This is a genomic window from Priestia endophytica (assembly GCF_026790145.1).
In the GTDB taxonomy this organism is placed as follows: domain Bacteria; phylum Bacillota; class Bacilli; order Bacillales; family Bacillaceae_H; genus Bacillus_I; species Bacillus_I endophytica_A.
Genome location: NZ_JALAMS010000020.1, coordinates 112704 through 228046, shown reverse-complemented (window position 1 = coordinate 228046; position 115343 = coordinate 112704). Strand labels below are relative to the sequence as shown.

General features: G+C 37.2%; 115 protein-coding genes, 1 tRNA gene, 2 riboswitches and 3 other annotated features. Of the genes, 111 read left to right on the top strand and 5 right to left on the bottom strand.

Annotation, left to right across the window (positions count from 1 at the left end):
• The first annotated feature begins 118 nt into the window (after nucleotides 1-118).
• The 13 genes from zapA to MOC86_RS17405 all read left to right on the top strand — a co-directional run bounded on the left by zapA (nucleotide 119) and on the right by MOC86_RS17405 (nucleotide 14902).
• The gene (gene zapA / locus MOC86_RS17465) at nucleotides 119-379 is read left to right on the top strand and encodes a cell division protein ZapA (protein WP_019391245.1); all 261 of its coding nucleotides are present in this window, start codon (nucleotides 119-121) and stop codon (nucleotides 377-379) included.
• Nucleotides 380-385: 6 nt separating this feature from the next.
• Nucleotides 386-925, top strand: coding sequence for a CvpA family protein (locus tag MOC86_RS17460; RefSeq protein ID WP_268585268.1), 540 nt, complete (start codon nucleotides 386-388; stop codon nucleotides 923-925).
• A gap of 235 nt (nucleotides 926-1160) precedes the next feature.
• Complete coding sequence (gene polX / locus MOC86_RS17455) at nucleotides 1161-2873, top strand: DNA polymerase/3'-5' exonuclease PolX (RefSeq protein WP_268585267.1); 1713 nt, start codon at nucleotides 1161-1163, stop codon at nucleotides 2871-2873.
• A gap of 37 nt (nucleotides 2874-2910) precedes the next feature.
• The gene (locus MOC86_RS17450) at nucleotides 2911-5274 is read left to right on the top strand and encodes an endonuclease MutS2 (RefSeq protein ID WP_268585266.1); all 2364 of its coding nucleotides are present in this window, start codon (nucleotides 2911-2913) and stop codon (nucleotides 5272-5274) included.
• A 16-nt stretch (nucleotides 5275-5290) separates the two neighbouring features.
• Nucleotides 5291-5698 carry a DUF350 domain-containing protein gene (locus MOC86_RS17445; RefSeq protein ID WP_111922012.1) on the top strand — a complete coding sequence of 136 codons (408 nt, stop codon included), beginning with the start codon at nucleotides 5291-5293 and terminating at the stop codon, nucleotides 5696-5698.
• 217 nt (nucleotides 5699-5915) lie between these two features.
• On the top strand, nucleotides 5916-7592 hold the full coding sequence (locus MOC86_RS17440; protein WP_268585265.1) for an AMP-binding protein: 1677 nt from the start codon (nucleotides 5916-5918) through the stop codon (nucleotides 7590-7592).
• 180 nt (nucleotides 7593-7772) lie between these two features.
• Nucleotides 7773-8354: a TetR/AcrR family transcriptional regulator gene (locus MOC86_RS17435; RefSeq protein WP_268585264.1), complete on the top strand. Its 582-nt coding sequence runs from the start codon at nucleotides 7773-7775 to the stop codon at nucleotides 8352-8354.
• A 24-nt stretch (nucleotides 8355-8378) separates the two neighbouring features.
• Nucleotides 8379-9152 (top strand): enoyl-CoA hydratase, encoded by a 774-nt coding sequence (locus MOC86_RS17430; protein ID WP_243517288.1) that lies wholly within the window; start codon nucleotides 8379-8381, stop codon nucleotides 9150-9152.
• Between the two features lie 28 nt (nucleotides 9153-9180).
• Complete coding sequence (locus MOC86_RS17425; protein ID WP_268585262.1) at nucleotides 9181-9951, top strand: electron transfer flavoprotein subunit beta/FixA family protein; 771 nt, start codon at nucleotides 9181-9183, stop codon at nucleotides 9949-9951.
• A 16-nt stretch (nucleotides 9952-9967) separates the two neighbouring features.
• Nucleotides 9968-10948, top strand: a complete 981-nt coding sequence (locus MOC86_RS17420) for an electron transfer flavoprotein subunit alpha/FixB family protein (RefSeq protein ID WP_268585261.1) — start codon at nucleotides 9968-9970, stop codon at nucleotides 10946-10948.
• A gap of 181 nt (nucleotides 10949-11129) precedes the next feature.
• Nucleotides 11130-11444 carry a thioredoxin gene (gene trxA, locus MOC86_RS17415; RefSeq protein ID WP_040056898.1) on the top strand — a complete coding sequence of 105 codons (315 nt, stop codon included), beginning with the start codon at nucleotides 11130-11132 and terminating at the stop codon, nucleotides 11442-11444.
• A 67-nt stretch (nucleotides 11445-11511) separates the two neighbouring features.
• A complete protein-coding gene (uvrC, locus tag MOC86_RS17410; RefSeq protein ID WP_268585260.1) occupies nucleotides 11512-13302 on the top strand; it encodes an excinuclease ABC subunit UvrC in 1791 nt (596 codons plus the stop codon).
• 68 nt (nucleotides 13303-13370) lie between these two features.
• Nucleotides 13371-13547, top strand: a riboswitch (Lysine riboswitch).
• Between the two features lie 128 nt (nucleotides 13548-13675).
• Entirely contained in the window at nucleotides 13676-14902 is a 1227-nt protein-coding gene (locus MOC86_RS17405) for an aspartate kinase (protein ID WP_268585259.1), read from the top strand.
• A gap of 33 nt (nucleotides 14903-14935) precedes the next feature.
• Here MOC86_RS17405 and MOC86_RS17400 read toward each other — a convergent pair whose 3' ends face one another.
• Nucleotides 14936-15424: a YslB family protein gene (locus MOC86_RS17400; protein WP_268585257.1), complete on the bottom strand. Its 489-nt coding sequence runs from the start codon at nucleotides 15422-15424 to the stop codon at nucleotides 14936-14938.
• A gap of 291 nt (nucleotides 15425-15715) precedes the next feature.
• On the opposite strand from MOC86_RS17400, the gene MOC86_RS17395 reads away from it, so the two are divergent.
• The 64 genes from MOC86_RS17395 (at nucleotide 15716) to hemL (ending at nucleotide 79944) form a co-directional block, all read left to right on the top strand.
• Nucleotides 15716-16324 (top strand): succinate dehydrogenase cytochrome b558 subunit, encoded by a 609-nt coding sequence (locus MOC86_RS17395; protein ID WP_019391259.1) that lies wholly within the window; start codon nucleotides 15716-15718, stop codon nucleotides 16322-16324.
• A gap of 30 nt (nucleotides 16325-16354) precedes the next feature.
• A complete protein-coding gene (gene sdhA / locus MOC86_RS17390) occupies nucleotides 16355-18154 on the top strand; it encodes a succinate dehydrogenase flavoprotein subunit (RefSeq protein WP_268585256.1) in 1800 nt (599 codons plus the stop codon).
• Nucleotides 18151-18918 (top strand): succinate dehydrogenase iron-sulfur subunit, encoded by a 768-nt coding sequence (sdhB, locus tag MOC86_RS17385; RefSeq protein WP_061802165.1) that lies wholly within the window; start codon nucleotides 18151-18153, stop codon nucleotides 18916-18918. The genes sdhA and sdhB overlap by 4 nt, the downstream gene beginning before the upstream one ends.
• A 53-nt stretch (nucleotides 18919-18971) precedes the next feature.
• Complete coding sequence (locus MOC86_RS17380) at nucleotides 18972-19439, top strand: acyl-CoA thioesterase (protein ID WP_268585255.1); 468 nt, start codon at nucleotides 18972-18974, stop codon at nucleotides 19437-19439.
• Between the two features lie 115 nt (nucleotides 19440-19554).
• Entirely contained in the window at nucleotides 19555-19779 is a 225-nt protein-coding gene (gene gerE / locus MOC86_RS17375; RefSeq protein WP_019391263.1) for a spore germination transcription factor GerE, read from the top strand.
• Between the two features lie 113 nt (nucleotides 19780-19892).
• Nucleotides 19893-20309 (top strand): universal stress protein, encoded by a 417-nt coding sequence (locus MOC86_RS17370; protein ID WP_268585254.1) that lies wholly within the window; start codon nucleotides 19893-19895, stop codon nucleotides 20307-20309.
• A gap of 263 nt (nucleotides 20310-20572) precedes the next feature.
• A riboswitch (cobalamin riboswitch) is annotated at nucleotides 20573-20760 on the top strand.
• Nucleotides 20761-20901: 141 nt separating this feature from the next.
• The gene (locus MOC86_RS17365) at nucleotides 20902-21276 is read left to right on the top strand and encodes a (2Fe-2S) ferredoxin domain-containing protein (protein ID WP_268585252.1); all 375 of its coding nucleotides are present in this window, start codon (nucleotides 20902-20904) and stop codon (nucleotides 21274-21276) included.
• Between the two features lie 53 nt (nucleotides 21277-21329).
• Nucleotides 21330-22967: a precorrin-3B C(17)-methyltransferase gene (gene cobJ / locus MOC86_RS17360; protein ID WP_268585250.1), complete on the top strand. Its 1638-nt coding sequence runs from the start codon at nucleotides 21330-21332 to the stop codon at nucleotides 22965-22967.
• Nucleotides 22968-22988: 21 nt separating this feature from the next.
• Nucleotides 22989-23879, top strand: a complete 891-nt coding sequence (locus MOC86_RS17355; protein WP_268585249.1) for a sirohydrochlorin chelatase — start codon at nucleotides 22989-22991, stop codon at nucleotides 23877-23879.
• Nucleotides 23876-24652: a precorrin-6A reductase gene (cobK, locus tag MOC86_RS17350; RefSeq protein WP_268585248.1), complete on the top strand. Its 777-nt coding sequence runs from the start codon at nucleotides 23876-23878 to the stop codon at nucleotides 24650-24652. Before MOC86_RS17355 ends, cobK begins: the two co-directional genes overlap by 4 nt.
• A 13-nt stretch (nucleotides 24653-24665) precedes the next feature.
• The gene (locus tag MOC86_RS17345) at nucleotides 24666-25313 is read left to right on the top strand and encodes a precorrin-8X methylmutase (protein WP_061802158.1); all 648 of its coding nucleotides are present in this window, start codon (nucleotides 24666-24668) and stop codon (nucleotides 25311-25313) included.
• A 5-nt stretch (nucleotides 25314-25318) separates the two neighbouring features.
• A complete protein-coding gene (locus MOC86_RS17340; RefSeq protein ID WP_268585247.1) occupies nucleotides 25319-26419 on the top strand; it encodes a cobalt-precorrin-5B (C(1))-methyltransferase in 1101 nt (366 codons plus the stop codon).
• Nucleotides 26409-27620, top strand: coding sequence for a precorrin-6y C5,15-methyltransferase (decarboxylating) subunit CbiE (gene cbiE, locus MOC86_RS17335; protein ID WP_268585245.1), 1212 nt, complete (start codon nucleotides 26409-26411; stop codon nucleotides 27618-27620). The genes MOC86_RS17340 and cbiE overlap by 11 nt, the downstream gene beginning before the upstream one ends.
• A complete protein-coding gene (gene cobI / locus MOC86_RS17330) occupies nucleotides 27620-28321 on the top strand; it encodes a precorrin-2 C(20)-methyltransferase (protein ID WP_243517326.1) in 702 nt (233 codons plus the stop codon). The genes cbiE and cobI overlap by 1 nt, the downstream gene beginning before the upstream one ends.
• The gene (gene cobM, locus MOC86_RS17325) at nucleotides 28318-29091 is read left to right on the top strand and encodes a precorrin-4 C(11)-methyltransferase (RefSeq protein ID WP_124049745.1); all 774 of its coding nucleotides are present in this window, start codon (nucleotides 28318-28320) and stop codon (nucleotides 29089-29091) included. The genes cobI and cobM overlap by 4 nt, the downstream gene beginning before the upstream one ends.
• The gene (locus MOC86_RS17320; RefSeq protein WP_268585243.1) at nucleotides 29088-30212 is read left to right on the top strand and encodes a cobalt-precorrin 5A hydrolase; all 1125 of its coding nucleotides are present in this window, start codon (nucleotides 29088-29090) and stop codon (nucleotides 30210-30212) included. Before cobM ends, MOC86_RS17320 begins: the two co-directional genes overlap by 4 nt.
• Nucleotides 30213-30226: 14 nt before the next feature.
• Nucleotides 30227-31588 (top strand): cobyrinate a,c-diamide synthase, encoded by a 1362-nt coding sequence (locus MOC86_RS17315; protein WP_268585241.1) that lies wholly within the window; start codon nucleotides 30227-30229, stop codon nucleotides 31586-31588.
• Nucleotides 31585-33120: a cobyric acid synthase gene (locus MOC86_RS17310; RefSeq protein WP_268585239.1), complete on the top strand. Its 1536-nt coding sequence runs from the start codon at nucleotides 31585-31587 to the stop codon at nucleotides 33118-33120. Before MOC86_RS17315 ends, MOC86_RS17310 begins: the two co-directional genes overlap by 4 nt.
• Before the next feature lie 34 nt (nucleotides 33121-33154).
• The gene (gene cobA / locus MOC86_RS17305) at nucleotides 33155-33937 is read left to right on the top strand and encodes a uroporphyrinogen-III C-methyltransferase (protein WP_268585238.1); all 783 of its coding nucleotides are present in this window, start codon (nucleotides 33155-33157) and stop codon (nucleotides 33935-33937) included.
• Nucleotides 33921-34493 (top strand): nitroreductase family protein, encoded by a 573-nt coding sequence (locus MOC86_RS17300; RefSeq protein WP_243517342.1) that lies wholly within the window; start codon nucleotides 33921-33923, stop codon nucleotides 34491-34493. Before cobA ends, MOC86_RS17300 begins: the two co-directional genes overlap by 17 nt.
• Nucleotides 34494-34504: 11 nt before the next feature.
• Nucleotides 34505-35047: a cob(I)yrinic acid a,c-diamide adenosyltransferase gene (gene cobO / locus MOC86_RS17295; RefSeq protein WP_268585235.1), complete on the top strand. Its 543-nt coding sequence runs from the start codon at nucleotides 34505-34507 to the stop codon at nucleotides 35045-35047.
• Between the two features lie 157 nt (nucleotides 35048-35204).
• A complete protein-coding gene (locus MOC86_RS17290) occupies nucleotides 35205-35651 on the top strand; it encodes a MarR family winged helix-turn-helix transcriptional regulator (protein ID WP_019391281.1) in 447 nt (148 codons plus the stop codon).
• A complete protein-coding gene (racE, locus tag MOC86_RS17285; RefSeq protein WP_268585233.1) occupies nucleotides 35648-36454 on the top strand; it encodes a glutamate racemase in 807 nt (268 codons plus the stop codon). Before MOC86_RS17290 ends, racE begins: the two co-directional genes overlap by 4 nt.
• A 103-nt stretch (nucleotides 36455-36557) precedes the next feature.
• Nucleotides 36558-37631, top strand: a complete 1074-nt coding sequence (locus MOC86_RS17280; RefSeq protein ID WP_268585232.1) for a GerMN domain-containing protein — start codon at nucleotides 36558-36560, stop codon at nucleotides 37629-37631.
• Between the two features lie 126 nt (nucleotides 37632-37757).
• Nucleotides 37758-38513, top strand: a complete 756-nt coding sequence (gene rph / locus MOC86_RS17275; protein WP_268585230.1) for a ribonuclease PH — start codon at nucleotides 37758-37760, stop codon at nucleotides 38511-38513.
• A complete protein-coding gene (locus MOC86_RS17270; RefSeq protein ID WP_268585229.1) occupies nucleotides 38510-39103 on the top strand; it encodes an XTP/dITP diphosphatase in 594 nt (197 codons plus the stop codon). The genes rph and MOC86_RS17270 overlap by 4 nt, the downstream gene beginning before the upstream one ends.
• Nucleotides 39104-39117: 14 nt before the next feature.
• Entirely contained in the window at nucleotides 39118-39624 is a 507-nt protein-coding gene (locus MOC86_RS17265) for a metallophosphoesterase family protein (RefSeq protein WP_268585228.1), read from the top strand.
• 124 nt (nucleotides 39625-39748) lie between these two features.
• Nucleotides 39749-39822: transfer RNA gene (locus MOC86_RS17260), tRNA-Arg, on the top strand.
• Nucleotides 39823-39991: 169 nt separating this feature from the next.
• A complete protein-coding gene (locus MOC86_RS17255; RefSeq protein ID WP_268585227.1) occupies nucleotides 39992-41056 on the top strand; it encodes a tyrosine-type recombinase/integrase in 1065 nt (354 codons plus the stop codon).
• 849 nt (nucleotides 41057-41905) lie between these two features.
• A complete protein-coding gene (locus tag MOC86_RS17250) occupies nucleotides 41906-42946 on the top strand; it encodes a hypothetical protein (RefSeq protein WP_268585226.1) in 1041 nt (346 codons plus the stop codon).
• Between the two features lie 49 nt (nucleotides 42947-42995).
• Nucleotides 42996-43580 (top strand): hypothetical protein, encoded by a 585-nt coding sequence (locus MOC86_RS17245; RefSeq protein ID WP_268585225.1) that lies wholly within the window; start codon nucleotides 42996-42998, stop codon nucleotides 43578-43580.
• A 390-nt stretch (nucleotides 43581-43970) separates the two neighbouring features.
• A complete protein-coding gene (locus MOC86_RS17240) occupies nucleotides 43971-44189 on the top strand; it encodes a hypothetical protein (protein ID WP_268585224.1) in 219 nt (72 codons plus the stop codon).
• Nucleotides 44190-44494: 305 nt separating this feature from the next.
• Nucleotides 44495-44794, top strand: coding sequence for a hypothetical protein (locus tag MOC86_RS17235; protein WP_268585223.1), 300 nt, complete (start codon nucleotides 44495-44497; stop codon nucleotides 44792-44794).
• Between the two features lie 1121 nt (nucleotides 44795-45915).
• Nucleotides 45916-46176, top strand: coding sequence for a hypothetical protein (locus tag MOC86_RS17230; protein ID WP_268585222.1), 261 nt, complete (start codon nucleotides 45916-45918; stop codon nucleotides 46174-46176).
• Nucleotides 46173-46589 carry a phBC6A51 family helix-turn-helix protein gene (locus MOC86_RS17225; protein WP_268585221.1) on the top strand — a complete coding sequence of 139 codons (417 nt, stop codon included), beginning with the start codon at nucleotides 46173-46175 and terminating at the stop codon, nucleotides 46587-46589. Before MOC86_RS17230 ends, MOC86_RS17225 begins: the two co-directional genes overlap by 4 nt.
• Before the next feature lie 39 nt (nucleotides 46590-46628).
• Nucleotides 46629-47264, top strand: coding sequence for a hypothetical protein (locus tag MOC86_RS17220; protein ID WP_268585220.1), 636 nt, complete (start codon nucleotides 46629-46631; stop codon nucleotides 47262-47264).
• 186 nt (nucleotides 47265-47450) lie between these two features.
• Entirely contained in the window at nucleotides 47451-47699 is a 249-nt protein-coding gene (locus tag MOC86_RS17215; protein ID WP_268585219.1) for a hypothetical protein, read from the top strand.
• 32 nt (nucleotides 47700-47731) lie between these two features.
• Nucleotides 47732-48337 (top strand): hypothetical protein, encoded by a 606-nt coding sequence (locus MOC86_RS17210; RefSeq protein ID WP_268585218.1) that lies wholly within the window; start codon nucleotides 47732-47734, stop codon nucleotides 48335-48337.
• A gap of 156 nt (nucleotides 48338-48493) precedes the next feature.
• Nucleotides 48494-48673 carry a hypothetical protein gene (locus MOC86_RS17205; protein WP_268585217.1) on the top strand — a complete coding sequence of 60 codons (180 nt, stop codon included), beginning with the start codon at nucleotides 48494-48496 and terminating at the stop codon, nucleotides 48671-48673.
• On the top strand, nucleotides 48673-49131 hold the full coding sequence (locus MOC86_RS17200) for a hypothetical protein (RefSeq protein ID WP_268585216.1): 459 nt from the start codon (nucleotides 48673-48675) through the stop codon (nucleotides 49129-49131). The genes MOC86_RS17205 and MOC86_RS17200 overlap by 1 nt, the downstream gene beginning before the upstream one ends.
• Nucleotides 49132-49159: 28 nt before the next feature.
• Entirely contained in the window at nucleotides 49160-49558 is a 399-nt protein-coding gene (locus MOC86_RS17195; protein ID WP_268585215.1) for a hypothetical protein, read from the top strand.
• A 1799-nt stretch (nucleotides 49559-51357) separates the two neighbouring features.
• On the top strand, nucleotides 51358-52017 hold the full coding sequence (locus MOC86_RS17190) for a sigma-70 family RNA polymerase sigma factor (RefSeq protein WP_268585214.1): 660 nt from the start codon (nucleotides 51358-51360) through the stop codon (nucleotides 52015-52017).
• A 266-nt stretch (nucleotides 52018-52283) separates the two neighbouring features.
• Nucleotides 52284-52493, top strand: a complete 210-nt coding sequence (locus MOC86_RS17185) for a hypothetical protein (RefSeq protein WP_268585213.1) — start codon at nucleotides 52284-52286, stop codon at nucleotides 52491-52493.
• Between the two features lie 237 nt (nucleotides 52494-52730).
• A complete protein-coding gene (locus MOC86_RS17180; protein ID WP_268585212.1) occupies nucleotides 52731-54128 on the top strand; it encodes a helix-turn-helix domain-containing protein in 1398 nt (465 codons plus the stop codon).
• 656 nt (nucleotides 54129-54784) lie between these two features.
• Nucleotides 54785-55027 carry a YrhK family protein gene (locus MOC86_RS17175; RefSeq protein ID WP_268585211.1) on the top strand — a complete coding sequence of 81 codons (243 nt, stop codon included), beginning with the start codon at nucleotides 54785-54787 and terminating at the stop codon, nucleotides 55025-55027.
• A gap of 558 nt (nucleotides 55028-55585) precedes the next feature.
• Nucleotides 55586-55845, top strand: a binding site (T-box leader).
• Nucleotides 55846-55940: 95 nt separating this feature from the next.
• Nucleotides 55941-57659, top strand: coding sequence for an acetolactate synthase large subunit (gene ilvB / locus MOC86_RS17170; protein ID WP_268585210.1), 1719 nt, complete (start codon nucleotides 55941-55943; stop codon nucleotides 57657-57659).
• Nucleotides 57656-58174, top strand: a complete 519-nt coding sequence (gene ilvN / locus MOC86_RS17165) for an acetolactate synthase small subunit (protein WP_019391293.1) — start codon at nucleotides 57656-57658, stop codon at nucleotides 58172-58174. The genes ilvB and ilvN overlap by 4 nt, the downstream gene beginning before the upstream one ends.
• Before the next feature lie 58 nt (nucleotides 58175-58232).
• Nucleotides 58233-59264 carry a ketol-acid reductoisomerase gene (gene ilvC / locus MOC86_RS17160; protein WP_019391294.1) on the top strand — a complete coding sequence of 344 codons (1032 nt, stop codon included), beginning with the start codon at nucleotides 58233-58235 and terminating at the stop codon, nucleotides 59262-59264.
• Nucleotides 59251-60792, top strand: coding sequence for a 2-isopropylmalate synthase (locus tag MOC86_RS17155; RefSeq protein WP_040056874.1), 1542 nt, complete (start codon nucleotides 59251-59253; stop codon nucleotides 60790-60792). Before ilvC ends, MOC86_RS17155 begins: the two co-directional genes overlap by 14 nt.
• Before the next feature lie 22 nt (nucleotides 60793-60814).
• Nucleotides 60815-61900 (top strand): 3-isopropylmalate dehydrogenase, encoded by a 1086-nt coding sequence (leuB, locus tag MOC86_RS17150; protein ID WP_268585209.1) that lies wholly within the window; start codon nucleotides 60815-60817, stop codon nucleotides 61898-61900.
• Nucleotides 61901-61980: 80 nt separating this feature from the next.
• Nucleotides 61981-63396, top strand: a complete 1416-nt coding sequence (gene leuC, locus MOC86_RS17145; protein ID WP_268585208.1) for a 3-isopropylmalate dehydratase large subunit — start codon at nucleotides 61981-61983, stop codon at nucleotides 63394-63396.
• A 13-nt stretch (nucleotides 63397-63409) separates the two neighbouring features.
• The gene (gene leuD, locus MOC86_RS17140) at nucleotides 63410-63991 is read left to right on the top strand and encodes a 3-isopropylmalate dehydratase small subunit (protein ID WP_268585207.1); all 582 of its coding nucleotides are present in this window, start codon (nucleotides 63410-63412) and stop codon (nucleotides 63989-63991) included.
• A gap of 170 nt (nucleotides 63992-64161) precedes the next feature.
• Nucleotides 64162-65154: a tetratricopeptide repeat protein gene (locus MOC86_RS17135; protein WP_268585206.1), complete on the top strand. Its 993-nt coding sequence runs from the start codon at nucleotides 64162-64164 to the stop codon at nucleotides 65152-65154.
• A 185-nt stretch (nucleotides 65155-65339) separates the two neighbouring features.
• Nucleotides 65340-66629, top strand: a complete 1290-nt coding sequence (tig, locus tag MOC86_RS17130; RefSeq protein WP_243517366.1) for a trigger factor — start codon at nucleotides 65340-65342, stop codon at nucleotides 66627-66629.
• Nucleotides 66630-67048: 419 nt separating this feature from the next.
• The gene (gene clpX / locus MOC86_RS17125) at nucleotides 67049-68314 is read left to right on the top strand and encodes an ATP-dependent protease ATP-binding subunit ClpX (RefSeq protein ID WP_019391301.1); all 1266 of its coding nucleotides are present in this window, start codon (nucleotides 67049-67051) and stop codon (nucleotides 68312-68314) included.
• Between the two features lie 165 nt (nucleotides 68315-68479).
• Nucleotides 68480-70147 (top strand): ATP-dependent protease LonB, encoded by a 1668-nt coding sequence (gene lonB, locus MOC86_RS17120; RefSeq protein WP_268585205.1) that lies wholly within the window; start codon nucleotides 68480-68482, stop codon nucleotides 70145-70147.
• Nucleotides 70148-70515: 368 nt separating this feature from the next.
• Nucleotides 70516-72774: an endopeptidase La gene (lon, locus tag MOC86_RS17115; RefSeq protein WP_419146652.1), complete on the top strand. Its 2259-nt coding sequence runs from the start codon at nucleotides 70516-70518 to the stop codon at nucleotides 72772-72774.
• Entirely contained in the window at nucleotides 72771-73352 is a 582-nt protein-coding gene (gene yihA / locus MOC86_RS17110) for a ribosome biogenesis GTP-binding protein YihA/YsxC (RefSeq protein ID WP_243517370.1), read from the top strand. Before lon ends, yihA begins: the two co-directional genes overlap by 4 nt.
• A gap of 367 nt (nucleotides 73353-73719) precedes the next feature.
• Nucleotides 73720-75060, top strand: a complete 1341-nt coding sequence (hemA, locus tag MOC86_RS17105; protein ID WP_040056869.1) for a glutamyl-tRNA reductase — start codon at nucleotides 73720-73722, stop codon at nucleotides 75058-75060.
• A 14-nt stretch (nucleotides 75061-75074) separates the two neighbouring features.
• Nucleotides 75075-75908, top strand: coding sequence for a cytochrome C assembly family protein (locus tag MOC86_RS17100; protein ID WP_268585203.1), 834 nt, complete (start codon nucleotides 75075-75077; stop codon nucleotides 75906-75908).
• Between the two features lie 12 nt (nucleotides 75909-75920).
• Complete coding sequence (hemC, locus tag MOC86_RS17095; protein WP_268585202.1) at nucleotides 75921-76853, top strand: hydroxymethylbilane synthase; 933 nt, start codon at nucleotides 75921-75923, stop codon at nucleotides 76851-76853.
• A complete protein-coding gene (locus tag MOC86_RS17090; RefSeq protein WP_268585278.1) occupies nucleotides 76853-77644 on the top strand; it encodes a uroporphyrinogen-III synthase in 792 nt (263 codons plus the stop codon). The genes hemC and MOC86_RS17090 overlap by 1 nt, the downstream gene beginning before the upstream one ends.
• Before the next feature lie 14 nt (nucleotides 77645-77658).
• Nucleotides 77659-78630: a porphobilinogen synthase gene (gene hemB, locus MOC86_RS17085; RefSeq protein WP_419146651.1), complete on the top strand. Its 972-nt coding sequence runs from the start codon at nucleotides 77659-77661 to the stop codon at nucleotides 78628-78630.
• 24 nt (nucleotides 78631-78654) lie between these two features.
• Nucleotides 78655-79944, top strand: a complete 1290-nt coding sequence (gene hemL / locus MOC86_RS17080) for a glutamate-1-semialdehyde 2,1-aminomutase (protein ID WP_268585200.1) — start codon at nucleotides 78655-78657, stop codon at nucleotides 79942-79944.
• A gap of 17 nt (nucleotides 79945-79961) precedes the next feature.
• Here hemL and mscL read toward each other — a convergent pair whose 3' ends face one another.
• Entirely contained in the window at nucleotides 79962-80354 is a 393-nt protein-coding gene (gene mscL / locus MOC86_RS17075; RefSeq protein WP_268585277.1) for a large conductance mechanosensitive channel protein MscL, read from the bottom strand.
• A 212-nt stretch (nucleotides 80355-80566) separates the two neighbouring features.
• Here mscL and MOC86_RS17070 point away from each other — a divergent pair, with 212 nt between their 5' ends.
• The 3 genes from MOC86_RS17070 (at nucleotide 80567) to ysxE (ending at nucleotide 83403) form a co-directional block, all read left to right on the top strand.
• Nucleotides 80567-80749 (top strand): hypothetical protein, encoded by a 183-nt coding sequence (locus MOC86_RS17070; protein WP_268585199.1) that lies wholly within the window; start codon nucleotides 80567-80569, stop codon nucleotides 80747-80749.
• A 299-nt stretch (nucleotides 80750-81048) separates the two neighbouring features.
• Nucleotides 81049-82338 (top strand): LysM peptidoglycan-binding domain-containing protein, encoded by a 1290-nt coding sequence (locus tag MOC86_RS17065; protein WP_268585198.1) that lies wholly within the window; start codon nucleotides 81049-81051, stop codon nucleotides 82336-82338.
• Between the two features lie 33 nt (nucleotides 82339-82371).
• Complete coding sequence (ysxE, locus tag MOC86_RS17060; RefSeq protein WP_268585197.1) at nucleotides 82372-83403, top strand: spore coat protein YsxE; 1032 nt, start codon at nucleotides 82372-82374, stop codon at nucleotides 83401-83403.
• A gap of 7 nt (nucleotides 83404-83410) precedes the next feature.
• On the opposite strand, the gene MOC86_RS17055 is transcribed toward ysxE, so the two are convergent.
• A complete protein-coding gene (locus tag MOC86_RS17055) occupies nucleotides 83411-83611 on the bottom strand; it encodes a hypothetical protein (protein WP_040056863.1) in 201 nt (66 codons plus the stop codon).
• A 162-nt stretch (nucleotides 83612-83773) separates the two neighbouring features.
• Nucleotides 83774-84013 (top strand) — a binding site (T-box leader).
• Between the two features lie 68 nt (nucleotides 84014-84081).
• On the opposite strand from MOC86_RS17055, the gene MOC86_RS17050 reads away from it, so the two are divergent.
• From MOC86_RS17050 to pheA, 27 genes are all read left to right on the top strand, one after another.
• Entirely contained in the window at nucleotides 84082-86721 is a 2640-nt protein-coding gene (locus MOC86_RS17050; RefSeq protein ID WP_268585196.1) for a valine--tRNA ligase, read from the top strand.
• Between the two features lie 58 nt (nucleotides 86722-86779).
• Nucleotides 86780-88078, top strand: coding sequence for a bifunctional folylpolyglutamate synthase/dihydrofolate synthase (locus MOC86_RS17045; protein ID WP_268585195.1), 1299 nt, complete (start codon nucleotides 86780-86782; stop codon nucleotides 88076-88078).
• A 285-nt stretch (nucleotides 88079-88363) separates the two neighbouring features.
• A complete protein-coding gene (locus MOC86_RS17040) occupies nucleotides 88364-89542 on the top strand; it encodes a VanW family protein (protein WP_268585194.1) in 1179 nt (392 codons plus the stop codon).
• 69 nt (nucleotides 89543-89611) lie between these two features.
• Nucleotides 89612-89749 (top strand): pilus assembly FimT family protein, encoded by a 138-nt coding sequence (locus MOC86_RS17035; protein ID WP_268585193.1) that lies wholly within the window; start codon nucleotides 89612-89614, stop codon nucleotides 89747-89749.
• Nucleotides 89750-89808: 59 nt separating this feature from the next.
• Nucleotides 89809-90561 carry a prepilin peptidase gene (locus tag MOC86_RS17030; protein ID WP_268585192.1) on the top strand — a complete coding sequence of 251 codons (753 nt, stop codon included), beginning with the start codon at nucleotides 89809-89811 and terminating at the stop codon, nucleotides 90559-90561.
• Nucleotides 90562-90661: 100 nt separating this feature from the next.
• The gene (gene pilM, locus MOC86_RS17025; protein WP_268585191.1) at nucleotides 90662-91624 is read left to right on the top strand and encodes a type IV pilus biogenesis protein PilM; all 963 of its coding nucleotides are present in this window, start codon (nucleotides 90662-90664) and stop codon (nucleotides 91622-91624) included.
• Nucleotides 91621-92205, top strand: coding sequence for a hypothetical protein (locus MOC86_RS17020; protein ID WP_268585190.1), 585 nt, complete (start codon nucleotides 91621-91623; stop codon nucleotides 92203-92205). Before pilM ends, MOC86_RS17020 begins: the two co-directional genes overlap by 4 nt.
• Nucleotides 92206-92949, top strand: a complete 744-nt coding sequence (locus MOC86_RS17015) for a hypothetical protein (RefSeq protein WP_268585189.1) — start codon at nucleotides 92206-92208, stop codon at nucleotides 92947-92949. It abuts the gene before it with no gap.
• A gap of 155 nt (nucleotides 92950-93104) precedes the next feature.
• Entirely contained in the window at nucleotides 93105-94079 is a 975-nt protein-coding gene (locus tag MOC86_RS17010) for an SPOR domain-containing protein (protein ID WP_268585188.1), read from the top strand.
• 118 nt (nucleotides 94080-94197) lie between these two features.
• Nucleotides 94198-94770, top strand: a complete 573-nt coding sequence (locus MOC86_RS17005) for a Maf family protein (RefSeq protein WP_268585187.1) — start codon at nucleotides 94198-94200, stop codon at nucleotides 94768-94770.
• A gap of 34 nt (nucleotides 94771-94804) precedes the next feature.
• Complete coding sequence (radC, locus tag MOC86_RS17000) at nucleotides 94805-95476, top strand: RadC family protein (protein ID WP_268585276.1); 672 nt, start codon at nucleotides 94805-94807, stop codon at nucleotides 95474-95476.
• 379 nt (nucleotides 95477-95855) lie between these two features.
• Nucleotides 95856-96878 (top strand): rod shape-determining protein, encoded by a 1023-nt coding sequence (locus tag MOC86_RS16995; protein ID WP_019391327.1) that lies wholly within the window; start codon nucleotides 95856-95858, stop codon nucleotides 96876-96878.
• Between the two features lie 18 nt (nucleotides 96879-96896).
• Complete coding sequence (mreC, locus tag MOC86_RS16990; RefSeq protein ID WP_243517409.1) at nucleotides 96897-97769, top strand: rod shape-determining protein MreC; 873 nt, start codon at nucleotides 96897-96899, stop codon at nucleotides 97767-97769.
• Nucleotides 97766-98281 (top strand): rod shape-determining protein MreD, encoded by a 516-nt coding sequence (gene mreD, locus MOC86_RS16985; protein WP_268585186.1) that lies wholly within the window; start codon nucleotides 97766-97768, stop codon nucleotides 98279-98281. Before mreC ends, mreD begins: the two co-directional genes overlap by 4 nt.
• Nucleotides 98282-98337: 56 nt before the next feature.
• Nucleotides 98338-99018 carry a septum site-determining protein MinC gene (gene minC / locus MOC86_RS16980; protein ID WP_026009475.1) on the top strand — a complete coding sequence of 227 codons (681 nt, stop codon included), beginning with the start codon at nucleotides 98338-98340 and terminating at the stop codon, nucleotides 99016-99018.
• Nucleotides 99019-99020: 2 nt separating this feature from the next.
• The gene (minD, locus tag MOC86_RS16975; protein WP_019391331.1) at nucleotides 99021-99818 is read left to right on the top strand and encodes a septum site-determining protein MinD; all 798 of its coding nucleotides are present in this window, start codon (nucleotides 99021-99023) and stop codon (nucleotides 99816-99818) included.
• A 124-nt stretch (nucleotides 99819-99942) separates the two neighbouring features.
• A complete protein-coding gene (locus MOC86_RS16970; RefSeq protein WP_243517414.1) occupies nucleotides 99943-100722 on the top strand; it encodes a M23 family metallopeptidase in 780 nt (259 codons plus the stop codon).
• On the top strand, nucleotides 100715-101578 hold the full coding sequence (locus tag MOC86_RS16965; RefSeq protein WP_268585185.1) for a site-2 protease family protein: 864 nt from the start codon (nucleotides 100715-100717) through the stop codon (nucleotides 101576-101578). Before MOC86_RS16970 ends, MOC86_RS16965 begins: the two co-directional genes overlap by 8 nt.
• Before the next feature lie 99 nt (nucleotides 101579-101677).
• Nucleotides 101678-103111: an Rne/Rng family ribonuclease gene (locus MOC86_RS16960; protein ID WP_268585184.1), complete on the top strand. Its 1434-nt coding sequence runs from the start codon at nucleotides 101678-101680 to the stop codon at nucleotides 103109-103111.
• Between the two features lie 189 nt (nucleotides 103112-103300).
• Entirely contained in the window at nucleotides 103301-104614 is a 1314-nt protein-coding gene (locus MOC86_RS16955; RefSeq protein WP_268585183.1) for a CitMHS family transporter, read from the top strand.
• A 120-nt stretch (nucleotides 104615-104734) separates the two neighbouring features.
• Nucleotides 104735-104807, top strand: a sequence feature (ribosomal protein L21 leader region).
• Between the two features lie 14 nt (nucleotides 104808-104821).
• Entirely contained in the window at nucleotides 104822-105130 is a 309-nt protein-coding gene (rplU, locus tag MOC86_RS16950) for a 50S ribosomal protein L21 (RefSeq protein ID WP_019391336.1), read from the top strand.
• A gap of 11 nt (nucleotides 105131-105141) precedes the next feature.
• Nucleotides 105142-105474, top strand: a complete 333-nt coding sequence (locus tag MOC86_RS16945; protein ID WP_243517424.1) for a ribosomal-processing cysteine protease Prp — start codon at nucleotides 105142-105144, stop codon at nucleotides 105472-105474.
• Nucleotides 105475-105490: 16 nt separating this feature from the next.
• Nucleotides 105491-105781, top strand: coding sequence for a 50S ribosomal protein L27 (gene rpmA / locus MOC86_RS16940; RefSeq protein ID WP_019391338.1), 291 nt, complete (start codon nucleotides 105491-105493; stop codon nucleotides 105779-105781).
• Nucleotides 105782-105965: 184 nt separating this feature from the next.
• Complete coding sequence (locus tag MOC86_RS16935) at nucleotides 105966-106517, top strand: Spo0B C-terminal domain-containing protein (RefSeq protein WP_268585182.1); 552 nt, start codon at nucleotides 105966-105968, stop codon at nucleotides 106515-106517.
• A 39-nt stretch (nucleotides 106518-106556) separates the two neighbouring features.
• The gene (gene obgE / locus MOC86_RS16930) at nucleotides 106557-107843 is read left to right on the top strand and encodes a GTPase ObgE (RefSeq protein ID WP_243517429.1); all 1287 of its coding nucleotides are present in this window, start codon (nucleotides 106557-106559) and stop codon (nucleotides 107841-107843) included.
• Nucleotides 107844-107875: 32 nt separating this feature from the next.
• Complete coding sequence (locus MOC86_RS16925) at nucleotides 107876-108325, top strand: ACT domain-containing protein (protein WP_019391341.1); 450 nt, start codon at nucleotides 107876-107878, stop codon at nucleotides 108323-108325.
• An 87-nt stretch (nucleotides 108326-108412) separates the two neighbouring features.
• Complete coding sequence (gene pheA / locus MOC86_RS16920) at nucleotides 108413-109267, top strand: prephenate dehydratase (protein WP_268585181.1); 855 nt, start codon at nucleotides 108413-108415, stop codon at nucleotides 109265-109267.
• A gap of 88 nt (nucleotides 109268-109355) precedes the next feature.
• Here the strand turns inward: pheA and MOC86_RS16915 are convergent, their stop codons facing one another.
• Together MOC86_RS16915 and MOC86_RS16910 are read right to left on the bottom strand one after the other, a co-directional pair.
• Complete coding sequence (locus tag MOC86_RS16915; RefSeq protein ID WP_268585180.1) at nucleotides 109356-109898, bottom strand: transcription repressor NadR; 543 nt, start codon at nucleotides 109896-109898, stop codon at nucleotides 109356-109358.
• 12 nt (nucleotides 109899-109910) lie between these two features.
• Complete coding sequence (locus MOC86_RS16910; protein WP_268585179.1) at nucleotides 109911-110990, bottom strand: IscS subfamily cysteine desulfurase; 1080 nt, start codon at nucleotides 110988-110990, stop codon at nucleotides 109911-109913.
• Between the two features lie 97 nt (nucleotides 110991-111087).
• Here MOC86_RS16910 and nadB point away from each other — a divergent pair, with 97 nt between their 5' ends.
• From nadB to safA, 4 genes are all read left to right on the top strand, one after another.
• Nucleotides 111088-112572 (top strand): L-aspartate oxidase, encoded by a 1485-nt coding sequence (gene nadB / locus MOC86_RS16905; RefSeq protein WP_268585178.1) that lies wholly within the window; start codon nucleotides 111088-111090, stop codon nucleotides 112570-112572.
• An 11-nt stretch (nucleotides 112573-112583) separates the two neighbouring features.
• On the top strand, nucleotides 112584-113438 hold the full coding sequence (gene nadC, locus MOC86_RS16900; RefSeq protein WP_268585177.1) for a carboxylating nicotinate-nucleotide diphosphorylase: 855 nt from the start codon (nucleotides 112584-112586) through the stop codon (nucleotides 113436-113438).
• On the top strand, nucleotides 113435-114532 hold the full coding sequence (nadA, locus tag MOC86_RS16895; protein WP_268585176.1) for a quinolinate synthase NadA: 1098 nt from the start codon (nucleotides 113435-113437) through the stop codon (nucleotides 114530-114532). Before nadC ends, nadA begins: the two co-directional genes overlap by 4 nt.
• 172 nt (nucleotides 114533-114704) lie before the next feature.
• Nucleotides 114705-115343 (top strand): SafA/ExsA family spore coat assembly protein (gene safA / locus MOC86_RS16890; RefSeq protein ID WP_268585175.1); only part of this gene is annotated, 639 nt, incomplete at its 3' end.

Below are 115343 nucleotides of genomic sequence, written 5' to 3'. Positions count from 1 at the left end.
AAGAGTGTCATAGAATTTTTTACATAAGGAAGCTATTTTACAAGAAATGGTGTTTCCTTCTTCATATCATCCGTGTTATGATATAGAATAGGATTTTTGTGGGAACGGAGGATCTTTTGTGTCAAAACGGAGAAGAAATCGAACAACGGTCGACATATATGGGCAACAGTATAATATAATAGGTGATGAAAGTACAAGCCATGTACGCCTTGTCGCTTCGATCGTTGATGATAAGATGAGAGAAATTAACTTAAAGAACCCACAACTAGATATTAATAAACTAGCGGTCTTAACAGCTGTAAATGTTGTGAACGATTATATAAAATTAAAAGAAGAAGTTGAAAGATTAGAAGAGGAACTCATAAATAAGAAGGAATGAAGAACTATGCTCGTCGATATTATAGTGTTAATAATGTTATGCTACGGGTTTTTAATTGGCTTAAAGAGAGGATTAATTCTACAAGTAATTCGTCTTGTTAGCATTGTTCTTTCCATTTTCGTAGCTTACATGTACCATGAAGCTCTTGCTGAAAAACTTCAGCTATGGATTCCGTATCCGTCTGTTGAAGGAGGAAATGCTGTATCTCTTCTTGTACAAAGTTCTTATACAGAAGAGCTATTTTACCGGATCATCTCATTTGCCATTCTTTTCTTTTTGACAAATTTGGTGATTCATATTATTGGCTCGCTCTTTGATTTTGTAGCGCAGCTTCCGATATTGCGTCATTTTAATAAATGGGCAGGAGCCATCCTTGGATTTGTAGAGATTTATGTAATTGTTTTTATTGTATTGTATATTATCGCACTGCTTCCTGTCGGCGGTATACAAGCACAAGTTCAAAACTCATCTCTTGCAGGGATTATTGTAAATCACACTCCATATCTCTCTGATATGATTCCAGAGCTATGGGGGAAAGATATATAAAAAAGCTTGGCGATTTTTCGTCGAGCTTTTTTATGTGCTTTTGTAGAGAGAGAAAGAAGAAAGGGTAGAAGAAGATGGTTAGCCTTGTAAAATGAGCTTCTTCGCTTTCATAAGCAAAATACGATATGATAATAAAGTTAATATGCTTCTAGGCTATAAGGAGGCAGAGATTGTACTTTTTAAAAAAACTTTGTATCATCTTCAATAGAAGAACGTATAAGAAGTGGGTGCGAAAATGAATAAAAAAGAGATTATTAAACTTTTGGAAAAGATTGCTGTATATATGGAGTTAAAAGGAGATAATGCATTTAAAATTTCGGCCTTTAGAAAGGCGGCAGGTGCACTTGAGAATGATGAGCGCAGCTTGAGTGAAATTGAAAGCTTCACCTCTCTTGCAGGCATTGGAAAAGGAACTAGTGCTGTTATTGAAGAGTATATTCAAGATGGACAATCTACTGTGCTAGAAGAGTTAAAAAAAGAAGTTCCAGAAGGATTAATTCCTCTTCTTGATTTGCCAGGATTAGGCGGGAAAAAGATTGCAAAGCTTTATCAACAGCTGAATGTTACGGATATGGTAACATTAAAGGCTGCCTGTGAAGAAGGAAAAGTACAGGAACTTAGCGGCTTCGGTAAAAAAACAGAGGAGAAAATTCTTGTTGCAATCGAGGAATATGGGACACGTCCTGAACGATTGCCACTTGCTATTATGTTACCACTTGTGGAAAAAATCGAAGAAACGCTTGCTGATATGAAAGGCATTATTCGTTTCTCACGAGCAGGCAGCGTACGCCGTATGAGAGAAACAGTGAAAGACTTAGATTTTATTATTTCTACAGAAGAGCCGTCTCTTGTTCGTGATAGCTTACTCGCAATGCCGTCTATTAAAGAAGTAATTGCAAGTGGAAATACGAAAGTATCGGTTGTGCTTGAAGATGTTTATGATATATCTGTTGATTTTCGTCTTGTAGAAGACAAGGCATTTCCAACAACGCTTCATCATTTTACAGGCTCAAAAGATCATAACGTAAGAATGAGACAGCTTGCGAAAGAACGTGGAGAGAAAATTAGTGAATATGGTGTTGAGAATATAGAAACAGGAGAAGTCCGTACGTTTTCATCTGAAGAAGAGTTTTATAACTACTTTAACTTGCCGTTTATTTTACCTGAAATGCGTGAAGATGGAACAGAAGTAGATAAGCTAACGAAAGAAGATCGCTTTATTTCTCTTCAAGACATAAAAGGAGACGTGCACATGCATTCCACATGGAGTGATGGCGCATACTCTATCGAAGAAATGGTGGAAGCATGCCGTGCAAGAGGCTATGAGTACATGGCAATTACTGACCATTCCCAATATTTAAAAGTGGCAAATGGGCTAACACCAGAACGAATTCGTAAACAGCGAGAAGAAATTAAGAAGCTAAATGAAAAATATGATGATTTCACAATCCTTTCAGGAATTGAGATGGATATTCTTCCTGATGGTACGTTAGATTATGATGATGAAATTCTACAGGAAATGGATATTGTTATTGCTTCTATCCATTCAAGTTTTTCTCAGTCTCGAGAAGTTATTATGGAGCGATTAAAAACAGCTCTTAATAGTCATCATGTCGATATTATTGCACATCCAACAGGAAGACTTATTGGACGAAGAGACGGATATGACGTTGATATGGATTTGTTAATTGAGCTTGCTCACGAAACAAATACAGCACTTGAACTCAATGCAAATCCACATCGCTTAGACCTTGCTTCTCATCATTTGAAAAAAGCACAAGAGCAAGGAGTAAAGCTTGTAATTAATACAGATGCACATAATCTGGACATGCTTGAAGATATGAAAGTTGGGGTGTCGACAGCTGTAAAAGGCTGGATTCGCAAAGAGAGCGTTATTAACACATATCCTTTAGAAGAATTGAGAGCATTTTTAAAACGCAACGATTAATACAAGGAAAGCAAAGGTTTAAAAGGAGTGAACATGTTTGCAAGCGCGCATTTTAAAAACATTAGAGTTCGATAAAATTAAAGAAGGTCTGTTGAAACATGCAGCATCTTCACTAGGACGAGAGAAAGTAGAGAGTCTTCGCCCGTCCATAAGTTTCATAGAAGTAGAAGCTTGGCAAAACGCAACTGATGAGGCCGCTCAAGTGCTTCGTGTGAAAGGAAATGTTCCACTTGGCGGTATCCATGATATAAAAGCAAGTGCTAAAAGAGCAGAGATCGGTGGAACACTTTCAGCAAGTGAACTACTGGAAATCTCAAGCACAATTTATGCAACAAGACAGCTTTCAATATTTATGGAAAGTTTAGAAGAGAATACAGACCTTTCATTACCTATTTTGAAAGGGTATATTGAAGGTTTTATTATCTTAACAGATCTTGAGCGAACAATTGAGAACAGCATTGATGATAATGGGACAGTGTTAGACGGAGCGAGTGAAAAACTGCGAGGATTACGCCAAAAACTGCGCTCTACAGAAGCGCGTGTTCGTCAAAAGCTAGAGCAAATGACGCGTTCCTCTTCTGCGACAAAAATGCTTTCAGACGCAATTATAACGATTCGTAATGATCGCTATGTGCTTCCGGTTAAACAAGAATATCGCGGAGCATATGGAGGAATTATTCACGATCAATCTTCCTCAGGAGCAACGTTATTTATTGAGCCACAAGCAATTGTAAACTTAAACAATGAGCTTCAAGCGGCCCGAGTAGAAGAAAAGCGTGAGATTGAGCGTATTCTTGCACAAATTACGGCAGAAGTAGCAGAAGTTGCTCGCGAGCTTTCTGTTAACGTTGATATGCTAGCAGAAATTGATTTTATGTTTACAAAAGGGCAGTACAGCCACAAATTAAAAGGTTCAAAACCAAAGCTTAATGAAGAAGGATATATTAATCTGAAAAAAGCACGTCATCCCTTAATTACTGCAGAAGATGTTGTAGCAAACGATATTGAGCTTGGAGGAGAGTACCCGAGCATCGTTATTACAGGTCCAAATACAGGAGGAAAAACGGTAACGTTAAAAACAGTTGGGTTGTTTACACTTATGGCACAAGCAGGTCTTCAAATCCCGGCTTTGGATGGTTCTGAAGTAGCGGTCTTTGAAAATGTATTTGCTGACATTGGAGACGAACAGTCTATTGAGCAAAGCTTGAGTACGTTTTCTTCTCATATGGTGAATATCGTTAACATTTTAAAAGGTGTTGATAATAAGAGTCTTGTATTATTTGATGAGCTTGGTGCTGGAACAGATCCTCAGGAAGGAGCGGCACTTGCTATCTCTATCTTAGATGAAGTATACAATAGAGGAGCACGTGTTATAGCGACAACTCATTATCCTGAACTGAAGGCGTACGGATATAATCGAAAAGGAGTAATGAATGCAAGCGTTGAGTTCGATGTGGAAACACTTCGTCCGACATATAAACTACTTTTAGGGGTTCCAGGAAGAAGCAATGCATTTGAGATTTCACGCCGATTAGGTCTTTCAGAAGAAGTTATTAACGAAGCAAAGGGATATATTGGAGCAGATACAAATAAGGTAGAAAATATGATTGCTTCACTCGAGGATAGCCGAAAAAAAGCTGAAAGTGAAAAGGAAGAAGCTGCTTTATTTAGGAAAGAGGCAGAACAGCTTCATCGTGAACTGCAGGATCAAATTATAGAATTTAACAATGAAAGAGACAAACTGCTTGAGCAAGCTGAACAAAAAGCAGCAAAGGCAGTGGAGGAAGCACGGGCCGAAGCGGAGAATATTATTAAAGACCTGCGCAAAATGCGCCTTAATCAACAAAGTGGAATAAAAGAACATGAGCTAATTCAAGCGAGAAAAGATCTTGAAGAAGCGGTTCCAACATTAAGAAAAGGCACGAAAGCGGCACCGAAACCGAAGAAGGTAGAAAGAAAGCTTTCTCCAGGGGATGAAGTGAAAGTATCAACATTCGGTCAAAAAGGAACGCTATTAGACAAAGTATCAGATACAGAGTGGGAAGTACAGCTTGGTATTATGAAAATGAAAGTAAAAGAGTCAAACTTAGAGTTTATTAGTTCTCCAAAAGCTGTAGAAACAAGACCACTCGCAACAGTAAAAGGCAAAGATTATCATGTGAAGCTTGAGCTTGACCTTCGCGGAGAACGGTTTGAAAATGCTATTCAGCGCGTTGAAAAGTATATTGATGATGCACTTCTTGCTGGGTATCCACGTGTTTCTATTATTCATGGAAAAGGAACAGGGGCTTTAAGAACAGGTGTGCAAGACTACTTGAAAAATCATCGTTTCGTCAAAAGCATTCGTTTTGGGGAAGCATCAGAAGGCGGCTCTGGAGTGACCGTTGCTGAACTAAAATAAGGGAGTGAGAGCCGCTGTGAAGGAATTTTGGGAGAATCCTTATGTATTAACAGCAGCGAACTATAGCGTTGTTATTTTATGCATTGTTCTAGCTCTTGTCATCTTTGAACTTGTGACAAGTTATAAAAACTGGGAGGAAATTCAGCGTGGAAATCTAGCCGTTGCTATGGCTACGGGTGGGAAAATCTTTGGCGTAGCAAATGTTTTTCAAGGCTCAATTAGCCAGCACAATACGCTGTTTGTAATGGTTGGCTGGGGAGTTTTTGGCTTTATTCTTCTATTAATTAGCTATTTTATTTTTGAATTTCTTACACCAAAATTCAAGATTGATCATGAAATTGCGCAAGACAACAGAGCCGTTGGGTTTATATCGATGGTCATTTCAATTGGAATGTCGTTTGTTATTTCAGCTGGAATAGGGTGATAAACAATGGAGAAGCTAGCCAAACTTTTGCTTATTCTTTGCGGTTTATTTATGACAATTGGGATTATTTATATAGTGTTTATTGCATAAAACAAGAGAAGAAACATTTTGATGTTTCTTCTCTTGTTTTTCTTTGAAAGTCTTTTCTTTTTAGGGATCCTCATTGTATAATGAACATAGTGTGCGTAATAAATGCGAAACTGGGGAGGTATTTTTTGTGCTTCAAGCATCCGAAAAACCGTGGTTGATTCACTATCCGCCTGAAATACCGGCAGAAATCACTCTTGGTGAAGCGACGCTTGTATCGCTATTTCAAAAAGCAGCAAAAGAATTTCAAGAAAATCCCGCTATTCACTTTCTAGGAAAAACCCTTTCGTTTAAAGAGCTAGCTGCCCAAACTGATCAACTTTCTTGCTATTTTTATGAGATAGGAGTTCGTAAAGGTGATCGAGTGGCTATTATGCTACCAAACTGTCCTCAAACTGTAATCGCCTTTAATGCCGTATTACAATTAGGAGCAGTTGTTGTACTTATTAACCCGCTTTATACAGAAAGAGAACTATCCTACCAACTCCAAGATTCAGGCGCAAGGTTCCTTATTACGCTAGATTTGTTATATTCAAAAGGTTTTAAGATGAAAACGCTAACAAAAATAGAACATCTCATTATAACATCCATCAAAGATTACTTGCCTTTTCCAAAAAATCTTCTTTATCCATATCTCCAAAAAAAGACTCAAAAAACCGTCCAACACATAAAAGAAGACAGCGATACGCATAAATGGTCCACCATTTTAAAAACAAAAATAGCAAGTTCGGTAAAAGAAGAAGTGTATAGCGAAGATTTAGCTCTTTTACAATATACAGGAGGAACAACAGGTTTTCCGAAAGGAGTAATGCTGACACATCAAAACTTAGTCGCTAATACGAAGATGTGTACAACATGGCTTTACAAATGTGAAAGAGGAAATGAAAGAATTTTAGGCGTTTTGCCCTTTTTTCACGTGTATGGATTAACAACAGTGCTTGTTTTATCTCTACTAGAAGGATATGAAATGGTTCTTTTACCAAAATTTGAAATAAAAGAGGTATTAAAAACAATTGATAAGAGAAAGCCAACGCTATTTCCTGGAGCTCCCACAATTTATGTTGGACTGCTTAATAATGCTAGTTTACCAAAATATGATCTTTCCTCGATTAAAGCTTGTATAAGTGGTTCTTCACCACTTCCTGCTTATGTTCAGGAAAAGTTTGAGGACCTTACAGGAGGGAAGCTTGTAGAAGGTTATGGACTAACAGAAAGTTCTCCTGTGACACATGCTAATTTCCTCTGGGGAAAAAGAAAACAAGGAAGTGTTGGTGTACCTTGGCCAAATACGGATGCTAAAATTGTTTCGCTTGAAACAGGGGAATCTTTACCATGTGGTGAAATAGGAGAGATTGCTGTAAAAGGGCCTCAAGTGATGAAAGGATACTGGCATCAAGAAGAAGAAACAAAACAAGTGTTGAAAGATGGGTGGCTTTTTACAGGAGACTTAGGCTATTTTGATGAAGACGGCTATTTCTACATTGTGGATCGAAAAAAAGATATGATTATTGCGAGTGGATATAATATTTACCCTCGTGAAGTAGAAGAAGTGCTATACGCGTATTCAAAAGTAAAAGAAGCCGTTGTTATTGGCATCCCTGACTTATACAGAGGAGAAACGGTCAAAGCTTTTGTTGTATTAAAAGATGGTGTATCATGTTCAGAAAAAGAACTTGATAAGTATGTACGTTTGTCTCTTGCTTCCTATAAAGTTCCAAAGGTCTATGAGTTCAGAAAAGAATTACCTAAAACAGCTGTTGGGAAAATCTTAAGGCGTGTTTTGATAGAAGAAGAAAGACAAGAATAGATAGTGTTTTCCCTTCAAACCAAATTTCACGATAATTCTGTTGACAGGTTTGTCGGGATATTTTAAGATGATATTATGAATGAATAACCATTCATTTTATTCAATCGAACAAAATGATAATCAATTGTACAGAATATGGTGTACTCTGTTGGTAATTAATGAAGCAAGGGAGCAAACAATATGAATCGAAATAGACCAAAATTCAAACAAATTTTAGATGCAGCAGTTGTCGTCATTGCCGAACACGGCTATCATAGCTCTCAAGTATCTAAGATTGCTAAACAAGCAGGGGTAGCAGACGGAACTATTTATCTCTATTTTAAAAATAAGGAAGATATCCTCATATCCCTTTTTCAAGAGAAAATGGGGCAATTTATTGAAAGAATTCAAGAGGATATTCAAAAAGAAGAAACAGCTTCCGAAAAGCTTTTCTTTTTAATTCAGCGTCACATTACGTTTCTTTCGGAAGATCAACACTTAGCAGCTGTAACTCAGCTTGAACTTCGCCAAACAAACCGCGATATAAGAAACCAAATTAACGAAGTTCTAAAAGGCTACCTTCAAATCATTGATGAAATTTTAGAAAGCGGCATTGAGAGCGGTGAGTTCCAAGAAGAACTAGATGCTCGTCTTGCTCGTCAAATGATTTTTGGAACAATTGATGAAGTTGTGACAACATGGGTGATGAATGAGTATAAGTACGACATTACAGAACTTATTCCAAAAGTCCATAAGCTTCTACTTCATGGTGGTAAAAGATAAAGATTGCGCTATAGGAGGGATATGATGGCTTACGTTCAAATGAACAAAAATCAGCACGTCACAACTCTTACGCTAAATAAACCAAAAGCAAATGCTTTATCAACAGCTCTTTTAAAAGAGCTTTGGAATACTTTTTCGTTACTTGAAACAGATGATGAAACACGCGTTATTGTACTTCGAGGAGAAGGAAAGTTTTTTTGTGCAGGAGCGGATATTAAAGAATTCACAGCACTGCAAAAAAGTGAAGATTATGAGTCTCTTGCTCGCTTTGGGCAGAAGCTTATGAACAAGATTGAAACATACCCCAAGCCAGTTATTGCGGCTATTCATGGAGCAGCCTTAGGCGGAGGTCTTGAACTGGCAATGGGGTGTCATATGAGGTTTGTTGCAGCAGAAGCCCGCTTAGGACTTCCAGAGCTTACACTTGGGATTATTCCCGGATTCGCTGGAACGCAGCGACTTCCAAGGCTTGTCGGAGTAGGAAAAGCATGTGAAATGATGTTAACAGGTCAATCGATTTCTGGAAGTGAAGCTGTTCGCATAGGTCTAGCAAACGAGGCGTTTGAAGAAAATGAGCTTTTTCAAAAAGTAGCAGAGCTTGCTGGGCAAATGGCAAGAAAAAGTCCTATGACTATTAAAGCAGTTTTGCATCTTTTACAATATGCTAAAGATGCCCGCTATGAAGAAGGAATAGAAGAAGAAGCAAGGAAATTTAAAGAAGTATTCGGTTCAGAGGACGCTTCAGAAGGGATTGCTGCTTTTTTAGAAAAAAGAAAGCCATTCTTCCAAGGTAAATAATCTTAATATTCAGTAAAGGGGTGGAGTTATGAATATTTTTGTGTTAATGAAGCGTACGTTTGATACAGAAGAAAAGATTTCACTTGATGGAGGAGAGATTATTGAGGATGGAGCAGAGTTCATTATTAATCCTTATGATGAATATGCAATAGAAGAAGCAATCTCTTTAAAAGAAAAACATGGAGGAGAAGTGACGGTTGTAACACTGGGGAACGAAGATGCTCAAAAAGAACTGCGAACGGCGCTTGCAATGGGCTGTGATAAAGCCGTGCTCATTGATACAGAAGATGAAATGGAAAGCGAAGATGAATATACCACATCCATTATTTTAGCCTCTTATTTAAAAGAACAGCAATGTGATTTGATTATTGGTGGAAATGTTGCTATTGACGGAGGAAGTGGACAGGTTTGTCCACGAGTCGCAGAGCTTTTAAATATTGCCTGTGTTACAACTATCACAAGTATTGAAATCCAGGGGAATGATGTGGAAATAATAAGGGACGTAGAAGGAGATGAAGAAAAAATTCAAGCAGCTCTACCGCTTGTTGTAACAGCTCAACAAGGACTAAATGAACCGCGCTATCCGTCTTTACCTGGTATTATGAAGGCCAAAAAGAAGCCACTTGAAGAAATTGAATTAGATGATCTAGAAATAGAGGAAGAAATAGAAGCCAAAACAAAGGTTGTTGAACGGTTTTTACCACCTGAAAAAGAAGGAGGCAAAATACTTCAAGGTGAATCACACGAACAGGTGAAAGAGCTTGTTCATCTATTATACTCAGAAGCAAAAGTGCTTTAAAAAAGGAGGAATAGCTATGGCTCGCAAAGTATTGGCATTGGCGGAATTTAAAGGCAGAGAAGTCAGAAGTGTATCGTACGAAGCGATTGCAGCAGCACGCATGATTGCAGATGGCGGAGAAGTTGTTGTGGGAGCAGTTGGAGAAGACATTGCTCGCCATATGTCTTCATTTTTTCACTATGGTGGAGATCGTGTAGTTTTTATTGAAAACGCTAACTTAAAAACATATACGCTTGATGGTTTCTCCCAATGTTTTCAGGCCCTCTTAGAGGAGGAAGAACCAGAAGCAATTATTATAGGCCATACTTCTCAAGGGAAAGAGGTTGCTCCAAAGCTTGCAGCAAAGTTTGAGAGTGGTTTAATTTCTGATATAACAGATATTGAAGTTGTGGGTGAAAACGTTATTCTAACGCGTCCTATCTACTCAGGAAAAGCTTTTGAGAAACGCATCCTTACTGACACCCCTTTATTTTTCACAATTCGACCAAATAATATCGAAAAGCTTGCAGCGGACCCAGGAAGAGATGGAGAAACAAAAGAAGTTGCAGAACCATCTCTAGATTTACGTACAGTTGTAAAAGAAGTTATGCAAAAAGCGACGAGCGGAGTAGATCTTTCAGAAGCAAAAGTGATTGTAGCTGGAGGACGGGGTGTAAAAAGCGAGGAAGGGTTTAAGCCATTACAAGAACTTGCTGATGTGCTAGGTGGAGCAGTTGGAGCTTCAAGAGGGGCATGTGATGCAGAATATTGTGATTACTCGCTTCAAATTGGACAGACGGGAAAAGTTGTTACACCTGATTTGTATATTGCATGTGGCTTATCTGGCGCTATTCAACACTTAGCAGGTATGTCTAATTCAAAAGTAATTGTAGCTATCAATAAAGACCCAGAAGCAAATATTTTCAATGTAGCAGACTATGGGATCGTCGGAGACTTGTTTGAAATCATTCCGCTTTTAATCGAGGAGTGTGAAAAATTAAAAGTAGAAAAGAGCTAAAGGCGACACTCTGTCGCCTTTTCCGTGTTTTTTATGAAAAATGCTGTTTTTAAATGATTCCTTAGGGTATAACTATGTAATAGGAAAGACATGACGAAACAAATAAATGGCACTCCCATTTTAATGATGTTATACTGTGAATATCTTAAAAGAAGTTACTTAGGTATAGGAGGAATTTTTAATGGCAATTACACATGCAACAGATCAAAACTTTACTGCTGAAACAAATGAAGGGGTAGTACTTGTTGACTTTTGGGCACCATGGTGCGGACCTTGTAAAATGATTGCTCCAGTTCTTGAAGAACTTGATTCAGATATGGGCGACAAAGTAAAAATCGTAAAGCTTGACGTAGATGAAAACCAAGAAACAGCAGGAAAATTTGGTGTAATGAGTATCCCAACTTTACTTGTTATGAAAGACGGAGAACAAGTTGACAAAATCGTTGGTTTCCAACCAAAAGAAGCACTTGCTGAAGCATTAAACAAACATCTATAAGCTTTAAAAAGGGCGCCTGCTTTTTGCAGGTGCTTTTCTTATGACAAAAAGAAAAAGGGGGGACGTTATGAACGCAATCATAAAAGAAAAGCTAGCGATTCTTCCAGATCAGCCTGGCTGTTACTTGATGAAGGATAAGGACGATACTGTTATTTATGTTGGAAAAGCAAAAGTATTAAAAAATAGAGTACGCTCATACTTTACCGGAAGTCATGATGGAAAAACGCTTCGTCTTGTGAACGCTATTGTTGATTTTGAATATATCGTCACGTCTTCCAACATTGAAGCGCTTATTTTAGAAATGAACTTAATTAAGAAGTACGATCCAAAATATAATGTTATGCTAAAAGATGATAAAGGCTATCCATTTATTAAAATTAGCAATGAGCGCCATCCACGTTTATTTATCACAAGAAAAGTAAAAAAAGATGGAGGCAAATATTTTGGACCTTATCCAAACGTTCAAGCAGCAAATGAGACAAAGAGGCTTTTAGATCGTTTATATCCACTCCGGAAATGTTCTACTATTCCAGACCGAGTTTGTCTTTATCATCATATTGGCCAATGTTTGGCTCCCTGTGTTTATGAAGTGACAAAGGAGCAAAATAAGGAGCTTGTAGACGAGATTACAAAGTTTTTGAACGGCGGATTCAAGCATGTTAAAGAAGAACTGACTGAAAAGATGATGAACGCATCAGAAAATCTAGAGTTTGAACGTGCACAGGAATATCGAGATCAAATTTCCCATATTGAAGCAACAATGGAAAAGCAAAAAATGATGTTTAACGACTTTGTCAATCGAGATGTTTTCGGCTATTCCTATGATAAGGGATGGATGTGTGTCCAAGTTTTCTTTATTCGCCAAGGAAAACTAATTGAACGTGATGTTTCCATGTTTCCTTTTTACGGTGACCCTGAAGAAGATTTTCTCACTTTTTTAGGACAGTTTTATCAGCAGTCTAACCATGTAAAACCAAAGGAAGTGCTTCTTCCTGAGCATGTTGATTGTGAAATAGTGGAGCGTCTTTTAGAAATCAAAGCACACTGTCCTCAAAAAGGAAAAAAGAAAGATTTACTGAACCTAGCCAATAAGAACGCTAAGATTGCTTTGAAAGAAAAATTTTGGCTTATTGAACGTGATGAAGAACGGACAATTAAAGCAATTGAAAATCTTGGTGAGAAACTAAATATTGCTATGCCAAATAGAATCGAAGCATTTGATAACTCAAACATTCAAGGAACAGATCCTGTATCAGCAATGGTCGTATTTGTCGATGGAAAACCGTATAAGAAAGAATATCGAAAATATAAAATTCGAACTGTTGAAGGTCCAAATGACTATGATTCCATGCGTGAAGTTGTGCGACGAAGATATAGTCGTGTATTAAAAGACAATCTTCCGCTTCCAGATTTAATTGTGATTGATGGAGGGAAAGGACAAATTGCGGCTGCAGAGGACGTACTTGAAAATGAACTTGGATTGTTTGTTCCTGTTGCAGGTCTTGTAAAAGATAATAAGCACCGAACATCAAACATTATGATAGGAAAGCCTTTAGAAGTAGTGCCTCTTGAAAGGAACAGCCAAGAGTTTTATTTACTGCAGCGCATTCAAGATGAGGTGCACCGCTTTGCGATTACTTTTCATCGACAAGTTCGCTCAAAATCTTCTTTTCAATCTGTTCTTGACGATATTAAAGGGGTTGGCGCAAAGCGAAAGAAAATGCTGCTTACTCACTTTGGATCTTTAAAGAAATTAAAAGAAGCTAGCATAGAAGAAATCCAAGGAGCAGGGATACCAAAAGATACAGCAACTGCGATTTATAGCGCTCTTCGCGAAGAAAACGAAAAAAGTGATTGAAAACTTTTTAAATATTTGATAAGCTAAAAAAGATTTTAAAAACTGTATAATCACTTCAATATTACTGAGGTGAAGATAGAGGTGCGGATTTTAAGAGTATATAGCAGGAGGAAAATGAGTTCCGTTGATTGTTATAGAAAGGAAAATCTGCCGAAGTGGAAGCTAGCTCATCATAGCTTTTGCTGGTTTTGCATTGAATAAATGTAAGACTGTCAAGATCACAATCTTGGAGGGCTATCTCACACATTGCGCAAATATAGATATTTTGAAAAAGCAATGAGAGATTCTCTCATTGCTTTTTTTTATTGCGTTCGCCCTACTTACGAGTAAACCATTTGTGTGAAAAAACGAACTGAGGAGAGGTTTTAGAAAAATGGGCTTAGTTGTTCAAAAATTTGGAGGAACTTCCGTAGGATCTAGCGAGAGAATTCAAAATGTAGCAAATCGAGTTATTGAGGAGAAAGCAGCAGGTAATGACGTTGTTGTTGTTGTATCTGCAATGGGAAAAACAACGGATGAGCTTGTTTCATTATCGAAAGAGCTCAATGAAAACCCAAGTAAGCGGGAAATGGATATGCTTTTAACAACAGGAGAACAGATTACCATTTCTCTTCTTTCTATGGCTCTTCAAGCGAAAGGTTATGATGCTGTTTCTTTAACAGGTTGGCAAGCTGGAATGAAGACAGAAGAGGTACATGGAAATGCTCGAATTACCAATATTGAAACCGTTCGAATCAAACAATATCTCAAAGAAAATAAAATTGTCGTTGTTGCGGGATTCCAAGGGATTACAGAGAACAATGAGATTACAACATTAGGTAGAGGTGGCTCTGATACAACTGCGGTGGCACTTGCTGCAGCTCTTGAAGCAGAAAAATGTGATATTTACACAGATGTAACAGGAGTCTATACGACAGATCCTCGTTATGTTAAAGGGGCGAGAAAACTTAACTCGATTTCTTATGATGAAATGTTAGAACTTGCCAATCTAGGAGCAGGGGTTCTTCATCCAAGAGCTGTTGAGTTTGCTAAAAATTATGAAGTAAAGCTTGAAGTTCGGTCAAGTTTAGAAAAAGAACATGGAACAATTATTAAGGAGGAAGCAGAGATGGAAGATAATTTATTAGTAAGAGGAATTGCATTTGAGGACAATATTTCCCGAGTTACGGTTATTGGCATGGAGGACGACATTTATACCCTTCCTTCTATCTTCTCGCTCCTTGCTAAACATCATATTAATGTAGACATTATTGTTCAAAGCGTTACGTCTGCTAAGTCAGCAGTATCATTTTCCGTAAAAACAGAGGAACTTCAACGTACATTAAGTGTTTTAGAAGCTCAAAAAAGATATCTGCAATATGAAGAAGTTGAGCATGAAAATGGACTTTCAAAAGTCTCTATTGTTGGTTCTGGAATGGTTTCAAATCCTGGGGTAGCTGCGAAAATGTTTGAGGTACTTCAAGATAGTAAAGTTCAAGTGAAAATGGTTAGCACGTCTGAGATTAAAGTTTCAACAGTCATTGTGCAAAAAGATATGGTAAAAGCTGTCGAAGCTCTTCATGAAACATTTGAGTTAACAAATGAACGTGTAGGTAAATAAAAAAGGAGGACTCGTTTAGCGAGTTCTCCTTTTCTATACTAGAATATCTCTTCTGTCATAAACGATGGAAAGAACGACCTTATTACGATGTTTTTTCCATTGTTCAGCTTCTGCTGTATATCCTTTTTGAGCTTGAATTTGTTCAGCTAGAAATCCAGCCTCAAGTTGGAAAGAGCATGTTTCTTTATTATGTAAACGGCGTTCAACGCTAGGTCCGCTAAGTTCAAATTCGAGTGAGCTTCTTTGTTCTTTTTTTAGAGTAAGAGTGCCCCATCCTGCACGAATAAAAAAAGTTTGAAGATCTGCTAGGGACGGCTGTGGATAAACACGTGCAATATTCTTACCAGCCCAATAGGAAATATTATCTGTTTCCTTTCCTAAAATATCTGGTAAAACAATATCTCGCAGCAGTTCATAACCAAATAAAGGAATGGTTTCTTCATGTGTAACAGCAGATGGCCTTTCCTCTTCTTTTTCCACTTCTTCTAAACTATCTAACTCTTGTTTTTCTCGTTGCTCCATACCGATACCTCACTTTCTTTTCCATTATAAATGATTTTTTACGATTTATATAGTTTGTGTAAGAAAAAAGTAGCTTTTCCCGGTTTTAGAAGTGAAAATCACCTACAACAATTCTTGACGCTTACATTATGGGGGAGTACAATAAATTTGTCACATTTGTTTCACAATTTATAATTTGTTGAAAAATGCAAGGGGTTTCATTTTTCAACAAATTAGACTACAACAAAAGGATGGGGAGCTTGGGTCTATTGGACTACACATGTTTTCTATTTCACAAGGGGGGTTTAGATATTGGAAGCAACAAAAGAATTTTATTATCGTAGGTTACACTCATTACTGGGTGTAATACCGATCGGGATTTTCCTTATCCAGCATCTTGTTGTTAACCACTTTGCAACAAGAAGCCCAGAGGCATTTAACACTGCCGCACACTTCATGGAAAAACTACCGTTTCGCTATTTATTGGAGATCTTTGTGATTTTCTTACCAATTATCTTTCATGCTGTTTATGGGTTATACATTGCCTTTACAGCCAAGAACAATGCGAACAGATATGGATTCTTTAGAAACTGGATGTTTGTTCTTCAACGTGTTACAGGTGTTATTACACTTATCTTTATTACATGGCACGTATGGGAAACACGTATTCAAGCTATGAGAGGTACCGAAGTTAACTATGATATGATGGCAAACATCCTATCAAGCCCGGTTTCACTTGCTTTTTATCTTATTGGTGTTATTTCTACTATTTTTCATTTTGCTAACGGCTTATGGTCATTTAGCGTTAGCTGGGGTTTAACAGTAACTCCTCGTTCTCAAAGAATTGCAACATATGTGACGATTGGCGTATTTTTTGCTCTTACAATTGTAGGTGTCCGCGCCATCCTAGCGTTCACTTAATTTATTCATATCTCAAAGGAGTGAGTTACGATGAGTAACGGAAAAATTATTGTTGTCGGCGGTGGACTCGCTGGTTTAATGGCAACAATTAAAATTGCGGAATCTGGTAAGAAAGTAGACTTGTTTTCTATCGTTCCAGTGAAGCGTTCTCATTCAGTTTGTGCGCAAGGTGGAATAAACGGAGCCGTAAATACAAAAGGTGAGGGAGATTCGCCATGGGAGCACTTTGACGATACAGTTTATGGTGGAGACTTTTTAGCAAATCAGCCTCCCGTTAAAGCAATGTGTGAAGCAGCACCTGGAATTATTCATTTATTAGACCGTATGGGAGTTATGTTTAACCGTACACCAGAAGGATTGCTTGATTTCCGCCGCTTTGGAGGTACACAGCATCATAGAACAGCTTTTGCTGGCGCAACAACAGGACAGCAACTTTTATATGCACTTGATGAGCAAGTTCGTCGTTATGAAGTAGCAGGTCTTGTAACTAAATATGAAGGATTTGAATTCCTAGGGGCCGTTATTGATGATGAAGGAACCTGTAGAGGGATTACCGCTCAGAATTTGCAATCAATGGAGATTGGTTCATACAAAGCAGATGCGGTAATTATGGCAACGGGTGGACCTGGAATAGTATTTGGTAAATCAACAAACTCCATGATCAATACAGGATCAGCAGCTTCAATTGTTTATCAACAAGGAGTACATTATGCAAACGGTGAGTTTATTCAAATTCATCCAACCGCGATTCCAGGAGATGATAAACTTCGTCTTATGAGTGAATCAGCGCGTGGTGAAGGTGGTCGTGTTTGGACATATAAAGACGGAAAGCCTTGGTACTTCCTTGAGGAGAAATATCCGGCATATGGAAACCTAGTTCCGCGTGATATCGCAACTCGTGAGATTTTTGATGTTTGTGTTAACCAAAAACTGGGTGTTAATGGAGAGAACATGGTATATCTTGATCTTTCTCATAAAGATGCGAAAGAACTAGATATTAAGCTTGGTGGAATTATTGAGATTTATGAAAAATTCATGGGTGATGATCCACGTAAAGTACCAATGAAGATCTTCCCTGCCGTTCACTACTCAATGGGTGGCCTTTGGGTGGATTATGATCAAATGACAAATATTCCTGGTCTTTTTGCAGCTGGTGAATGTGATTATTCTCAGCACGGTGGAAACCGCTTAGGTGCAAACTCTCTACTTTCAGCTATTTACGGTGGTATGGTTGCAGGACCAAACGCAGTAAAATACATTGAAGGTCTTAACAAATGGACAGATTCTATAGAATCTTCACTTTATGATAAACATGTAAAAGAACAAGAACAAAAATGGCAAAACATTCTTTCTCTAGATGGAAAAGAAAATGCTTATGTTCTTCATAAAGAACTTGGAGAATGGATGACTGATAACGTAACAGTTGTACGTTATAACGATAAATTGTTGAAAACAGATGATAAAATTCAAGAGCTTCTTGAACGCTATCAGAATATTAATATTAATGATACAGCAAAATGGAGTAACCAAGGAGCGGCATTTACGCGTCAGCTAGCAAATATGCTTCAACTTGCTCGTGTTATTACACTTGGTGCTTATAACCGTAATGAAAGTCGCGGAGCACATTATAAACCAGACTTCCCAGAACGTAATGATGAAGAATTCCTAAAAACAACGATGGCAACTTTTGTAGATCGTGAGTCAGCACCTAACTTTTCTTATGAAGATGTAGATGTGTCATTAATCAAGCCGCGTAAGCGTGATTATTCACAAAAGAAAGATAGTGGATCAGCATCCTCTAAAAAAAAAGAGGGGGTTAGTGGGAAATGACTGAGACAAAAACAAAAACCATTAAGTTGATTATTACACGCCAAGATTCACCGGAAACAGCTCCATATGACGAGGAATTTGAGATTGAGTATCGTCCAAATATGAACGTTATTTCAGCTCTAATGGAAATTCGTCGAAATCCAGTAAATTCAAAAGGTGAGCATACAACACCAATTAACTGGGATATGAACTGTTTAGAAGAGGTTTGTGGAGCATGCTCAATGGTTATTAACGGACGCCCTCGTCAATCTTGTACAGCGTTAGTTGATAAGCTTGAACAACCGATTCGACTCAAGCCAATGAAAACTTTCCCTGTTGTGAGGGATCTACAAGTCGACCGTAGTCGCATGTTTGATTCGTTGAAAAAAGTAAAAGCATGGGTACCAATTGATGGAACTTACGATTTAGGGCCGGGACCACGTATGCCAGAGAAGAAACGTCAATGGGCATACGAACTCTCAAAATGTATGACTTGTGGAGTATGCTTAGAAGCTTGTCCAAATGTAAACAGTAAATCAAATTTCATTGGACCTGCTCCATTATCGCAAGTTCGCTTATTCAATGCACATCCGACTGGAGCAATGAATAAACATGAACGACTTGATGCTCTAATGGAAGATGGAGGACTTTCAAATTGCGGTAACTCACAAAACTGCGTAAAGTCTTGTCCAAAAGGTATTCCATTAACAACATCAATTGCTGCTTTAAACAGAGACACTACTCTTCGCTCTTTCCGAAAGTTTTTTGGAAGCGATGCAGAATAAAAAGAAACCTCTCCATACTGGAGAGGTTTCTTTTCATCAAAGGAGGAAGATGAATGAAGAAGCCGAGTTATATTAACAATATAGAGACTTGGAAGCACGATTTTACCTTTAATAGAGAGATTCGAGTTCGCTTTTGTGAGACAGATATGTTTGGTCACATGAATAATACCGTTCCTTTCCTCTATTTTGAAGAAGCCCGAACAACTTTTTTTCAACATATTGGTTTTATGGAAATATGGAAGAAGCCTGATAGTGAAACAATGCCAGTTGTTGCTGATTTACAGTGTGATTTTGTTCAGCAAGTCTTCTTTGGAGAAGGGCTTAGAGTAAAAACGAAAATTGAGCATACTGGACGTTCATCTGTTGATTTACACTATGTCGGGATAAATGAAAAAGAGGAAATTTGCTTCACAGGACGAGGTGCTCTTGTACAGGTCTCCAAAAGAACAGGTAAATCTGTTCCATGGACAGAGGAGCAACTTGAGAAATTAAAACCTTATCAATCGAAAAAAAGTGAATAAAATATAGCATAACTTGCGAATTCTAGGAACCGCTTTATCCTTTTTTACATAGTATATCGTGACTAACTTACACCCATCCGATAGTTCGACTCTGGATCAGGCAAGGAGGGTTACATTGAAGGATAAAGAATTTCCACCTAAACCGTTACTTACAAAGAGAGAACGAGAGGTTTTTGAACTTCTAGTACAGGACAAAACAACGAAAGAGATCGCAAGTGAGCTGTTTATTAGTGAAAAGACGGTTCGCAATCATATTTCTAACGCAATGCAAAAGCTGGGCGTTAAAGGGCGTTCTCAAGCTGTCGTTGAACTTCTTCGCATGGGAGAACTCGAGTTATAACATGTGGCCGACTATCAGTAAAAGATAGTCGGTTTTGTTTTCTAGCGAAATGAAAGATTATCACAGTCAAAAAAGGGAAGTAGAAAAAGAAAGAAATATAGGGGGAGAAAGAAATGTACAATAAAATTCTTGCAGCCGTAGATGGCTCAAAACAGGCTAAAGAAGCGCTTGGGAAAGCGTTTTCTATTGCTTCTTGTTATCGTACACCACTGCAAATTCTTCATGTGAAAGAAGGGGATGATAAAACTAAAACATATTGGTATAAACGCTCTAATTTAAACAAGCTAGAAGACAGGCAAGAATTTCTTCGTGAAATTGATACTATGGCTGCAAAGTATAACATTACTCATAAGGTTCATTTTAGAGTTGGAAATCCTGCTGAAGAAATTATTCGTCATGCAAATGAGAACAATATTGAACTTATTGTGGTAGGAAGTAGAGGATTTAATAGATTTCAAAAAGTAGTGCTTGGTAGCGTTAGTTCTAGAATAATAGAAAAAGCCTCCTGTTCCGTTCTCCTTGTGAAATAAGAGAAGGGATGAGGCTTCTCCTATTCTTCAACTGAATTCTTTATTGAAAAATGAGCCAACTTCCTCTATCATTGTAGTTAATTAGAAAACTCATACAAGAAAAAATTTTTACATAAATCAAAAAAAGTAGCAGATAGAGAACTATCCTAGCATACTGCACATAAGGGGAGTCATCATCACAGCTAAGTTTGTTTGGGGTGAGATAGTGATTCCACTATGTATGTTTTGCTAGGGAGAGTTCTTCTTTCATTTTAAAGACAATTTCATATTGTAAACAGGAAGGTACATAGCTTTAAAGCCTATGTTGAAAAGGGAAGCCAGTGAAAATCTGGCACGGTGCCCGCCACTGTAAAAGGGAGTTCTATTACAACGTGTCACTGAATTTTTTTGGGAAGACGTAGTAGAACGATTACCTTGAGTCAGGAGACCTGCCTTAGCTGTTTGCTTCATTTGAAACCTACGGGACATAGGAAGAAGTGCTAATCCATTGTGCAAACTCGTGTACAGGTATGCATTTTACATCTCTTTCTCGTAGAGGTGTTTTTTTTATGCGTTTTTTGAGAAAACGATTTTAACGAGGGAGTTGGTATGGATGACAACGTGGAATTTAAATGAAACAAAGCACCATGTCTTAATTTGTAATGGTGGAACGTGTATGAAAAAGGGCGGAGAAGAAGTAACGGTTGCTATTCGAGATGAAATTGAAAAACTTGGGGCAGATGCTCAAATTCATACAACAAGAACGCGATGTAATGGACGATGTAAAGATGGATGTGTAGCAATTGTATACCCTGAAGGAGTTTGGTATAAAGAAATGACACCAGAGCTTGGAAGAGAGATGGTAAGAGAGCATCTCTTAGATGGGAATAAGCTTGAAAACTCTATCATCTACACATATGAGGAAGGATTTAAAGCTCCTGAAAATTTCTCATCACCAAAAGGAATTTCAAAAGAGAAAGTGAAATAACTGTTTTCGAAAGAATTGCATCATTCGAAAAACTTGTGGTAGGAGGAAAAAATATGAGTGGTAAATTGCTTATCGTCGGATTTGGGCCAGGGAATTTTGAACATATTACAGAGCGAGCGAAAGAGGCACTTCAAGAAAGTGACATGATTATTGGCTATAAAACATATGTGGAACTTATCCAAGGGTTGTTGTCAAATCAACAGGTTATTAGTACTGGAATGACTGAGGAAGTGACAAGAGCCCAAGAAGCAGTGAAGCAAGCTGAGCAAGGGAAAAAAGTAGCTGTGATCTCGAGTGGAGATGCGGGAGTATATGGAATGGCTGGCCTTGTGTATGAAGTGCTTGTTGAAAAAGGTTGGTCAAGAAAAGACGGAGTGGAAATTGAAATTATTCCTGGTATCTCTGCGATTAACTCTTGTGCTTCATTATTAGGAGCCCCTGTTATGCATGATGCGTGCACAATAAGCCTAAGCGACCATTTAACACCATGGACACTTATTGAAAAAAGAATTGAAGCTGCGGCATCTGCTGATTTTGTTATTGCTCTTTATAACCCAAAAAGCGGAAGAAGAACCCGTCAAATTGCGGAAGCACAGCGTATCCTGCTTCAATATAGATCACCAGATACTCCTGTTGGCCTTGTGAAAAGCGCATATCGAGATCGTCAGAATATTGTAATTACCAATTTAAAAGAGATGCTTGAACATGAAATTGGAATGCTAACAACTGTTATTATTGGAAACTCTTCAACATTTCTCTATGATGATTTGATGATTACCCCACGTGGCTATCAACGTAAATATACGCTAAATGAAACAAAACAGCCGCTAAAACCTCATCAACGTTTGAAAAAAGAGGCAGAGCCATGGGCACTTTCCCAAGAAGAAGCAGCACCAGCAGTGGAAGAGAAGGCAGCAGAAAAAGTTGAGAAAGTTAAAGAAGTAGAGAAAATTTCTTCAAGAGAAATTGCGGAGAAAGCTCTTAGTCTTGTGACAGGAAAAGAAGAGCAAACAACATTTGAAAAAGTAACGGCTAAGATGGAATCCATCTTCGAACTTGCTGTAAGCCCAGGGCTTGTAAGTAAAAAGTTTACACCAGTTCAGCTCACCACAATTGCTGAAGTTGCAGGCGAAAAAGGGTCAATTGAATATACACCAGATCATCAAATTCGTCTTGAAGTACCGACTGCTGAACCAGAAAAAATAACAAAGAGACTTAGCGAAGTAGGTCTACTCCTTGCTCCTGTTGGAGACGTTTTAACAATGAAGGCGTGTGACTTCTGCGATGGGGAGAAAAAAGATTCCATTCCATATGCAGAAGAACTTCAAGAAAGACTTGGCGGAGTGAATATGCCAAAAGTTACAAAAATCGGGTTCAACGGCTGTGGTATGGCTTGCTACAGAGCTGTACAAGATGACATAGGAATTGTATATCGAAAAGGAAAGTTTGATTTGTTTCTTGGGGCGAAGACAGTAGGCCGATCAGCACATTCTGGACAGCCTGTTGCAGAAGGAATTTCTCCTGAAAAGATTGTTGATGTTGTTGAAGGAATTGTTGATGAGTATAGAGAAAAGGGTCATCCGAATGAGTCGTTCTTTAAATTCTTTAAACGTGTAAAAGAAGTCGGTGGTTTTATTTACCAAGATGTAACACCCAAAATTAAAATTGAGCCAGCTCCTTGTGGAGACTAGGAAAATAGAGGAGGAAAACAAATGGAAGCTGTATTATTTATTGGACACGGAAGTCGTGACTTTGAAGGGAATGAAGAAGTACGTCAATTTGTAGAGAAAATGAGGACTCTTTTGCCAGAGACGTTGTTAGTAGAAACAAGCTTCTTGGAATTTGAGCGTCCAACAATTGCAGATGGAATTGATACCTGTATAGAAAAAGGGGCACATCATGTTATTTTAATTCCAATCATGCTTCTTCCTGCTGGCCATTCTAAAATTCACATTCCAGGAGCGATTGATGAAGCGAAAGAAAAGTATCCAAACACGAAATTTACATATGGCAGACCAATTGGTATTCATGAAGAAACGTTTGAAATTTTAAATACAAGATTAAAAGAGTCTGGGGAAAATTTAGAAAGTCCTGGAGAAGAAACAGCGGTTATCTTACTTGGGCGCGGTGGAAGCGATGCTGACGCGAACAGCGAGCTTTATAAAATTACGCGTCTTCTTTGGGAGAAAACAAACTATAAACTTGTTGAAACATCCTTTATGGGTGTAACAGATCCTTTGATTGAACAAGGAGTAGAACGCTGTATTAAGCTTGGAGCAAAGAAAATTGTTGTGCTTCCATACTTCCTTTTTACAGGAATTTTAATTAAACGTCTTGAAAAACTTGTTGAAGGATTTAAAGAAAAATATCCAGAAGTTGAATTTAAGCTCGCTCAATATTTTGGCCTTCATCCAAAGCTTCAAACGATTTTGAAAGATAGAGTTGAGGAAGCGCTTGAAGGTGAAGTGAAAATGAATTGTGATACCTGTCTTTACAGAATTGAAGCAATGGAGCATATTGATCACCACCACCATCATGATCACGACCATGACCATGGGCATCATCACCATGAGGATGACGAAAAAGCTGGTGTTTTAAAATGATTTTATTTATTGCTGGAACAAGTGATGCAAGAGAGCTTGCTATCCGGATTAGTGAGGAAGGCTATCCTCTTTTGGCAACGGTTGTAACAGAAAATGCCGCGATTGAATTAGAGCGAGCGCACTTATCTGTTCAAGTAGGTAGATTAGATGCAGCCGAGATTACAAAACTAATAGAAGAAAAAGGGATGAGCGCTATTGTCGATGGGAGCCATCCTTTTGCAGAAGAAGCATCTAAAAACGCAATGAGAGCAGCTGAGGAGGCTCAAATTCCATACTTCCGCTATGAACGTGAGTCTCAAACATTTCAATATGACAAGCTAACGTTTGTTAATGATTATGAGGAGGCGGCTGAAGAAGCAGCAAAAAGAAAAGGCGTTGTAATGCTTACAACAGGCAGCAAGACCCTTGCTACCTTTACAAAAAAGCTACTGCCAATTGAAGACATTCGTTTGATTGCGCGAATGCTGCCTCGAAAAGATAATATGGAAAAGTGTGAAGAGCTTGGCCTCCCTCAAAAGAACATTGTTGCCATTCAAGGTCCTTTTACAAAAGAATTTGATCAAGCATTATATAAGCAGTATGGCGTTACACTTATGGTGACAAAAGAGAGTGGGAAGGTAGGGTCTGTAGATGAAAAGCTTAGTGCCGCAAGAGAGCTTGGAATCGAAACTATTATGATTCGAAGACCACGTATTGAGTACAAAGAAGTATATAGTGATTTTCCGAGTATTCTAGAAGCGTTAAAGAAAACGGTTCAACTACAAAAACATTAAAGGAGCGTTAATTATGGACTTTCGTACAGATTTTAAACCAATTACAGTACAGCCTCAAATGATTGAAGGAAGAAGTTTTGAAATGATTACAGAGGAGTTAGGGGAGCATCATTTCACAGAAGAACAATACCCAATTGTTCAACGTATTATTCACGCTTCAGCAGATTTCGAGCTTGGAAGAAGCGTTCTTTTCCATCCAGATGCAGTTAGATCAGGTGTTGCAGCCATCAGAAGCGGTAAACAAGTTGTAGCAGACGTGCAGATGGTCCAAGTGGGAACAAACAAGCCTCGCCTCCAGAAGTTTGGAAGTGATGTGCACGTTTATATTTCTGATGAAGATGTTATGGAAGAAGCAAAACGATTAGATACAACGCGTGCTATCATTTCAATGCGCAAAGCTATTCAACATGCTGAAGGCGGTATATTTGCTATCGGAAATGCTCCAACAGCTTTACTTGAACTTATTCGTCTTATTAAAGAAGGAGAAGCAAAGCCAGGGCTCGTTATTGGAATGCCTGTAGGATTTGTGTCTGCAGCAGAGTCCAAAGAGGAGCTTGCAAAACTTGATATTCCGTTCATTACAAACATTGGACGAAAGGGCGGAAGTACAGTTACTGTTGCTGCATTAAACGCGATTTCAATTTTAGCAGATCAGGTGTAATTGTGATGAAAGCTAAAAAAGAAGATAAACCACTTCGAGAAGGGTATACAACAGGTTCTTGTGCAACAGCTGCAACAAAAGCGGCCCTTCTTTCTCTTATCACAGGTGAAGTGCAAAAGGAGGCAACCATCAAGCTTCCAATGGGGCGAATTGTGACCTTTTCAATGGAACAATGTGAAGTCAAAGAAAATATGGGATTCGCTGAAATTATTAAAGATGCAGGAGATGACCCGGATGCAACGCACGGCGCTCGTATTCAATCAACAGTAACATGGAAAGATACACCAGGCATTGAACTTGACGGCGGGGTTGGGGTTGGACGAGTCACAAAACCAGGATTGCCTGTCCCAGTTGGTGAAGCGGCTATTAATCCTGTTCCACGTAAAATGCTTTATAGCGTAGCGGAGGAAGTTTTAAAAGAGCATGGTTCAAATAGAGGAATTAAAATCATCATTTCAGTTCCTGATGGAGAAGAGATGGCCAAAAAAACGCTTAACGGTCGTCTAGGTATCCTTGGGGGTATTTCTATTCTAGGAACAAGAGGAATTGTTGTTCCTTTTTCAACAGCTGCTTATAAAGCAAGTATTGTACAGGCTATTAGCGTTGCTAAAACAAGTGGATGTGATCATCTTGTTATTACAACAGGTGGACGCAGTGAGAAATATGGGATGAAAGAATATCCGGATCTTCCTGAAGAAGCATTTGTGGAGATGGGAGACTTTGTCGGATTCACTCTCAAACAGTGCAAACGCCAAGGAATTAAGCATGTTTCAATGGTTGGAATGATGGGCAAGTTCTCAAAAGTTGCCCAAGGTGTGATGATGGTACATTCCAAAAGTGCTCCTGTTGATTTTAACTTTTTAGCTGATATTGCAGAGCGCGTTGGGGGAGACGAAGAGCTCTTAGAAAGTATCCGTAATGCAAACACGGCTTCTCAAGTTGGTGATCTTATGGTGGAAAGAAATTTGCCTCATTTCTTTGATAGTTTATGTGAAAATTGCTGTCGTTCGGGTTTAAGAGAAGTGGGCGGCGGAATGAAGATTGAAACTTCTCTTTATACGTTCAAAGGAGCGTTTCTTGGAAAGGCGGTTTATGATGAAAGGTAATATAAAGCTTATTGGCATTGGAGATGAAGGGAGAGCAAGTTTGCTCCCCCTTTATGAAACATTTATTAAACAAAGTGCTGTATTAGTTGGAGGGGAAAGACAGCTTAAGTTCTTCCCTGATTATAGCGGTGAAAAAGTTGTGATAAAAGGTGGACTTAAAAACTTAGTTGATATGCTGCAAAGTGAGGAACGAGAAGTTGTTGTGCTTGCTTCAGGAGATCCCCTTTTCTATGGAATTGGTGGCTATCTTTCCAAAAAGATAGACGTAAACATTTATCCATACTTAAGTTCCGTGCAGCTTGCTTTCTCAAGAATGGGAGAAAAATGGCAAAGTGCAAAACTTCTAAGTGTTCATGGGAGAGATATGCTAGGGCTTGCACAAAAGATTGATGGTGAAGACCTTGTAGCTCTTTTAACAGATGAAAAAAATTCTCCTTCTGAAATTGCAAAATATTTGCTCTCTTTTAATATGACAGAGTATGAAATGTTTGTCGGCGAGCACCTTGGTGGAGAAGAAGAAAGATGTAGAACTTTAACGCTCGAAGAAGCAACTGATACCGAGTTTGCATCTTTAAACGTTGTGATTTTAAAAAGAATGAAAAAAGGACCATCTTGGTCATTTGGAATTCATGACGAAGAGTTTATTCAGCGTAAACCTGAAAAAGGTTTAATTACAAAAAAAGAGATTCGTACGCTAAGTCTAGGTGCTCTTGGTCTAAAAAAAGATAGCATTGTTTGGGATATTGGAACATGTACAGGCTCAGTAGCAATTGAAGCTGCTCGTATTGCTAAAGACGGGAAAGTATTCGCTATTGAAAAAAACGAAGGCGATTACCAAAACTGTTTGGAAAATATGAAAAAGTTTCGTACAGATTTCACAGTTATCCACGATAAGGCTCCGAACGGCTTAGAGACATTTGATAATCCTGATGCTGTTTTTATTGGTGGAACAGCAGGGGGAATGAAAAATATTTTAAAACAGTGTTGTGAACGCCTGAACGAAGGCGGTCAGATTGTGCTAAATGCTGTAACAATTGAAAATTTAGGAGAAGCTGTATCCACTTTTAAAGAAAATGGCTACTCCGTAGACATTACACTTGCTCAAGTTTCAAGAAGTAAGCCAATTTTAAACTTAACTCGTTTTGATGCTCTAAACCCCATCTATATTATTAGCGCTCGTCGTGAAGAAGGAGAAAAATGATGATAGGAACATTATACGGTCTTGGTGTAGGACCAGGAGATCCAGAACTTATTACAGTAAAAGCATTCAGAAAGCTAAAAGAAACAGATGTTATTGCTTATCCGAAGAAAAGAAAAGGAAGTAAAAGCTATGCACATCGCATTGTTGAAGCATATTTCAATCCAAGTGAAAAAGAAATGCTTGGGCTTGTATTTCCAATGACAAAAGATAAAGAGATTCTTCAAAAGAAATGGAGCGAAACAACGGAAACGGTATTTGCTGAGCTTCAGCAAGGAAAAGACGTTGCTTTTGTAACAGAAGGTGATCCTCTTTTATATAGTACATTTATTCATATGATGAAACTGATGAAAGAACGCCACCCAGAAGTCCAAATTGAAACAGTACCAGGTATCTCTTCTATTAATGGTGCGGCTTCACGTCTTGGTCTGCCGCTTGCAGATGGTGATGAACATGTAGCAATTGTTCCTGCTCGAGAAGACTATGAAGAAATGAAAAAAGTGCTTCTTGAAAACGACTGTATTGTATTTATTAAAGTCGCAAAAGTAATTGATTTTATGATTCCGTTATTAAAAGAACTGAATTTATTACATAAAGCATCTGTTGTAACGAAAGTAACGTCAGAGGAAGAAATCGTATGGAATATTGAAGAATTAGAAGGCGTAGAACTTGAATACTTAACATTAATGGTGGTGCGAAAATGAAGCTATTTATTATCGGAGCAGGACCAGGAGATCCGGATTTAATTACAGTAAAAGGTTTAAAACTACTTCAGGAAGCAGATGTTGTACTTTATGCTGATTCGCTTGTAAATGAAGAGCTTGTAAATAAGGCAAAAGAAGGCGCAGAAGTATTGAAAACAGCTGGCATGCATCTAGAAGAAATGGTTGACCTTATGGTAGATCGACTAAGTGAAGGAAAGAAAGTTGTGCGTGTTCATACAGGAGATCCTGCTGTCTATGGAGCAATTATGGAACAAGTTGCACTATTAAAAGAGCGTGACGTTGAAGTTGAAATCATTCCAGGAGTTAGCTCTGTATTTGCCTCAGCAGCAGCTGTTGGAGCTGAGCTTACCATCCCAGATTTAACTCAGACGGTTATCCTTACAAGAGCAGAAGGAAGAACCCCAGTTCCAGAGTTTGAGAAACTAAAAGATTTAGCAAAGCATCAGTGTACAATTGCGTTATTTTTAAGTGCGACATTAACAAAGAAAGTGATTAAAGAGCTGCTTAGCGCTGGATGGAGTGAAGATACTCCTGTTGCTGTAGTATACAAAGCAACATGGCCAGACCAAAAGATCGTACGCACAACGCTTGTTAATCTTGATGAAGACATGAAGAAAAATGGCATTCGTAAGCAAGCTATGATTCTAGCTGGCTGGGCTTTAGATGAACATATTCATAAAAAAGATTATCGTTCAAAGCTTTATGATAAGACATTTACACATGGATTTAGAAAGGGGCTTCCATCATGATTGCATTGCAAGAAGGTGAAGTACCAGCTGTCACTCAACAAGGAGATTATGCTGTTGTTGCTATCACAAAGCACGGAGTTGAGCTTGCTCGAAAGCTCGGCTCCTCTTTTCAAAATTCTGACGTGTACTATATGAGCAAGTTTGAAAAAGGGGATGAAGAAGATAAGGGCATTCAGCTTTTCTCAGGAAGCGTTCGCTTGTTACTTCCAGCTCTTTTTCAACAATATAAAGGGATTATTATTATTATCTCACTTGGTGCGGTTGTTCGCATGATTGCGCCTCTTTTAAAAGATAAAAAAACCGACCCAGGTGTTGTTGTTGTAGATGATAAAGGAGAAAACGTCATCAGCGTTCTTTCTGGTCATATCGGAGGAGCAAATGAGTTAACAAGAGAGATTGCAGCTCTTTTAAAAGCTCATCCTGTTATTACAACTGCATCTGACGTACAAAAAACAATTCCTGTTGACTTATTTGGGAAACGTTTTGGCTGGGTGTGGGATTCAGCTGAGAAGTTAACGCCTGTTAGCGCTTCTGTTGTAAATGAAGAAAAAGTAGCTGTAATTCAAGAGAGTGGAGAAAAAGGATGGTGGCATTACGATACACCAATTCCTGGAAATATTAACTCCTACTCTTCAATTGAGGAAGCGGAAAAAGACGGTTTTCAAGCTGCGCTTGTTGTAACACATCGCTTATTAAAAGAAGAGGAAAAACACGTATTAGATAATGGTGTTCTTTATAGACCTAAAAATATTGTGCTTGGCATGGGCTGCAACAGAGGCACTTCTGCTTCTGAAATTGAGAGCGTCATGTTAGAAACGCTTGAAGAACTACAATTTTCAGTAAAAAGTGTCAAAGCTATTAGCACAATTGATCTAAAAAAAGATGAAGAAGGATTACTTCAAGTAGCTAAAAAATATGGATTAGAGTTTTCATACTACACACCAGAAAAATTAAATGAAGTGGAAATTAAGAATCCTTCTGAAACAGTTTTTAAATATACAGGTGCATATGGAGTAAGTGAGCCTGCAGCTCTTTTAAAAAGCGGAGCATCTGAGCTGTATCTTGAAAAGAAAAAAAGTGGGAACGTTACGATATCTGTTGCCGTTATCCCATATAACTAAGAGGGGGAAACAACATGGTGCAACGCCGACTTGTTGTGGCAGGTACAGGAAGCGGAGTTGGGAAAACGACGCTTACAATCGGTCTTATGGCAGCATTTAAAAAGAAAGGATACACTGTACAAGGTTTCAAGTGTGGTCCTGATTATATTGATCCAACGTACCATACAGCAGTAACAGGGAGAGTATCGCGAAATATTGATAGTTGGATGCTTCCCCATGACACAGTGAAAGAAATTGTAAAACGCAATAGCAAGGATGCTGATATTTCAATTATTGAAGGAGTAATGGGCTTTTATGATGGAAAAAGTCCCCTTGATAATAGAGGAACAACGGCTGAGATTAGTGTTTTAACAGATAGCCCTGTTTTACTTGTTGTCAACTGTGCAAGTATGGCAAGAAGTGCTGCAGCTATTGTGAAAGGTTTTCAAATGATGTGGGAAGAACCAAACATTGTCAGTGTTATTGCTAACAATGTTGGAAGTGAAGGACACTATAAGTTAGTAAAAAAAGCAATTGAGCAAGAGTGTAAAATTCCAGTAGTTGGATATGTAAAGCGAAACGAAAGCTTATCTATTCCAGAGCGACACCTAGGACTTGTGCCGTCTATTGAAAGAGGGGAGCTTCATTCTTATTTTAATGAACTTGGAGACTTAATTTCTGAAACAGTTGATTTAGAAGCATTATATACATTAGCGGAAACAGAAGTTCTAGATGTAGAAAATCCTAAACTAGTAGCAAAAGATCCTGTGGTGAAAATTGCAGTTGCAAGAGATAAAGCTTTTAATTTTTATTATGAAGAAAACGTGGAACTGTTAAAAGCAAATGGAGCAGAAATCGTAGAATTCTCACCGTTAAATGGAGAGAGCGTTCCAAGCGATGTTCAAGGGCTTTATATTGGCGGAGGCTTTCCAGAAGAGTTTGCAAACGAGCTTTCTTCACAAGAGCAGGTAAAAGAGTCCTTCAAAGACGCAATAAACTCAGGAATGCCAACGCTTGCTGAGTGTGGAGGGTTTATGTTTCTAGCAGATTCAATCGAAACAACGAACGGAGAAATACATAAGATGGTTGGTGTTGTTCCTGGGCGTGTCAAAATGCAAAAGAAACGAGCAGCACTTGGTTATCGGGAGATTAGGGGAAGTGAAGGGAATTATCTATTAGATGGGGGTCTTGAAGCAAAAGGACACGAGTTTCATTACTCAACATTTGAAGGTGATGAAGAATTTACTCCAGCTTATGAGACAAAAGGAATGAGAGGTATTAAAAAAGAGGGATATATGAAAGGAAATCTTCTTGCCGGATACACTCATTTTCATTTTGGGTCATGCCCTCAGATGGTTAAAAAATGGATTGCAAAATGCGAGGGGTACAAAGGATGAACAAGAAAGCTCTTTCAATTATGTTTCAAGGAACTCATTCAGATGCAGGCAAAAGCGCAATTGCAACTGCTTTTTGTCGAATCTTTTTCCAAGACGGATATAAAACAGCTCCCTTTAAGTCTCAAAATATGGCCCTGAATTCTTATATAACAGTAGATGGCAAGGAAATTGGTAGAGCTCAAGGCGTACAAGCAGAAGCAGCAGGAGTTACTGCAACAACCGATATGAATCCTATTTTAATCAAACCAACGAGAGATTCTGAATCGCAAATTGTTGTACATGGAAAGCCGTATAAAAATATGAAAGCAATGGCATATAGACAAGAGTTTTTCGAGACAGGCCTTGGATTAATTAAAGAGTCATTTAAAAGTTTAAAAGGAACCTATGAAAGAATTGTGATTGAAGGAGCTGGAAGTCCGGCTGAAGTTAATTTAAATGATCGAGAGCTTGTGAACATGCGAGTTGCAGCCATTGCAGAATCTCCTGTTGTGCTTATCGGCGATATCGAAAAGGGAGGAGTATTTGCAAGTCTTGTTGGAACACTCCAACTTTTAAGTGAGAAAGACCGTGAACGGGTTATTGGTGTTGTAATTAACAAGTTCAGAGGTGATGTATCACTGCTTACTCCTGGTCTTGAATGGTTTGAAGAATATACAAGAACCCCTGTTTTAGGCGTTATTCCATATATGCCCAACCTAAATATTGATGCGGAAGATTCTGTTGTTCTATCTCGTTATTCTCAGGTGAAAAACCTTGAAAAAGTAATTGATATTGCTGTTATTCAATATCCAAGAATCTCAAATTTTACAGACGTAGATCCTTTTTTTGTTGAGGAAGACTGCCACGTTCGGTTTGTAACAAAACTTGAACAGCTGCAGAATCCAGATCTTATTATCTTGCCAGGCAGTAAAAATACGGTTGAGGACTATCTATTTCTAGAAGAAACAGGTCTTTCGGGACGCTTAAAAGAGCTCTTTGCAAGAAATGAAACAGTTATTGTTGGGATTTGTGGAGGATACCAAATGCTTGGCGAGAAAATCTTTGATCCTTTTCATATTGAATCACCTCATGAGGAAGTTACATCACTTGATTTTATTCCTCTTCATACAACAATTAGAGAAGAAAAGAAAACGATTCTTTCAGAAGGAATGCTAAATTTTCAACATGAAAAGATGCCTGTAAAAGGATATGAGATTCATATGGGCACATCAATGTTTACAAAAGAAGTGGATTGTCTTATTCAATTAGAAAATGGGGAAGATGGCTGTTATTTTGAGGAAGAAAAAGTCATTGGAACGTATTTTCACGGTATTTTTCATAACGATTCTTTTAGAACAGCTTTATTAAACAGTATACGAGCACAAAAAGGGCATCCTCCTCTTTTAGAGCGACCATCGTTTAATAAAATGAGAGAAGAAGCCTTTGACTTACTTGCTGATCATGTGCGAAAACACGTGAACATGGAATATATTCAGTCTAAAATGGTCGAATTTTCTCAAAAAGAAACGAATTCAGAGAAGTTTTCGGTATAATTTGATGTAACCGCAAATATAAGGAGGAAAAACTATGAGTGCTGGTACTGTTTACCTTGTTGGAGCAGGACCTGGAGATCCGAAGCTTATTACAATTCATGGATTAGAGTGCATCCAAAAAGCTGATGTCATTTTATATGATCGTTTAGTTAGTGAAGAGCTTCTAAAACATGCAAAAGAAGGAGCAGAGCTCATCTTCTGTGGTAAGCTCCCAGGGAAACATGGGAAAATTCAAGATGATATTCATCGAACTCTAGTTGAGAAGGCAGAGCAAGGAAAGACTGTCACACGTTTAAAAGGCGGCGATCCTTTTATTTTTGGGCGTGGGGGAGAAGAAGCAGAAGTACTTGCTAAAAGAGATATCCCTTTTGAAATTATTCCTGGTATTACCTCAGGTATTGCAGCTCCTGCTTATGCAGGAATTCCGGTCACATACAAAGATAAAGCAACGTCGTTTGCTATTGTTACAGGTCATGGACGAGAAGAAAAAGGGCAGGATACTCTAAATTGGGAGGCGCTCGCAAAAGGGATAGATACGATTGCCTTTTACATGGGAGTAGGTAACTTACCACACATCGTTTACAAGCTTACGGAACATGGACGGAGTAAAGAGACTCCTGTTGCTATTATTCATAAAGGAACAACACAAGAGCAGCGCACTGTTGTTGGTACCTTAGCAACAATAGAAGAAATGGCTAAGGTTGAGAATGTGAAGCATCCTTCTATGATTATTGTGGGAGAGGTTGTAGACATTCGTGAAAAAATTCAATGGTTTAACGAAAAAGGAGAGAAAACAACTTATGACAACACTATTTGATAACTTACAAAAAAGACGTGCACTCCGCGATCACGATGGTCGTCCTGTTGAAGATGAAAAGCTTGAAAAGATTTTAGAAGCTGCAACATGGGCTCCTAATGACCGTATGCGTGAGCCATGGACATTTTATGTTATTAAAGGGGAAGCGAAAAAGAGATATGAAGAGCTTGCATATACATATTTAGAAGAGCGTTTTCCAACAAAACCTCATCTTGTTGAAAGTTCAATGAAGAGTGTTAAAAACACACCTGTTCATATTGTTGTAACAGCAGACGTTGTTGAAGGAGATGAAGAAGCAACTGGTGACAACGTATATGGAGTATGCTGCGCAATTAATTCAATGTGGTTAGCAGCGGAAGAGCTTGGTTTAGGTTTTGTATGGAGAACAAGAGGTGTAGGCCTTATTCGCGACGAACGTCTTTACGAATTTATTGGAGCACCTGAAGGAAAACAAATTGTAGGCAACCTTTTTATCGGCTATCCAACAGAAGAATCGCTTGGTAAGCTGAAAGATAAAAAGCGAACAGACTATTCTGAGAAAACCGTTTGGTTGTAAGGAGGAGTTTTATGGCTTCAAAGGAAAGAGGCTTATGCCTTGTTTACACAGGGGATGGAAAAGGGAAGACAACAGCTTCTTTAGGACTTGCTGTGCGTGCAACAGGCCGAGGTCAGCGCGTGCTGATGGTTCAATTTATTAAATCTCCTCAACGTACGTATGGAGAAAAGATTATCTTTGATAAGCTTGGAATTGAAATGCATCAAACAGGTGTGGGATTCACATGGACGAAAACTCCAGAAGAGCATAGAGAGGCTTTAAAGAAAGCATGGGCTTTTACGAAAGAGAAAGTCATGTCAGAACAATATGACGTTGTGATTCTTGATGAAATTCATAATGCCCTTTCTATTACGAAGTTTCCGATTGATGATGTTTTACCACTTCAAGAGGTGCTTGAGCTTATAGAAAATCGACCGCAAGGCATGCATCTTATCTTAACAGGTCGTTCAGCTCGGGAAGAAGTAATTGAAGCTGCTGATTTAGTCAGCGAAATTAAACCTATAAAGCACTACTATGAAGAAGGAATTCCAGCTGTTAAAGGGCTCGAATTTTGAAGAAGGCTCTAGTTTCTCATAGGAAACTAGAGCTTGTTTTTTTATGAAAAGGAAATTGTAGGTCAAAAGAAAGGGATTATTGGAGAAACAATAGACATTTCTAATGAACTGAGTTAACATTTTCATCATAATCTTTTTGATAAGCGAGGCAACGTCTATGGCTAAACGAAGGAAACATCATGAGACAATAGCTGAACTAGAGCGGTCTCTTCGATATATGTCTGTTATTATCAAGCAAAAAGGTCGCGAAATCTTAAATGACTACAACATCACTCCTCCACAATTTGTGGCTCTTCAGTGGCTGTTTGATTCAGGTGAAATGACAATCGGAGATCTTTCTAGCAAAATGTATTTAGCATGCAGTACAACGACAGACTTAATTGACCGAATGGAGAAAACAGGTCTTGTCACAAGAGCAAAAGATGAACAAGACCGGCGTATTGTTCGCGTTGTTCTGCTTGAACGTGGTAAGAAGCTCATTGAAGAAGTGATAGCGAAAAGGCAAAATTACTTAGCGGAGGTTGTTTGTGAGTATGATCGCGCTGAAGTAGAGCTTCTTTGTGAAAATTTGCAGAAGCTTCATAAGGAGATGAGTAGCGAATGAATCGGCCAATTGGGGTAATTGATTCAGGAGTTGGTGGTTTAACAGTTGCAAAAGAAATTATGAGACAGTTACCGAAAGAGCAAATTATTTATATGGGAGATACAGCTCGATGTCCGTACGGTCCTCGACCTGAAGAGGAAGTGCGTGCTTTTACATGGGAACTGACAAATTATTTACTTCGATTTGATATTAAAATGCTCGTTATCGCCTGCAATACAGCAACAGCAGTTGTGTTAAAGGAGATTAGCGAGACTCTAAATATTCCTGTCATCGGCGTTATTGAACCAGGAGCTCGTGCTGCATTAAAAGCAACAAGCAATCATAATATCGGTGTTATTGGAACAAATGGTACAGTGAAAAGTAAGGCTTATGAACAAGCTTTAAAAAGACTTCATCATAACGCACGTGTGAAAAGCTTAGCATGTCCTTTATTTGTGCCCCTTGTTGAAAGCGGGGATTTCGAAGGAAATGAAGCAAGAGAAATTGTTTTTCAAACGTTAAAACCCCTCTATCAGACGGAAATTGATATATTGATTTTAGGCTGTACACATTATCCAATTTTAAAGGAGCTTATTAAAGAAGCGATGGGAGATCGTGTTGCACTCATCAGTTCTGGAGAAGAGACAGCAATTGAGGTAAGCACCATTTTGTCATTTCGTAATGAACTGCACACGGAAAAACGTGAAAAAGAACATGTATTTTTTACGACAGGGAATGCTTCGCTTTTTGAGCTTATTGCGTCAAAATGGTTTGACCATCCTATTCAAAACGTTCAGCATATTGATTTAACGAAAGTGAACTAATCATTAGTTCACTTTTTTCTTTTAAAAAAGAAAAAAGTGAGCGGTCTAATTTGATTAGCAGCTCGTATACATAATAGTACAAACTGTCTTAGGAGGGAAAGGTATGTCCAAAATAAAAATAACGGCGGTTTCTACTATGCTTGCGACATCAATGCTTTTAACGGGGTGCGGCTTGTTTGGAGGAGAAGATGTAGCAGAGGAAATTGATCCACCACAAGACGTTGAGTACACGAAAGACAATCAAAAAATAAAAGAAGAAGCAAAAGAAACAACTAAAGAAAAGGAGAGTAAAAAAGCAGAAGAAACATTAACAAGAGAAGTGTATTTAATCGACAAAAATGGTTTTGTTGTTCCTCAAACAATTGATGTGCCAAAAGCAGATGCAGCAGCTGCTGAAATTATAGAATATCTTGTTGTAGGAGGACCAATTGATCAAATGCTTCCAAACGGTTTTAGAGCTGTTCTCCCTGCTGGAACAGAAGTTAAGAGCGTCAATTTGAAAGAAAATGGTACACTTGTTGTTGACTTCTCTCCAGAATTTAAGGAGTATAAAGCAGAAGATGAAAGCCGGATTTTGCAATCTTTAACATGGACGCTAACACAGTTTGATGCTGTTAAGAATGTACAGTTTCAAATTAATGGCTATGATCAAAAAGAAATGCCTGTTAATAAGACCCCTATTAGTGAGGAATTGACAAGAGCAGACGGCATTAACATGCAAACAGAAGGAATTACAGATATGACAAGCACATCTTCTGCTACTCTTTACTATTTATCACAAAATGCTGATGGAACATATTATGTTCCGGTAACAAAGCGTCTCGATCTAGGGAAGACAGATGAGGAGCGTTTTACAGCTGTTGTTGGTAGTTTAATAAATGATGTACCAAAAGGGCTTGTAGGTGATTTTAATAATGAAGCAGCACTTGTAGCGAAGCCAGAGTACGAAGATGGAACAGTAACGCTAACATTTAATAAAGCTCTTTTAAATTCTGCAGAAAAGGGCCAGCTTTCTAAACATGTGGTAGATGCCCTAGCTCTTTCCCTTACAGAACAAAAAGGGGTTGAAAATGTCTCTATTGAAGTAAAAGGACAAAAGAATATAACAGTAGATTCTGGTCAAAAATTAACAGAAGAAGTTTCCCGTCCTGAAAATATAAATGCAGAGGCATTTTAAATATGATTTCGTGTTAAGAATAGTTTTTGATATACTGTAATAAAAAAGAGGTCTTTAGAGGCCTCTTTTACTTTTTACTTTTGAAGGGGATTACCCTTTTACATAGATTTTAAAGGAGGAAACATTTTGCGTATTGACGGAAGGGCGAAAGACGAAATAAGAGAAGTTAAAATTGAGAAAGACTACATAAAGCATCCAGAAGGGTCTGTACTTATTAGCGTTGGGGATACGAAAGTAATTTGTTCAGCTACAATTGATGATAGAGTACCTCCTTTTATGAGAGGAAAAGGAAAAGGATGGATTAATGCGGAGTACGCTATGCTTCCACGAGCAACAAATCAGCGCAATATCCGTGAATCTTCAAAAGGAAAAGTATCAGGTCGTACAATGGAAATACAGCGTTTAATTGGGCGAGCTTTACGAGCGGTCGTTGATTTAGAAGCATTAGGTGAGCGTACAGTGTGGCTTGACTGTGATGTTATTCAAGCAGATGGCGGGACAAGAACAGCTGCGATTACAGGTGCGTTTGTGGCAATGGCTTTAGCCCTTGGACGAGCTGTCAAAGAAGAGAAACTTACCAATTACCCAATCCGTGATTATCTAGCAGCAACGTCTGTTGGAGTTGACGTTGAACATGGAACAATTTTAGATTTAAACTATGAAGAAGATTCCAATATTGATGTTGATATGAATATTGTTATGACAAGTAAAGGCCAATTTGTAGAGCTTCAAGGAACAGGAGAAGAAGCAACTTTTTCAAAAGAGCAGTTTGATGAAATGCTTGAACTTGCTTCAAAAGGAATTTCTGATCTTGTTGCAGTACAGAAAGAAGCGTTAAGTGAGTTTTCACATCTTCTAGAAAGTGAAGGTGAAGAGAAATGAAAAAAATTTTAATTGCCACAAAAAATAAAGGGAAAGTGGCCGAATTTGCTGCTCTTTTTGAAAAGAAAGGCTACAGTGTGCAATCGCTTCTTGATTTAGAAGGAGACCTTGATGTTGAGGAAACAGGCACAACATTTGAAGAAAATGCGATTTTAAAAGCTGAAGAGATTTCGAAATTGTTGGATTGTCCTGTTGTTGCAGACGACTCTGGACTTGAAGTTGATGCTTTAAACGGAGAACCTGGCGTATATTCAGCACGCTATGCAGGTCTTGAAAAAAGTGATGAGAAAAACATTGATAAAGTATTAGAAAAATTAGAAGGTATACCTGAGTCAGAGCGAACAGCACGTTTTCAATGTGCCCTAGCATTTGCTTTGCCAGGAAAAGACACCGTTGTTGTGAGAGGGAATTGCGAAGGTACTATTACGCATGAAAGAGTAGGAGAGCAGGGATTTGGGTATGACCCAATATTTTATGTACCATCTCTGCAAAAAACGCTTGCAGAACTCCCAAAAGAAGAAAAAAATAAAATAAGTCATCGAGCAAAGGCACTTCAAAAGCTAGAAGAGGTAATAGATGGAATATTGTAGAGGAGGAGAGAAATATGCGTGTGCTTATCGTAAGCGATAGTCATGGCCTAACAGAGGAACTGCATACAATTAAAAATCGTCATAAAGATGTCAATGCTTTTGTTCACTGCGGGGATTCTGAGCTTCAAGCAGATTCAAGAGAAATGGAAGGGTTTCTTGCTGTACGTGGAAATTGTGATTATGACGAACGATATGAAAATGAAGAAACGTTAAATATAGGAGAAGATCTTCTTTACGTAACACATGGTCATCTATATAATGTGAAAATGACACTTATGAATTTAACATACCGAGCTAAAGAGCGGGATGCTAAAGTTGTCTGCTTTGGACATTCTCATATTGCAGGAGCCGAGAAGATTGATCAGACGTTATTTATTAATCCAGGAAGTATTCGCCTACCGAATCGAAGAAAAGAGCGTACATATGCCATCCTCCAGTATGAAGAAAATAAAGCAACTGTAAATTTTTACGATCATGAAGGAAATGAAATAAAAGACTTAACAAATTCATTTTCTCTATAGTATAATTAGAGAGAGAGAAATAATTCATTTTCTCTCTCTAAATTTTTTGGGAAAATGGTTGACTTTATGTTTTTTAGAGCGTATAATAAAACTTGTCTTAAGAGTTCAATACATATTATAATATGTCCCAGTAGCTCAGCTGGATAGAGCAACGCCCTTCTAAGGCGTCGGTCGGGAGTTCGAATCTCTCCTGGGATGTCTACTTAAAAAACGTTGATTTTATGCGTATTATTACGTTATAAAACAACGTTTTTTTGTTGTTAAAATAAGCGTAAATTGAAATATCCGTTGGACTAAGCACTTTCGTACGTTGGTATTACAGTAACTTTTCGTTACCGTTAAATCCCGTTACGGAGGTGTTTTTTTATTGGGAAAAAAATTTATTGGGAAAAGGAGTCCGACGTATAAAGGAAGTTTCCAACGTTCAAATGGAACTAATCATTCTGATTATGAACCAAGTATTCAGTATACCTTAGAAGAATCCTTAGAAATCTTTATTAATGCAAAAATTGCGGAGGGCGTGCGTCCTAGGACTATTCAAGATTATAAGCAACATATTAAGTACCTTAAACAGTTTCTAGGGAAGCGTTTTGAGTTTAAATATATTAACGATTTAGACGCAAATATTATAAGGGCGTACATTACCTACTTACGTGATGAAAAGAAGTCTTATGAGGGTGTAAAAGGACGTGAAAAAGATTGTGGTCTATCAATTAATACGATAAATATGCGTTTAAGAACCCTACGCACAATGTGTCGTTTTTGGTATTTAGAAGGCATGATTGCCAGTAATCCAATGGAGAATATTAAATCTATTCGACAAGACCAAGAAGAAGAGGTAAAGGGTTTTAGTGATGAAGAAATTCATAAAATTTTAAATTCCTTTAACGAACGGAACTACGCAGAATGGCGTGACAAGATTCTTATCTTATTATTGTTGGACACGGGATTGAGAATAAATGAAGCCATAAGTCTAACCATAGACAAGATAGATTTCAAAGTATTTAGCTTATCAATTCCCTCTTCCAATGCCAAAAACCGAAAAGGTCGTGAAGTTCCTATAAGTCGTGAAGTCCTTAAGAAAGTAAGAAAGTTACATGAAGAATCTGTTGAATACTTTGGACCCCACAAAGGGATATTTATGAATGCTTATGGTGAACCGTTGAAAGCAGACGCTGTTAGACGCCGTTTCCATCGCTTAGGTAAGAGATTAGGTATTCAGAAGTTACATCCCCACCGCTTTAGACATACTTTTATAAGAAACTATATTTTAAATGGGGGAGATATATTTACACTGCAAAAAATTGTTGACCATTCGGATATTAAAACAACTAGAAAATACATCCAGATGGAAGAAGGACATATTAAAGAACAGCATAATAAGTTTTCTCCCGTAAGACGTTATTTATCAAAAAATAAATATTTGAATTAAAAAGAAAAAGCCACGCGTTCGCACCGCGTGACCTGAAAACACCTATTTAACTAAATACGGATAACCGTCTTAGCTACTTACATATATTAACGAAAAAAATTAGTATATGCAAGGCTTATTAAGTAATGCCTTTTTTAGCAGCTATGCAGGTTTTCCCGTCGTGGATTGCCGACTAATACGACGATAATATAACCTTGATAGGTTTGCCCTTGCCGACGCAATAAGAAGGGATAGGACACTTATAAGCGTTCCCTATTACGTTTTGTGTCTGAAAGGTGAAAGCTACCGTTAAGTGCTGAACGAAGGAAGGGTAGACCGTTTACGGACGGTGTAGGACAAGCTATAAGTAACCATAACTCTTTCCTAGTCCTCCAAAGTGAGAGGGAAGGGATTAACTAATCGAAAAGCCAAAGCGTAAGATTAGAGAGACGGTAAACCTGCTAGGGCTACTTGTTGCAGTAAGTTTGTTATGAAGAGATTCTAACGATTAATAGGGCGACAAAACGGATATCTTAACTTGACGCACAATCAAGGTTTTATTGCGAATCGGCTACTTCTTATGATTGATGTTAATTTTTTATCATCTTTCATAAGGTAGCCAATTTTTCGTCCAAGCCGTTTTCCTTACTTTCAGCTAATCAAGCAAAGGAAAAACCAATAAGTCAATACAAAACTTAAAGTAATCACGTTCCCTATTGAGTTTTGTATTCAACAATATACGCCATTGAAAGATGTAGAAATCTTACGGCATAAAGTGATTCTGGTTTTTATGTAGCTAGCATGATAGATAGGATATATAATGTAATATATATCTTAATTGGAAATATAAAACTCTTGGGGGCTACTATTATGGACAGACTGGACGAGATTTCTTTATCAAAAATTGCTACTGTGCTAAATAAACAAACAATAGTACATACTGATAGCAATTCTATGTGGGAGAGAATTTTATCAAACTCAGGGCAAAGCCAATTGTATTATGAATTTAGCAGGTTTTTAAATCCCTACTCCTATAATAATAATTGGAAAAATTATAATCGACACTTTGAAGAATTTTTCTCAGCGATTAATAGTATTCTAAAAATCATATATTCTAAGGGGAAAAATATTGAGGAGTTTAGTTTATTCATTGGTTCAATAATAGAGGAAGTTCGTGTTGAAAATATCTTTGAAGATAATATAGGAGACGTTATATACGAGAAGTGTCGTCATTATGATTTAAGTGGATTTTTTGGGGAAAGTTCTGATGATGAATGTATTAAATTAATTAAGGAAGAGTCAAGAGAAGACTTCCAAACATTACTTAAGAGTCTGCATGTTTTAAATTTTGATATCACATATTCAAAGGGAGGATTGAAACTAATACCGTTTACTGAACAGTCTAACCAAGTTTCTAGAAATCCTTCACTTTTAGATGAATGGTTAAACAAAAATTATCCTTCAATTGCAGAAATGTATCAAGAAGCTATCAATAATTACTCGTCTGGAGAATCAGTTTCATGTATATCTAATTGTCGGAATATTATAACTGGATTGTTTAGTCATTTTAAAGATAATGGTAGTAAATCATGGATTAGAGGATTGCAAAAACTAAGTACAGATACTAACATTGAAAATGTTAAAGTAGCTAATAATATAATGCAAGGTAGTGCAAATAAAAATATTCCGTTTGAAACGGATAATGAATTTAATTATCCACGATTTAAACTATTTTATCAGTTGTATTCATTAACATCTGATTTAGGTTCTCACAGTACTGAGGCACCGAAAATTGATGGAGTTTTATGTCCCGAGAATACTACCATGAATGACGCTTTACTATGCTTAAGAATGACTGAGGATATTTTAATTTGGGTTATAGAACGTTTAAAACAATACGAACAAAATTAAAAAGATAACCGAGATAAAAATAATAAAATGACCTAAAAGGAAGTATTTGATGGAAAAAGAATGGATACCAGTTATTAGTGCAGCTATTGGGGGATTAGTAGCAATAGTAGTTGTTTTTATTAATCAGACAATGGAACATTTAAGATGGAAAGAAAACTTAAAGAGAAAAGGACAAGATAAGTATCTTGATAAAAAAATTGAGACTCTCCATGACTCAATTGTTGATTTCTTTCAGTTAGCAAGTGAAGCCCTTAGACTTTCGAAGTTATTTGGAAAAGGTGCAGGATATCAGATAGAGGAGACAAGGATGTTAGATAAAGCAGTAAGAACAAGAATTGCTTTGATATCTCCATATATAGAAAAAGATTTAGAATACAGAGTTGATACGTTGTATGAGTGTTTAACAGCAATTAGGCTAATCCTTAATAAAGAAATTGAGGGAACTAAAAAAGATATTGAGACAAATCTTTTATGGTTAAATGAAGAATTACATTTCTTGAATGAAGATTTAGGAAATATAATGCAAGAATTTCATGAGAAAGAGGAAAAAGAAAAGAAAACTAACATGAAGATGTGGGGATTTACCTTATCTATTGCATTAAATATTTGCCTTTTAATCTACGTATTCGTATAGGTGGATGTACATCATATTTTTGAAATATTGAATGCAGGGAGAAGCTGATATATAAATAGTAAGTAGTATTAGTAGTAATAAGAGGTGTCTTACTATATATAAACAATCTATATTCCTTATTAGATAAGAAGAACCTATTGTCATTATACATAGGTTCTTTTTTTTATATCTAAAAATTGATAGTTCCTCCTTCTTGCTTTTAATCATCCATTAGAATAACTAATTAATCCTATTCTTTGTTAGAAGGGATAATAAAGTCCTATTTCCCAAACCACCAGTTTTGAATTTCTAAAATAACTTTTGTAATATAATGGTAGTTAAAATGATTTATAATAAGTTATAATTTGGTAAAGGACATTCCATAATTAATAGAAAGGAAGGAAAAAACTAATGGATAATACTTCAGTTAAATACAATGAGGATGCTAAAGACATACAAAACAGATTAAATACTTTAATTGAGTCCATGATTCACAAAGTTCAAGGGATGGGCAAACTAGACTTAGAACCTGAAAAAATCAAGCATTATCATTTTATGATGGGAATTCTTACTGATTTGAGGATACTAGATGAACAAATCAATAATTACTTTAAAAAGAAGGAAAGTTAAATGCTGTGATAGAAAAATGTTAAAAACATTGATGTAATAGGGTTTCTAACATTAATTAATCACATCAACATTATTCTATATATTATTGGGATTAAGTTCCTACAAGTGCGACGTAACTTTGTCACAAAATGGTCGGGATTGCTATATCCCTTGCATAAGAGGTCATAGGGCTGTTTTAAATTCTTCCCCAGTCGATTTATATCAATAGATATTAAAACTTCACTACGGGCGTATATGAACTTTTCTTAGGGTATTACAATAAAAAGGTGTATTGTGGTTCAAATAATTCATACGGGGGACTAGTTATGGAAAATTACGAAACGGAACTAAAAGAGATACTAGCGTCAGTAAATGAAACGTCTGCATTGATGGAAGAGAATAATGTTAAATTAGATAATATTGATGAATTGGTTGAAAGCAACGCTAAGAAAGCCGAAAACATTCTTGCTATATTGGAGGAAACGAGTAAGGATTTAGCCAGATTGGAAGCGACAGTTGATAGTTTAGACAAAGACACTTTGAAGAAGTTTAAACAAAAGGAAGAAATTATAGAGGTTTTAAATCGTATCGATGACACGTTAGAAAGCCGTCTGAAGTCAAAATAAGGCGTCCGGTGGGCATATCTTAGTTACTGGTATCAATAACAATCTTTGTGACCTAATTATATACTGTATTTAAAGATGAATAGATAGTTATAATAAACACGTATTCTTACATCACAAGTTAAAGGAAACAGCCGTTTGTTATTGGCAATTTATCGTGATGAAGGATGTTGATATAGCAGGATTTTGTGATAATTATTAATCACACTTGTTTTCTTACCCTTTGGTACTCTTAATCAATTACAATAATTCCCTACAAGTGTGACGTAATTCCGTCACAAAATTGTTGGAACTTCTATAACCCTTGGGAGAGTAGGGATGGGGTCACTCTATGTAAAAATGTAACGGAAATTTAATATAAATAGCACTTGTATCGGAAGCCTTTAGAATGCCTTATATACTACAAGAGGTAATAACGATAATAACTGTAATAACAAAACAAGAAGTTAATTAAGTTCTTTAAGAAAAAGGCGTAAGCCTTGACGGAGTCAACAAAGGATAAGTCTATTCTTTGTTTAAAGAACCAAAAAGATATTATGCCTAACGGCATTACTCACTTCGTTCGTAACTATTAGATATTACACTAGAGATTGTTCTATTGTTTTAATAACAAGATAGTAATAAAGATACTACATAAAGATTTTAACTAGGGAGGGCGTGTGTGCGTTCTCCTTTTTCAAATAATCCTAATTTATATGAACAGATACCCTATTGGACAACCCAGCCCGTTCGGTAGGGATATTTGTTTAATATTAAGTACCTGATACACGTTTCATGCGTACCTTCCTCGGTGATATACTACATGGACATTTGTAATCATATGTAAATCTCTCCTTTCAAAGCAGAAAGAACCTCCTTCCGTTAATTCGGTTGGAGGCTTTTTTTTATTCTTTTTTATCTGAAAATGTCACAAAGCTGCTTCTTTTGTTCCAATACTAAGCGAACGAGAGAGATTAAACTTCACGATAACATTTTAAATGTGAACAATTTATGACACCTACAACATTACACTTGTAATTTTACCTTTTACTTCGCTTATAGAGTAGGAAGAACTTGCTTACCTTTTTTATTTACTTTGAAAGGTAACAAAATGCTTAAATTTATACAAAAAAGGAGTTAGATAAATGGACAAAAATGAGTTCAGATTGCGAGGGAAAGTCGTTCAAATGGCTAGAAATTTAAAGAACGTCAATAGTAATGAGTTTGCCAAGAAAGTAGACATTAACCCTACAACCTTTTACGCACTAGAAGAAGAAGCCCGAAGCATTTCACCGTTAAATCAAATTCGTATCCGTAGAGGACTAAATGAAATTGGAGTTAGTGACGCACAAATCGCGTGTATTCAGATAATTGTAGAACACGACGAAGGGAGGTTTGATGAATGAAAAAAGACGCAAAGTTAGATGAGAAACAACGTCGAATATTAGACGATTATTTCCGTCGTTCCGTTGATGGTGAAACTATGGAACAAATTGCAAAGTCACACGGCATTACCAGAAAGACATTATGGAGTTGGAAGGAGACTCATGAAGGTAAGCAATTATACAACGATTTTCAAAAAGAACTTTCGAGAGACGCACTTCCTAAGTATTATGCAGTTTTAAAAGAGAAGGCATTAAGTGGTTCTTACAAGCACATGGAATTGTATGCAAAGATTCATAACTTACTAGCACCACAAAAACAAGAAGTTGTTACCAAGAACCACACTATTGAAGAACATTCACCAATTTTACAGAACGAAATGGATGAGATAAAAGGCATGTTGAACGATATGCCGTCTATCAGACGAGTTAAGTAATTGTTGAAAATTAATATTCAAAAAGGAGAGATTTTATAAATGGGATTGTTTAAAGGAAACGGGGTAAAGAAAGTTACTAAATTAGTAACTAAAGGCGAAGAACGACGCATTAAGCTTCAGGAGAAGGTTAGGAGATTAAAAGAAGATATTGAATTATTGTATCAAGCTGTTCAGGACGATTTCAACAAAGCCATTCTTAATGATGGTGAACCAGATAAGAAGTTATCAAAAGACTTGGATAAGGCTAGGGAGGAATTAAAAACAGCACAATTTCATCTTTCACAAATCGACGAAGTAGTTAAAGCAGAATTAGGAAAAGCAAAAGAAACTATTGATAAAGAACGTAAGGAGTTCAAAGCTGATAAAAGTGAAGAATTTCGTAAAATCTTTGATGAATTGAACGAAATGAAACTAGCTTATCTTAATAAGATTGTTGAATATAGCAAAACGAAACAAGCTTACACTTCGGAGTATTGGGACACCTTCCGAAATGTTGAAGACCTTGTAGGACTTCGACGACATGACCCACGCGACGACTTTCATATTCCATTTGGACAAAGCTACCAAACAGAACGACACTACAACCCTATGGTCTACAATGACGAGTTACGGGAAGCACTGGGCGGAAAAATTCATGGGTTAACTGAAAGAAACAAAGACAAATACAAGAAGTAGATGAAGAAGAAACCAGACGGGGAACAAACAGTAATTATTCCCCGTCACATATGAATTGGGATTATTTGAAAGCAGGAGGATAACGCGTTGAAAGAGATAACTCGGTTAAACGGTGTAGATATTGTCACATGGTCATTATTTATCTACTTAGGGTTTTCTATCATTTTGTAAATCGGAGGTTTTTAAATGGCAAAGTACACCATTGCAGATTCATTAAGAGGACGTATTGAAGCAGACTTAGACAAGTGTATGAAGTGGAACGACATTGCGGAAGAGAATGCCGTAGAAATTGGCGTAGTGTGTTCTGTGTTTGGTACTAAGCGAGTGAGAGAAAGCCAGAACGGCGAAATTGTCCGTTACTGGAACGGTATGCGGGTAACAGACGGTAAACCTTCTCCCATTAACACGTACCACATTTCGGAGTTAGAGAAGTAAAGAGAATATACAGAACAAAGGGAGTTTTTGAAATGGGGAAATTAATAATCAACAAACAATGGCGTTCATTCATTTTTGTAAATGATGGGGGAGAAATGACAAGTCGATTATGTACTAAGTGCAAGCAATTAAAATCGGTTAACTGTTTTGGAAAGAATAAGGCAGGATTCGCTGGGAAACGTCCCGATTGTCTTTCCTGTATGTCTAAATACAAAGCCGAAGGATATAAGAAAGATAACTATGATAAACAGTCAATTATCTATCACCGTTACCGTGCAAAGAAGCACGGCCTTGCTTCTACAATGACGGTGGAACTAAAGAGAAAGGCACTAGCTGAACAAGGTGAAAGATGTATGTTAAGTCATTCAGAAGAAATAGTAGTGGAACATTTTATCCCTTTATCATGGGGAACGGGATTAGGTGACGATTATAGAAACGTTGTCTATATGGAAAAGGGCTTAAACGCTTCAAAAGGAAATAAGAATCCTTTTATATGGATTAAGTCACAACCGCATGATATACAACGGAGATTCTACAACGAATTAGTTCCATTACTTGCAGAACGCAACGGAATGACAGCGAAAGAGTACGAGAACTTTGTAAATAAATGCTATGAGGAATATATCAATAACAACTAGGAGGAACTGACGCATAAAACATTACAATGAAGCCTTAAAAAGAGGTCAGAAAGTTAGAATGCTGCGAGATGAAATTCTATCACTATTTGTTAAGGGAATTCAAGGTATCAACGATATAGGCACACTTGAAGCCATCAAAAAGGAGTTGGAAGAGACGTGTTAAAAGTTACGCTTTTTGTACATGAGGAATCACGCACTATTGTATCTAAGAAGTGCGGTAATTGTGGTGAAGTTAAGTTGAATGAGGACTTTACTAATCCAAATGGGAAAGCACTTTATGTAGCAGTTTGCAAAGACTGCGAAGAACAAAAACAACAACAAGGAGAGGATAAGTAATGGATAAACAAATGATGATTTCAGAACTAAAAGAAAAGGCACTTGATGGAGATGAAAAAGCACTGGGGGAATATAACGAATATGTAAATCGTGGGGAAGCACCTAGAATTGCAGTACAAACTAAATTTAAATTTTCACTAGAAACATTGTCTCTTATGACGGCAGGGTATGAAGCAGAATCAGAAAAACGTGGTGAAGATTTAGAAACTAGTATGTTCGGTAAAAAAGAGATTGACCCAACTAAATTTCATGAAGTTATTAATAATCCTATCGCAAAAATATCTAGCGGTTATGCCCTTCGTGAACAAGTGAAGGCGGAACGTATTGCAAAGAGTAAGGAAGTAACAGCTAATACGAGACAGAAGTCACAAGAGATGTATGAGAATACTAAGCAGTCTAAAACGTTTGGTGAAATGCTTAGTTCACCGTTTGAGAAAATTTCAAATAGCTATAAGTAATAATTCTAATTAATGGGGAGGATTGTAGATGTCAAAAATAGAGATAGATTATGAAAAGATAGATAAGTTACTGGGTATAAACCCAAATGAACCTATTGAACCAACAGAAACAACGGAAGAAGATTTTTATAGTTTCTTAGAGAACTTTCCCGTTCCCCCACATATTGAAATACTGGAACTAATGCAGGAAAAAGGAATAACGGAAGGACATCCTATGTATAGGGAATTAATGGAAAAAGTAGAGTCAGCCCTTACTTATAAATTGGAAGCAAAGAAGAATCGAGGTTGGACACACCTTAAGTATAGAGTTCCAGTAACAAGGGAGGAATATGTAGTAGATTGGCATATGATTCTTGAAGAATGGAGAAAATTAATTCCCAAAGAGTATAGCCATTTAAAAGAGAAATTAAAATACAATCATTTATAAAGGACGGTTATTCCCGTTCTTTTTATTTACATAAGGCTTTAATTGAATAATTACACGTTAGCTGTTACGGATTCACGTATTATAGCTAGGTCAAATAAATCATACGGGGATATTCAATTAATAGGATATTGAAAATTAATATTCAAAACATGGGAAGGGTTAACGCCTTTCCCCTTTTCTTTTTGAAAAAAAAAATAATGATTTAGTTAAACCGAGGCTATATACCATTTCTTATTGTTAGAGAGAAGCCCTACGGTGCAATTATATTTTCCTTTACGACTTAGTGCCTTACTAAATGCAATTCTTGTTAGATATAATTAAGCACTCTAAAAAATGCCACGATATTAACGTTATAGAAATGGTTAGCTTAACGGATAGCTTACCCGTTAGGAACGTCCCCTTTATATTGAGTACGATATAGAGAGGATAGGAAGACGGTAAACGTTAGCTTAACCGTTAGTAGCGGACTATATGAAAGGTTATTTTAAAGGGAGAGGATAATGTAAGGAACGCTAGGATACGTTCATATGGCATACTCTAATATCTCCTATAACGTACTCTAGACGTAACGCCTTGTAAATCTACTGTATGTGTACTGTCAAGTGTGAGACCTTGACGCACAAAGGATATGGCTATATCATGGCTATTCCTCTCATATATCCCCGTGTAATAAGGCGTTGCTATTCCAGTGTTTCTATTGTATGAAAATTACACATGGTTAGTAACAATTAGCGTACGTAAACTATATGTGTATTAACTGAACGTTTGTAAAATGTTATTTATATATTTACGAACGCTAAAAGAAAGGAATATTTAACGTTTTAGAATTGTCCATAAACGTATACTTTATCGAACACATAGATTTATTATTATCCATTCATGACCAATATTTAATTTGAATAAAATTCAATTAATTACTTTTTATGGTATATTATTTGTAGGTGATAATTTAGTAATTATTGATTAAGAAATTGGTTGTAAAGGGAGGAGGATAATAATATGTCTGGTTGGTTTTTATTTTGGACTTGTATTATTATGTTTTTTTCAATATTTGGTGGAACCTATGGAGGATATAGGTACAAAAGAAGAAAAAAGAAAGAAGAGGAACAGAAAGGTTAACGAAGTTAAAATCATTTTGATTAGACCTAACAAATAAGAAGTCGTTATCCAAATTTGATAACGGCTTTTTAAAATTTCATAATTTTACGGACATGAGATGTTTATAAAGATTGGCTAACATAAAATAGATAACAATAAAGGGATAAAGGACGCTTTAAGGAAGGAGTTTACTAAGGGCAACTAAATTAATTAATAATGTTAAGTGCAATTATTAAAGTAAAACAAATATAAAGGCGTTAACTGTATAGCTTCTTATTCATCTTTATATTTATATGTATATCCTTAATATCCTTTTTTATTGGAAGATAAATAAGAGTGCTTAGGATGGAAAGTAAAATAGGACAGAAGGTTATAGGAGTCCCCTATGGCACGGGTGACGCACCCCTTCTTTCTTCTAGTCTTGTAAATTACATATACATACCTCATTTTTAAAAGTCGGGGAACGTTACTCCTCCAGTATCTTCACATAATCTATCACAAATATAAAAAGGGGGGTATCAAGGATTTACGATTCATGAATTATTGAAAATCGCTGCAAAAAATTTTCTAGCAATTTTTAAAACCTCAAAATGTTACCTCCAAATATTTATATGCCCTTTTAGAATCCTAAAATAAATTGTCACAAATCCCTACTTTCTTTTCCAACTATAAGTAGAAGGTATTTAGAGAGGGGAAAGACAATGAAGAAAATTATAGAAGTAAATCGAGACCAAATTCATCTAATAACTAAAACAGAACGTCTGGAACGAGTGTATAAGAAAGGAACGCGTTACTACATAATAGCCCTAGAAGAAGCTTGGGATAGATATTTAGACCTTTCCGAGTTAGAAGGAGAAGACGCATTTCGAGTTATGTACAATAACCCTAGTATGTACTTTCTTGTAGGAAAGAAAATAGACAAGTTTACAAAGGCATGGAGTAAGAAAGGATTAACCAGAGAGGATTTTACTTCTATTTTTTGGGCTACAGCGTGGAAGGTAACGGAAGAACATACATTTCGAGATGATTATTTCTTATATGAAAAGATTCCAAAGGCTTTAGAAGGTGCAGGTATAGACTATGTTCGGTCATGTTTAAATACAGATAAGAGAAAGGCAAGTCACGATACAGTAAGTTATAAAGATTCCACTTCTTACAGATTCGAAGGGGATGTAGAAACAAACATTCTAATTGAACAATACTGTAACGATATAGAGAGGGCACTACTACACACCTATTTAGAATCCCCTACAATATCCTACGCAGAACTAGGAAGGTTACATGGTATCAATCATCATCAAAAAGTAAAGAGAATATTAGAGAATTCACTAAATAAGTTAAGGACGGCTATGTTAGAGTAGTTGCCCTTTTTTTATTAGAGTATTGAATATTGTAAGGAGGGATAGGACGTATAACACGTATATACCGTATATGTATCCCCGTTTTGTTTTACGTTATATAGATTCGAGATAATTGCACATTTTCGCACAAGAAGGAAAAAAAATATAAAGGAAAATAATATATTAAGATGGATAAAGTTACTTTCAGAATAAGGAAAGCTTAACGTTATGGAAATTATTACATTTATATTATAATGAAAACCTAATACATAGGGGGGATTATACATATGAAAAAACAATACGAAGTAACATTCAAAATGGTTAACGGTGAAGTTGGACATTTAATAGAAGAAACTTCTCTTATACGTGCCAGAAATTCTATTAAAGACCACTTTGAAGATGGGGGAGATAGCCCTGTTCTGGCGTTGACGGATGACTTAGTAATTGTTAAGGCAAATGTTCAATACTTTCTAGTAAAAGAATACAGTGAAGAATAAATGTATCTAAAAATATAGGTTATATATATAACTTCTTTGTATAAGAGATTGGTCAAAAGACGTTTTTCTTATTGGAGTAACGTCTTTTCTTATACTAGGTATGATGGAACTTTAAAAAATAGCTTCTTCTTATATTGTTTTGATTGTAAGGAGATTAGAATGTTATTAAATTTATTAACCTAGATATTATCTATTTATATTGGTACTAAAACACTTATATATTAAGGAGTAAAGACAGTGCTTACACAACAGAAATTTTTTGAGTTATTAGAAAAGGGTAGAGAAGATAATGGTTGGGACTATAAACAAGATATAAAATTAAAGCCAAAGGAAGCTTTCTATGAAATGTTAAAAGATATTTTAGCATTTTCTAATAGTAGTGGAGGAGGATATCTATTACTAGGAATTGAAGATGAATCCCATGAGTTGGTAGGTGTGTCAGAACGCTTAGATGAGGCTGATTTGGGAAATAAAATTCAAACTACTCTCGGTTATTCACTGAATGTACAGTTGTTTTATTTTGAATATTTAACGGGTGACGAGGAGAAAAAAACATTGGGCATTTTGTATATCCCAGAGTCTGAGAGGATAAATGTAGCACATAAGAATCTTACCGGACAGAAAGGGGTAATTGTACAAGAAGGTATTCCGTATGTACGCAGAGATACAAAAAGTACCGCACCTATTGGTGATGACTATGAGAAACTATTACAGAAAGTTAAAGCGAAAGGCGAATATAAGTTTAAGGAGTATGACCTTAAGATATTGGAAAGAAATAAAGGTTACTCCAATCACTATGGTATAAAGATAAGAGAATATGTCAGAGGAGATTTTGAATTTACTACTAACGAATTCTCTTCCAAAATCCAAGAGATTTATCATTATCAAACAAAGTACAATAAATTAGAATTCGGACTTATAGTAGGATTCGAGGAAAACAAGATAGATGACTACTTTGAAGGAAAAGCCTTTCCAAATTTAGAACAAATATTAAGAATTACAAAAATATTTGATTTGCCGTCAGATTTCTTTTTTAAAAAGACTTTAAACCAACGTTCTCCAATATGGGAGAATCCAATGGTAAGCTACTGTATCATTAATAAAGTGAAGCAAAAGCGTAAACTTTTCTTTATTAATAAGAATGATTTTTTTGAGGACGTCCTATGGAGTTTCTGTAAACAATTTCTCCTTTTTATTGATTGGCTAGATTCCGATATACCTGAGAGACAGAAAGATAAGAATGGGGAAGAGGAACTGACAAACCTATTCTCATATAAAAAGTATGATTTCCTATATGAATCCTTATCTGAGTGGAATGAACAACAAATTATAGAATATAAGGAACATATGGAGGTGCAAAACTACAAAGTACTAGAGTATCTTAGAATTGATAAAGATGATGAAGCTAAATTTGAAAGTGGTCTTATGCGAGAAGAGATTGTTATGGATAACTTTATTCAATTAGGTGATGAGTTAATTTGTAGGTTAATTAATGAATGCATTAAAGAAATTGAGATTAATTCTGATGAGATAAAGGTATATCTTCACTTTATAGAAGAGATAAGAAACAAAGAAATAAAGGGAAGAAGTTATGACTTAAATGATTTGTCATTAGAATTAGTAAGTCAAAAATAATACTCTCTTTTAAGTGGATTAACGTTCCAATAACTAATAATAAACCTTTACTGATAAGATAAGATATATTAGAATAAAAGAAGACGTGTGACGAAAGGAAAATTCCACGTGTGAAAGATTAGAATTATACATCGGATATAAAACACATTTCAATATATTAAATTGTTATAAAATTAACGTTTCTTAGATAGGATTAAGCTTATAAATTATTTATATTTATAGCAACGCCCTTCTAAGGCGTCGGTCGGGAGTTCGAATCTCTCCTGGGATGTCTACTTTTTTTTTGTTTGAAATTTTAAGATTTAGGACTATTAGATGAAAGTGTAATTTTTTGTTTACTGGATGTCGCATCGGGTACAAAACAAATAAGTAAGAAAATAGTGAAAAAATTGAAAAAAACGAAAGGAGGAGTTACAAATGGCAGACAAAAACAACAATAACAAAATGTCTTATGAAGAAGCAGGTCGCAAAGGCTGAGAAAAAACAACCCAAAATCATGATAAAGAGGAAATCCGATGCTGCCTATCCTAGCAAGAGTTTAACTTTTTTTAGTAAAATGATTTTCTCATAGTGATTTTGCTGGAATTTTTAGTTTTCCCTCTTTTTTTAAGTGGTAATAAATATACTACAATCATAAAAAAATAGGAGGGGAATAAATGCCTAGACCAAAGGTGAAACATACTGAAGAATACTTAGACATAAAGGCAGGACGGTTTCGGATTTACTTTTATAAACGCTATAAACTTATCACTACAGTAAATGATCTTTTAATTGGTTTATTTTTTGGAGTAGGGAGTGTGCTTAATTTATTCACTGTCACATCTATATATGGAAAATCACTCTATATATGTGGAAGCGTTTTACTTGGTAGCCGACCTATATTAAGAAATTATGCATGATACATCGCTTAGAAATGAGATGAAGCAGAAAGAATCTTATAATCCATATGATAAAAATAAGTAAAATCTTATACGGAAATGTGAACTCCGCATGTGTTGAGAAGAAATTTGAGAAGGTATACTCTTCTCTAAGTTTCTGCTATTACTTATGGAGAAGCGAAAATATTAAAAGTTCAATGCAAACCACTCTTCTTAATAAGAGTGGTTACTCGTTATTTTTAAGATATAATTCGATAAGATGTTATAAAACTATATATCTTAGTTATATTGACACGCTGAGTTGTTTTTACCAATTAGATACATAAAAAATAAAATTATGGTAAATATGAACTGGTTTTATCAATTAAAATAAAGGATTTATAAAATATTTTTAAAAATTGAGATTACTAATAGCACAGTGATGTAAACGGATACAATGATTAATCGGTAGAAAAGGTGTAAAAAAAATTCAAGAAAACACCTTGACGCTTCTTAAAATAGGGCGTAGTATATAGTTCAAATAAAGAATTCAGAAAGTTTTCAATTAGCTTAATAGTTGGCGAATTGAAAACTAACATATATAAAGCGACGAAGAGGATAAGTAATCTTAAGAGAGAATCTTTCACAGAGAGCCGGGGTAGCTGGAAGCCGGTAGATTTACTTAAGATGAACTCACCTCAGAGTGTTAGTCTGAAATAGTTAGAGTAAGGCTAACCGGGTGGTTGACACACAGACACTCGTTATTAAAACGAATGCTTGAAAGAAGCATTCATGAGGCAGCGCAAATTTGCTGTAAATAAGGGTGGTACCGCGTAAAGTAAAGTCTTTTCGCCCCTTAAGCCTTGTAGGGAAGGCTTATATTGGGGATGAAAAGGCTTTTTTATTTTATCTAAAACTTTAAAATTCAATTATCGTTTGGAAAGGATGGGGAAAAGTGGGAGCCGAAATGAGAATGCAAGAACCAGTAAGCTTAAAAGCAGAAATGACAGGTGCAGAACTGCTTATTGAAGCCTTAAAAAAAGAAAATGTGGAAGTTCTTTTTGGATATCCTGGTGGTGCAGTACTTCCTCTATACGACAAACTTTACGATTCTGGTCTCTTTCATGTTTTAGCAAAACATGAGCAAGGAGGAATTCATGCGGCAGAAGGATATGCAAGAGTATCTGGAAAACCGGGAGTTGTAATTGCTACATCAGGACCTGGGGCAACAAATATTGTGACAGGGCTTGCGGATGCGATGATCGATTCATTACCGCTCGTTGTTTTCACAGGGCAAGTTGCTTCAACCGTAATTGGATCGGATGCTTTCCAAGAAGCAGATGTGTTGGGAATTACAATGCCAATTACAAAGTACAGCTATCAAGTGCGAGATCCAAAAGACTTTCCAAGAATTGTGAAAGAAGCTTTTCATATCGCGACAACAGGTCGACCAGGGCCAGTGCTCATTGACATTCCAAAAGACATGAATACAGCTATAGCTCGAATGGAAGAAGATGAACCACTTAATTTACCTGGTTACCAACCAACATATGAACCAAACGCTTTTCAGGTAAGAAAGTTATTGGAAGCTATTGAATCAGCGAAAAAGCCTGTTATTTTGGCAGGTGCAGGAGTTTTACATGCGAAAGCAAATCGAGAATTGTTAGAATTTGCAGAAAAATACGAATTACCTGTAATTCATACATTGCTTGGTTTAGGAGGTTTCCCGTTTGATCATAAGTTAAGTCTCGGTTGGGCTGGAATGCATGGGAACTATACAGCGAACATGGCAATCTATGAAAGTGACTTACTTATTAGCATTGGAGCACGATTTGATGATCGAGTAACAGGAAACTTAAATCATTTTGCTCCAAATGCAACTGTAGCTCATATTGATATTGATCCAGCTGAAATTGGAAAAAATGTGCCAACAAAAATTCCAATTGTTGGTGATGCTAGAGCTGTTCTACAAGAACTGCTTGCACAGCAGGGGAAAAAAGGCGATTACACAGAATGGTTTGCCTGTTTGAGGGAACGACAAATTGAGAATCCACTTTGGTACGAAGAAAGTAAAGACGATCTAAAACCACAAAAAGTAATTGAAATGGTTCATGAAATAACGAATGGCGATGCTATTGTTACAACAGATGTTGGTCAACATCAGATGTGGGCTGCACAGTTTTATCCATTTAAAAAGCCAAATCGTCTTGTAACTTCAGGTGGTCTTGGAACAATGGGATTTGGATTACCAGCAGCAATTGGAGCACAGCTTGCAGAAAAAGATACAACGGTTGTTGCTTTTCTAGGTGACGGTGGTTTTCAAATGACGCTACAGGAACTTGGTGTAATTCGTGAATTAAACCTTCCTGTAAAAGTTATTATTTTAAACAACAAATCACTAGGAATGGTAAGACAATGGCAGGAAATCTTTTATGAAGAAAGATATTCACACTCGCTTATTCCGAATCAGCCAAACATTGTAAAACTTGCTGAAGCTTATGACATTAAAGGTTATGAAGCATCAACAGAAGAAGAAGTGAAAAAAGTATTGCAAGAAGCTTTTTCACACGATGAACCAGCTGTATTAAACATTCATATTGCTCCTGGCGAGAATGTTTACCCAATGGTAGCGCCTGGAAAAGGACTTCATGAAATGGTAGGTGTGAAACCATGAAAAGAATCATTACAACAACTGTATTAAACAGAGCTGGTGTACTAAATCGTATTACTGGGTTGTTTACAAAAAGAAATTTTAATATTGAGAGTATTTCTGTTGGTCATACTGAAACAAGTGATATTTCAAGGATGACATTTGTTGTTCATGTTGAAGATGATAAAGCAGCAGAACAAGTAACAAAGCAGCTGCACAAACAAATTGATGTACTAAAAGTACATGACATTACAAATCAAGCTGCTGTTGCAAGAGAGCTTGCTCTCATTAAAGTAACATCTCCAGTAGCAATGCGAAATGAGATGTACGCTTTAATTGAACCTTTCAGGGCCACAATTATTGATGTGAGCCGTGATAGTGTCATTATTCAAGCAACAGGAACATCTGAAAAAATCGAAGCGATTATTGATCTCTTAAAGCCATATGGCGTAAAAGAAGTAACAAGAACAGGGACAATCGCCTTAAAACGAGGAACGCAAAAAACTTCTTCGTCAGAAAAAGTTACATCAATCTTGTAATGTATAAATCTATTAATGATTAATATACAAAATATAAAAATTAGAGGAGAGATTTTAAATGACTAAAGTTTATTACAATGGAGACGCAAACGATCAATTATTACAAGGTAAAAAAGTAGCAATCATCGGTTATGGTTCACAAGGTCATGCACATGCACAAAACTTACGCGACAGCGGTATTGACGTAGTTATTGGTTTACGCCAAGGGAAATCATGGGACCAAGCAGTTGAAGATGGCTTTAACGTTTACTCTGTAAGAGAAGCAGCAGATCAAGCTGATTTAATCATGATTCTTCTTCCAGATGAACTTCAACCAAAAGTATATAATGAAGAAATTGCTCCAGTATTACGTGAAGGCCAAAGCCTATTTTTTGCTCATGGATTTAATGTTCACTTCACTCAAATCGTACCACCAAGCTATGTAGACGTTGCTCTTGCTGCACCAAAAGGACCTGGTCATCTTGTTCGTCGTACGTATACAGAAGGTGCTGGAGTTCCTGGCTTAATTGCAGTTTGGCAAGATGTAACAGGCCAAGCAAAAGACGTAGCTCTTGCATATGCAAAAGGAATTGGAGCTGCTCGTGCAGGTGTTCTTGAAACAACGTTCCAAGAAGAAACAGAAACAGATCTTTTCGGTGAGCAAGCTGTTCTTTGCGGAGGACTAACAGCTCTTGTAAAAGCTGGGTTTGAAACATTAGTAGAAGCTGGATACCAACCAGAAGTAGCATACTTTGAGTGTCTACATGAGTTAAAACTAATCGTTGACCTTATGTATGAAGGTGGATTAGAAGGTATGCGCTACTCAATCTCTGATACAGCACAATGGGGTGACTTTGTAACAGGACCACGTATTGTTGATGATCGTGTAAAAGGTGAAATGAAAAAAGTTCTTGAAGACATTCAATCTGGTAAATTTGCAAGAGAGTGGATCCTAGAAAATCAATCAAATCGTGCTGTATTTAACTCAACAAATCGTCGTGAAAACGAACATCTCATCGAGGAGGTTGGCGCAAAACTTCGTGATATGATGCCATTTGTTAAGCAATCACAAAAACGAAAAGAAGCGGTGATGACAAGTGAACAAAATTAAAATCTTTGATACAACACTTCGAGACGGAGAGCAGTCACCAGGCGTAAATTTAAACTTCCAAGAAAAAATGGAAATTGCTCGCCAGCTAGAGAAATATGGTGTTGATATTATTGAAGCTGGTTTTCCAGCTGCTTCGAAAGGTGACTTTCAATCTGTTCGCGAGATTGCTAATACAATTAAAGGTTGTTCTGTAACAGGGCTAGCTCGAGCTGTGAAAAGTGATATTGACACAGCTTGGGAAGCACTAAAGGGCAGTGAGGAGCCAAGGTTGCATGTTTTTATTGCAACCTCTCCTATCCATATGGCTTACAAGTTTAATAAGAAGCCAGAAGAAATTGTTGAGATTGCCGTTGAGATGGTGAAATATGCTTCGAGATTCTTCCCTGTTATTCAATGGTCAGCTGAAGATGCTTCTAGAAGTGAGCTTCCGTTTTTAGCTCATATTACAGAGGAAGTCATTAAAGCAGGAGCAAATGTTGTTAACCTTCCTGATACAGTTGGTTATACAACACCGAAAGAATATGGAGCAATGTTTTCATATTTAAAAGAAAACGTACCAAACATCCATAAAGTAGATCTTTCAACACACTGTCATGATGACTTAGGAATGGCAGTTGCCAATTCATTAGCTGCGGTTGAGAATGGTGCTACACAAATTGAGGGAGCAATTAATGGGATTGGTGAAAGAGCTGGAAATGCAGCAATTGAAGAGGTAGCAGTTGCTCTTCATACACGTAAAGATTTCTATCAATCTTATACTAATATTACGCTTTCTGAGACGAAACGCACAAGTGATTTGGTAAGTAAGCTGACAGGGATGGCTATTCCTGCTAACAAAGCTGTTGTTGGTCGAAATGCTTTTGCACATGAATCTGGTATTCACCAAGATGGCTTCTTGAAAAATCGTTCAACGTACGAGATTATTTCTCCAGAGCTTGTTGGTGTACAGCAAAAAGAAGTAGTACTTGGCAAACATTCTGGGCGTCATGCATTTAGAACACATCTAATGGATCTTGGCTTTACGCTACAAGATAACCAGATTGATAGCTTGTTCGAAAAGTTCAAAGACTTAGCGGATAAGAAGAAAGATGTAACAGATGATGATTTGTTCTCTCTTGTACTACAAAAAACAGTGAACAGTGATGAACTTTATAAACTAGATTCATTACAAGTACAGTATGGAAGCCACAACATCCCAACAGCTACGATTACGCTGACGAAGAATGATGGGGAATCTGTTCAGGAAGCTGCAACAGGAAGCGGAAGTGTTGAAGCTATCTATAATACTCTTAACCGATGTGTTGATAGTGAATTAAAACTGCTTGACTATCGTCTTCAATCTATTAATGGCGGACCTGATGCTCTTGCAGAAGTCTTCGTTAAAATTGAAGGAAATGGTGTTGAAGCGAGTGGACGCGGTCTTGCATATGACGTATTAGAATCATCTGCAAAAGCTTACTTAAATGCAATTAATCGCATGATTACGATTCAAGAATATCGAAAAGAAACAAAGCAAGAAGTAATGTAGGAACAGGAAGGGAGGAACTGCCGTGAAAAAGACAATCGCTGTTTTGCAAGGAGACGGTGTTGGAAAAGAAGTAACAGCAGGAGCAGTAAATGTATTAAAGGTGATTGCTGATCGGTTTGATCATGAGTTTCACTTTGAATACGGTCTAATCGGAGGGGAAGCTATTGATCAACAAGGTGTTCCACTTCCAGATGAGACAATTACTCTTTGTAAAAACTCTGATGCCATTTTGCTAGGCGCAGTTGGGGGCGAAAAGTGGAACAGTATTCCACGCCATCTTCGTCCTGAACAAGGGTTATTAAAAATTAGAAAAGAGCTTGATGTTTATGCAAATCTTCGTCCTGTGACAGTTCAAGGAGCTCTAGCAGATAGCTCACCATTGAAGCGTGAGTATGTAGAAGGCGTAGATTGCATGATTGTAAGAGAGCTAACAGGTGGCTTATACTTCGGCCGTCCGAGTGAAAGAGTTGAGCGAGATGGAGAAGAAGCAGTAGTTGATACGCTCTTTTATAAACGTAGCGAAATTGAGCGTATTTTACGCAGTGCTTTTGAAATGGCTCAAAAGAGAAATGGTCGTGTAACATCAGTGGATAAAGCAAACGTGCTTGAGTCAAGTCGTTTGTGGAGAGAAATCGCAGAAGAGGTCGCAAAAGATTATGAAGACGTAAAGCTTGAACATATGCTTGTTGATGCAGCAGCAATGCAGCTTATTCGTAATCCAAAATATTTTGATGTTCTTGTAACAGAAAATCTATTTGGCGATATTTTGAGTGATGAAGCTTCAATGCTTGCTGGTTCGCTAGGGATGTTACCATCAGCCAGTCTTTCGAGTGATGGAGCTTCAATTTATGAACCTGTCCATGGTTCAGCTCCTGATATCGCAGGTCAAAATAAAGCAAATCCGATTGCGGCTATTTTATCTGCAGCAATGCTTCTTCGTCATTCATTTGATCTTCATCAAGAAGCAGACAAAATTGAAGATGCTGTTGAGAGCGTGTTAGCACAAGGCTATCGAACACCTGATATTGCAGATGGTGAAGAAAGTGTCTCAACGGACAAAATGGTCGATGTCATTATTGAGGCAATTCAAGCCCCAATAGCAAATTAAAAGGAATAATCTTTTATAAAACGTTTCCTACCATTATAGTAGGAAACGTTTTTCAAAAAGATGTTAAGGAGATGAAAATTATGACACCACAAACGATTATTGATAAAGTTTGGAATAACCATGTTGTACATCAAGAGGGAAACAATCCAGCTCTTCTTTATATCGATCTACATTTAATCCACGAAGTTACTTCCCCGCAAGCTTTTGAGGGATTAAGACTAACAGGACGCAAGGTGCGTCGCCCTGAGCGAACATTTGCCACAATGGATCATAATGTCCCAACTGTCAATCGTTTCAACATTACAGATGAAATTGCGAAAAAGCAAATTGATACGCTAGCTTCTAACTGTAAAGAGTTCGGTATTCGCCTTGCAGATTTGAAAAGTAAAGACCAAGGAATTGTCCATGTCATTGGTCCAGAGCTTGGCTTAACACAGCCAGGTAAAACGATTGTATGTGGAGATAGTCATACATCAACACATGGAGCATTTGGAGCTCTTGCCTTTGGTATTGGAACAAGCGAAGTTGAGCACGTTTTAGCAACCCAATCTTTATGGCAAAAGAAACCTAAAACACTTAATGTCCATGTAAAAGGACCAAAACCAGCAGCTGTATCTGCAAAAGATATTATTTTAGCTATTATTCAAAAATACGGTGTTCGTTTTGGGACAGGTTACATTATTGAATTCACTGGGGAAGCAATTAAGGGACTTTCAATGGAAGAGCGTATGACAATCTGCAATATGTCCATTGAAGCTGGAGCAAAAGCAGGTTTAATTAGTCCTGATGAAACAACAGTTGAATATCTTCGTGGACGTCCATATTGTCCACAAGGGGAAGAGTTTGAAAAGGTAGCTAAAGAGTGGCTTTCATTAGCTTCTGATGAAGGAGCAGTATATGATGACACAATTGAGCTTGATGCACCAAGCCTTGAACCTGTTGTAACATGGGGCACAAACCCAGCAATGAGCTCGTTTGTAACAGGCAACGTACCGAAGCTTGAAGAGGTTGCAAATGAAAATGAACGTGAAAATTTAAGAAGAGCTCTTGAATATATGGGGTTAACACCAGGTATGCCAATTACAGATATTCCAGTTCAGCATGTTTTCATCGGCTCCTGTACGAACTCTCGCTTGTCAGATCTAAGACAGGCTGCAAACCTTATTAAAGGAAAGAAAGTATCTAATCAGGTTACGGCAATTGTTGTCCCTGGTTCTCAAAAAGTAAAGGAAGCAGCAGAACAAGAAGGATTAGACCAGGTTTTTAAAGAGGCAGGTTTTGAATGGAGAGAGTCAGGCTGCAGCATGTGCTTAGGCATGAATCCAGACCTTGTTCCAGAAGGAGAGCACTGTGCTTCAACATCAAATCGTAACTTTGAAGGTCGTCAAGGTAAGAATGCAAGAACACACTTAGTCAGCCCTGAAATGGCAGCTGCCGCAGCTCTTCATGGTCGTTTTGTTGACGTGAGAAATCTAAGAGAAGAAGCATTAGTATAAGGAGGAGAAAACGATGAACCCATTTACAACACATGAAGGAAAAGTAGCTGGTCTTAATCGAGCAAACGTTGATACAGATCAAATTATTCCTAAACAATTTTTAAAACGTATTGAACGCAGTGGTTTTGGACAGTTTGCTTTCTTTGACTGGCGTTACAACCGAGACGGTTCTTTAAATCCAGACTTTGAGCTTAACCAGCCACAAAATGAAGGAACAAGCATTTTAGTTTCTCATGAAAATTTTGGTTGCGGATCTTCCCGTGAGCACGCACCATGGGCCCTTCTTGATTATGGATACAAAGTAGTCGTAGCCCCGTCTTTTGCTGATATCTTTTATCAAAACTGTTTGAAAAACGGTATTGTACCAATTCCACTTACAGTAGAAGAAACAGAGTATTTACTCGAGGAATCTAAAAATGCGGACTATACATGCACAGTTGATTTAGAACAGCAAACAATCTACGATAATAAAGGGTTTAAAGCAACGTTTGACATTGACTCTCACTGGAAGAAGATGTTAATTAACGGTTGGGATGAGATTGACCATACGCTTTTACTTGAAGAGAAAATTTTAGCTTTTGAAGAACGTCGTTAAACAGCTTTTATTTGTTCTTTTTATTGTTCCTTGCTACACTGTTACATAAAGTAACGCTTTCTACTGTAAAATAAACAAAAAGTAGAATTAGCTTAAATGAAGTGATAAGCAACTGCTTATCACTTCTATGTAACGGAATAAATTTTATAAAGCGAGGAATGGATATATCCATGAGATCACCTGATGAAGACAAAATGATTTTGTTTCCTAATTTAACAGAGCGATTAATTGAAAAAGCCACTTCTTTAATGAAGGAAGAAGATTTTCAAGCTGCGCTATCGCTTTTCTTGCAAGGATTAGAACTTGAAGAAGAGAATGAGCAAATGCAATATGGTGCAGTTGTATGCTTTTTTGAAATGGGGAACTTAACGGAAGCTAAGTCATATTGTAAGAAGCTTCTTCATGGAGCTACGGACAATTATTATGAAGTTTTACAAATTTATTTAACAATCCTTGTTCAACAAAGTGATTATGCAGAAGCTTTTTCTTTTGTTGAAGCTCTTTTACAAGAACAGGATGTTCCTACCCCATATGCCCAACACTTCAAACATTTAATGTCGTTTTGTGAGGCTCAAATGAACGGCGCAGAGACAACGACAAATACTGCACAATCTGAAGTTTTCCCAAACCTTTCATTATATAAGGAAGAAAAACAACTTTTGCTTCTTCAAGATATCAAAGGAATGAACCTTGCCTACTTTGAAAAAGAGCTTAATGAAGCTTTAATACACAGCAGCGTTCATCCATACGTGAAAAGTGCTTTGTTAAATGAAATTGTGAATCAAAAGGTTCAAGGAAAGTGGAAGGTACAAAAGTTTTCACATCAAAATACATATGATACACAAGATTTAGAGAACTTGCTCCGTCACCCTTTTATTGGGGAAGTAGAAAAAAGACTTGAAGATGAACTTTTTCACCATAATCCGACATTGTATCAAATGGTTACAGATGTCTGGAAACGATATCTTTTTGTGGTTTTTCCGTTTATTCCGACAGAAAAAGAAGATCTCTGGGCATGTGGCCTTCATTTGCTTCTTCTAGAGATTGGAAACGTTGAGACCGCAAAAGAAGAAGTAATGGAGCTTTATAATGTAAATGAACTAGACTTGAAAAAGATTATGAATCATTTGAAAGAAGTGGAAACCTACACAACGGTAGAATAATGTTGAAACCATAATATCCTATGGTATAATATAGTGGTCGTAAAGTGTACATCTATTTAACGTATAGATTTAAACTTTTGAAAGTTCCTACCATACACTCTGTAGGATATTCGCTAGACAGTGAGGAATAGACAGCCTACTGTCTACTTTAATGAAATGAAAATAAGCTTTGGAGGGAAACATACATGTCTGCAAAATGGGAAAAACAAGAAGGAAATCAAGGAGTTTTAACTGTTGAAGTTGAAGCTGACCAATTCAATGCTGCACTTGATAAAGCATTCCAAAAAGTTGTGAAACAGGTAAACATTCCTGGATTCCGTAAAGGAAAAGTACCTCGTAGTCTTTTCGAACAACGCTTTGGTGTTGAATCTCTTTATCAAGATGCTTTAGATATCATTTTACCAGAAGCATACGGAAGCGCGATCGAAGAAGCAGGAATTGAGCCTGTAGACCGTCCAGAAATCGATGTTGACCAAATTGGTAAAGGTCAAGCCCTAATCTTTAAAGCAAACGTAACTGTAAAACCAGAAGTGAAACTTGGAGACTACAAAGGTCTTGAAGTAGAAAAAGTGGATACAGAAGTTACTGATGAAGATGTAGACGCTGAAATCAAAACTCTTCAAGAACGTCAAGCTGAGCTTGTAGTGAAAGAAGAAGGAAAAGTTGAAGAAGGCGATACAGCTGTTATCGATTTCGAAGGTTTCGTTAATGACGAAGCATTTGAAGGTGGAAAAGGTGAAAACTATTCACTTGAAATCGGTTCTGGTTCATTCATCCCTGGCTTTGAAGAGCAATTAGTTGGTCTTGAAGCGGGAGCAGAAAAAGACGTTAAAGTAACGTTCCCAGAAGAGTACCATGCTGAAGATTTAGCTGGTAAAGAAGCAACTTTCAAAGTGAAAGTTCACGAAATCAAAGCAAAAGAACTTCCAGAGCTTGATGATGAGTTCGCTAAAGACGTTGATGAAGAAGTTGAATCACTTCAACAACTTAAAGACAAAACAAAAGAAAATCTTGCTGAGCAAAAGAAAAACGAAGCAGAAGCAACTGTTCGTGATACACTAGTAGAAAAAGCTGCAGACAATGCAGAAGTTGACATTCCAGAAGCAATGTTCGAAACAGAACTTGGTCGCATGATGCAAGAATTCGAACAACGTCTTCAAATGCAAGGTTTAAACCTTGACCTTTACTACCAATTCTCTGGTCAAGATGAACAAGCTCTTCGTGAGCAAATGAAAGCTGATGCTGAAAAACGCGTGAAAATGAACTTAACATTAGAAGCAATCGCAAAAGCTGAAAACCTTGAAGTATCAGACGAAGAAGTAGAAAAAGAAATCAATACAATGGCTGAAAGCTACAACATGCCTGCTGAAAACATCAAAAACATGCTTGGTGGATCAACTGAAGGTTTAAAACAAGATCTTCAAATCCGCAAAGCGATCGATTTCCTTGTAGAAAACAGCAAAACTGTTGCATAATAAAAAGTAAGTAAAAGCAAGGCACGATTTTCTCGTGCCTTGCTTTATAAAAATAAAGACCCTTTTAAAGAACTTTTAGCAATAAGAAGGAATCCATACGCATATCATAACGTTAACAAAATTATCAACATGCTACATATCAGAGGTCTGATTAGGAAAGTCTAATAATTACTTACATAACGAGTGTTTTTGTATTCAAACTGCAGAGTTTTATGGTAAAATGCAGTAAAAACTCTCACTAGCAGCAAAAGTTGTCTTTTAGTCAGCTAAGAAATGGGTTTATCCTTCTGTTTTGTTCTTTTAGGCTTCTTAAAACTTATTTCTCGCATTTTACTCACACGTGTGTTACAGTGCGTACATAGCGCAGAAGGCTCGGAAGCTGGAAGGTGTGTTTATTAAACAATATAAGGGGTGACACGATGTTTAAGTTTAACGAAGAAAAGGGACAACTAAAATGCTCTTTCTGTGGTAAAACACAAGACCAAGTTCGTAAGCTTGTTGCAGGTCCTGGAGTTTACATTTGTGACGAATGTATTGAACTTTGTACTGAAATCGTGGAAGAAGAGCTAGGCACGGAAGAAGAAGTAGAGTTCAAAGATGTTCCAAAACCGAAAGAGATTTGCGATATTTTAGACGAATATGTAATCGGCCAAGATGCTGCGAAACGCTCTTTATCTGTAGCCGTTTACAATCACTATAAACGAGTAAATTCAAATAGCAAGATTGATGACATTGAACTTGCTAAAAGTAATATTGCAATGATTGGACCAACAGGAAGTGGTAAAACACTTCTAGCACAAACGCTTGCTCGTATTTTAAATGTTCCATTTGCAATTGCTGACGCAACATCATTAACAGAAGCTGGATATGTAGGGGAAGATGTAGAAAACATCTTACTAAAACTTATCCAAGCAGCTGACTATGACGTTGAGCGTGCTGAAAAAGGAATCATCTATATTGATGAGATTGATAAAGTAGCTCGTAAATCAGAAAATCCGTCAATTACACGTGACGTATCTGGTGAAGGTGTACAACAAGCTCTTCTTAAAATTTTAGAAGGCACAGTTGCGAGCGTTCCACCACAAGGTGGCCGTAAGCATCCACACCAAGAGTTCATTCAAATTGATACAACAAATATTCTTTTCATCTGTGGTGGTGCATTTGACGGAATTGAACCAATTATTAAGCGTCGTTTAGGCAAGAAAGTTATTGGATTCGGTTCTGAAGCGAAAAAACCTGAAGCAGAACAAAAAGATCTTCTAACAAGCGTATTGCCAGAAGATTTACTGAAATTTGGATTAATTCCAGAATTTATCGGTCGTCTTCCGGTTATTGCAAGTCTTGAACAACTTGATGAAGGCGCACTCGTTGAAATTTTAACAAAACCAAAAAATGCTCTTGTGAAGCAGTATCAAAAAATGCTTGAACTTGATCATGTTAATCTTGAGTTCGAAGATGAAGCATTGAAAGAAATTGCTCGCAAAGCAATTGAACGTAAAACAGGTGCTCGTGGACTTCGTTCAATTATTGAAGGCTTAATGCTTGATGTAATGTTTGACCTTCCTTCACGTGAAGACATTGATAAATGTGTCATTACAGGTGAAGCTGTTCGTGAAGAAGGTGAGCCAAAACTTGTTTTAAAGGATGGTTCAACAGTTCAAAAAGGTAGCAAAACATCAGCTTAATAAAGAGAAGAAAGCTTTTTAGCTTACTTTTTTGTTATAAAACGAAGAAGAGGAATTCCAACTCATTTGGAATTCCTCTTCTTTTTTTCAATTTAAACGGTTTATTCCAACTTTGACAAGGAGATACTAGCATGTAAACTTACAAAACATGCAGGAGGTCACTTTATGAGTTGGACAAATATCATTATCCTTGTACAGCTGTTTTTTGGCATTATTATTGGGCTGTACTTTTGGAGCTTATTGCGCAATCAACGTACACAAAAAGTGTCCATTGATCGGGAATCCAAAAAAGAAATGGAACAGTTAAGGAGACTTCGCTCTATTTCTTTAACAGAACCGCTAGCAGAACGAGTAAGACCTGCTACTTTTAAAGACATTGTTGGTCAAGAAGACGGCATTCGTTCACTAAAAGCTGCCCTATGCGGTCCAAATCCACAGCATGTTATTATATATGGCCCTCCTGGAGTGGGGAAAACGGCTGCGGCTCGCCTCGTATTAGAAGAAGCAAAAAAGAATACAAAGTCACCGTTCAAGCAAGATGCTGTTTTCGTTGAACTTGATGCTACAACAGCACGCTTTGACGAGCGGGGAATTGCAGATCCTCTTATTGGTTCTGTTCATGACCCCATTTATCAAGGAGCAGGGGCGATGGGACAAGCGGGGATTCCTCAACCAAAACAAGGAGCTGTTACTCACGCTCACGGAGGCATGTTGTTCATTGATGAGATTGGGGAACTTCATTCAATTCAAATGAATAAAATGCTAAAAGTGCTAGAAGATCGAAAAGTATTTTTAGAAAGTGCGTATTATAGTGAAGAAAATACTCAAATTCCAACACATATTCATGATATCTTTCAAAATGGATTACCGGCTGACTTTCGTCTAGTTGGAGCCACAACTAGAACACCTGATGAAATTCCTCCGGCAATACGTTCTCGCTGTTTAGAAATTTTCTTTAGAGAGCTTGAAAAAAGTGAAGTTGAAACGGTAGCCAAAAAGGCTGCAGATAAAGTTGGGATGCCAATTAGTGAATATTCCTTATCGCTATTAGCTACATATGCAAGAAACGGGCGTGAAGCTGTTAATATGATTCAAATTGCAGCAGGAGTGGCTATTTCTGCTGATAAGAAAGAAATTGAAGATAGCGATATGGAATGGGTTATTCATTCAAGTCAAATGTCCCCACGCCTTGATCCAAAGATAGGGCAAAAAGAGCAAGTTGGAATTGTGAATGGACTTGCAGTGTACGGTCCGAATTCTGGTGCTTTGTTAGACATTGAAGTGACGGCACTAAAAAGCAAAGATAAAGGAAAAATCAATATTACAGGAATTGTTGAAGAAGAAAGCATTGGAGGAAGCGGAAAATCGATTCGTCGCAAAAGTATGGCGAGAAGTTCCATTGAAAATGTTATTACGGTTCTCCGTACAATGGGGATGGAAGAAAGTGAATACGATATTCACGTAAACTTTCCAGGAGGAATTCCTATTGATGGGCCTTCAGCTGGTATTGCGATGGCTACGGGAATCTATTCGGCCATTTACAATGTTCCTGTTAAGCATACGATAGCAATGACAGGAGAAATTGGTCTTCACGGGAAAGTAAAGCCAATTGGTGGCGTTGTCGCAAAAGTGAAAGCTGCAAAGCAGGCAGGAGTGGAAACAGTCATTATTCCAAAGGAAAACATGAACTCACTTTTAGAAGAAATAAAGGGGATTGAAATTATCCCAGTTACACACATTAAAGAAGTTCTAGCTCTAACATTAGTTAAAACGGCTCATCCTCTTTTGAATCGCGAAGAAGATGTGTCACTTCCAAAACGTGAATCAATGTAAAAAAACAGGCTTTGTCCCTAAAAGGATAAAGCCTGTTTTTCTGAAAATAAGAAGAGATGTTTTACATGTTCTCCATAAGAAAGGCTCACAATAAGGAAGAGACAATGTTTTAGATTAGACAATGTTTTTTAAATAAGATAGAATTGTTGAAAGACTATACGTATTGAATTTTCGGTTAATTTTATGGAGAAAAAATATTTTTTATTACACTAATGTAGTAAATAGTGGAATAAAGTGAAGGCTTTCTTCCTATAATACAAGACTCTCCTTTAACCGAATAGCTTAGATGGAGGTGTAGAAAAGTGGCAATCAAACAAACAACAACAGTTCCGCTTCTGCCACTAAGAGGCTTGCTTGTATATCCAACAATGGTTCTTCATTTAGATGTTGGTCGAGATAAATCTGTGCAAGCTTTAGAAACAGCGATGATAGAAGATCACTTCATTTTTCTTGTTTCACAAAAGGAAATGGGTATTGATGAACCAACAGAAGAAGATTTTTATCATACAGGAACACTAGCGAAAATTAAGCAAATGTTAAAACTCCCAAATGGAACGATGCGCGTTCTCGTAGAAGGATTAAACAGAGCGAAAATTGTATCTTTTAAGCAGGAAGAAAAGATGTTTTCTGTAGATATTGAGCAGTACACCGAGGAGCATGAAAAAACTTCAGAAGATGAAGCTTTAATGAGAACGTTGCTACAGTATTTTGAGCAATACATAAAATTGTCTAAAAAAGTATCTCAGGAAACACTTGCAACAGTAACAGATATTGATGAGCCTGGACGTCTCGCTGATATTATCACGTCACATCTTCCTGTTAAAGTTGAGCAAAAACAGGAAATTCTAGAAATGCTTGATGTTAAAGAACGGTTAGAAAAAGTTATTGAATATATTAATAACGAACAAGAAGTTTTACAGCTTGAGAAGAAAATTAGTCAGCGTGTTAAAAAATCAATGGAGCGTACTCAAAAGGAATATTATCTTCGAGAACAAATGAAGGCAATTCAAAAGGAACTTGGAGATAAGGACGGAAAGACGGCTGAAGTGTCTTCATTGCTTGAGAAAATTGAAAAAGCCGGTATGACAGATCATATTAAAGAGGTTGCTTTAAAAGAGCTTGATCGATATGAAAAAGTACCTGCAAGTTCTGCTGAAAGCTCTGTAATTAGAAACTATATTGAATGGCTCATTTCACTACCTTGGACAAAAGAAACAGAAGATATTTTAAATATTAAACGAGCAGAAAAAATATTAGATGACGAGCATTATGGACTTGAAAAAGTGAAAGAACGCGTGCTGGAATACTTGGCTGTTCAGCAGTTGACAAAATCATTAAGAGGTCCAATTCTCTGTTTATCAGGACCGCCTGGAGTTGGGAAAACATCGCTTGCTAGATCAATCGCTACTTCTCTTAACCGTCAGTTTGTTAGAGCCTCTCTTGGCGGTGTACGCGATGAGTCAGAAATTAGGGGGCATCGACGCACATATGTTGGAGCAATGCCTGGTCGTATTATTCAAGGGATGAAGAAGGCAGGAACAATCAACCCGGTTTTCTTGCTCGATGAAATTGACAAAATGTCGAATGACTTCCGTGGTGACCCTTCATCAGCTCTTTTAGAAGTACTGGATCCGGAGCAAAATAATACGTTCAGTGACCACTATATTGAGGAAACTTATGATTTATCTAATGTCCTTTTCATTGCTACAGCAAATAATTTAGCAACAATTCCAGGTCCGCTTCGTGATCGGATGGAAATTATTGATATTGCTGGTTATACAGAGCTAGAAAAGTTAGAAATCGCGAAGCGTCATCTTTTCCCAAAACAACTAAAAGAGCACGGATTAGGAAAAAACCAGCTTAATATAAAAGACGAAGCTTTTCTAAAAATTATTCGCATGTATACGAGAGAAGCGGGAGTTCGTAGCCTTGAGCGAACATTAGCCTCAATTTGCCGAAAAGCAGCAAAACAAATTGTTGGAGAAGAGAGAAAAAGAATTACGGTTACGCCAAAAACGCTTGAGGATTTCTTAGGGAAACCACGTTTCCGCTATGGACAAATTGAAGAAGAAGACCAAGTTGGCGTTGCAACAGGTCTTGCTTATACAACGGTTGGTGGAGATACACTTTCTATTGAAGTAAGTGCTGCTCCTGGTAAAGGAAAATTAATTTTAACAGGGAAACTTGGCGATGTAATGAAAGAATCGGCACAAGCTGCTTTTAGCTATATTCGCTCACGAGCAGACGAGCTAGGAGTTGACCCTTCATTTCATGAAAAGTTAGATATTCATGTTCACGTTCCAGAAGGAGCTGTGCCAAAGGATGGCCCTTCAGCAGGTATTACGATGGCTACTGCTCTTATTTCAGCTTTAACAGACAATCCTGTTAGAAAAGAAGTAGGAATGACAGGTGAGATTACACTTCGAGGACGCGTGCTTCCAATCGGAGGGTTAAAGGAAAAGACGCTTAGTGCTCATAGAGCCGGTTTGACAAAAGTATTGATTCCACGTGATAATGAGAAGGACATTGAGGAAATTCCAGAAAGCGTGCGGGAGCACCTTGAAATTGTTCCAGTTTCTCATTTGGATGAGGTGCTAAAGCACGCATTAGTAGGAGAGAGTTTATGAAAGTAAAAAACGCAGAGATTGTGATAAGTGCTGTAAAACCAGCACAGTACCCCGTTGGCCATCTTCCTGAGATTGCACTTGCAGGGCGTTCAAATGTGGGGAAATCATCTTTTATCAATAAAATGCTGAATCGTAAAAATTTAGCGCGTACATCTTCAAAGCCAGGTAAAACCCAAACGTTAAATTTCTATAATATTGATGACATTCTACATTTTGTAGATGTTCCAGGTTATGGATATGCTCGCGTTTCAAAAACAGAGCGCGCAGCATGGGGTAAAATGATTGAAACGTATCTAACAAACCGAGAACAGCTTAAAGCTGTTGTACTTATCGTAGATGTACGTCATAAGCCAACTCAAGATGATATTATGATGTATGATTTTCTAAAGCATTTCGGACTTTCCGTTATTATCATTGCTACAAAAGCTGATAAGATACCAAAAGGAAAGTGGCAAAAGCATTTAAAAATTGTAAAAGATACGCTGGAGCTTGAAGAGGGCGATGAAATGATTTTATTCTCTTCGGAAACGGCTCAAGGAAAAGACACGGCGTGGAATGCTATTAAAAGCTTTCTATAAAAACGTCTGCTTTTACGAGAAAACAAGCATATTATGTGATGGAATTTTATATTATACAAGAGACCCTTTAGAAAATTAAAGGGTCTCTTGTATAATTTTTTTCTTTTGTAAAACAATAAAGAAAAAGGAAAAATAATGCTATGCGAAGAAGATAGTAACAAAGCTTCTCATAAATGCTAGCGCTTTCTATTAACAATCAAAAAAGTTGAGAATTTAAGAAAGTGTGCTAAACTAATTACATAATAAGAAATATTACTTTGTAATCATTTTAAATAATGTTCACATTTTGTATGAAAAGAGCTAAAGGAAACATGTTATAATAAGTAAAGGATAATACGAGCATTACGTTAAGGGGGTACAGAAAAGAATGCACATTATTGCAATCGGCTTAAATTATCGAACAGCCCCTGTTGAAATTCGCGAAAAGGTAAGTTTTAACGATAGTGAACTGTCTGAAGCGATGCGTGTTCTTAAAGAGCAAAAGAGCGTTTTAGAAAACGTAATTGTGTCAACATGCAATCGGACAGAAATCTATGCAGTTGTTGATCAGTTGCATACAGGGCGTTATTATGTAAAAGCTTTTTTAGCTGAATGGTTTAATATAAGTAAAGAGGAACTTTCTCCATATTTAACAATATACGAGCATGATGCTGCGATTGAGCATTTATATCGTGTTGTTAGCGGGTTAGATTCAATGGTTTTAGGTGAAACTCAAATTCTTGGTCAAGTTCGTTCAAGCTTTTTAACAGCTCAAGGACAAGGAGCAACAGGAACGGTATTTAATCAGCTTTTTAAAGAAGCTGTGACACTTGCAAAACGAGCACATCACTACACAGATATTGGTGCAAATGCTGTGTCTGTTAGCTATGCAGCTGTTGAACTTGGGAAAAAGATATTTGGTAATCTGTCACAAAAGCACGTCCTTATTTTAGGGGCTGGTAAAATGGGCGAGCTTGCTGCTAAAAATTTATCTGGCAGTGGGGTTGGCAATGTGACGGTTATTAATCGTACAAAGGAAAAAGCAGAAGCCTTAGCACAGCGTTTTGAAGGAAATGCAAGAAGTTTTGAAGACCTTGCAGGTGCCTTGCTTGAAGCGGATATCGTCATTAGTTCAACATCAGCAACAGAATATGTTATTACTAAAGAGACGATGAAAGAAGTAGAAAAGTTGCGCAAAGGTCGCCCGATTTTTATGGTAGATATTGCTGTTCCGCGCGATTTAGATCCGTCTCTTAGCGAACTAGAAACAGTTTTCTTATATGATATTGATGATTTAGAGGGTATTGTGGAAGCAAACCTGCAAGAACGTCAAAAGGCAGCTGAGACAATTGAAATTATGATTGAAGCAGCTGTTGTAGAATTTAAAACATGGATTGGAACGCTTGGTGTTGTTCCTGTCATTTCAGCACTTCGTCAAAAAGCGCTCAATATCCAAAGTGAAACAATGAAAAGCATTGAGCGAAAGCTTCCAAATTTGACAGAACGTGAGCGGAAAGTATTAAATAAACATACAAAAAGCATTATTAATCAGCTGCTGAAAGATCCAATTTTAAGCGCGAAAGAGCTTGCTGGTCAGAAAGGTGCAGAAGAGTCACTTCAGTTATTTATGAAGATTTTTGATATTGAACATATGGTACAAGATGAACGTACTATTGAAAAGAAGGTAGAAAAAGCGCCCCTTGCTCATGAAATTGTACATCCGTCATAAGAAAGGATTGTTAAATGGTAGAAATCAATTTAACAAGAATTTATGAGCTTGTTGTCGTACTTTATGCTATAAGTGTGCTATTATATTTTATCGATTTTTTACTTAACAACCGGAAGGCGAATCGAACAGCCTTCTGGTTGCTTGCTATTGTCTGGGTGTTACAAACGTTTTTTCTCCTGTTCAGAATGATAGAAACAGGAAGATTTCCCATCTTAACGATATTTGAAGGGATCTATTTTTATGCATGGGTACTTATTACACTCTCTCTTCTTATCAATCGCTTTTTGAGAGTGGATTTTCTTGTGTTCTTCACAAATGTAATTGGTTTTTTTGTGATGGCGTTACATACTTTTGTACCTATGCGAGACTATTCTACTGTTCAAGGAGAACGCCTAGTTTCAGAGTTATTAATTTTTCATATTACAATGGCAATTTTGTCGTATGGGGCATTCTCGATTTCTTTTGTTTTTTCATCACTTTATGTTCTGCAATATCATCTCTTGAAAAAGAAAAAGTGGGGGAAACGGCTGATAAGGCTTGGAGATTTATCAAGACTTGATCATCTCTCTTATCTTTTAAATGTTGTTGCTCTTCCGCTCTTGCTCCTCTCTCTTCTTTTGGGCATTATGTGGGCTTATATGAAACTTGATCAGTTTCATTGGTATGACGTAAAAGTACTTGGTTCTTTTCTTGTACTTATTGTCTATAGCGTCTATCTTTATGTAAGAATAAGTAGGGGACAGCAAGGAAAATCAATGGCCTTTTGGAATATGGCTTCATTTTTAATTTTACTAATAAACTTCTTTTTATTTGGAAGTTTATCTAACTTTCATTTTTGGAACTCGTAGTAGGAGGATTTTATGCGGAAAATTGTTGTTGGCTCAAGAAAAAGTAAATTAGCATTAACACAAACAAAGTGGGTGATTGAACAGCTGAAAAAGCTTGGTGGAAACTATGACTTTGAAATTAAAGAGATTGTAACACGAGGCGACCAAATTTTAGATGTAACATTATCTAAAGTAGGGGGAAAAGGTCTTTTTGTGAAAGAAATTGAGCAATCAATGTTAAATAAAGAAATTGATTTCGCTGTTCATAGCATGAAGGACATGCCAGCTGTTCTTCCAGATGGACTTACAATTGGCTGCATTCCGGTTCGTGAAGACCATCGTGATGCATTCATTTCAAAAACTGGCGAAGGGCTAGCAAATATTAAAGAAAAAGCTATTATCGGCACAAGTAGCTTAAGACGCGGAGCGCAAATTTTGTCCTATCGTCCAGACCTTGAAATTAAATGGATTCGTGGAAATATTGATACACGGTTAGGAAAGCTAAAAAGTGAAGACTATGATGCAATTGTGCTTGCTGCAGCAGGATTAAAGCGTATGGGCTGGTCTGATGATGTTGTAAGTGAATATATGGATGAAGAAGTTTGTGTTCCTGCAATTGGTCAAGGTGCTTTAGCGATTGAATGTCGAGAAGATGATCAAGAACTAATAGATCTTCTTCACAAGTTAGATGATTATAAAACAAGTGTAACCGTTACAGCAGAGCGTGTTTTTCTTCATAAGATGGAAGGCGGCTGTCAAGTTCCGATTGCAGGTTACGCTACACTTGAAGGCGAAGAAGTTGTATTAACAGCTCTTGTTGCTTCACCAGACGGGAAACAAATGTATAAAGAGCGTGTTGTCGGTAATAATCCAACAGAGGTAGGACATGAAGCTGCTCGCATTTTATCAAGTCAAGGTGCAAAAAAGTTAATTGATAAAGTCAAAGAGGAGCTTGGTGAGTCGTGATGGACTCAGCTCCTCTTTTTGGTAAACGCATTTTAATTACGCGCCCAAAAGAGCAGAGTGCTCCATTTGTTCGGTTAATTGAACAGTATGGGGGAACACCGCTTGTAGTGCCTCTTTTAAAAATTCGCCATGTAAAAAATAAAGAAAAAGTAAAAGAAACGCTGAGACATGTACATGAATATCAATGGCTTGTTTTTACAAGCCAAAATGGAGTCTCCATTTTTTTTGATTTGTTAAAAGATCCATCTGTTAACCAAAAAATAAAGAGTACAGCAAAGATAGCGGTAGTTGGAGACAAGACAGAAAAGGTACTAAAAGAACATGGATATTCTTCCATTTTAAAACCTTCTGTGTTTACAGGAGAAGCTCTTTTAGAAGAACTTTTAAAAGTTGTGCCAAAGGAAGAGAAAATTCTCTTTGTTCGTGGAAATCTAGCGAAAGACACTATCCCTAAAGGACTAAAAGAGCAAGGATTAGAAGTAGAGACCATAACAGTATATGAAACAGTGGCTGACAAGGACAAGCAGAAAGAGCTTGATTTTCTTGTGAAAGAAGAGCAAATGGATGCTATTACTTTTATGAGCCCATCAGCCGTCAACGCGTTTTGTGAATTGGTTCCATACGCACAAAAGGAAAACGGTCGGAACCTGCCGCTTGTGTGTGTTGGAGATGTAACAGGAAAAAGAGCAGAAGCATGCGGTTTTTCTGAGCGCCATATTGCGCACAGGGCTTCTGTAGATGGTATGATGAAAGTATTAATACATTATTTTTCAAAAAAAGGGAGTGACTAGACGTGGAACAGCTTATGTTTGATCGTCATCGTCGTTTACGTAGTTCAGAAAATATGCGAGCTTTAGTTCGTGAAAATCATCTTCGTCCAGAAGATTTTATTTATCCAATTTTTGTTGTAGAAGGAGAAAACATTAGAAGTGAAGTTTCTTCAATGCCTGACGTGTATCATGTTTCTCTTGATCATTTAAACAAAGAAATAGAGGAACTTGTTGAACTTGGTGTTTTATCTGTAATGGTTTTTGGAGTTCCAGCTCATAAAGATGAAGTTGGCTCACAAGCATATGATGAGTACGGAATTGTTCAAAAAGCTATTTCTCAAATTAAAGAAAACTTCCCTGAAATGGTTGTTATTGCAGATACTTGTCTTTGTCAATATACAGATCACGGACATTGTGGCGTTATTGAAGGCGGGAAAATCTTAAACGATCCAACACTTGATCTTTTAGCAAGAACGGCTGTTAGCCAAGCAAAAGCGGGAGCAGATATTATTGCACCATCAAATATGATGGATGGATTTGTAGCGGCAATCCGTCAGGGCCTTGATGAAGAAGGATTTGAAGATGTGCCAATCATGTCATATGCTGTGAAATACTCTTCTGCTTTTTACGGTCCGTTCCGTGATGCGGCGCATTCTACACCACAATTTGGTGACCGTAAAACATATCAAATGGATCCAGCAAATCGTACAGAAGCTATTCGTGAAGCTCAGTCAGATGTTGATGAGGATGCAGATTTCCTTATCGTTAAGCCAGCGTTATCTTACTTAGATATTGTCCGTGATGTAAAAGACAGATTTAACGTACCTGTTGTAGCGTACAATGTAAGTGGTGAGTACTCAATGGTCAAAGCTGCTGCTGCAAACGGCTGGGTAAATGAACGCGATATTGTACTTGAAAAGTTGATTAGTATGAAGCGAGCAGGAGCAGACTTAATTGTTACGTATCATGCAAAAGATGCATCAAGATGGTTGCGTGAAAAAAACTAGTGAATTGAAGGGAGAGCACATTAAATGAGAAGTTATGAAAAATCAAAAGCTGCATTTTTAGAAGCTCAGCAACTTATGCCTGGCGGGGTGAACAGCCCTGTTCGTGCGTTTAAATCAGTAAACATGGATCCGATTTTTATAGAACGTGGAAAAGGCTCGAAAATTTATGATATTGATGGTAACGAATATATTGATTATGTGTTATCATGGGGGCCTTTAATTCATGGTCATTCAAACGATCGTGTTATTGAAGCTTTAAAGAAAGTAACTGAAGCAGGGACAAGCTTTGGTGCACCAACGCTTGTGGAAAATGAGCTTGCAAAAGTTGTAATTGAGCGCGTGCCATCGATTGAAATTGTGCGCATGGTGAGTTCAGGAACAGAAGCAACGATGAGTGCACTTCGTCTAGCACGTGGTTACACAAATCGAAATAAGATTTTAAAGTTTGAAGGTTGTTATCATGGCCACGGAGACTCTCTTTTAATTAAAGCAGGCTCAGGTGTAGCAACATTAGGTTTACCAGACAGTCCTGGTGTGCCAGAAGGTATTGCCCAAAATACAATCACTGTTCCATATAATGATATAGAGAGCGTTCGTTATGCATTTGAACAGTTTGGAGAGGATATTGCAGGGGTAATTGTTGAACCTGTAGCAGGAAATATGGGCGTTGTTCCTCCTGTTGAAGGTTTTTTAGAAGGGCTTCGTAATATTACAAATGAATATGGCTCCCTTTTAATTTTTGATGAAGTTATGACAGGATTCCGGGTTGATTATAATTGTGCTCAAGGATATTACGGTGTGACACCTGATTTGACTTGTCTTGGAAAAGTAATTGGCGGAGGTCTGCCTGTTGGTGCATATGGTGGGAAAGCTGAGATTATGGAAAGAGTAGCTCCGAGCGGTCCAATCTATCAAGCAGGAACACTTTCAGGAAATCCATTAGCTATGACAGGTGGTTATGAAACTTTAACACAGCTCACTCCTCTTTCATATGAACAATTTAAGCGCAAAGCAGATCGTCTTGAAGAAGGTCTTGTGAGCGCTGCTAAAAAGTATGATATTCCTTTTACAGCAAACCGTGCAGGCTCAATGATTGGCTTTTTCTTCACAAATGAAGAAGTTATTAACTACGAAACGGCTAAAACGTCTAATCTTGAGTATTTTGCAACATATTATAGAGAAATGGCAAATGAAGGTGTCTTCCTTCCTCCTTCTCAGTTTGAAGGAATGTTTTTATCAACAGCACATAGCGATGGAGACATTGAAAAAACAATTGAAGCAGCAGAAAAAGCATTTTCACGAATTCGTGGATAAAAGACAAAAGGACGGCCTTATAGGCTGTCCTTTTGTTTTGACTTTTGCAGTGTAATAAGAATTTCTTGTAATAGCTCTTCTTTTCTGTCAGACTCTGGAGTAGGAGCAGGCTCTTCCTCCTTTTTCTTTTTAAACCGCTCAATACCTTTAACAAAAAGAAAAATAGCAAACGCAACAATAAAGAAATCTACAACATTTTGAATAAATACCCCATAGGCTACAGTGGCATCACCAATCTTTACACTTAATCCTTTAAAGTCATATCCGCCCAAGATGATTCCTACAAGTGGCATAATAATGCTATCTACAAGAGAAGAAACAATCTTCCCAAAAGCAGCTCCAATTACAACAGCAACAGCTAGGTCTAGTACATTTCCTTTTAAAGCGAACTTTTTAAATTCTGTCCACATCATAAAACACTCCCTTCTTTTTTAGGTTAGTTTCTCCCGATAAGGGTAAAATTACTAAGATCAAAGGAGTATTCTAAACGGATACGTCCAGTGATAACTATTGTCTTCTTAATCTTAAACTATGTAAGTAAAAGAAAACGTCATGAAAATGTTAAACAAAAGTAAAGGATAAATCAAGTCTATACGTAAATTCTTTATAAAGGGTGATCGAAATGGACAAACAAAAATTAGAAAATATAATAATTGAATTGAAGAAAGAATTTAACATAAAAAACTATGAATTAACCGAAAGAGAAAAGGATTTGATTCATGCCAGAATGATAGGATTGATTACGGAAAAAGAAATGAAAAAGAGAATTTTGAAAATATACGGGATTCCAATTCATGATGTTTAGAAAGAGGACAAGCGGGAACAGTTATGATGCACAACCTATTTCTTAAAACTTTCCATGAACTTAACTAGAGCCGTTTTCATTACGAAAAGGGCTTCTTTTTATGTGAAAAAAGAGCAGTGGAAGGGTTAGGGGTATCTTTTAGTCATAAATATACCTTTTACTCATACATCTATAAAGACAAATGATTTTCATCTTATGCGCTAAGAAGCGTGAAATAGCAACAAGGAAAGTATCAAATGGTGAAACGAGCCGTATGGCTTTTATCTTATTGAATGGGGAATTGAAAGGAGGAACAGACATTGTCAAAGGACAATCTGTCTTGCCTACGTTTTTCTGTAGAGGAATCTGTTTATTTTCGTTCTGATCAGGAAGTAGATCAGCTTTTATCTATTTCTTTATCTCCTGATGTAGCAACTAATGAACTTGGAAATCAAGTATCCATTTATGGAGCACTAATGCTTGTAGGAGAATATGTACAAAAAGAAGGGGAAAGCTCTATTCGTGACCAAGCAGAAGGGCGAATGATTGAAGCCATTGAGTTAAGAGAAGATGGCATTACAACATTTGCTCATCGTTTTCCAATTGACATTACGATTCCACGAGATAGAATATCGAGCTTAGAAGAGCTTTATGTTGATGTTGAGAGTTTTGATTATGATTTGTTTGATCAACGTTCTTTAAAGCTAACAGCCGATATTTGCATTATAGGTATTGAGGATGCCACAGCAGAACCACAGCAGTCAGCTCCGCAGGATGAGGGTAGTTTGGAGGAAGAAAGCAAATTAGATGATGAGCTTGTATATGAGCCATTGTATCGTTCTGCTCCAAGCGAAGAGGAAGTAGAAAAAGAAGAGGATGAATGGACAGAAAGAATTACAAATAGCTCACGATCTATTCAGAATCCTTATCAATTTCCAGAAGATGAACGAGAAGAAGAGGAAGAAGATATAAGTGAAATTGAGGAACCATTTGAAGTAGAAGTAAAGAGAGAAAAAAAAGAGGAAAAAGAAGAAGCTCCTGTATTTGAGCCTTTGCAGTTGAGCAAAGAAGATTCTCCTGCTGAAGAAAACAATATTGCAGAACCCCATCAAGAAAGACCGGTTTCCTCTGAAAAGGTGGAAGAGAAGAAGGTAACTGTTGAAAGCAGTTCACCAGCGGCTGTTACATCTGTAAGGGAAGAAGTTGAGACGAAAGAGTCGGAAACAACTCATCGTAAGGACAATGCGTTGTACTTAGCAGACCTAGATGAGGAAAGACCACTTTCAGAAGCTGACCTCCTTGAGAAAGTAGAAGAGAAGGAAGCTGTTGAAAGCAGTTCACCGACGGTTGTTACATCTACAAGGGAAGAAGATGAGCCAAAAGAACCGAAAGCTCACCGTAAAGAAAATACGCTTTATTTAACAGAGCTGTTTGATAGAGAAGAGCAGGAAACGAAAACGTGCGTTAAAATGTGTATTGTTCAAGAAGGAGATTCACTTGAGCAAATTGCAGGGCGTTACGATCTGCCTGTTCATCAGCTTGTACAGGCAAACAATCTAGAAGATGAACAAGACGTAACAGAAGGTCAGGTTTTAACAATTCCTGTCTGAGTGAATTAAAGGAAGAAAGAGAGTGGGGCAAGAATGGAAAATAGTCTAAGAGCATATGGGCCCCTTCTACAGCAATATGGCTTACAGGCAAACTATATTGAAGACTATGGCAAAGTGAAAAAAGTATTTACGTCAAAAGGAGTATTTGCGCTTAAAAGGCTATCCTCCTCTTGGCGTAATCCCCATTTTGTTCAGAAGATGAAAAAGCTACAAAAAAATGGGTTTACAAAGCTTGTGCCTGTTTATCCAACGTTAGAAGGCCAGTACTTTTCCAAAGAAGTGTCAGAACAGTTTTATTTGACACATTGGTTTCTGAACGAACGGAGAGAAGAACAGGATTCATTGCCATATAAGCTGTTTCGAGAGCTTGCTGAGCTTCATACCTTTTCATCTTATGAAGAGAAAATCGATATAAAAGAAAAAGAAAAACATTATGAAGAGCTTGTCTCACGATGGAACGAAAGAGAAACAGCTATGGCAACATATGTAGAACAAAGTGAAAAGGAGGTATATATGTCTCCTTTTCAGCTATATTTTTGTACCTTTTACTACGAAATGACAAGGTCGCTTACATTTGCAAAAGAACAATTTGAGAAATGGTATGAGACCGCAAAAGAGGAAGAAAAAACCCGTTTAGTAATTAATCATGGTAAGGTTTCTACAAAACATTTTGTTTATGATGAGAATGAAAATGGTTATTTTATTAACTTTGAAGAAGCGAGAGAAGGTTCACCTGTATATGATTTAGCAGATTTCTATTATCGCTCTTTAAAAACATATCCTCTTCAAAATCTAGATGTTTATGAGTGGTTTGAGAACTATGAAAACCATTTTCCTTTAAATGAGACGGAGAAACGGTTATTTTGTGCATATTTAGCTTTCCCTGAACGTTTCTACAAAGCATTTGAAAGATATCAGCAGAACAATAATAATGAGCAATATCATGTTAAGATGCTTATGGAAAGCTACTGGCATATGAAAAATGTTGAAACACTTGTTACAAAAATTGTAGAAGTTGAAAAACAAAAAGAAATGGCAGAACTAGCCTCTGAACAAGAGGGCTAGTTCTTTTTTAAATCCATTCAAAATAAATTGATAATAGAATAGCTATGAAAATCAACAGAAGAAAAACGTCTAGGATAGATGGGAAAACAATTGTACGTACCGCTTGAAAAACAGTGAGCGGAATAATAAATTGAGAACAAACGGCTCCTGCATTCTGGGCCCACTTCTTTAATGAATAAGAATTGAAACGTTGCTTCAAATTTCTCATCTCCTTACGATAACAGATGTTTTTACACTATATGTTGAACACTTAGGCAATGTGCCTAAAGAAGAAAAGTGAAAAATGCGGAATAAAAGTGAAAAAAGATGGAGAAGCTTATTGACGATTTATAATTTTTTTGTATAGTATATAGAAGTAAACGAAATTAATGCTAAAACAGTGCGCAGGAAGAGTATAACGAAAGATGCTTCAAGAGAGAGAGACTATATGCTGAGAAGTTTCTTAAGCAATCGCGTTAGAAAGTCACCTGCAAGTTGCTTTTTTGAACGGCTCTGTCCTATTAGAAAAAGTCGGCGAAAAGCCGTTATCTTTTCAAGTGCAAAAGCGCCCAAAGTGTGGCGTTTTTTGAAAAAAGGTGGTACCGCGAACTTCACTCCTTTCGTCCTTTTCAAGATGGAAGGAGTTTTTTGTATGCATTTTTGCATACTATTTATTTTACTTTAGCTGGAGGGAATAAAATGTCAGAACAAGAAAACACGATGCCGACAAAGTATGATCCGCAAAAGATAGAAGAAGGCCGTTATCAATATTGGTTAGAAGGGAAGTTTTTTGAAGCAAAAGATGACAAAAATAAGCCACCATACACAATTGTCATTCCACCGCCAAACGTAACAGGAAAGCTTCATTTAGGTCATGCATGGGATACAACATTACAAGATATTTTAACACGTATGAAAAGAATGCAAGGTTATGATGTACTATGGCTTCCAGGGATGGACCATGCCGGAATTGCGACACAAGCTAAAGTGGAAGCGAAGCTACGTGAAGAAGGCAAGTCTCGCTATGATTTAGGGCGTGAGAAATTCGTAGAAGAAACGTGGAAATGGAAGGAAGAATACGCAGCACATATTCGTACACAATGGTCAAAATTAGGGCTTGGTTTAGACTACTCTAAAGAGCGTTTTACATTAGATGAAGGTTTATCAAAAGCTGTTCGTCAAGTGTTTGTTAGCCTTTATAATAAAGGACTTATTTACCGCGGGGAATATATTATCAACTGGGATCCTGCAACAAAAACGGCTCTTTCAGATATTGAAGTTATTTATAAAGATGTACAAGGGGCGTTTTATCATATGCGTTATCCTCTTGCAGATGGTTCTGGGCATATTGAAATTGCAACAACTCGTCCGGAAACAATGCTTGGTGACACAGCAATTGCTGTTCATCCTGAAGACGAACGCTATAAGCATCTTATTGGTAAAAAAGCAATTCTACCAATTGTAGGCCGTGAGATTGAAATTGTTGGCGATGACTATGTTGACATGGAGTTTGGTTCAGGAGCTGTTAAAATTACACCTGCACACGATCCGAACGACTTTGAAATTGGAAACCGTCATAATCTTGAACGCATTCTTGTTATGAATCAAGATGGTACGATGAATGAGAAAGCTTTGAAGTATGAAGGAATGGACCGCTTTGAGTGTCGAAAAGCAATCGTAAAAGATCTGCAAGAAGAAGGCGTTCTATTTGAAATTGAAGAGCATCTTCACTCTGTAGGTCATAGTGAAAGAAGTGGAGCAGTTGTTGAACCATATCTTTCAACACAATGGTTTGTAAAAATGCAGCCTTTAGCAGATGCAGCTGTAGAACTTCAAGAGAAAGAAAACAAAGTAAACTTTGTGCCAAACCGTTTTGAAAAAACATATTTACGCTGGATGGAAAATATTCGTGATTGGTGTATTTCACGTCAGCTTTGGTGGGGACACCGCATTCCAGCTTGGTATCATAAAGAAACAGGTGAAGTATATGTTGGAGAAGAAGCTCCAGCAGAGATTGAAAACTGGGAACAAGATAACGACGTATTAGATACATGGTTTTCTTCTGCTCTTTGGCCTTTCTCAACAATGGGTTGGCCAGAAGAAACAGAAGACTTTAAACGTTACTATCCAACAGCAGCGCTTGTAACAGGGTATGACATTATTTTCTTCTGGGTATCTCGTATGATTTTCCAAGGTGTTGAGTTCACAGGTGAACGTCCATTTAAAGATGTCCTTATTCACGGTCTTGTACGTGATGCTGAAGGCCGTAAAATGAGTAAGTCATTAGGTAATGGTGTTGATCCAATGGACGTTATTGCGAAATACGGAGCAGATTCACTTCGCTTTTTCCTTTCAACAGGAAGTTCCCCTGGCCAAGACTTACGTTTTAGCTTTGAAAAAGTAGAGTCAACGTGGAACTTTGCAAATAAAATTTGGAATGCATCACGTTTTGCTCTAATGAATATGAACGGAATTAAATATGAAGAACTGGATTTATCAGGCGAAAAATCAGTAGCAGATAAATGGATCTTAACACGCTTAAATGAAACAATTGAGAGTGTGACAAGCCTTGCTGATCGCTACGAATTTGGTGAAGTTGGCCGTGCATTATATAACTTCATTTGGGATGATTTCTGTGATTGGTATATTGAAATGGCGAAGCTTCCGCTTTACGGAGAGGATGAAGAGGCTAAGAAAACAACTCGTTCTGTTTTAGCGTATGTATTGGATCAAACAATGCGTCTTCTACATCCGTTTATGCCGTTTATTACCGAGGAAATTTGGCAGAACTTGCCGCATAAAGGCGAATCAATTACAACAGCAAGCTGGCCTACAGTAAAAGAAGAATTAACAAACAAAGAAGCTGCTGGGGAAATGAATCTTCTTGTTGATATTATTCGTTCTGTTCGTAATATTCGTGCAGAAGTAAATACGCCAATGAGCAAACAAATTAAGCTGCTTATTAAAGCAAATAGTGCAGACATTAAAGAGAAACTTTCAAAAAATAAGGCGTATATTGAGCGTTTCTGTAACCCAAGTGAGCTTACAATCGATGTAGACTTAACAGCTCCTGATAAAGCAATGACAGCTGTTGTGACAGGGGCAGAGCTTATTTTGCCGCTTGAAGGACTTATTAACATTGAAGAAGAAATTGCTCGTTTAGAAAAAGAGCTAGAAAAGCTTAATAAAGAAGTAGATCGCGTTCAAAAGAAATTAAGCAATGAACGTTTTGTGAGCAAGGCACCAGAACAAGTTGTAGAAGAAGAACGCCAAAAAGAGAAAGACTATGTAGAGAAAAGAGAAATTGTGAAAAAACGTATTGAAGAAATTAAGGGATAATCAGAAGACGAATCTTTTTTAAGATTCGTCTTTCCTATACATGAAAGGAAAGAAGAGAATGATTTCTACATATGATGAAGCACGTAACTGGATTCATGGAAGACTTCAGTTTGGCATTAAGCCTGGCTTAGAGAGAATGAGCTGGATGTTAGAAAAGCTAGGAAGCCCTCATGAGCACCTGCAGGCAATTCATATTGCAGGTACAAATGGAAAAGGCTCTACGCTTTCTTATTTGCGTGAGATGCTTTGTGCAGGAGGATATACTGTTGGAACATTCACTTCTCCATACATTGAGACCTTTAATGAGCGGATTAGCGTAAATGGCAAGCCAATACGAGACGAAGAGCTTGTTCATCTTGTAAATGAGGTAAAAGATGTAGTAGAGAGCTTAAATGAGACGAACTTTGGAGAAGCTACAGAATTTGAAGTTATTACAGTGATGGCTTTTTACTATTTTGGAAAAGTGAATAAACAAGACTTTGTTATTTTTGAAACAGGTCTTGGGGGACGTCTTGATTCTACAAATGTATTGAATCCGATTGCTACTATTATTACAAACATTGGATTCGATCATATGAATATTTTAGGAAACACAATTGAAGAAATTGCAGGAGAAAAAGCAGGTATTATTAAAAGAAATATCCCGCTTTTTACTGCTGTTGAGCAAAACGGCGCGCTTAATGTCATCCAACAGAAGGCCAAAGCTGAAAATGCACCTGTTTACGTGCTTGAAAGAGATTTTTACACTTCTTCTCTAGAAGCTGACGAGTTAAGTGAAAGATTTCAATTTTCCGGATTTGATATTGTTCTTTCAAACGTTAAGCTGTCGATGCTTGGTGCTCATCAAGTGAAAAATGCAGCTTTAGCTCTTGCAGCACTTCTCTATTTAAAGCAAACAGGACTTTTAAATATAGAAGGTAACAAGATATATGAAGGATTAAAACGAACAGCATGGCTTGGACGTTTTGAACAAATAAGCCAAAATCCACTTATTTTTCTAGATGGTGCTCATAACATTCAAGGGATTGAGAGTCTTGTTTCAACGGTGAAACGTCATTATAAGGAATATAATGTTCACGTTGTGTTTTCATGTTTAAAAGATAAAGAAGCTACAGAACTTGTTACAAGACTTGAGGAAATCGCAACAAGCATTATATTTACGACATTTGATTTTCCAAGAGCAGACAATCCAGAACATATAGCGGCTGTTAGTCAACATAGTTCAAAAGTGATAGAAATGGATTTTAAAAAAGCGATTGAAAAAGGGAAACAAAATCTCACAAAAGAGAAAGATCTTCTTCTTATAACAGGTTCCCTTTATTTTATTTCAGAAGTTCGAAACTATCTTCTGTCGTAAGGAAAGGAAAAAGAGAGCTCTAAAAAGAGTTCTCTTTTTTTATGTATTAACTTACAGCGGAGTCTTTCAAAATTTACTAGCTTAGTATAAAATAGGAGGTGTAAAGTCTTGGTTATAAAGGGGAAAAACAAGTTATATAGAACTAGGTCTAAAGACCTTTTGATGTGAAGGGCGTTGTTAGTTTACATGCACGTTGTTAGGTATGTATAAAGAGCAACATAGTGAATGTGGAAAAAACTAATGATTCTGAAAAAATAAAGAGATAGGACAGAGGTAGGTGTTCTAGTGAGATTCACTAAAAAGGGAAGGAAAATCTTTTTATTTTTATTACTTTTTGTTCTTTCGTGCATTGTTATTTCACAGGGAAGCGTATGGGCTTATGAAAAAATCATGGGTTCAAACACATCGTTTGCAAAAGGAACAAAAATAGCAGGCATCTCAATTGGTGGTCTTTCTTATGAGAAAGCATATGAAAAGGTTAATAATAAAGTTAAGGAGTGGCAACAAAGTGGCCATCTTACTTTTTCATATGATAAAGAAGAAGTGCTACTCGACCGATCAGTCGTTGTTTTTCATCTTAAAGAATCACTGAAACGTTCTGAAACTCAGAAGAATGAGTCTTTAATTGTTGATATCAACAAGGATAAGTTATATGGAGATCTTTATAATCATGTCACAGCTGAAGATCAAAAGAAAGTAAATAAAAAAAGTCTTGAAAAAACGATAGCGGACCAAAGCCAACGTTTAGCTACAAAGACGTTATTTGTGTTGCAATCCTATATAAAAGAACCAGAACCTTTAGAAGAGACCGTAGTAGCTGAAGTTGAACGACCATTATCAAAAGAAAGTAAAGAAAATCTTTCACAACTATTTGGATCTTCTTCTTCATGGACAGTTGGCAGCAAGGACGAATTTTCATTTAATTATGCCGTTCTGACTCAATATGAGGAAAGCTTTTTACAAGAAAGTAGGGAAGTGCTCACTTCCTCTCTCTACGAAGCTATGTTACATACCGATTTTACAATCACAGAACGACATATAAGCACTACAAGGCAGAATCATGTTCCTCTTGGATATGAAGCTTATGTTTCACTTGGAAAAGAAGACTTAACTTTCGAAAATCCTCATTCAACTTCCTATGTTATCACTGTTAAGGTTGTGGATAATAAGCTTATTACGACAGTAAGTGGAAAGGAATTAAAAAAGAAAATTGTAGTAAAAGAGAGAAGGAAAGAGACATATCCTCCTCGAACAATTGTAGAGTATGATCCGCTTTTGAATGTTAATGAAAGCCGTATTGAACGAACAGGAAAACAGGGGGAGAGTATTGAAGTTGTAAGATACATAACAAATGGCAAAGAAGATCAGGTTATTGAAGTGATGAACGATGATTATTACCCGCCTGTTTTTTCTAAAGAAGTTAGAGGTCCAAAAGAAGAGAGGGATGGAAACCGTACTGAATAAAATCTCCTCTTCTTGTGAATTCTCGCTGTAGACAAGAGCATACTAGAAAGAAAAAGGAGTATGCTTTTTATGAATAAATTTAAGCTTTTGACTTTAAAAACAGATCAAGGTTTTTCTCTTTTCGGGATTATTGTGATTGTTTTCATTCTTGCAATATTTGCATCATTTCTAATCCCTAGCATTGGAGAATGGTTTTCAAATCAATAGAAAAACGGATGAGGTTTCCATTTGAAAGATTAAAAATCTTTAGATGGGATGATCGGAAAATGACAATCATTACGATTTATCTATTTTGTTCAGGTTTAGTTTTAGGCTCTTTTTTTAATGTTGTTGGATTAAGACTTCCTATTGGGAAATCTTTAATTTATCCATCATCAAGCTGTCCTTCATGTCGCTCAAGGCTAAAGGTAATAGAGCTTATTCCCGTTATTTCATACATATGGCAAAAAGGAAGCTGCAGAGTGTGTAAATATAAGATATCAGCTCTTTATCCAACTATTGAGCTCAGTACTGCTGTGCTTTTTTCCATTGCTCCTTTTATAACAAATGGATTTGGAGAAGGTTTGTTATATATAACGCTCTCTTCTTTATTAATAATGGTCATTGTGTCAGACCTTTCTTATATGGTTATACCGAATTCACTTCTTTTATTTTTCTTACCTATCCTCATTTTGGAACAATGGTATTTCTCCCTTGCTTCTTTTTCACATATGGCAATAGGAGGAATACTTGGTTATCTTGTTCTGCTTGCTATTCTCCTCCTTAGCAGAGGTGGTATGGGGGGAGGGGATGTGAAATTATTTGGTGTTATCGGTCTTGTTCTAGGGATAAAAGGGGTATTTCTTTCTTTATTTCTTGCTGTCTTGTTTGGAGCATGTGGTGCAGTTATTGGGATGATGATTGGAAGAGTTCAAAAAGGGAAGCCATTTCCTTTTGGCCCCTATATTGCGTTTGGAACGTTTATTGTATATATGAAAGGTGATCAGTTATTTAGTTGGTATATGGGATTTTTCATTTAATGATAGATGGAGTAATAATTGTTTAATATACAACGAGCTAGAATCATATTACTCTAGGTCTTTGCATGATGACTTTTGTAGGGATAGGTGTGTGAACAGCATGAAATTTCGTTTTTTTCAAAAAAACAAGCTGGTTAACATTGTAATCAAAGATTATGAAATAAGAGTGCTTCAGACAAACAAAGAAAATGCCTTTGAACAGCCAATCTATCATACGATTGCTTTGAAAAGGGGAATTGTAGAAAAAGGGAGAATTAAGGATTATGTAAAGCTACAAGCAATTTTACAAAAACATTTAAAAGAGTGGAAAATGCAAAAACAGCTTGTTCATTTTACAGTTCCCGATGATCTTGTTGTCCTAAAGGAAGTTATTCTTCCATTTGAAATGGATAAAAATGAAGAAAAAGAGTACATATTGCAAGAATTAAAAGACGATATCCCGTTTGAAGATCCTATGATCGACTATTTTTATAAAGAAGAAATGGAAGAAGAAAAAAAAGTTATTGTTTTTGCAACACCTGAAAAAGAGCTTATTGATTATGTAGCGCTCTTAGAAGAAACAAATTTAAAACCAATTGGAGCTAGCGTTTCATCCATTGCTTTGTACAGGCTTTTTTATCATCTCGATTTAGCAGGTGATGGAGTCTTTATGCTTATGAATATTGATTTAGAAGGAGTACAGATTGCGACTTTCGAAAAACATCAACCTGTATTTTTGAAATTTTTATCTTTTTACGAGTGGATGGAATACTGGAAGAACGAGGAGAACGCTTTTATTTGGAAAGGCACTGACAGTGAGTTTAACGACTATATGAATCAGTTAATAGAAGGATTGATTAGTGTGTATACATCAAGTGAAATAACGCTTGGGAAGAAAATAAATGGTGTACTGATTAGTGGGCATCACCCAGCTTTTAGCTCCCTTCATAAAAAGCTTCAACAATCATTACATGTGAAGGTATCTCATATTCAAAAAGACGCTTTATTTCTTCATGACCGAGTTGGGGTCCCTGAGAGTGGCTATGTTCCATTTGGTCTTGCACTTAGAGAGGTGCACTTATGATAGGAGATGTGAATTTCTTACCTGAGAAAGAACCGCGTAACATAGCTCCATTGTTTCTCTTTCTAATACTTATTTTTCTTGCTATTGGAGTTCTTCTTTTTGGATATATTCAATATCAAGAAAAGAAAGAAAATATTAGCAGTACAGAAGCAGAAATCACAAAAGTAAAAGAAACGAGAGAATCTTTAAATGTGCCAAGCTGGATCGGAGAGTATCATGATTTGAAAAATGCAGTGGATTGGAGTGAGAGTAAAAAAGGAGACCTTAACCTTCTATTAACGAGCTTAGTTGAAGAGCTTCCTCAAAATGGTTATATCGAGCAATTTTATCTAGACGACTATAACGTGCTTTCATTAGAAATTCAGCTTGAGAATCATCGTGATGCAGCTTTTTATTTACAAAACTTAAAAGATTCATCACTTGTTGAGAAAGCGAACCTTTTGTCTATTGATACATCTAATGTTACAGAAGAAGTGGAGATGCAAGATGGGGAACTATCAACATATCAAGCAACATATTCTCTCATTATAGACTTAGAGAAGCTTAAAAAACAGAGTGAAAAGCAAGAGGAGACAGAATAAATGGTATGGTCTGTAAAGAAAAAACACGTATTGATATTAAGTATTTGTTTTCTTGTTTTATTCTCCCTCATTTTTTGGCTTTATCATCACTACTATGCTCCTCTTGAACTTAAAGAAGAAGTAAAGGCAGAGACGTTAAAGAAAGAGCAAGCATATACTAACAAGCTGAAAATAGAAAGTGAAGGAAAAGAAGTTACCGCAAAAGATGCCTATAATTTACAAAAAACTATTCCGATTGACGTGAACTTACAAGACATTTTACTTTCAATAGAAAAAGCAGAGCTAAAAGCGAACATAACAATCGTTGATATGGCTTTTGGAAAAGATGAAATCATAAAGAAACAGCGCGAGAAAAATCAAAGCTTAGAAGACTATGAAAGATGGAATGAGCATAAGCGAGAGGTTGGAAATATGCCTCTGCATATGCCAGGAAATCTAAAGGGTCAAAGCATTGAAGTGACATTCGAAGCTTCAACATATGAAGAAGCGCTAAGCTTTCTAAATGAGTTTAATAAAAGTGAGCGTGGAGTTGCGATTGAAGGGCTATCATTTCAACCTGCTAAAAGTGAGGAGAACGTCGAGCTTTCAGATGAGGAAAGTGAAAGTACAACTGAGCAGGTGCCACAGTATGTGCTTAGCTTCACAGCTTTTTATTATCCGTCATTAACTAATATGCCAACTAAACCGAGTGAACTCAGCACTCCTGATAGTGAAGGGAAAACAACGCCTTTTAAAAATGAATAATACAAAGAAGAACAACACATATTGTCGAAAGAAACTACGAGCAAGGCGACAAATGTCTTGTTCTTTTTTTATTTTAATGTGATAGGGTTGGTGTAGGTTTTAAGGAGACGGTACTATTCTAACGTACAATCATGGAATAACAGGGTGGTGAAATGGTGGACAAGCAATCCTCAGATAAAATATTAGTTAAAATTAATGGAAAGAAACAAGAAGCAACGTTAAGTAAAAAACAGAATAATAAAAAGACGTTTTCATGGGTGCTTCCAGAAACAGAAAAGGAAATATCAGCATCTGCGGAGGAATCAAACATTGTTCCGCTCAAAAAGGTAGATCGCTATAAACAGGAAAGAAACAAGAAGCTTATTAAAAGGAAATCTTCTTTTCCACCAGGGAAAAAACCGTTCTGGTTTAAGATAATAGGAATTGTGGCATGTGCTTGTCTAGTAGGAATAGGTCTTGGTTTGTTTAGCGTAAATATGCTAACAGCAACGGAAGAGAAGACGCCTAAACAAGAGAAAACAGCACAAGCAAAAGAAGGAAAAGATTCTGAACCAAAAGAAGCGGTCAGTTCAAATAGTGAGGAAAAAAAGACAGAACAGAAAGAGGAAAAGAAATCTTCTTTTACGATTAACCTTGATGCTTTTATTGTGCAAGCAGGTGTTTTCTCTACAAAAGAGGCTGCTGAAAAAGAAGGGAGAAAGCTATCTGTACCTGTTGAAGTTATAAAGCAAAATGATAAATTCACTCTTATAGCAGGAATTTCACCAACTTTGAGCGAAGCGAGAGCTCTTGGTAAAAGCATAGAGGAACAGGGCGTATCTGTATATGCTAAAAAGTACGAAGGATCTTTGCAAGCGAAAGAGATTGCTGATAAAGATGGAGAGCATCTTACAACGCTTCTTCAGACGGCCATTGCTCAATCTTCAAAAGCAGTTGAGGGAGAGGAAGTGGAACAAGAAGCTTTAAAGGAACTTAAAACACAGCTTGGTACGCTTTCAAAGAAAGATGACTTGAAAGAATATACAGCTTCTCTTAGCAGCCTTGAAAAAAGTATTGAAGTACCGTTAACAAAAGAAGGTGGAGAAGGGATGCAAAAAAACCTTTTAAAAGTAATTGCTAAACTTTCGTAAAGATCTCTTTGAATTAAAAGGGGTCTTTTTATTATGAACAAATTGTGATTGCTCCCTCTCTTTGTTAAAATGAGAATGTATCTCTCTACTCAATCATAAACGCAAAGGAGTTTCCACAATGAAAACAGCATTGGTATTAGCTTTTAATTCTCCACGTCGTCGTCAACTTCTACAAGAAGCAGGCCTTGTATTTACTATTCGTCCAAGTACAATTGAAGAGCATATGGATCAAACATTTCCTCCTTCGCAGGTTGTTACAGACCTTGCAGCTCAAAAAGCTGAATCTGTTCCAAAGAATGATGAGGAAGTTGTTCTTGGTGCAGATACAATTGTAACTATAGACGGAAAAATTCTCGGTAAGCCGTCTAATGAAGAAGAAGCTTTTAAGACACTTCGCTTTCTCTCTGGCAGAACTCATGAAGTTTTTACAGGAGTTGCGCTTGTAAAAGGAAAAGAGACGTCAACCTTTTATAGTCGTACAGAGGTAACTTTTTATGAGTTAACAGATGAAGAAATAATGCGCTACATTGGGACAGGAGAACCAATGGACAAAGCAGGGGCATATGGTATTCAAGGAAAAGGAGCTTTGTTTGTTAAAGAAATTAGCGGTGATTATTATGCTGTAGTTGGTCTGCCACTCTCAAAGACGGTGCGAGAATTAAAGAAACTTGGGGTTTCCCTTCCACAATAAAAAGGAGGGAATACAAGTGAAAAAAGAATGGATTATGATTCAAGACTTTCCGGATGATGAAAGGCCTAGAGAACGCCTTTTATCGTTTGGCGCAAGTCATTTATCTAACAACGAACTTTTGGCAATCTTGCTTCGCACAGGAACAAAAGAGGAATCTGTGCTTCAACTTGCCAATCGAATTTTACACAAATATGACGGATTGCATCTTATGAATCAAGCTACTGTTGAAGAACTTACAAGTATTAAAGGTATTGGGATGGCTAAAGCCATTCAGATTATAGCAGCACTTGAAGTTGGAAGAAGAGTAGCGAATCTACATGTGACAGATCGATATGTTGTAAGAAGCCCTGAAGATGGCGCAAACTACGTTATGGAAGAAATGCGTCATTTATCACAGGAGCATTTTGTTTGCCTCTTTTTAAATACGAAAAATCAAGTTCTTCTAAAAAAGACCATCTTCATTGGTAGTTTGAACTCCTCAATTGTTCATCCACGTGACATCTTCAGAGAGGCGTTACGCCGCTCAGCAGCTTCAATTATTTGTATTCATAATCATCCATCAGGAAGTCCTGAACCAAGTAAAGAAGATATAGAAGTAACCAAAAGGCTGAAAGAATGTGGAATTTTGATGGGAATCGACATTCTTGATCATATTATTCTCGGTGATCGTAAATTTGTTAGCTTAAGAGAGAAAGGTTATGTGTAACAAAATTTTGTTTCATACGTTAATAGTAAGGAAGCAGGGTTTTTTTGTTATTATTAGCAATCAAAACTAGAAAAACAGGGACAAGATTACTCTACCTTTTTTATTATGATTACGTTATAATAAAAGGCATGGATTTTTTGAGAAAGTCTTGAAAAAATACTGTTTTTGTCGAAGATTACCTTTTGATGACAGAATCCATTTTTACATTGACATATGCTCTTGGACTCGACACAATAAAGATTGTTGGTTTTTTATAACATTCTTTGTATGAGTAACAATAGAACTAGACTTTTAGTGAATAAAAACAAAAAGTCCTATATCAATTAAAAATAATAGATAAAACTTTGTGATATTTGAGAGAGAAAGGGAGATACACATTATGTTTGGAATTGGTACACGTGACCTTGGAATCGATTTAGGGACGGCTAACACATTAGTATATGTAAAAGGAAAAGGAATTGTTGTTCGTGAACCATCGGTTGTAGCGCTACAAACAGATTCAAGAGACATCGTTGCAGTTGGTAACGATGCTAAAAATATGATTGGACGTACACCTGGAAATGTCATTGCTCTTCGTCCGATGAAAGACGGCGTTATTGCTGATTATGAAACAACAGCAACAATGATGAAGTATTATATCAAACAAGCACAGAAAAATAAGAGTGTTTTTTCAGGTAAGCCATATGTCATGATTTGCGTTCCTTCTGGGATTACAGCAGTTGAAAAACGCGCTGTTATTGATGCAACTCGTCAAGCAGGTGCACGTGATGCTTACACAATTGAAGAGCCATTTGCTGCTGCAATTGGAGCGAATTTACCAGTATGGGAGCCAACTGGTAGTATGGTAGTAGATATCGGTGGAGGTACAACAGAAGTTGCTATCATTTCACTTGGTGGGATTGTAACAAGTCAATCTATTCGCATTGCTGGCGATGAGATGGACGAAGCTATTATTCAGTATATTCGCAAAAACTACAATCTTATGATTGGAGAACGTACAGCAGAAGCAATGAAAGTAGAAATCGGCTCTGCAAGTACACCAGAAGATGTAGAAAATATGGAAATTCGTGGTCGAGATCTTTTAACAGGATTACCAAAAACAATTGAGATTTCTGCAGATGAAATTGCAGACGCTCTTAAAGATACTGTACAAGCAATTATTGATTCTGTAAAAAGCACGCTTGAGCAAACTCCTCCAGAGCTTGCAGCAGATATCATGGATCGTGGAATTGTTCTAACAGGTGGTGGAGCGCTTCTTCGTAACCTAGATAAAATGATTAGTGATGAAACAAGTATGCCTGTTGTTATTGCAGAAGATCCACTTGACTGTGTAGCTATCGGAACAGGAAAAGCTTTAGAACATATTGATCTATTTAAAAACAGAGCAGAGTCCAAGCGATAAGATTAGAGGTGTAACGTCATGCCACAATTTTTCTTCAATAAAAGATTGATTGTGTTACTAGTAAGTATCATTATTCTCGTGGCATTGATTGGTTTTTCTTTAAACGGACGTAAAACGATCACATGGCCAGAGCAATTTGTTAAGGATACAGTTGGACTGGTACAGTCAACGGCCCATAAGCCGGCTCAGTATGTTGCCGATTTCTTTGGAAGCATCGAAGATCTCAAAAATACATATGAGGAAAACAAAGTACTAAAAAAGAATCTTGATAAATATATGCAGCTCGAAGCAGATGTGAAAGATTTAGAGCGGAAGAACAAAGAGCTTAATGAGCGACTTGATAAAGATTCAACACTACGTGATTACGATCCAATTAATGCTACGGTCATTGCAAGAAGTCCTGATCGATGGAATGAAGCGATTTCAATTGATCGCGGAAAAGTTCATGGAGTCGAAAATGATATGGCTGTTATGACATCAAGCGGTTTAATTGGACGCGTCGTAGATGCATCACAGTTTACATCAACAGTGCAACTACTAAGCTCTCAAGATCGAACAAACCGCGCTTCTGTTACAATCCAAGGATCTAAAAATGTAAATGGTCTTATTTCAGGATACGATCAAAAACGTGAAGCATTGATTCTAACAGGTATTCCTCATAGCGCGAAGATAAAAGAAAAGCAAAAAGTCATTACGTCTGGGTATTCAGGTGTTTTCCCTCAAGGACGTATTGTTGGAGAAATTAGCGATATTGAATCAGATAACTATGGGCTAACAAAAACAGCATATGTAAAACCTGCAGCTGATTTTAAAGATATCCAAGATGTGACTGTATTAAAACGAGTAGAACCTTCTCCACAGAAATCACTTGATGAGGAGGAAGAAGAGTGATTCGTTACTTCCTTCCCATCGTTGTTTCTGTAGTGTTTATTGCTGATAGTTTATTCGTGAACTTTTTTGCTAATCAATCTTGGTTTCATCAATGGATTTTATCACCGAAACTGACGCTTATTGTGTTACTTTTAGCGACGATTTACATAAATCCGAAAAAAGGAATTCAGTATGCGTTCTTTTTCGGTCTTTTGTATGACATCGTGTATACAGACTTGTTAGGTGTTTATATGTTCGGGATGCCTGCAATTTGCTATATTGTATCCAAGCTGTTAAAAGTTTTTCAAACAAATGTTGTCATCATTACGATTTTAACAATTGTGGGGATTACGCTGTTAGAGTTTTACGTTTACGAGATTAACAGTATGATTGGTTTGACGCATATGTCTATGGACCGCTTCCTAACATATCGCCTTTATCCGACACTAATCTTAAACCTTGTTTTTGTGGTTCTTCTAGCGTACCCATTAAAAAAACAGTTTGAAAAAGTAGCTTATAAGCTAACAGATTAACAGTTGCGTATAAAGAGGAATTTAACTAGCCCTTGTCGAAATAAACATTCGTTGAGGTGAACGTTGTGAAGAAACAAAATGTAATTATAAAAGGAACAAAAGATGGATTAACGTTGCATCTCGATGATACGTGTTCGTTTCACGATGTGCTAAATGAATTGGAGCGAAAACTGTCTTCGAATCAATACGGAGGACACAATCAACTTGTGTCTGTTCAATTAAGAGTAGGAAACAGATATTTAACGCCCGATCAAGAAGAACAAATAAAGTCACTCGTTCGGAGTAAAAATCATCTTGTAGTAGAGAGCATTGAATCAAACGTCGTGTCAAAAGAAGAAGCATTAAAAATTAAGCAGCAAAATGAAATTGTTTCAGTAGCAAGAGTCGTACGCTCAGGACAAGTCTTGCACGTTGAAGGAGATCTTCTTTTAATTGGAGATGTTAATCCCGGTGGAACAGTCATTGCTGGAGGAAATATTTTTGTGCTTGGTGTATTAAAAGGCATTGCACATGCCGGCTATTATGGAAATGATCAAGCTGTTATTGCAGCTTCTAAAATGGAACCAACACAGCTCCGCATTTGTGAAGCTTTTAGTCGTGCAGAGGAAGCCGATAAAAATGAAGAACATGATATGGAGTGTGCGTATCTTGATGAAGACAAGCGCATTGTCATTGAACGCTCACAGCTTATGTCTCATCTTCGCCCTAATTTGACACGCTTAGAAAGGAGAAGTTGACATTGGGAGAGGCTATTGTTGTTACGTCAGGAAAAGGCGGCGTTGGAAAAACAACGACGTCTGCTAACTTAGGAACCGCACTCGCCCTAACTGGTAAGCGGGTTTGCCTAGTCGATACAGATATCGGTTTGCGCAATTTAGACGTTATTATGGGGTTAGAGAACCGCATTATCTATGATTTAGTAGATGTTGTGAACGGTCGCTGTACGCCTCAAAAGGCGCTTATTAAGGATAAGCGTTTTGAATGTTTATATTTGTTGCCTGCTGCTCAAACGAGTGATAAAACGGCCGTAACACCGGAGCAGATGAAAGAACTTATTACAGAACTAAAGCAAGACTATGATTACATTATTATTGACTGTCCTGCTGGAATTGAACAAGGATATAAAAATGCCGTTTCTGGAGCAGATAAGGCTCTTGTTGTTACAACACCTGAAATTTCATCTGTTCGTGATGCGGATCGTATTATTGGATTGTTAGAGAAAGAAGACATCGAATCTCCAAAGCTTGTAATTAACCGTATTCGCAGTCATATGATGAAAAATGGAGATACGTTAGATGTTGATGAAATTGTCTCATTGCTGGCTATTGATTTAATTGGCATTATTGCGGATGATGAAGATGTTATCAAAGCATCCAATAATGGTGAACCAATTGCCATGGACCCATCAAGCAAAGCAGCGATTTCTTATCGTAATATCGCAAGACGTATTTTAGGAGAGTCTGTACCGCTTCAATCTCTAGATGAAACCAAACAAGGTGTTTTTTCTAAAATTAAGAAATTCTTCGGCGTGCGTTAGTTTATATAATATATGATCAAAAAGCTAGAGCTCTTTCAAAAGCTCTAGCTTTTTTATTTTGTCATAACCTCACAGGACAAGTCATACATTTGTTACAAATGACTTGAAGGATTGGTGAGAAGCGATGAATCGACGTGTCCAAGAAGTTCGTAAGCGAATAGCCGATCGGCGAAAAAATGGAGGAAAAGAAGAGAAGCCGCAAAGGAAGTTTTCATACGATGATTTAATTTCAGATGAGGAAAACTACAGTGGAGAACGATTTCCGACTTATGAATACAATCCAGAAAGCAAAGAACACCATCCGTTATTCTCTCCTCAGTGGTTTCTATTTAAGCTGTTAACTTCTTTCTGTCTTGTTTTAATTGTTGCTATTCTTTTTAGAAATCCAGCAGTACAGCTCGACGGAGCAAGAGCTTTTGTAGAAGATACGATGGAGGAAAGTTTTCAGTTTGCTAAAATGTCTGCTTGGTATGAAGAGAAGTTTGGTGAACCTCTCGCTCTCATTCCAAAATCTGTAGGAGAAGAGCCGACAGAGGAAGCAAACTCTCAGTACGTTGTGCCAGCATCAGGGAATGTTGTTGAAACATTTGCAAGCTCAAAAAAAGGGGTAACCGTTGAAACAGGAAGTCAAACAGCGGTGCAAGCTATGGATGCAGGATTTGTTAAAAGCATTGAAGAGAAAAAAGGTTTTGGAAATACAGTTTCAATTCAGCATGCTGACGGATCAGAGTCGTGGTATAGCGGGCTTGCAAATATTGATGTAAAAACGTTTGATTTTATTGAAAAAGGACAGGTTATTGGAAAAGTGAAGGCAGAAGGGGACGATAAAAAAGGAAGCTATGGATTTGCTCTTTATAAAGATGGTAAATTTATGGACCCTAGTAAGGTGATCTCCTTTGAATAACTTTCTTCATCTTTTTCGCTCAACGCATATCCATCCGCTTCTTTGGGCTATCTTAGCAATAGGGATCATGACAGGTCATATCTATGACCTTATCCTCTTATTTTCATTAGTATTATTACATGAGCTTGGGCACGTTTTTGCCGCTAGCTTTTTTTCATGGAAAATCAAAAAAATTATGCTCTTTCCATTTGGAGGAGTAGCTGAAATTGATGAATATGGAAACAGACCGCTTTATCAAGAAGTGATTGTCATTCTGAGCGGGCCGTTTGTTCACCTTATTTTAATGTTAGGATCTTTTATTGCTCTTTCGTCTTCTCTTATTACACAGGAATTTTATGAACAGTTTATGTTTCAAAACGTTCTTTTACTTTGTTTTAATTTGCTTCCGATTTATCCGCTTGACGGGGGAAAACTCATGTTTGTTTCGTTTAGTCTTTTTGATTCTTTTCAAAAGTCCTTTGAAAAAACGCTTCGTATTTCAGCTGTTTTTCTATCGTGCATTGCGGTAGTCGCTCTTTTTCTTTATTCTACTCATCTGCATCTTTGGATGGTGTTGTGCTATCTATGTTATAGCCTTTATTATGAATGGAAACAAAGGGACTATCTTTATATTCGTTTCCTTCTTGATCGATACTATGGCAAAGGGGAAACAATCCTTGATCTTTCCCCACTTGCCGTAAATGGGGGAGAAAAGATTTATCATATTATTCGTAGGTTTAAAAGAGGACAAAAACATATCATTATTGTGGAGGAAAAAGAAGGAAGAAAGCAACTGGATGAAAATGAGCTTCTTCATGCTTATTTTGTAGATAAGCGCATTAATGATTCTATTGATGAGCTTGTTGCCTTTTATTAAAAAGAGGGTGAAAAGGAAAGTAACAGACAAACATGTTACTTTCCTTTTTGTTATGGTAAAATCCAACTACATAAGAGATAACGAAAGGGATTTGGACATATGACAGCAAAATTGATAATTGAAACGGCAACAAATCTTCATAAGATAGCTCATTTACAGGATAGCCAAGTACAGGCTTTTTATATTGAAGAACAAAAAGCTATCCACTATGTTGGCAATATTTATGTTGGACGTGTGAAAAAAGTTGTAAAAGGGATGGACGCTGCTTTTGTAGATATTGGAGGAGAAAAAAACGGATATTTACATAAAAGTGAAGTGTTTCTTGATGAGCACGAAATGTTTACAGAACGTATAAAAGAAGGACAAAAAATTCTCGTACAAGTAAGCAAAGAAGAAAGAGGAACAAAGGGACCTAAGTTGACAACGTTTATTGAATTTTCAAGCTCGTACGTTGTTTATTTTCCTTATAGCGGATACGTAGCTGTTTCAAAAAAGATAGCGGAAAAAGAAAAGTGGACAAGCTTTGGGGAGAGCATTGTAGAAGGATCGGAAGGGCTTCTCTTACGAAGCGCCATTGAAGGAGTGTCTCCTAGCAAAATAGAACAAGAAATTGTTACTCTTAGAAAAGAAGCGGAGGGAGTTATCGGGGAACTCCAAGCGGAAGGACCAGTACCTCGAGTTGTTTACCAAAGGGAAGATTTTATTACAAATATGATAAAAAAGGCAAAAGTGGACAGGCTTGAGCTTATTGTTGATTCGTTTGAAATGAAAAAAAAGCTTCAAGCTTCTTTTCCAGAAGCAACAGTTATTTTTCAACGTGAGAAAGAGAGCCTTTTTGACATATACCACCTTCAAAAAGAGCTTGAAAAAGCACTGCAAAAAACGGTCTGGCTTCCAAGCGGTGGTTCATTAGTTATTGAAGAAACAGAGGCGATGACAGTTATTGATGTAAATACAAGCAGGTTTGTAGGAAAAACGTCTCAAGCTCAGACTATTTTAGAGACAAATCTTGAAGCAGCAAAAGAAGTGGCTCGACAACTTCGCCTTCGCAATCTTGGAGGCATTATTATGATTGATTTTATTAACATGAAAAACAAAGAAGATGGAGAAAAAGTGTTACAAAAGCTAAAAACAGAAACAGAACAAGATCCAGTAAGGACGCTTATTTTTGGTTTTACAAGACTTGGGTTAGTAGAGGTGACACGTAAAAAAGAGCGAGATAGCTTGCAGCATCTTTTCCTAAAAGATTGTGATGTTTGTAAAACAATGGGAAAATATAAAAATGAGAAAAAAACGTTGAATGATATAGAAGGGGAACTGCTTTCATATAAAGAAGAGGCAGCATGGATAGAACTTTCTCCTTTGCTTTCATTTAACAAGGAAGAGATGGAAAAATGGAAAGAAGAGCAGGAGATAGAACTTTACCTAACAGAAGGAGGAGAACTTACGCCATTTTACCGTCTTCGTCATATCGGTTCAAGAGAAGAAGTGGAGCAGAGAATAAAAGAAAATAAGGTTGAATTTCTATTTTAAAAAAGAAGGGTAAAACCTTCTTTTTTTACTTAGTATCTTCTCGTGAACAAAATGAACAAAAAGGATATTAAGAATTTAAAGCTCAATAATTTGGAAACGATTACATTCAGAATTTTTTAATTTATACTATTTTTAGTGATGAACTATCGTTTTTAAGGGGAATTTTTGAGAGACAAAGGGGGAGAAAATATGTTAGCTACGCTTGGATTTTTAATGATCGCCGTCTTTATGTATCTGATCATTACGAAACGAATGTCAGCTATGGTTGCACTTATTATTATTCCAATCTTGTTTGCAATAATTGGGGGATTTGCAGCAGGGTTAGGCGATATGATGCTTGCAGGGGTAGAGCAAGTAGCACCAACAGGTGTTATGCTGATGTTTGCTATTTTATACTTTGGAATTATGATTGATGCTGGTTTGTTTGATCCACTTGTATCTACAATCCTGAAAATTGTAAAGGGAGATCCAGTAAAGATTGTCATGGGAACAGCTATTCTTTCCATGCTTATTGCATTAGATGGAGATGGAACAACAACATATATGATTACAGTTTCAGCAATGCTGCCGCTTTATACAAGACTTGGAATGAATCCGTTAATCCTAACCTGTGTTGCTATGCTTTCATTTAGCTTTATGAATATGTCTCCATGGGGTGGACCTACAGCTCGTGCAGTAAGTGCCCTTCAGCTTGATGTGGCAGACGTCTTTTTACCACTTGTTCCAGTAATGATTTCAGCAGCACTATGGACACTATTTACAGCTTATATTTTAGGGAAGAAAGAGAAAAAACGCTTAGGTGTTATCGACATCGACTATTCACAAAATCTAGCTTTTAACCAGCAGAGCGCTGCTGTAGATATTGGAGCAGACGATACCTCTATTAAACGTCCAAAGCTTTTATATGTAAACTTAGCTCTAACAATTGCTCTATTAGTATGTTTAGTGATGGGTGTACTTCCACTTGCAACTTTATTTATGATTGCTTTTGTTGTTGCGCTTATGATTAACTATCCAAAATTTGATGATCAAAAAGAACGGATTTCCAATCATGCAGGAAACGTCCTTGCAGTTGTTGGCTTAGTATTTGCTTCAGGAATTTTTACAGGAATTCTTTCAGGAACAGAGATGGTTGATGCAATGGCAAATGCGCTTGTTTCTGTTATTCCTGAATCATTAGGTTCATTTTTTCCTGTCATTACAGCATTAACTAGTTTGCCGTTTACGTATTTTATGGCAAACGATCCGTACTACTACGGAGTGTTACCGATTTTAGCAGAAACGGCTTCAGCTTACGGTGTAGATCCTGTTGAAATGGCTCGTGCTTCTGTTTTAGGGCAGCCAATTCACGCGATGAGTCCACTTATGGCTTCTGCATATTTATTAGTAGGAATGGCGAAAGTAGAATTTGGAGATCACCAAAAGTTTTACTTTAAATGGGCACTGGGTGGCTGTCTTGTGATGATTGCTGTAGCTCTTGTTACAGGGATCATCACCTTCTAAAAAAACTGCAGCATCTGCTGCAGTTTTTTCTTGTGTAAAATTTGGAATGACTTCATTAGAGAATATGATTGACATAGGGAGAAGAAATATAGTATTATTTTCTATGTGATTATTGTAGCACCCGTGCTACAACCGCGCAGAACAGGTTTTAAAGTCCATTGTGACACCTGGGATGGCGAGTCTGAGTCTTACAGGGAGGTGCAGAGAATGTACGCTATTATTGAAACTGGTGGTAAACAAGTTAAAGTTGAAGAAGGTCAAGCTATCTACATTGAAAAACTTAACGTAGAGCAAGACGAAACAGTAACTTTCGACAAAGTACTATTAGTAGGTGGGGACAACGTTAAAGTTGGAGCTCCTTACGTTGATGGTGCAACAGTTAGCGCTAAAGTTGAAAAACAAGGTCGCGCTAAAAAGATTACTGTATTCAAATACAAAGCTAAGAAAAACTACAGCCGTAAACAAGGTCACCGTCAACCTTACACAAAAGTTGTTATTGATAAAATCAATGCATAAGGAATGGTTGCATGGTTAAAGTAGTTCTTTCTCGTAATGAAGCAGGTCATATTACTTCTTTTGAAATAAGTGGACACGCAGAATTTGCGGAACACGGTAAAGATTTAGTATGCGCCGCTGTTACAGCTGTGTCATTTGGGACAGTAAACGCGATTATTTCTTTATGTGATACAATGCCAGGCCTTGAACAAGGTGAGGACGGCGGTTATCTTAACTGCCTCATTCCTGAAGACTTAGAAGAGGATGTTGCTCGCAACGTTCAGCTCCTTCTCGAAGGAATGGTTGTTTCACTTGAAACAATCGAGCGTGATTATGGACAATATATAAACATTGTATCTCAATAAAGAGGAGGTGGAACATATGCTAAGATTAGATCTTCAGTTTTTCGCATCGAAAAAAGGGGTAGGTAGTACAAAGAACGGTCGTGACTCTATCTCTAAACGCCTTGGTGCTAAACGTGCAGATGGTCAATTTGTAACTGGTGGTTCTATCCTTTACCGTCAACGCGGTACAAAAATCTATCCAGGTGCAAACGTTTCTCGTGGTGGAGACGATACTCTTTTCGCGAAAATCGATGGTATCGTAAAATTCGAGCGTTATGGACGTGACCGTAAAAAAGTGAGCGTTTATCCAGTAGCGCAAGAAGCTTAAAACGTAATCGTACACAAAAAGAAAACTCTAACCAAGATTGGTTAGAGTTTTTCTTTTTGTTGAGACATATTGCTAGGGTTGTGCTCATAGACTAGATAATTTGCTATAATGCATATATGGTCTGTTTTGTTTTCTTTGCTGTTGAAAGAAGAACAAAGCATGTTTTAAGGTTAGGGGTTGGAAAATGAGTAAAGAGTGGGATGTTGTTGAACTTTTAAAGCATGCACGCCATGACTGGCTAAATAGGCTGCAGCTCATTAAGGGAAATTTATCATTGAATCGTCTTGACCGTGTCCAACAAACGATTGAAGAGATTATTGCCATCTCTAAAAATGAATCAAAGCTAACGAGTACAGGGGCACATAAGTTGACTGCGCTTCTTTTAACATATGGGTTTAGAGAAACGGTTTTAAAGCTCGATATCGAAGTGAACGGCGAAGTGTGTGATTTATCTCCTTATGATGAAGAGCTTACAGATTGGTGTGAATCGCTTTTTTATGTACTAGAAAATGTAGTAAATAAAGAAAGTAATCATCACCTTGATGTTTCTTTTTATCTTGAAGAAGGTCCATCATTGTTTTTTGATTTCAGTGGCATAATAGAGAATGAAAAAAAGATAGAAGAATGGTTATCAAAAGAAACGTTAACCATGTTTAATATAGCTTGCTACAAAATAGCAAAAGATGAATTGACGGTTCAGCTTGTTATGAATGAAAAGCAACACAGCAATTCATAAAAAGTAAGAACGTGATATAGGGAACGGAGTGAAAATGAAATGTTTGTCGATCAGGTCAAAGTCTACGTAAGAGGTGGAGACGGCGGAAATGGAATGGTTGCTTTCCGTCGCGAGAAGTATGTACCAAATGGAGGACCAGCAGGTGGTGATGGTGGTAAAGGAGCAGACGTTGTCTTTGAAGTTGAAGAAGGACTTCGTACACTAATGGATTTCCGTTATAAGCGCCATTTTAAAGCAAAACATGGTGAAAACGGAATGCCTAAAAACCAACACGGTCGTAATGCAGAGCCACTTGTTGTAAAGGTCCCGCCTGGCACTGTTGTAAAAGATGATGATACAGGTGAAGTTATCGCGGATTTAACAGAGCATGGTCAGCGTGCTGTCATTGCAAAAGGTGGTCGTAGCGGACGCGGAAATACGCGATTCGCAACACCGGCAAACCCAGCACCAGAGCTTTCTGAGAAAGGGGAACCAGGTCAAGAGCGCTATATTGTGATGGAGCTTAAAGTGCTAGCAGATGTCGGTCTTGTAGGCTTCCCAAGCGTTGGGAAATCAACCCTTCTTTCTATTGTATCTGCGGCAAAGCCTAAAATTGCTGCTTATCATTTTACAACAATTGCACCTAACTTAGGTGTGGTAGAAACAGAAGATAATCGTAGCTTTGTGATGGCTGACTTGCCTGGGCTTATTGAAGGGGCACATGAGGGAGTAGGACTTGGTCATCAGTTCCTTCGCCATATCGAGCGTACAAGAGTTATTGTGCACGTGATTGATATGTCTGGCATGGAAGGCAGAGATCCTTATGAAGACTACGTTACAATTAACAAGGAGCTTAAGGAATATAATCTTCGTTTAACAGAGCGTCCTCAAGTTGTTGTAGCAAATAAAATGGACGTGCCTGAAGCAGAAGAGAACTTAAAAGCGTTTCAGGAGAAAGTTGGCGAAGAAGTAAAAGTTATTCCAATTTCAGCTATTGCACGTAAAGGACTTCGTGATCTTTTATTCACAGTTGCTGATCTTCTTGAAACAACACCAGAGTTTCCTCTTTATAGTGAAGAAGAGCTTGCAAATCAACATGTTATGTACAAGTTCCAAGAGGAAGATAAAGAGTTCCATCTTACACGTGATAGTGAAGGAGCTTATGTACTTTCAGGTGAGAAGATTGAGAAACTATTCAAGATGACAGACTTCTCAAGAGATGAATCTGTACGCCGTTTTGCTCGTCAGCTTCGAGGCATGGGTGTTGATGAAGCATTGCGTGAACGTGGAGCGCAAGATGGGGATATTGTAAAACTTCTTGAATATGAATTTGAATTCTTAGAGTAGATGGTAAAAGGGAACAGAGAGGGGAGTTCTCGTTGAAGAAAATCGATCAGAAATTTTATTTAGTTCGGGAGGATGTCTTACCAGAAGCAATGAAGAAGACGCTTGATGCAAAACTTCTGCTTGAACGTGGAAAGGCGGACTCAATTGCTGACGCTGTACAGCTTGTTGATTTAAGTCGCAGCGCTTACTACAAGTATAGAGAAACGGTATTTCCGTTTCATACTATGGTGAAAGAACGTATCATCTCGCTTTTCTTCCACTTGGAAGACCGCTCTGGTACTCTTTCACATCTATTAGGTCTTGTTGCTTCAAGCGGGTGTAATGTATTAACAATTCACCAGACTATTCCACTGCAAGGGCGTGCAAATGTAACCCTTTCACTAGATGTTTCTGGTTTAAAAACAGATCTAGAAGACCTTCTTTCAAGATTGCGGGCATTGGAATTTGTTGATAAAGTAGATGTATTAGGCTCGGGAGCTTAATAAAAACAGCTTGACGATCAATCAAGCTGTTTTCTTTACATATTAAATTTTGAAAAATAAAAAAATAAAGACATAGGAGAGAGAACTGTGAAGAAAGTTGGATATTTAGGACCAGAAGCAACATTTACACATATTGCCGTAGAATCTGTTTTCAAACAGATAACCTCACATCCGTATCGCACCATTCCTTCGTGCATTGATGGCGTAACAGACAGAGAAGTAGATTATGCGGTTGTTCCGTTAGAAAATGCTCTTGAAGGCTCCGTAAACTTAACACTCGATTATTTAATCCATGAAAAACGTCTGCCAATTGTAGGAGAGATTGTGCTGCCGATTCGTCAACATTTTATGGTGCATCCTAAATATATAGATGAGTGGCAAAATGTTGAAGGCGTGTATTCACACCCACATGCAATTGCTCAATGTCATAAATTTCTTCATGATACATTTCGCAACACACCTCTACATGAAGTAACATCAACGGCCTATGCAGCAAAACATGTTTATGAAAAAGAAGATGAGAAGATAGGGGCAATTGCAAACGAGTTTGCGGCGAAAAAATATGGATTACAAATTGTCAAAAAAGATGTGCATGACTATGATCATAACACAACGCGTTTTCTCATTTTAAATCAAGAAAATGCCCCACTAGAACAAACACTTTTAGAACATAACGGTTATAAAACAACGCTGATGATTACACTATCTGAAAACCCAGCAGGAGCCCTACACCGCGTGTTGTCTGCTTTTTCTTGGCGTAATCTTAACTTATCAAAAATTGAATCACGTCCAATGAAAACAGGACTTGGGAATTATTTCTTTATTATCGATATCGAGCAAAAGCTTGATGATGTATTGATCCCTGGAGCAATTGCTGAAATTGAGGCATTAGGGTGTAATGTAACCCTTTTAGGAAGCTATCCTTACTACATTATCAAATAGGAACCTAGTACAGCTTAGGAGCCTTTTAGCTATAAAGAAAAGAACGCTTGTAGTTCCAAGCGTTCTTTTTTCTGTAGCTAAAAGTATTTTATTCTTCGACTAAAATACCTGCCTTACGCAAAGCGTCACACGCTTCATCAAGCTGTTTTGAGGAATCAGCTTCAACTGTGTGAAGGTGACCGCCTTTTGTTAGTTCAAGCAAGAAAGCAGCTTTCGCTGAGCGGATTTTATCAATAAAGTTCGCGACATCTTTACGATTGCGAAGACCAAGCGAAGCCGTAAGCTCTCCATAAACAGAATGTTCAACAATTACATCTTTTACTGTGACACCATGGTCAACAAGGAGAAGGAGCTCGCGTTCCGATTCGTCTGGACCGTGTTTACAAGCAATAATACGCGTTTGTTTTTGCTCTGCTTGTGTTCTCGACATATAAAGATAGCCTTGACTTGTTGCCATAATAGGCTCGTTTCGCGCTTTTAATAGCGAGATGTCTTGTACGATAACTTGTCTACTCACATTTGTACGTTTTGATAGGTCACTGCCTGTTAACGGAGCGTTCGAATCTTTTAACCATTGAAGCAAAAGATCTCGTCTTTTTTCCCCTAAAATCTTTTTTTGTTCATCCTTCATTTTTGAACTCCTTTATGAGGTTGTTAATAATTTTAAGCAGCCTGTAAAAGCTTTAATGTCTTCAATCGTTGTTGAAGTGCCAAATGAAATACGAAAGAGTTGTTTACTTTCATGAGTGTTTTTTCCCATTGCCATCATATATGGGGAAGGTTCCTGCTGTCCAACAAGACAAGCGCTTCCTGTTGAAATGGCAATATTGTACTTATTGCACCATAGCATAACATACTGACCTTCTAAGCTCTCCATCTTCATTCCAACGATAGAAGGAAGAGCATCAGGAGGGCTTATAATTTCAGCTGATACAGGAATATGATTGATAAGCTCTCTTCTTAAGTTTACATGACTGTTATAGGTATCCGCCAATATTTTCTTTTGTTCCTGCGCAGCAACAGTAAACCCAACAATACTTGGCACATCAATCGTACCATGCTGCTTTACTTTAGGAATCTCTTTAGAAAGATAAAGAGCACCAGTTCCTTTTGGCCCGTATATTTTATGACTTGCGATAGATAAGCTTGTAATGTGCATATCTCTTACATTAATAGGAAGCTTTAAGAAAGATTGAACTCCATCACAGTGGAAAGGAATATTATATATTTTAGCAATCTCTCCAATTTCTTTTACAGGATGAACCGTTCCGAGCTCATGATTGACGTGTTGAATGGCGATAAGACATGTCTCATCTGTAATACATTCATGCAAGTTTTCAAGATTAATCGTTCCATCTTCTCTAATGGATACATAAGAGATATCATATCCTTCTTCTTCTAGTGTATCCCAAAGATTCAGAAGTGACGAATGTTCGAGCTTTGAAGTAATAATGTGTTTTTTAGAGGGGGGAGAACTCCCTAATATACTCCTAACAGCAAGCTGGTTACTATCAGACCCACCGTTTGTAAAATATATTTCTTCCTCGCTAGCTTGGATATAAGAAGCGAGTTCGGATTTACACATTTTTACCATTTCTTTCGCTTTTGTTCCTTCATCATGAAGGCTATTTGTATTTCCAAAAAATTTTTCAGCACTTTCACAATAAGCTTGGAGCGCGTTTTTACTTATTGGTGTTGTTGCAGCATAGTCTAAATAAATCATTTTTGTTTCTCCTTTATAAAAATCAAAGTCTTGTATTTTATTAAATAATATGTAAATATAGGTGTCAAGACACATGTAAAGTTGAGGGGTAGTGATTATGATATATGATGTCATTTTGATTGGAAGTGGCCTTGCAACACTTGTGACAGCAGCGAAGTTATCAGATAACAAAAAGATCCTTGTTATCACAAAGGATGAATTGAAACAAAGCAGTTCTAGTCTTGCACAAGGTGGAATTGCTGCTGTTATGTCACCTGATGATCATTGGAAGTATCACTATGAAGATACTTTAAAAGCTGGTCATTATTACAATGATAAGGAAGCTGTTTCTATGCTCGTTAGAAGAGCTCAAACCGAAATAAACATCCTAATAAATGAAGGAATGACCTTTGACAAAGAGAATGGCCAAGTGGCTTTAGGTATGGAAGGCGCGCATAGCAAGCGACGTATTTTGCATGCTGGTGGTGATGCAACAGGGAGAGAGCTTGTTCGCCATTTCCGAAAAAAAGTAGGTGGTCAATCAAATATAACAATCGTAGAACACGAGCCTGTTCATACATTACATATTGAGGATGGGTATTGTATTGGTGTGTTCACCGAAAAAAATCATTATTACGGCCGCCATACTGTACTAGCTTCAGGTGGATGTGGAGGTCTTTATCGTTTTAGCTCAAATCCAGATGAAAACAGAGGAGACGGAATAGCTCTTGCTTACCGTGCAGGTGCTACATTAAAAGATCTTGAATTTATCCAATTTCATCCTACTCTTCTTCATAGAGATGGAAAAGCATTTGGCCTAGTTTCAGAAGCTGTAAGAGGAGAAGGCGGAAAGCTTATAGATGAAAACGGAAAGGCTGTTATGGATCATCATCCCCTAAAGGATTTAGCACCTCGTGATATTGTTGCACAAACAATTGATATGAAGTTGAAAAAGGGAAGCAAAGTATTTTTAGATATTACAAATATCTCAAACTTCCCAGAACGCTTTCCAACCATTCATAACAATTGTGTAAAAGCATTTGGATATCAGCCTTCCTTACTTCCTGTCGCTCCTGGGGCGCATTTTCAACTAGGTGGAATTGCTGTAAATGAAAATAGCGAATCATCCATTCCTAATCTTTATGCAATTGGAGAAGTTGCATGTACAGGAGTTCACGGAGCAAATCGACTGGCAAGTAATTCTTTATTAGAGATTCTTGTTTATGGAAGTCGCTTAGCTGCTCATTTAAACAATGAAGGAGAAGGCAATATTCAAGGAAGCTTTTTTACACCACTCAAACCGAAAAAAACAATAAAAATAACCTTGCCATCTATTCAAGAGATTCAAAGAAACCATGAAGAGGGAGCTGGGATTGTTCGGTGTAGGGAAGAACTGGAAAGATGCATGAATTGGTGTGCTCAATATCTAGAAAAAGTGTTAGAAGAAAAGCTGCACCTTTATGAGCGAGATGCAATCGAAAAAATCAATATGCTTAGAACAAGCTTTCTTATTTTCTCGGCTGCTTTGGAACGCCGAGAAAGTTTAGGAGTGCATATGCGGAGTGATACAAAAGAGATAGGTCAGCGAGAATTTATCGGATAGGAGATAGAATCATGAATGAGTTAAAAGTGAAAGAAAAGTTAACTGGATTTTTAATGGAAGATATTGGATGTGAGGATCTAACGACTAGCTCTCTTCCAAATAAGGATCAGTGGATTCAAGGTCATTTTATTTCAAAAGAGGACGGTCTTTTTGCAGGAGAAGAAATTATTAAGTTAGGTTTTTCATTGATTAGTAAGGATGCGGAAGTGATTCTTTTTAAACATGATGGTGATCGCGTCATGAAGGGAGATATTATCGCTTCTGTTGAAGGGACTTTTTCAACACTTATGGCTGGGGAGCGAGTAATTTTGAATCTTGTGCAGCGAATGAGTGGAATTGCGACAATGACAAATGAATTTGTACATGTTCTTGATGGCTCAGGAATCCGGATTTGCGATACAAGAAAAGTTATGCCAGGTTTAAAAATATTTGATAAATACGCTGTGACATGCGGGGGGGGCTATAATCATCGCTTTGGTCTTTATGATGGAGTGATGTTAAAAGACAACCATGTAGCTGCCATAGGATCAACAGGAGCTGCAATTAGAGAAGTTCGAGGGCGAGTTGGTCATATGGTTCGTATAGAAGTAGAAATTGAAACAGAAGAAGCGCTTCTCGAAGCAGTAGAGGCGAAAGCAGATATCATTATGTTTGATAATCGTTCTCCAGAAGAAATTAAGAGCTGGATGAGGCACGTTCCAGAAGATATTGTTACGGAAGTTTCGGGAGGCATTACGCTCGAAAATATTCATCAGTATAGAGAAACAGGTGTGAACTATATTTCAATCGGTGCATTAACACATTCTGTTTCAGGGCTTGATATTAGCTTTAATATTGCCTCGCAGAAGGAAGGGGAAGGAAAATGAGCATTTTAGCGGGTTTTGAAGAGAAACTATCGATCATTCCACAAAAATATAAGGAACAAGATGAGAAAGAACTTATTGCAATTGTTAAGCGAGTAAAGAAAAACCTTGGCGATAGATTGTTTATTCTCGGTCACCACTATCAAAAAGATGAAGTTATCCAGTTTGCCGATGTGACAGGAGATTCTCTTGCCCTATCAAGAGTCGCTTCAGAACAGACAAAAGCAGACTACATCGTTTTTTGCGGCGTGCATTTTATGGCTGAAACCGCTGATATTTTAACAAGTCCTCACCAGCAGGTAATTTTACCTGATATGCAAGCAGGCTGTTCGATGGCCGATATGGCAAACCTTCAACAAACAGAAGTAGCATGGTCATATCTTACTGAACAGTTTGGAGACACGATTGTGCCGCTCACATATGTAAACTCAACAGCTGAGATTAAATCATTTGTTGGCGAAAATGATGGAGCAACGTTAACAAGTTCAAATGCGGCCAAAATTGTGCAGTGGGCGCTCGGTAAAAAAGAACGAATTTTATTTCTCCCTGATCAGCATCTCGGAAGAAATACAGCGTACGAGTTAGGTATTTCACTAGAAGAGATGGCTGTATGGGATCCAATTCAAGGAAAGCTTGAATATGAAGGTAATTATGAAGACATCAAAATTATTTTATGGAAAGGGCACTGCTCTGTTCATCAAAACTTCACAGTGAAAAATATTGAAGCATTGAGAGCAACACATAGCGATATTAATATTCTTGTTCATCCTGAATGTTGTTATGAGGTTGTTCAAGCCTCGGACTATTCGGGCTCAACTTCTTTTATTATTGATAAAATTAATGAAGCTGAAAAAGGATCAAAGTGGGCGATTGGTACGGAAATGAACCTTGTTAAACGATTGATTGATAACAACCCTGACAAACAAATTATGTCCTTGAATCCTTATATGTGTCCATGTTTAACAATGAATCGAATTGACTTACCACACCTTGCATGGGCGCTTGAGAGTATTGAGGATAACAAGCCAATCAATATTATAAAAGTTCCTGAAGAAGTGCAAAATGGAGCATTAGCAGCTATTGGAAGAATGCTCTAATATAAGAAAAGGATGAGCTCTTATGTGAGAAAATGAGCTCATCCTTTTTAATGTTTTTCCACCTTATGAATAAATGTTTTTTTACAAGCATATGTTGTGAGGAAGTCTGAATTAGCAAGACACCCAGTCTGAATATACATTGTAAAGATATTGTTGCAGGAGGGGAAAAACGTTGAAAATCCATATCGTCCAAAAAGGGGATACCCTTTGGAAAATTGCAAAGAAATATGGAGTTGATTTTGAAGAAATTAAAGAAGTCAATTCACAGTTAAGCAACCCTGATATGATTATGCCAGGAATGAAGATTAAGGTGCCAACAAATAGTGTACAAATTAAAAATGAAATGCAAAATATGGACCATCCGTATAAAGAAATGCCGCAAAAACAACTTCCAATAACAGAGATTGATACAGATGAACAAATGCCACAGCAACCGCAGCAACAGATGCCACAACAATCTTATAATGAACTCCCAATGATACCACAACAGTCTTATAATGAACTCCCAATGATACCACAACAGCCTTATAATGGCCCTTATAATGGAGCACCAATGATGCCGCAACAGCCGAATAATATGAACATGCCGCCTAAAAAAGAAATGCCAATGATGCCGCCAAAGGAGATGCCTTCTTCTCCTAAAAAAGAAATGCCAATGATGCCGCCGAAAGAGATGCCTTCTTCTCCTAAAAAGGAAATGCCCAAAATGCCGAAGATGCCAAAGATGAAACCGATGTTTCCTGAGATTGACGTCAACAATTATTACAACCTAAATGTTCAACTTCCGGCACAAGAAAAACCGAAAAAAGAA

Excerpts from the sequence above, each read along its gene's own strand:
- MOC86_RS17460 (WP_268585268.1), top strand. The coding sequence starts at position 386 with ATGCTCGTCGATATTATAGTGTTAATAATGTTATGCTACGGGTTTTTA.
- cobI (WP_243517326.1), top strand. The coding sequence starts at position 27,620 with ATGATAGGAACATTATACGGTCTTGGTGTAGGACCAGGAGATCCAGAA.
- MOC86_RS17315 (WP_268585241.1), top strand. The coding sequence starts at position 30,227 with ATGGTGCAACGCCGACTTGTTGTGGCAGGTACAGGAAGCGGAGTTGGG.
- yihA (WP_243517370.1), top strand. The coding sequence starts at position 72,771 with ATGAAAGTAAAAAACGCAGAGATTGTGATAAGTGCTGTAAAACCAGCA.
- ilvN (WP_019391293.1), top strand. The coding sequence starts at position 57,656 with ATGAAAAGAATCATTACAACAACTGTATTAAACAGAGCTGGTGTACTA.
- MOC86_RS17190 (WP_268585214.1), top strand. The coding sequence starts at position 51,358 with ATGAAGAAAATTATAGAAGTAAATCGAGACCAAATTCATCTAATAACT.
- cobA (WP_268585238.1), top strand. The coding sequence starts at position 33,155 with ATGAGTGCTGGTACTGTTTACCTTGTTGGAGCAGGACCTGGAGATCCG.
- MOC86_RS17370 (WP_268585254.1), top strand. The coding sequence starts at position 19,893 with ATGTACAATAAAATTCTTGCAGCCGTAGATGGCTCAAAACAGGCTAAA.
- cobK (WP_268585248.1), top strand. The coding sequence starts at position 23,876 with ATGATTTTATTTATTGCTGGAACAAGTGATGCAAGAGAGCTTGCTATC.
- MOC86_RS17070 (WP_268585199.1), top strand. The coding sequence starts at position 80,567 with ATGGACAAACAAAAATTAGAAAATATAATAATTGAATTGAAGAAAGAA.
- cobM (WP_124049745.1), top strand. The coding sequence starts at position 28,318 with ATGAAGCTATTTATTATCGGAGCAGGACCAGGAGATCCGGATTTAATT.
- nadC (WP_268585177.1), top strand. The coding sequence starts at position 112,584 with ATGAATGAGTTAAAAGTGAAAGAAAAGTTAACTGGATTTTTAATGGAA.
- hemA (WP_040056869.1), top strand. The coding sequence starts at position 73,720 with ATGCACATTATTGCAATCGGCTTAAATTATCGAACAGCCCCTGTTGAA.
- MOC86_RS17135 (WP_268585206.1), top strand. The coding sequence starts at position 64,162 with ATGAGATCACCTGATGAAGACAAAATGATTTTGTTTCCTAATTTAACA.
- MOC86_RS17280 (WP_268585232.1), top strand. The coding sequence starts at position 36,558 with ATGTCCAAAATAAAAATAACGGCGGTTTCTACTATGCTTGCGACATCA.
- sdhB (WP_061802165.1), top strand. The coding sequence starts at position 18,151 with ATGACTGAGACAAAAACAAAAACCATTAAGTTGATTATTACACGCCAA.
- MOC86_RS16935 (WP_268585182.1), top strand. The coding sequence starts at position 105,966 with ATGAGTAAAGAGTGGGATGTTGTTGAACTTTTAAAGCATGCACGCCAT.
- MOC86_RS17045 (WP_268585195.1), top strand. The coding sequence starts at position 86,780 with ATGATTTCTACATATGATGAAGCACGTAACTGGATTCATGGAAGACTT.
- MOC86_RS17320 (WP_268585243.1), top strand. The coding sequence starts at position 29,088 with ATGATTGCATTGCAAGAAGGTGAAGTACCAGCTGTCACTCAACAAGGA.
- leuD (WP_268585207.1), top strand. The coding sequence starts at position 63,410 with ATGAACCCATTTACAACACATGAAGGAAAAGTAGCTGGTCTTAATCGA.
- MOC86_RS17175 (WP_268585211.1), top strand. The coding sequence starts at position 54,785 with ATGCCTAGACCAAAGGTGAAACATACTGAAGAATACTTAGACATAAAG.
- lon (WP_419146652.1), top strand. The coding sequence starts at position 70,516 with ATGGTTCTTCATTTAGATGTTGGTCGAGATAAATCTGTGCAAGCTTTA.
- MOC86_RS17430 (WP_243517288.1), top strand. The coding sequence starts at position 8,379 with ATGGCTTACGTTCAAATGAACAAAAATCAGCACGTCACAACTCTTACG.
- trxA (WP_040056898.1), top strand. The coding sequence starts at position 11,130 with ATGGCAATTACACATGCAACAGATCAAAACTTTACTGCTGAAACAAAT.
- polX (WP_268585267.1), top strand. The coding sequence starts at position 1,161 with ATGAATAAAAAAGAGATTATTAAACTTTTGGAAAAGATTGCTGTATAT.
- ilvC (WP_019391294.1), top strand. The coding sequence starts at position 58,233 with ATGACTAAAGTTTATTACAATGGAGACGCAAACGATCAATTATTACAA.
- cobO (WP_268585235.1), top strand. The coding sequence starts at position 34,505 with ATGGCTTCAAAGGAAAGAGGCTTATGCCTTGTTTACACAGGGGATGGA.
- MOC86_RS17220 (WP_268585220.1), top strand. The coding sequence starts at position 46,629 with ATGGGATTGTTTAAAGGAAACGGGGTAAAGAAAGTTACTAAATTAGTA.
- leuC (WP_268585208.1), top strand. The coding sequence starts at position 61,981 with ATGACACCACAAACGATTATTGATAAAGTTTGGAATAACCATGTTGTA.
- uvrC (WP_268585260.1), top strand. The coding sequence starts at position 11,512 with ATGAACGCAATCATAAAAGAAAAGCTAGCGATTCTTCCAGATCAGCCT.
- MOC86_RS17200 (WP_268585216.1), top strand. The coding sequence starts at position 48,673 with ATGGATAAACAAATGATGATTTCAGAACTAAAAGAAAAGGCACTTGAT.
- cbiE (WP_268585245.1), top strand. The coding sequence starts at position 26,409 with ATGAAAGGTAATATAAAGCTTATTGGCATTGGAGATGAAGGGAGAGCA.
- MOC86_RS17405 (WP_268585259.1), top strand. The coding sequence starts at position 13,676 with ATGGGCTTAGTTGTTCAAAAATTTGGAGGAACTTCCGTAGGATCTAGC.
- tig (WP_243517366.1), top strand. The coding sequence starts at position 65,340 with ATGTCTGCAAAATGGGAAAAACAAGAAGGAAATCAAGGAGTTTTAACT.
- MOC86_RS17035 (WP_268585193.1), top strand. The coding sequence starts at position 89,612 with ATGAATAAATTTAAGCTTTTGACTTTAAAAACAGATCAAGGTTTTTCT.
- MOC86_RS17400 (WP_268585257.1), bottom strand. The coding sequence starts at position 15,424 with ATGGAGCAACGAGAAAAACAAGAGTTAGATAGTTTAGAAGAAGTGGAA.
- MOC86_RS17195 (WP_268585215.1), top strand. The coding sequence starts at position 49,160 with ATGTCAAAAATAGAGATAGATTATGAAAAGATAGATAAGTTACTGGGT.
- mscL (WP_268585277.1), bottom strand. The coding sequence starts at position 80,354 with ATGTGGACAGAATTTAAAAAGTTCGCTTTAAAAGGAAATGTACTAGAC.
- MOC86_RS16955 (WP_268585183.1), top strand. The coding sequence starts at position 103,301 with ATGTTAGCTACGCTTGGATTTTTAATGATCGCCGTCTTTATGTATCTG.
- MOC86_RS17340 (WP_268585247.1), top strand. The coding sequence starts at position 25,319 with ATGAAAGCTAAAAAAGAAGATAAACCACTTCGAGAAGGGTATACAACA.
- MOC86_RS17055 (WP_040056863.1), bottom strand. The coding sequence starts at position 83,611 with ATGAGAAATTTGAAGCAACGTTTCAATTCTTATTCATTAAAGAAGTGG.
- MOC86_RS17030 (WP_268585192.1), top strand. The coding sequence starts at position 89,809 with ATGACAATCATTACGATTTATCTATTTTGTTCAGGTTTAGTTTTAGGC.
- MOC86_RS17265 (WP_268585228.1), top strand. The coding sequence starts at position 39,118 with ATGCGTGTGCTTATCGTAAGCGATAGTCATGGCCTAACAGAGGAACTG.
- MOC86_RS17100 (WP_268585203.1), top strand. The coding sequence starts at position 75,075 with ATGGTAGAAATCAATTTAACAAGAATTTATGAGCTTGTTGTCGTACTT.
- MOC86_RS17420 (WP_268585261.1), top strand. The coding sequence starts at position 9,968 with ATGGCTCGCAAAGTATTGGCATTGGCGGAATTTAAAGGCAGAGAAGTC.
- obgE (WP_243517429.1), top strand. The coding sequence starts at position 106,557 with ATGTTTGTCGATCAGGTCAAAGTCTACGTAAGAGGTGGAGACGGCGGA.
- pilM (WP_268585191.1), top strand. The coding sequence starts at position 90,662 with ATGAAATTTCGTTTTTTTCAAAAAAACAAGCTGGTTAACATTGTAATC.
- rpmA (WP_019391338.1), top strand. The coding sequence starts at position 105,491 with ATGCTAAGATTAGATCTTCAGTTTTTCGCATCGAAAAAAGGGGTAGGT.
- MOC86_RS17050 (WP_268585196.1), top strand. The coding sequence starts at position 84,082 with ATGTCAGAACAAGAAAACACGATGCCGACAAAGTATGATCCGCAAAAG.
- MOC86_RS16910 (WP_268585179.1), bottom strand. The coding sequence starts at position 110,990 with ATGATTTATTTAGACTATGCTGCAACAACACCAATAAGTAAAAACGCG.
- MOC86_RS16915 (WP_268585180.1), bottom strand. The coding sequence starts at position 109,898 with ATGAAGGATGAACAAAAAAAGATTTTAGGGGAAAAAAGACGAGATCTT.
- lonB (WP_268585205.1), top strand. The coding sequence starts at position 68,480 with ATGAGTTGGACAAATATCATTATCCTTGTACAGCTGTTTTTTGGCATT.
- MOC86_RS17355 (WP_268585249.1), top strand. The coding sequence starts at position 22,989 with ATGGAAGCTGTATTATTTATTGGACACGGAAGTCGTGACTTTGAAGGG.
- nadB (WP_268585178.1), top strand. The coding sequence starts at position 111,088 with ATGATATATGATGTCATTTTGATTGGAAGTGGCCTTGCAACACTTGTG.
- MOC86_RS17225 (WP_268585221.1), top strand. The coding sequence starts at position 46,173 with ATGAAAAAAGACGCAAAGTTAGATGAGAAACAACGTCGAATATTAGAC.
- mreC (WP_243517409.1), top strand. The coding sequence starts at position 96,897 with ATGCCACAATTTTTCTTCAATAAAAGATTGATTGTGTTACTAGTAAGT.
- MOC86_RS17240 (WP_268585224.1), top strand. The coding sequence starts at position 43,971 with ATGGATAATACTTCAGTTAAATACAATGAGGATGCTAAAGACATACAA.
- hemC (WP_268585202.1), top strand. The coding sequence starts at position 75,921 with ATGCGGAAAATTGTTGTTGGCTCAAGAAAAAGTAAATTAGCATTAACA.
- MOC86_RS17300 (WP_243517342.1), top strand. The coding sequence starts at position 33,921 with ATGACAACACTATTTGATAACTTACAAAAAAGACGTGCACTCCGCGAT.
- MOC86_RS17230 (WP_268585222.1), top strand. The coding sequence starts at position 45,916 with ATGGACAAAAATGAGTTCAGATTGCGAGGGAAAGTCGTTCAAATGGCT.
- MOC86_RS17435 (WP_268585264.1), top strand. The coding sequence starts at position 7,773 with ATGAATCGAAATAGACCAAAATTCAAACAAATTTTAGATGCAGCAGTT.
- hemB (WP_419146651.1), top strand. The coding sequence starts at position 77,659 with ATGTTTGATCGTCATCGTCGTTTACGTAGTTCAGAAAATATGCGAGCT.
- MOC86_RS17290 (WP_019391281.1), top strand. The coding sequence starts at position 35,205 with ATGGCTAAACGAAGGAAACATCATGAGACAATAGCTGAACTAGAGCGG.
- MOC86_RS17310 (WP_268585239.1), top strand. The coding sequence starts at position 31,585 with ATGAACAAGAAAGCTCTTTCAATTATGTTTCAAGGAACTCATTCAGAT.
- radC (WP_268585276.1), top strand. The coding sequence starts at position 94,805 with ATGATTCAAGACTTTCCGGATGATGAAAGGCCTAGAGAACGCCTTTTA.
- sdhA (WP_268585256.1), top strand. The coding sequence starts at position 16,355 with ATGAGTAACGGAAAAATTATTGTTGTCGGCGGTGGACTCGCTGGTTTA.
- MOC86_RS16945 (WP_243517424.1), top strand. The coding sequence starts at position 105,142 with ATGGTTAAAGTAGTTCTTTCTCGTAATGAAGCAGGTCATATTACTTCT.
- ysxE (WP_268585197.1), top strand. The coding sequence starts at position 82,372 with ATGGAAAATAGTCTAAGAGCATATGGGCCCCTTCTACAGCAATATGGC.
- MOC86_RS17425 (WP_268585262.1), top strand. The coding sequence starts at position 9,181 with ATGAATATTTTTGTGTTAATGAAGCGTACGTTTGATACAGAAGAAAAG.
- MOC86_RS17015 (WP_268585189.1), top strand. The coding sequence starts at position 92,206 with ATGGTATGGTCTGTAAAGAAAAAACACGTATTGATATTAAGTATTTGT.
- MOC86_RS17345 (WP_061802158.1), top strand. The coding sequence starts at position 24,666 with ATGGACTTTCGTACAGATTTTAAACCAATTACAGTACAGCCTCAAATG.
- cobJ (WP_268585250.1), top strand. The coding sequence starts at position 21,330 with ATGAGTGGTAAATTGCTTATCGTCGGATTTGGGCCAGGGAATTTTGAA.
- rplU (WP_019391336.1), top strand. The coding sequence starts at position 104,822 with ATGTACGCTATTATTGAAACTGGTGGTAAACAAGTTAAAGTTGAAGAA.
- MOC86_RS16970 (WP_243517414.1), top strand. The coding sequence starts at position 99,943 with ATGAATCGACGTGTCCAAGAAGTTCGTAAGCGAATAGCCGATCGGCGA.
- MOC86_RS17210 (WP_268585218.1), top strand. The coding sequence starts at position 47,732 with ATGGGGAAATTAATAATCAACAAACAATGGCGTTCATTCATTTTTGTA.
- nadA (WP_268585176.1), top strand. The coding sequence starts at position 113,435 with ATGAGCATTTTAGCGGGTTTTGAAGAGAAACTATCGATCATTCCACAA.
- clpX (WP_019391301.1), top strand. The coding sequence starts at position 67,049 with ATGTTTAAGTTTAACGAAGAAAAGGGACAACTAAAATGCTCTTTCTGT.
- MOC86_RS17005 (WP_268585187.1), top strand. The coding sequence starts at position 94,198 with ATGAAAACAGCATTGGTATTAGCTTTTAATTCTCCACGTCGTCGTCAA.
- MOC86_RS17365 (WP_268585252.1), top strand. The coding sequence starts at position 20,902 with ATGACAACGTGGAATTTAAATGAAACAAAGCACCATGTCTTAATTTGT.
- MOC86_RS17270 (WP_268585229.1), top strand. The coding sequence starts at position 38,510 with ATGAAAAAAATTTTAATTGCCACAAAAAATAAAGGGAAAGTGGCCGAA.
- MOC86_RS17185 (WP_268585213.1), top strand. The coding sequence starts at position 52,284 with ATGAAAAAACAATACGAAGTAACATTCAAAATGGTTAACGGTGAAGTT.
- MOC86_RS17235 (WP_268585223.1), top strand. The coding sequence starts at position 44,495 with ATGGAAAATTACGAAACGGAACTAAAAGAGATACTAGCGTCAGTAAAT.
- MOC86_RS17020 (WP_268585190.1), top strand. The coding sequence starts at position 91,621 with ATGATAGGAGATGTGAATTTCTTACCTGAGAAAGAACCGCGTAACATA.
- MOC86_RS17250 (WP_268585226.1), top strand. The coding sequence starts at position 41,906 with ATGGACAGACTGGACGAGATTTCTTTATCAAAAATTGCTACTGTGCTA.
- MOC86_RS17215 (WP_268585219.1), top strand. The coding sequence starts at position 47,451 with ATGGCAAAGTACACCATTGCAGATTCATTAAGAGGACGTATTGAAGCA.
- hemL (WP_268585200.1), top strand. The coding sequence starts at position 78,655 with ATGAGAAGTTATGAAAAATCAAAAGCTGCATTTTTAGAAGCTCAGCAA.
- MOC86_RS16995 (WP_019391327.1), top strand. The coding sequence starts at position 95,856 with ATGTTTGGAATTGGTACACGTGACCTTGGAATCGATTTAGGGACGGCT.
- racE (WP_268585233.1), top strand. The coding sequence starts at position 35,648 with ATGAATCGGCCAATTGGGGTAATTGATTCAGGAGTTGGTGGTTTAACA.
- MOC86_RS17380 (WP_268585255.1), top strand. The coding sequence starts at position 18,972 with ATGAAGAAGCCGAGTTATATTAACAATATAGAGACTTGGAAGCACGAT.
- MOC86_RS17090 (WP_268585278.1), top strand. The coding sequence starts at position 76,853 with ATGGACTCAGCTCCTCTTTTTGGTAAACGCATTTTAATTACGCGCCCA.
- MOC86_RS16960 (WP_268585184.1), top strand. The coding sequence starts at position 101,678 with ATGACAGCAAAATTGATAATTGAAACGGCAACAAATCTTCATAAGATA.
- MOC86_RS17245 (WP_268585225.1), top strand. The coding sequence starts at position 42,996 with ATGGAAAAAGAATGGATACCAGTTATTAGTGCAGCTATTGGGGGATTA.